Source organism: Neobacillus sp. Fa239, assembly GCF_055395235.1.
Genome location: NZ_AP041611.1, coordinates 2,781,818 through 2,897,160, shown reverse-complemented (window position 1 = coordinate 2,897,160; position 115,343 = coordinate 2,781,818). Strand labels below are relative to the sequence as shown.

The following is a 115,343-nucleotide window of genomic DNA, read 5'->3' as shown; positions in this document are numbered from 1 at the left end:
AGAAAATCCTGTAAGTGTTTGTAATAAATTGTTTTTCGTGTTAAAGCCAGGCCAACACCAAATCCCAGGGCGATAGCAAGAATCGAGATCACTGCATGTGTTTGAACCTCATAGCCAAAAAGGTTAAATAAATCCTTATACATTATATTTAGACATCCCTTCAACATCTGTAATTTCTTTTATGATAATTAGATAAATGTTCATCTAAAAATATCAGCAATTCAGAACCCTATTATTTTACTGCTTTTTTTTGACAAATTAGAATTAAGAAAAGAGAAAATGTAACTATTTTATGTTCTTATGGAAAACATAAATGAAGGCAGCCACTAAATGGACTGGCCTTGAAATCCTTAAACCCCAACTTCATTTGAATGGTACTTGTCGTTATGTCTTAGCTTCTTTTTATTATTTTTAAACGTAAAAAGAAGCGTGACGAATGACCAAACAGCTATAACAAAATACGATGTCCGAAAGGTTAAAAGTAAATGGCTGGGGCTTGATGGTTCATATGTTTTTAAAAAGAATTGATAAATGAATCCACCAAGCGTAATCCCTAAACCCATGCCCAATGTCCTTGACATATTTAAAATCCCTCCAGCAATTCCTAATACATGTTTAGGGACATTGCCCATGATGCTGCTATTATTCGGAGGGGTAAACATACCAACCCCTAAACCAACTAAGAAGAGTCCGATGCAAATGATGAGGTAGGTTCCAGTTAAATCGATAAAAGTTAACATGAAAGAGCCAATGGTAGTCATCGACAGACCCAAAAGCGAGGGAACCGCCGGTCCGAGACGGTCGGTCATGATCCCAGAAATCGGTGTTGAAATCGTCATTCCGATAGGAATAACGGTAATTAAAAAACTAGCCTGGAAAATGGGCAAATGCTTTACCTGATCTAAATAATAGGGTGTTAATAATAGAACAGCATACATAATCATAAAGGACAGAATACCCGTTATATTCCCAAAGGTAAAATGTGAGTTTTTAAAAAGGCTTAAATCGACCAATGGATTAGAACGTTTGCTTTCGGTATGGAAAAATAAAAAGGTATACACAAGTGCAATCCCGTAGCAACCAATCATTAAGTGCGATGTCCAGCCTTGTTTTAAACCCATATTTAGAATATAAATAATCGAAATTAATGAGGGAATTAAAAAAAACGCACCCATATAGTCAAATTTTGTTCCACTGATCTCTTTTGAATCTTTTGGTAAAAAGATGATTCCTAGAATCGTACCAAAAACACCTACAGGGAGGTTGATAAAGAACAGCCATTTCCAGCTTATAAATGAAAGTATCATGCCCCCTACAACTGGACCCAAACTTAAACCTATGCCTTGAGCACTTGCTTGAAAACCTATCGCTTTTCCAAGGTCCTTCTTTGGTGTCGTAGATGTTATAATTGACACGCTATTTGCCTGGAGCAATGAGGCACCTATTCCCTGTAGTACGCGGAAAACGATTAACATAAAGAGAGATGGTGCAAGCCCACAAAGCAAGGAGCTCAGCGAGAAAAGAGCAAACCCGATTATATAAAGCCAGCGACGACCAATCATATCAGCAATTTTTCCGAAAATTAATATTAAAGAAGCTAACGATAACAGATAGGACAAACTTACCCATTCGATATCATTCATACTAGTGTGAAACTGTTGCTGCAAATTTGGAAGTGCAACATTAATGATACTTGCGTCTAATGCTGCCATAAACGCACCAATACAAACAGTGGCTACAACATACCAATGGGCAATTGATTTTTCTTCGGTAGTTGGTGCAGAAGACTCCATAAAAAATCATCTCCATAAAAAAATAAAATGAAAAATAAAATTCCATGCAAAAAAAAACCTTCATCATTGCAGGTAATGCATATATTACGATAACAAATATGATAGCAAGAGTAAATTGCAACAAAATGATAGGGTATAACAATTTGTTATACATAAGAATTATTATCCGTAACTAAAAAGTCTATATGATAGAGATCATGTTACGAGATTGGGTATTTGTGATGGAGGTTATTTCTTTGAACATAGAAAATCTGAAAATGTTTTGTTTAGTAGTAGATGAAGGGAGTATAAGCCAAGCAGCCAGATTGAGCTTTGTATCTCAGCCAGCTGTAACAAGACAAATTAACCAATTGGAAAATTTATATGGTACATTGTTGTTTGATCGAAGTGAAGGGACAATGAAAATAACGGAAACCGGAAGAATGTTATATCCTTTTGCAAAATCAATTGTCCATGACTTTAACCGATCACAGGAAGTCATTCAGCAGGCGATAGGCAAGTTTAATGCGAGTCTCCGAGTAGGTGCTACCTTTACAATCGGTGAATATTTGCTGCCTCAATTGTTGGGGAGATTTAAAAAACAAATACCCGAACTAAAGGTGACATTAACGATTAAAAATACACCAGGTGTATTGGAGGATTTATCCAAAGATGTTATAGATTTAGCTTTAGTTGAGGGCCTTGTTGAGAATACGGATTTTATTATCAAAAAATTTGCAAAGGATGAACTCATTTTAGTTTGTTCACCCGATCATGACTGGGAGGAAAGAATTACGATTGACCGATTGGCAAATGAAAGAATGATCTGGAGAGAAGCTACTTCAGGGACAAGGCTTATTGTAGAAAATATGTTAAGAGAGTACGGAGTATTAGACAAAATTGAAAGTTATATGGAGATTGGCAGTACCCAAGCAATAAAAAGTGCTGTAGAGGCAGGTCTAGGAATTAGTATTCTTTCAAAGTTGACTGTAGGGAGAGAATTGGAACAAGGAGATTTACGACAAGTCATTATTGAGGGCGTCCATTTAACAAGGAATTTATGGGTTGTTAATAAAAATCAACGGTTTAATAAAAAGACAGTTTCTGATTTTTTAGAGTTTATTCATCAAAATATTATCTAGATTTTTCCACAACATGATATATAAGGATAACCTTAAAGGCACCTATCACTTTGATATAGATAAAATTGAATGTTACTCTATGCTGGGGACATAAAGGTAACTATTTTTGGATAGGACAGTGTGAGAGAGTCCAATAAGATGTTTAAATAAGTGTAAGGTTCATCCTAGTTATTAGGAATGGAACGTTACACTTTTCCATTTCTTACATAATAGATTTTATTGAGAAATGGAATATTAATCTTTTGTTACGAACAAAAACCCATTATAGTAGGTTTATAGAGTAAAATATTAATATGTCAATTTATCCATTAATCAGGTTTTTTCGAAATGACCCTTACAAAAGGACACAAAAGAAATTATTTAAATGCTGGAGGCAATTTGAACATGCTGATCATCCGCAATGCAAAAATGGAAGATTTATCTGAGATTGCGATCATTGAAAGCCTATGTTTTCCGGAGGGTGAGGCTGCCACGAAAGAAACGCTTAATAAGCGCATTCGTGTCATTCCAGATAGTTTCTTTGTCGCTGAAATGAAAGGGGGAATTGTGGGTTTTGTAAATGGACCCGTTATCGAAACACCCTTTATTACTGATGACCTATTCCGGGAAATCAAGGCTAATCCATTAACAGGCGGACATCAAAGCATCCTTGGAATAGCGGTTACCCCTCATTTTCAAACACGAGGTGTGGCAGCTGCGTTGCTTTCACATATGGAAGAAGCAGCGAAAACAAATAAACGTGAGACCATCACACTGACTTGTAAAGAAGACGTAATTGGCTTCTATGAAAAATATGGCTATGTGAACAAGGGGATATCAAAATCGGAGCATGGCGATACAACTTGGTACAGTATGGTTAAAAGGGTGTCTCAATGAAGTCATCAAACGGTTAAATCGAAAAACAGTAGATGAAATTAGAAACTTCTAACTAGGAATTCCTCTTATCAGTACGATAAGAGGGTTTTTATTTTTCACAACGTAAATTAGGAGAAATTTTTTGAAAAATGAATAAATGAGGGTTATAATAAAACTTAAGACCAAGTCCTAATATGTAGTAATAAATTTTAACAAAAATTGGAGATAAAGCATGCCAATCGAAACCAAACAAAGAAAACCAAGTATTTCTGCCTATTATAAGACACTGGGTATCAAAGAATGGAAATCAAAGTCGGACTTTTGGAAGCATGTTACTGCCGTTGATTTAGTTTTAGCAGAGGAACTTAAACCGCTTATATCCCGTCAAAAACAGGGGAATCTTTATGAGGTGAAGAATGGCACACTGCCCTTCAGTTTGGCAGTGGAATCTTGGACGATGTCATTTCACAAGTCTTTCCTCGGCTCGATCCATAAGCAAAAACAACTAAAACCAAAGCGAATTTTGGAAATCGGATGTGATAATGGCTTATTGGCATGCTGGTATGCTTTTTGTTTTCCGGAGGCGGAGATCGTTGGAATCGATCAGTCGGAGAACGGAATCCGTTGTGCCAAACAGTTGGCAAAGCAGCTGGGACTGACTAATGTTCACTTTTATCAAATTGATTTTTTGGATCTAAGAGAACATTTTTTGCTGAATTCTTTTGATCTCATTATATCTGTGCGAAGCTTTCATGAGATTATCGGACCTGTTTACATCCAGAAGTATTGGTCACTGCCAGATTACTTGAAGAATAGCCCAACGTTTGAAAAGAGTTTATGTTTACAAATAGTGGATGATTTGTTAACCAAGGATGGAACCTATCTCTCTTGTGAGCAAGCCGTAAACCCGGCAGATGTCGGAAAGTGGGCAAATTCGCTGAAACAAGCAAATCTCCATGTTCAATGGAATGATTGCGACATCATTGATTACTTTGAGTCAGGAGTAAATAGGAGTTCTCCTATTATTGTCGCGACAAAAAGCAAGACAGAGGTAACAACCTTAGAAGGGTTGGAACATTTATATACCAAAGATCATCCATTCGTTTTAGAGGCCGGGAAATCATACAGCGGGGCGAGAGCAGAGTTTGCCTACCATCGCTTGGGAGAGAAAATATTCCAATCAGGGTACTATCTTAATGCACCACATCACTGGCAGATGTTTCGATTTGAAATTTGGGAGGCGAGCGATTTTCTGCTTGTCTACAGCTATGGGAATATGGGGCATCGTCAGTTGGACATTCTTCCTGCCGGAGCAGATTTACATGCCAAACGGCTGTTAGAGGAGGCAACGGGGAAGTTCAGTCACCTCGGACCAATTAACCAGTACGACCGACTGGAAGATTGTCCAAAAAACTTCTTTATGCCTAATATTGATATTAATTAAAATTATAACAATCCTTTTTTATTAAGGCTCTTTTCGTATAGATTGTTTCTTTTTTTAAAAGGCTATGTTAAATAATATTGTTGATAATCAAAAGTCAAAAATGAAACAAGGACCTTATTTTGAGGTCCTTCAGACTGTCGACAAATCCGAGAAAAATCGGGTCTGCCGGCAGTCTTTTTTGTATAATTGATATATGAAGATTTTAATGAGGTGGATACTATGCTTTCAAAAAATACACAGATGAATCGTGACCAAATAGAAATGATAGCTTTAGAACAACTTGTACCTGCGAACCATTTGGTTCGCAAAATAGAAGCTGCCATAGATTTCTCATTTATCTATTCACTTGTACAAGATATGTATTCATCTGATCGAGGTCGTCCGAGTATTGACCCTGTAGTATTGATTAAGATGGCGTTTATCCAATATACCTTCGGTATTCGCTCTATGCGTAAAACTATAGAGGAAATCGACACAAATATTGCTTATCGTTGGTTTTTAGGCTTTGGATTTTATGATAAAGTACCACATTTCTCAACCTTCGGTAAAAATTACGAAAGACGTTTCAAGAACACTGATTTGTTTGAGCAGATTTTCTATCGTATTTTGAAGGAAGCTTCTGATAAAAAATTAATAAGCAGTGATCACGTTTTTATTGATTCCACACATGTTAAAGCAAGTGCAAATAAGCGTAAAATTGAGAAGAAAGTCGTTCGAAAAGAAACCAAAGCATATGAAGCGCGATTACAAGAGGAGATTAATAGTGACCGCGAAGATCACGGGAAAAAGCCATTTCCTCCAGATAAATTTGAAAAGGAAGAAAAGGAAGAAAAGAAAGAAATTAAAGAAAGCACCACGGACCCAGAAAGTGGTTATTACGTAAAGGACGAGCGTACTAAACAGTTTGCTTACTCATTCCATACAGCTGCTGATCGAAATGGTTTTGTTCTGGGTACGATTGTTACACCAGGGAATATACACGATAGCGTTATTTTTGAACCACTTCTAGAAAAGGTCATTGAAAAACACGGGAAACCTGAGGCTGTTGCTGCTGATGCTGGATATAAAACGCCTGCCATTGCCCAATACTTATTTGAAAATGATATAACGCCTGCATTACCTTACACTCGCCCTCGTACGAAGGATGGCTTCTTAAGAAAGCATGAATATGTTTATGATGAATACTATGATTGTTATATCTGTCCGAAAGGACAAATATTAAAATATGCAACAACGACAAAGGAAGGTTATCGACAATACTTCTCTAACCCCATTGAGTGTAAAAATTGCCCATTATTATCACAGTGTACACAGAGTAAAGAACATAAAAAACTAATTCAACGACATGTGTGGGAAAACTATTTAGAAGAAGCCGACCATCTTCGTCATACAGAAGAAAATAAAACTATATATGCAAGACGTAAAGAAACGATTGAGCGTGTCTTTGCGGATGCTAAGGAAAAGCATGGAATGCGATGGACAACCTTAAGAGGTCTAAAAAAATTGTCTATGCAAGCGATGCTTACTTTTGCTTCCATGAATTTGAAAAAGATGGCCAGCTGGACATGGAAAAGTCCGGTAATGGGGTAAATATATGAATAAGATAAGTCTAAGTTTTGCTCTTACGAGCAAAAGTCCAACAAAAAGGCATCCGAATGGACACATTCGGATGCCTTTTGTCTACAATCTGAAGGACCTTATTTTGAGGTCCTTGTTTCTATTCTTATTGAAGAAAAATTGTTTACGCTAAAGAAGTAGAATGCTATCGGTTTTTTAAAAAAAGGGGAGACAGTGCAGAAGAAGAATCCCCTGTTTCTATTTCACCTAAGCTCGAAAATTGAAATCGTTTCCATATAATTTAATTGTTTACCCTTAAGCAAGGCTCAGGTTATAATAAACTTTAATGTTATTTAGGATATCGAAATAAATGCAACAAGGAAATTCTTTACTTATAGAAAGGCGATGGATATTGAATAAACTTAGTGGAAAAAAACGAATACAGCTTGCATTACTCCTTGGATCACTTGGACTATTAGGACCTTTTACAATCGATACGTATTTACCTTCTTTTCCGACGATCGTAAATGATTTTCATACTACGGCTTCACTCGTTCAAATCAGCTTAACATCCTGTTTATTAGGCCTGGGATTAGGACAATTGGTCATAGGTCCTTTAAGTGATGTGAGAGGCCGCCGACAACCCTTACTCATCTTTGTTATTTTGTACTTACTTGCTTCTATAACATGTGCGTTGGCGCCAAATATCTATTTCCTTATCATCGCTCGATTAGTCCAGGGCTTTGCTGCTGCCGGTGGGCTTGTGATTTCTAAAGCGATTGTTCGAGATCTTTTTAGTGGAAGAGAACTGACCAAGTTCTTTACGATGATGGTGTTAGTTGGTAACCTTGGGCCGATTGTTGCACCGATAGCCGGAGGAGGGATTCTTGCTTTTACCAATTGGCATGGAGTTTTTATTGCGTTGGCTTGTTTAGGTGCAGTGTTGTTCTTCACGGTAGCTTTAAAATTAGAAGAAACTCTGCCAACAGAAAACCGTGTTCCAAGCAATTTACCACAAATTATGAACAACTTTGGTTCTTTATTTAGAGATCGAACGTTCATGGGATACGCACTGACTCAAGGATTTACTACTGCAGCAATCTTTGCCTATGTATCTGGTATTCCGTTTGTCTATCAGAATATTTACGAAGTCACGCCACAACAATTTAGTTTTTTATTTGGAACAAATGGATTAGCATTAATTATTGGCAGTCAGTTGGTTGGTCGCTTGGCTGACATCGTTTCAGAGCGGACCTTCTTAAAGATTGGGTTAGTTATCTCTACCATAGCGGGTGCAATTTTATTAATTGCTCTTGTTTTAAAAGCTCCACTTTTCGCCGTCGCAATTTCGATATTCTTTTTCATCGGTTCTATCAGTATGATTGGGACTACGTCTTTTGCTTTAGCGATTGAAACGCAAGGACATATTGCGGGTAGTGCCTCTGCCTTATTAGGTTTATTGCCATTTGTACTTGGCTCAGTAACAGCTCCACTTGTGGGAATAGCAGGGGCGTATACTGGCGTTCCTATGGGCGTTATCATCTTTTGCTCAAGTTTTTTGGCGTTCCTTTCCTATTTTGTATTAGTACGAAAAGGCACGCTTCGGATCCGCCTATCCAATGACCAGCATTCAGTAAAGAAACCCAGTATCTAAAAATATAAATAATAAAGGAGAACAGATATCGTTTTGTAGCGAATTTGTTCTCCTTTATTTTTCTACTAAGAGTTCTCCTAGCATTGTCGCGACAAAAAGAAAGACAGAGGGAACAACCATAGAAGGGTTGGAACATCAGCTGTTAGAGGAGGCAACGGGGAAGTTCAGTCATCTTGGACCCATTATCCAGTACGATTACCTGGAAGATTGCCAAAAAAACTGAATTCGTAGGCTATACGGAATGTTGAAGTTAATAATAATGAAAAAATCAGGAAATCATTAAAAATTTCCTGATTTTAATCTTTTATATACGACCATTTCTTAGTAAATGACAACCGGCTCGTATATACTGAGATTCGCATACACGGTTTTCATTACACTTGACGGAGTATTGACGCAGCCATGCGATCCATCTGCAAGGTAGGCATTGCTTGCCCAGTTTTTCCGCCAGCTTGCATCGTGAAACCCTTGCCCATCATTCGTAAAAGGAGCCCAAAAATTAACTTTGGAAGAATAACTCAGTTTACCTCCAAGTTCTCTGCCCGTTAGAATGGCTGGTGACCTTTTAAAGAGGATATACCACACACCTTTTGATGTATCTTGACCAGTGATATGTGTGCCGGTTACAACATTTGTTGTAACGACTAATTTCCCGTTTTTGTAAATCCAAATACGCTGCTCTGCAAGAGATACCTCGGCATAAGTATCGCCAATGCCATTGTTTGCTGTTGTATCATAGCCATAACCTTCATTTTTCCAGCCATGTCCGTAAGTATTAGAAGCAGAAATCGATTTTTGGCCTTTTTCAAAGGCAGCCTGAATCCGAGCTGTCTCTCTGTTCACATCCAATGCCCAACCATAGCCTTGCCCTTTTACCGATATGACCGAACCTGAATGGGTTTTGAATGTAAAACTTTTATCTAATGTGGATTGAGAACTATTTATTTCTGAAATTTTCTTGTTAATACCGCTTGGATCAATGGCTACTTTTAAGTCTCTTGAAATAGAGGCGTTTTTAATTAATTCACTGGCGTTTAAGGTGTGAACTTTATCCTGTACCTTGTAATCCACAGTCTGCTCAAGAAGTTCTTGCAGCTTTTTCTGTTCCTTTTTTACAATCTTACTGTCTTCTTTGATTGGCAGTATGTAAACAGGTTTAAGCCGGATTTCGCTGATATTTTCATGTTTTTCATAGTCCTTTACTAGACTGGCAACATCATACTGCTTCCCATTCAAACTTTTTGTGACGATAATTTTACCATCTTTCAAATTTACCGTTGCATCTTTAGGTGCTGTTAAACTTTTATTCATCGATACTAGTTTTTCTTCCAGCTGTTTTTTCATTTCTTCGCTTCGATATGGATCCTGTTTATTTGGCTTTAATGAATAATTTTTTGTTTTTGAAGAAGGAAAAAACGTCCGCTGGTCTCTTAGTATTTTAGTCACACCTGGCAGATCTTTATCGGTAAATCCCATCTTTGTATCTTTTCCATCTAAAATTTGCTGTTGACCGACAAAGACTTCGTTTGTTAATTCGGTTGTTTTTAATTTTTTAAGTGCTTCCTCAGATGTGAGTCCACTGACTTTTACTTCATTAATCATTATATTGGCATGAAAGTGGTTTGCCTGATAATGGCTGATAAAGCCACATATGAGTGCAATAATAACGATGATAATTGGTGTGAGAAACTTCCAGTTTTTATACCATTCCGTTGATGTTCCCCGATGACTGTTCATTTCTTCAACTGATACTTTTGCTGTACTTCCCATAAAGCTTTCCTCCCATAACCTGATGATTCGGCTATCAACATCCACTTACTTTAAACCATGGTTTTGGAACCGAAAATTTCATATGCTTCCAAATTATTGTTAATAATACTACTATTCTACTAGATTGTAAAATATGAAATTTGTCGTATTTTGTAAATGCGTGAAATTAAAGAAGATAGCGAGAGTGAAAAAGATTCATAAAAAATCCATCCATCCATACGGATGGATGGATTCTAGATTTCAGTTTGAGTTGACTCCGGGCAACGAGGTCATAAACGATAATTGCTGTTCAGCATGTTCAATATAGCACGGCACACCTTGAACCCGCCTCCGCAGCGGGTTATTTTGTCTTGGAGCTGAAGAGGAGGATGAATTCATGATGAAATCATCCCCTCAAATAATTTGAAAATGCTTATATTACTCCTCATTTATTAGCTAAACGTTTTTCAAAATCCGTCTTAAACAACAGAATAGCATCAATATTTACAGCAAAATCGTGGTCACTGATATTAAAATTAGTTATAAACTCGTCAGACCTCTCACGAACCATAATTGTCGGACGGCTATTGTCTCCAATAGTGTCCTGAGTTACACCTCTGCCATAAATATACCAGTTCGTTTCAGTAGGCTTATTTGCTGCATTTTTAGATAAGTCATTTTTTATTATTTCACATAAATGATGCATAAAATCTTCATTAAGATTAATGGTTTTTCCAAATTTACCATCAACCGTTAAATCAGCATCTCCATACCAAATATTCCTGCTTGTTCGCTTTCCTTCATTTGAAGTGTAAGTCTCATCAAACAAAATCTTCATTTTCATTACCACCCCGTTAAAATACAATTTTCCCACTATTATACACCAATTATTATTCAGGCTGTCTTTTTTACTCAAAAACTCAATATACTTCTTTAACTGAGCCTTATAAAATCGAAAGTGACAATTAAGTATTCCCAATAGCAGTCAATATCATTTTCGAACATTTTACATGTAGAAGGAGGGGGAAGTTACGATGTTAACCTTAACAGGATTTCTGCCCAGCTCGTCAGGTTTTAAATTTGGAAACAGCTTTCCACATGCTCCATTAAAAAAAATCGATGTTTTAGGCAAGCAGATGACAATCGGGGATGCAGCGTATGGCCTTTGCGGCGGTATGATTTATGCTGTCATGGATTATTTTGAAGCAAACATGCCGATTCCGTCTAATCCGACTGCGCCTTCCTCCGGCCCTTTGTTTGAATATATTGTTCATCGGCAGATTGAAAGCTTTCATTTGCCCTTAGGTCTTATTAAATATATGGTTTTGATGAACCCTGTCCTCCCCGATCGTGAAACAACAGCTAGTAAAATAGGAGCTGCACCACACGGAAGAACTTGGAGAATGATGAACAAGGAATGGCCGAAAATAAAAAATGATCTCGATAACGGAAAGCTTTCACCGCTTGGGTTAGTCCGAGTAAAATCTTTTAATCCTTTTCAGATTAGAAAAAATCATCAAGTGCTTGCATATGGATATGAATGGAATGAAAACAATCTGTCCATAAAAATTTATGACCCTAATGAGCCGAATGATGATCATGTAACCTTAACAATAAATATTGAAAAATCCGAATCGGCCGCGTTTGTTGTTCATTCTAATTCTACTGAACCGATTTATAGTTTCTTCAGAACCGATTACAAGTTTACAAGGCCGGCAGCTTTTAACTAGATTACATGAAAACAGAAATAGGGGATTAAACCTTTGTTTAAGATGAACTTTTTCTGCTTCCCTATAATGGCAAATTAGTTTATTAACAGTAAATAAAAAAAGCTTGGGAAAATCCCATATCCAGTATGTGAGAGTGTGTTTGAGACATATAAAAATGGAAACGGAAACAACTTTAGTTATATGTGCAAGTAGCCTTGATTCAAGCTATGGTTATTGTATTAACGGGACAGTTTAGAAGAAAATTAAAAAAGAACACAAATGAAATGTATCATTTGTGTTCTTTGAACCTATCCTATTCGGTCGCCTTTTTTTACCCTTTGTTGAGGCTCTATTAATACAACACCTTGTTCTGAATAAGTACCCATCACCAAAACTTCTGATCTAAAATCAGCAACTTTCATTGGAGGGAAATTAACTACTCCTACTACTTGCTTACCAACTAGTTCATCCAAACTATAACAATCCGTTATTTGAGCATTACTTTGTTTAATTCCTATTTCTTCTCCAAAATCAACCCATAATTTATATGCTGGTTTTCTTGCTTTAGGGAATTCTTCTGCTCTAATAATTTCTCCGACACGCATATCTATTTTTTGAAAATCGTCAAAAGTTGCCAACACAATTCCTCCATATTTTGAGTATTCTTTTACCTTTTACATATTGTTGAGATTTGATTGAGTCAGATTATGAATCTGTTCTTCTTGTCTATCTCTTATAACAATTAGTACTCCTAAAAGAATTAAGAAAGAACCAAGCCAAAAGGTAATACTAATAGTTTCCCCTAAAATCAACCAACCTAATAATGTTCCAACAACAGGCTGGAAAAAGAAGAAAACTCCACCACCAGAGGCATTTAGCATTTGTAATCCACGATTCCACAATAGAAATGCAACAGCTGTTGATACTATCCCTAAATATAGCAACCCTCCCCATATAGAAGGGTTTGTTAATTCACTCAGGTTTAATTTAGGTAATCTTTTGATAACAAAAGGAGTTAAAACAACAAAAGCAATTAAAGTAGCATAAGTATTTACCACAATCTGTGAATAATCACTAGGCAAGCATTTAATAAGAACGGACATTAATGCCCATGTTAATGCAGCAATAATAAGCGAGATGCCTCCTAGCATACTAGACATGTTAATATCATCAATTCCAACGATGATAATGACCCCAATAGTAGCTAAGCTGACAGAAATAGCCTTCTTAAAAGTTAATCGTTCTTTAAGAATTAAACTAGCAAACACAACCATAAATGCAGGTGTTGTAGCAGTGATAATAGCTCCCATTTGGGCACTAGAAAGCATGGTACCTGTTTCTTGAGTAACAATGGAAATGACATATCCTACAATCGAAATTACAGTTATTAACCCTATATGTTTCTTTTTAATCTTCCATTTTTGTTTAGTAACCAATCCAATGATTACTAACGCAACCAGTGCGATAAGATAACGCATCCATACAAGTTCTAATGGTGGTATGACTGCCACAACTACTTTTACGACAACATACGTACCTCCCCAAATACTTGATGCTATTATTAACAATAAAGAACCGATTATTGTATTTTTCATATTTGTACCCTCCGTATTTTTTCCTTGTTATGCCCTAACGGAGAGAAATACTATTCTTTAATTATTCTCTCCGTTAAGACTGGGAGAGTATTGTTGGTACATCGTTTTCAAATAATGGAGTCCAAAACATATTTTCACCTCATAACAAATCTTCGTATTTTCATATTTTAACAAATAATCATCTCGTTGAACAATGTAAAGTGAATGAGAATATAACTGCTGTTTTTTACACTGTGCATAGCTTGGCGTTTAGATACTATAAGGTTTGTGTATAATACCTTATATTCTAAATTCTTAAATGGTAGGTTTTTTTAATGGAAAGCAATCAAAATCAAGAAAACATTTTAAAGGATATAAAAACTGTAGTATTTGATATCGTTGGAACGCTTCTCGACAGTACTGGTACCATTAAACGGGATACTCAAGAGGTATTGAGTAATTATGGGATTGATGAAAAAACGTCTCAAAAAATAGCTGCTGAGTGGATGGAGGGACAGAATTCTTTCATACAAGCTATTAACAATGGAACACAACCTTGGGTGATTGAAGATGATATTCGCCGATATCAGCTTGCGTCCATTCTTGAGAAGCGAGAGATTGTTCTCAATCATGTTGATTTTGAATATCTAGCTACTGTAGGGAGGCGCTTTGTCCCATGGCCAGAAGCATCCCGACAACTCCATGATCTGAGCTCTTTCATTACAACGACGGGACTCACTAATTCAGGTTTTATTCAAATCATTGAAGCATGTACTCGCGGTGAATTACGTTGGCATGCATTATTTTCAAGTCAGTTCGCTCACACTTACAAGCCACATCCGGTTGCCTATAAGGTCGCTATTGAAGGACTCGAAATTGACCCATCAAAAGCACTTTATATTTCTACACATCCCTGGGATTTACGTGCTGCATTTTCTCATGGATTCCGTACTGCCTATCTACCACGTGAATACGCTCAAAAACCAAACCCAAAAGATAATTTTGATTTAAACCTTGAATCACTAGACGATTTAACGAATATGCTGCGGGTAGTAAAATAACATCAATTTCTACATTTTGTTCCACTTTCATATGGTTTAAATTCACCAACAGTAGATTTGTGCCTCACCCAATTACTTACTATGAAACTGTTATTTGGTCTGAATCTATTACTTATTTAAAGTCTTGTGAAAAGATGGAATCTAAATATTGTCGTGGGGTACCATAGTAAAGAACTTGATTAGTTTGTGGAAAGATTGATTCGAAATAAATAAAGATGGGGGAATCCAGCAGTCGTGGATAAAAGCCGAAAAATCTGCGATCACCGTAAAATATGGCAGTTAAGGCAAGCTTCATTTCTCTTTGAAAAATCATAAAGCGTTGAATAGAGGAGCGTTCATCGAATTCTCCTCCACTTACATAGACTTTGCCTTGAACTATACACTTCCCATTTTGAGAGGTCCATTTTGCTAAAACCTCATCTCGGATTTTTAGGTTTATAGCAGGAATGTCATAATGATTACCAATGCTTAAAAATAATTCCCCAGTAACATCAGAATGTGTCAAAGTATATTTTCGACCATCCGCAGGCATCCATTCAGTTGTAGATGGAAAAAACCTAGTACTTAATTTCGATGCATTAAATTTGCTCATTCTGGCCACTACTTTCATAAATAAATTATTAATTACTGTATTATGTGGGGTGTGAAAATGACGATTGTCCGTCTCGGTTATGTTGCAATGAGCATGGAATTAAAAAACGCTTCTCCCTCACAAACCATGACATTTACACAATTCCAGAAAATTGGTGATAGGGAAGCTGCTATTCGAAAATTGGAGCGGATTTCGCTATCGAACTTAGAACATACGCTACGAATTTTAAAGCATAATGCAGCATCCGATATCCATTTTTATCGTTTATCTTCTCGTCTCATCCCTCTTGCCAACCATGAAGAACTTTCTGATTGGAATTATCTGAAACCACTGAATAAACTGCTGCGCGAGATTGGTGATTTTGCCAATGATCACGAAATAAGAATTGATTTTCATGCGGATCATTTTGTTCTCATTAATTCCATGAAGAAAGAGATTTTAATAAATTCCATCCAAACGTTGAAGATGCATTATTTATTAATAAAAGGGATGGGAATTGACCCTACTCACCGTTGTGTCATGCATGTGGGAGGTAATTATAAGGAGACAGATGAATCGCTTGAACGTTTTATAGAAAATTGGATGGTCGTCCCGAGATCGATTCAAAAAATGATGATGCTTGAAAATGATGATACTTCCTTTACGCTAGAGGATACTCTTTACTTATGTGAAAAACTCGATATTCCTCTTGTATTCGATTATCATCATCACCTTGCTCACCATCGAAATGCTGATTGGGAAGTTCATTGGAACCGAGTCATCCAAACGTGGAAGCATTCTCCACTTCCTGTGAAAATGCATATTTCCAGTCCAAAAAGCCAACAGGCATTTCGCCATCATGCTGATTTTGTTGATGTGAAAATGTTTTTTCAGTTTCTAAATGTAATTAAAGGCAGCGTTAAGCAAATTGACTGCATGATTGAGGCAAAAAGAAAAGATGAAGCCCTTATTCATTTAATGGACGAGATTAAAACGAGGGATGATGTGGAAATGATTGATGGCTCTTCTTTTCATTTAAAATAAAATCCGTGGGGACTGTTCTGATGGCATACAAGTCCAGCAAAACCGTCCCCATGGTACTTAAATATAATTAGCGTTTTCGATAAGATGCTTAATATTTTGAAGCTGAAAAGCTCCATATATTCTATTTTTGGAAGTAAGCTCATTGATAAAAAACTGTTGTAACTGCTCTTTATTCGTCAGCCGTTTTACGATGCTGTTTTCCGACCAATCGTGAACCACTTTTTCATCATCATTAAAGAATAGCAGGGTGTTTATCCATGTTTGGATATCTTGACTTTGTAAATAATCTGATAGGATGACGGCAGTCTCTTGAACTTGCCTGATTGGGTTTTCATAAGTATTGACTATTAATGCTCCCGACTCATCTTTATCGAATATCAGCGTTTCGTCTTTTTCAATGTCTACTAAATCTGCTAAAAAAGAAAACTTGTGGCTGCCTATTCCTGTTAATCCGAGTACTATGTGACCTCTCCATGGTTTAGTTTCTATCACATATATTCCAGTTGATAAAAGGACAAGGTGATCAATCTGTCGAGTATTCCCGTTTATCTCGGGAATTAAAATGTTCGGAATAATAATCATTTCATCTGGTGGAATGATTCTTTTTCGAATTAAATCTGATTTGAAATTTTCTAGTATTTGATGGGTTATGATTTCCTCTTGGTTTCGATAATTCTTCCGAATATCTTCATTTTCAATCATCAGTTTTTCTATTTCACTTTGGTATGATTCGGTCAAAAACATAACCTTCTCATCGAATCTAGTTGCTGCTGTTTCCATAGAAGCTTTTTGGATTTCTTTCAGCGCTTCAAACTCTTGGTAATGGTCGATTCTCATTTCTTTTTGTTTCATCTTTTCCTTTTTTACAGCATAAGCTAACCAAGCGACAGACGCAGCAAGTAAAATGGAAATAATTAACCAGATCATTTGTTTTCTCCTTGTCTACAGATCATATTTCATTGCCTTTTATTAACATTTTAAAACAGATTATTGTTTATTTCATTATCAATAATCGACACTGCCATTCAAAATCTTCTATTCTTTATTTTTAAGAGAATGAAAGTGGAAAGTAAATCCTACTATTTTCCTTTATTCGAAATCTATGGGGAGGGATGGGTGGAGCTGGGATAGAGCTCGGTTCGGGGGATATAAGCGGAGACTTTCCGGTTAAATTCAGAATGGAGCTCGTATCGGGGTAAATAGCGGGAGGATTTCCGGTTATGCAAAGAAAAATCCCCCAATTTCGTGTTTTTCAAGTCAATAGACGGAATCTCTCCGTCTAATTTCGCTATATTCAGTGCTATTTTCAAAATAAGAGAATTTTCTCCGCTTAATTATCAAACCACTCGTTCAGATACTGTTTTAATATTTTTAATCCCAATTTTAACTCGTCTAATGACTTTGTAGAAGCTAGTGCAATACGCAAATACTTTTCAGGGGTAGTCGGCCCGCTTAAAAAACGATCAGAATGAAAAACTCGTATACCATGTTTGTTCAAATCCATTTCCAACCGTAACCCATCGTGTTGCCCCTGGATGGGGAGCCAACGATAAAAACTTAAAGGATGGCAGGTATTCTGTGGTAAAGGAAAATACTCTGAATAAATTTCATTTGCTGACAGGGCAAGCTGCTTCTTTTGAGAAACAATTTCATGTGCCTTACCTGATAAGATCAGCTCTGTAATGACTTCCGCATCCAGAGAAGAAGTTTTTACATTGATGTTAAAAATAGCCTGCAAAATTTTTTCACGAAATGCATCTCCAAAGACCATATAGGCAACTCTTAATCCTGAGCATATTGACTTTGAGGTGCCACAAATATAGACGCTCTGTTCTGGAAGCAAATGGAACATCGGCTGCTGGTAATCTTCGACAATACCGGCCGTTAGAAATGCATGAATATCATCCTCAATCAAAATTAAACGATGCTTAATGATGACCGAGGCTACTTCGCGCTTTCGAAAATCTGGCATCATAACGGTAGTCGGATTGCAGCAAGAGGGCATGAGGAAAATACCGTGAATATTGATTTGGCTGCACTGCTTATCCAGTTCTTCTTGAGACATCCCAAACTGGTCTCCGGGAATGGGGACTAATTGAATATGGTACATTTTTGCCAGCTCGATAAAGTTTGAATAGGTGTATAAATCGGTTGCCATTCGATTTCCAGGCTCAAACAAAGCTGACAGGGCAAGAGCTAACGCATTTTGGGCACCGGAAGCAATCGCTATGTGCTCTTGGTCAGTATGAATACCGAAAGATTCCATCCAGTTTAGGGCTGCCGCTTTTTGATGTGGGATACCAGTGGGATCGTGGTAATTCAGCAACTGCTCCAAATAGCTTTTGTTCACAACCTTTTGAAATACTTCTTTTACCATTCCATTGGTCTGCTCAAACGATGCCGCGAATCCAAGGTCAATGAGGTTTGCCGTTTTATCCGTGGAAATCGTTACGGAACGAGCGGCATTAGGGGCTACAAAGGTCCCGCTTCCGGTGACGGCATAAATCAATCCCTTTACCTCGCATATTTTGTATGCGCGGGTAATCGTGGTGAAATTTAAGTCAAGGAAATCGGCCAATTCTCGTTGTGGAGGCAGCTTTGTCCCAGGTGCTATAAAGCCTTTCATAATATCCTGTTCAAGTAAGGAGGCAAGAGATTTAAATTTAGGACGCTTTAATGCATTTTTATCAGGTTTCCAAGACATTGGAAAATTTTCAAATGAATTTACTGGCATACTGCACCTCATACATCATATTCCATACAATCATATCATTTATTGTATGGAATTAAAAAAAGTAGATTGATTTGCAAAGGTAGATTTATAAAATTACCTATTCGTAACCCCTGTTTTAAAAAAATGGGGGTATTTTTTTATTTATAGAAAATTGTAATCCATACAATTATCTTGTTTTTTGTATGGATTCTGTATGTTAAATTTAAATAAATTTAGTCAAATCAGGATGTGATTCATTTGAAAAAAGAAGATAAAAAATGGATTGCTTTTCGAGCGGCTTTTCCGTATACAGTCCCCATTTTTGCCGGATTTTTATTCTTGGGAATCGCATATGGAATCTTTATGAATTCATTGGGCTTCCGTGCGATTTACCCTATGATGATGAGCCTCACGATATTTGCAGGATCAATGGAGTTTGTTGCAGCCCATTTATTGCTTGCCTCGTTCAATCCGATCAACGCCCTTTTCCTAACATTAATGGTAAATGCACGGCATTTATTTTACGGCATTTCCATGCTGGAGAAGTATAGGGGAGTAGGGAAGAAGAAGCTCTACATGATTTATGGGCTGTGCGATGAATCCTTTTCAATCAATTGTACGGTTGCTGTTCCGAAGGATGTTGATAAGGGCTGGTTTATGTTCTTTGTTACCATGCTTAATCATACCTATTGGGTTTTAGGAGCAACGATTGGCGGAATTTTTGGTTCTCTTTTAAAATTCAATACAGAGGGGCTCGATTTTGTCATGACGGCACTCTTTGTAGTAATTTTCATTGAACAGTGGATGAAAGAGAAAAAGCACCATAGTGCTCTCACCGGTCTTGGGCTTTCTACTGTTAGTCTCATTATTTTTGGGGGAAACCATTTTATTCTCCCAGCCATGTTTGCAATCATTGGCTTACTCACCATCCTTAGAAAGCCATTGGAGAGGGTGGAGGTTAACGCGATATGACCATGAATGTAACGCAGCAGATTATTATGATTGCGATGGTTGTTTTAGGTACAATGTTTACAAGGTTTCTACCATTTATTGTTTTTCCATCAGGTAAACCTACACCGGATTATATTCAGTATCTCGGTAAAGTTCTGCCATCAGCAGTAATTGGGCTTTTGGTCATTTATTGTTTTAAGGATGTGAGTTTCCTTACTGGAAGTCATGGTGTCCCTGAAATGATAGGGGTTGGGGTCGTTGCCATGCTTCATTTTTGGAAGAGGAAGATGCTTCTCTCAATAGCAGGGGGAACAATTGTCTACATGATATTGGTTCAAATCGTTTTTTAATCACATCGTAAACATTCAATACATCAAAGGGGTAGGTATAATGAAGAAGAAAATTGATGAGTATCAGATCTATGAAAAACATCACGAACAAATTTATCAACAAGTAAAGAATGACCCGTATGCTCAGTCGTTAGGGATTCAATTAACAAAATTTGAAGCGGGTTTCGCAGAAGCCATGCTAGAAGTGCAAAACCATATGGTTAATACATTTGGTACGGTTCACGGAGCAATTATTTATGCATTAGCCGATCATGCTTTTTCGGTAGCTTGTAATGCATACGGGAAAACCTCGGTAGGACTCTCGACAACCATTCAGTTTATCGAAGCGGCTAAACCGGGAGACAGAATAGTGGCACGTGCAACCGAAGTAAGACGAAACTTTCGTACGGGATTCTATCGAATCGACATATACCATGGGGAAAATCTGATTGCAACCATGGATGCCGTGTCTTATCGTAAGGATCAGTATTTTATAGAGCTGGATGAAAAACACTAAGGAAAAACGAATCACTCATGTTGGTAAGCTCTAAAAGTAATCCATTAAGGCTACTTTTAGAGCTTTTTTTCTTGAAAGCCTTGAGATTAATGGTGAAATCCATTGTCTTTCTTTGTGTCATGTGGGATTGGCCCATCCAAGGAATCCAGATAGGAGACAGCCTGTTTGAAGTTCATCAAGAACAAGTGAGCCAGGTCCATGGAAAATCCATTTCGAACTACAATACGCATAATCGTTACTTCTTCCATGTCAGGGGGTAAAGGATAGGCAGGCACCTGCCATCCGAATGTGCGCAATTGTCGAGACAAGTCATAGAGATTCCAATTTGTTGTGTATCCATCTTTCATTCGCCATGCAAATACCGGAATATCCGAGCCGTCTGAAAAAAGTTCAAAAGGTCCCATCTCAGAAATTTCATTGCTGAGGAAATGCGCCACTTCTTGAGAAGCTTTTTGCACCTCATAATATCCTTCTTTCCCTAAACGCAGAAAGTTATAGTATTGCATAAGGACTTGTGCGCCGGGGCGTGAGAAATTAAGGGCAATCGTCGGCATGTTCCCGCCTAAATAGGATACCCGAAAGATGAGTTCCTCCGGAAGATCTTTCGCTTCACGCCAAATGATCCAGCCTAGTCCCGGGTAAACCAATCCATATTTATGTCCGGAAACATTGATGGATTTCACCCTTGGCAGCCGGAAATCCCAGACTAAGTCTGGTTGAAGGAAAGGGGCGATAAATCCTCCTGAAGCAGCATCTACATGAATCGGAATATCGAGACCCGTTCTGGTCTGTAGGTCGTCCAAGGCTTTCGAAATGGCCTCAATCGGTTCATAAAGACCTTTATAGGTCTCCCCAAGAATCGGCACCACACCGATTGTATTCTCGTCTACGGCTGCGAGTACACCCTCGGGATCTAGGTAAGGATGATCTGGGGTAATTTTCACATATCGGGGTTCAACTTCCCAATAGTTCGCGAATTTTTCCCAAACGACCTGAACGGCGGAACTAAATACGATATTTGGCCGGTCAATCGGCTTCCCTTGGCTCTTTCGCGCGGTTTGCCAGCGCCGCTTTAATGCAAGACCTCCGAGCATACATGCTTCCGAAGATCCCGTTGTTGATACACCTATGGTATTATAAGGATCAGGTGAATTCCAAAGATCAGCCATTATCCGAACACAGCGTTCCTCTATCGCCGCCGTTTGCGGATATTCGTCCTTATCAATCATGTTCTTGTCGACGGATTCGGCATATAAACGCTCTGCAGATGGCTCCATCCAGGTGGTAACGAAAGTGGCAAGGTTGAGACGGGCATTGCCATCCAGTGCGATTTCATCATGGACAATTTGATACGCGGTCTCAGGTAACATGCCTTGATCACGCATACGAAAACGCGGAACGGTTTGTTCTCCTTTTCGAGCGAAGAGGGGATTTACAGAAAATTCGTCAGGCAACATCTTTTGCTCGATTTGCGTACGGCGCGGATGCCAATGTGGCATATACTTTCCACTCCTTCACGGGTATTAGTCTACTTATATTGTTTTGTCAATAAATGCCGTAAAATATTCATTATGGATATGTCCATGGATGAAAGATTAATTGTGTGAAGAAACTTTGTTTCAATCAGCTAGCTTTGAAACAAAATAACAAAAAAGGAGGACTAATGATGAAACAAACCAAATTGGACTCTAAAGTTCTTACCGTGTTAGAAGATAAAATTCAATTGATTAAAACAGAAAAAGGGGCCATCTATTTAGTTGGACCGATTAGACTCCCTGTTAATTTGTATGGGGAAACCGTTGTATTTAAATGGTATTGCTGGTTAAATTGTAACGAAGTAACCGAAGACTTTGAACGGATCATTGATAAATTGTCGTCTGTTAATTTAGCTGAATTTCAACAATCAAGCGTGTTAACCTATGGGGATTTTGAATATGCCGACGATGCAATCATTAGAATGCATTCCATTTGTCATACCGGCGATATTTTTGGCAGCAAACGATGTGATTGTGGTTATCAATTAAAAAAATCTATGAAAATGATTGTTGAACATGGAAATGGAGCTTTATTTTATTTAGCCAACCACGAAGGACGTGGTATTGGGTTATTTAGTAAAGCGATGGCTTATATTCTTCAAGAAAATGAATACGATACTGTGGAAGCGAATCAAGCATTAGGTTTTGTCGATGACACAAGAAACTATAGTGATGCGATTCAAGTGCTTAAAGCATTAAGGTCAAAGCCCGTTACCTTAATCACCAATAATCCTAAAAAATTGGATGCACTTAAGAACTCTGGCTTGCCTGTTTCGGGCAGGGAGCCTTTATGGGGAGATATATCCGAATACAACGAAAAGTATTTAGAGACAAAAATCAATCGTTCTGGTCATATAAGAGATGAGGGGACTTGCCCTAATGACTAATCATGAATTCTATATGGATTTGGCTTTACATAATGCAAAAGCGATGAAAGGGCAGACAGATCCCAATCCATTGGTTGGGTCTGTCATTGTGAATGATAACCGAGTGGTTGGGATGGGGGCACACTTAAAAGCAGGGGAGCCCCATGCCGAGATTCACGCTCTTCGGATGGCAGGTGAAAAGGCAAGAGGCGGAACCATCTATGTGACCTTAGAACCTTGTTCCCATTATGGGAGGACGGGGCCTTGTGCTGTCGCCATTGTCGAAGCGGGTATTAAGAAAGTGGTTATTGCAACGCTTGATCCAAACCCTGTTGTTTCAGGTAATGGAGTGAAAATATTAAAGGATGCTGGAATTGAAGTTGTGATTGGTGTCCGTCAAGAAGAATCCCAAAAAATGAATGAAGTGTTTAACAAATTTATTGTAGAGAAAAAGCCTTTTGTAACACTAAAATCAGGAACTTCCCTGGACGGTAAAATTGCCACACACTCCTCTGACAGTAAATGGATCACATCAGAAGACGCCAGACTAGATGTCCACCATCTAAGAAATGAAAATATGGCCATTTTAGTGGGAGTTAATACGGTATTGAAAGATAATCCTGAATTAACCACGCGCATTCCTAATGGACGGAATCCGATCCGTGTTATTATGGATTCCACTTTAAAAATACCTTTAGATTCAAAGGTTGTTCAGGATAAAAAAGCTGATACATGGATCTTCACGACCATGAACTATGACAGGGAAAAGTGGAAGCAATTAATATCTTTGGGAATAAAGATTTTCCCTATCGAAGGATATGTGGATCCTAAAGAAGTTGTAAAAATATTGGGTGAAAATCTTGTCTCTTCTTTATTAATTGAAGGAGGAGGTTCGATTAACGCCTCATTTCTTGAAAATAAATTAATTGATAAGGTTATTCTTTATTTTGCTCCTAAATTAGTTGGAGGCAGACTTGCGCCCACTTTCCTTGAGGGGGAAGGCATAGACAAAATGCGAGATGCGGTCGAGCTAAAGGACACTTCCATTATTAAAATAGGGAAGGATTTTAAATTTGTTGGGTACCCAATTTATAAATGAGGGATAAATGGATGAAATTCGGTTTTGATATTGACGATACGTTAATAAATCTTAGGGAACATGCTTTTAATTTATACAATCAAAAGTTGAAACAAAATGTACCGCTTGATGTGTTCCACGGCTTAAACAGAGTTGAAATACACGAATCATTTGGTCTAACGGACGAACAAGGGAAAGAAATGTGGAATCGGTCGTTAGAAGAGGTCTATTATAGCAATTGTCCACCTTTTCCGAATGCGGTTGAAACCCTACAGGAACTAGAAAAACAAGGTCATGAAATTTACTATATCACGTCAAGACCGAAAGAACATGGAGAACGTACGAAGGAATGGTTAAAAGAAAGAGGTTTTCCTGTTCAAGATGAGCGATTTTTTTATGGGATGCAAGACAGCGAAAAAGTAAACATCATAAAAGAATTAAAACTTGATTATTACTTTGATGATAAACCTGAAGTTTTAAATACACTTTTGAATGAGTCGTTAAAGGTGTATATAAAGGATCAATCGTATAATCGGCATTTGGAATTACCCAGAATAGTAGACTGGACTGAACTTAATGAAATCATACATCCTAATAAAAAGGTGTTTTCGTGACACTTTTTTAAAAATTAAGAATACAGCCTTTGAATTAAAAAAATGAGAAAGTCCTCTTGACAGAATATCTCTTATTAAATACAATATTTCTAGAAATACTGAAATAAGTGAGAAATCCTTGCACAATACTATTCCGCTTTACCTTATATGTTAAAGCGGAATCATTTTCATTTTAATTTCAGTATTTACAGAAATATAGAATAAGTAAATGAACGGAGGAGAAAATATGGGTACAATTATCAAAGAAACAAATACTTGGGGAAATTTAACAAATGGTTTAGAAAGTAAATTGTTTGAACCGATAAAAATCGGAGCTTGGAATTTACGATCTCGTATCGCAATGGCACCGTTAACCAGATCCTTTGCAGATGATCAAACGGGCGTCGTAGGGGTGGATATTATTGAATATTACCGAAAACGTGCGGCCGATGGAGTTGGATTAATCATTTCAGAAGGAACAGTCATTAGTCCTCGTGGAAAAGGCAATCCAGGAGTTCCAGGCATTTATTCAGACGAACAAATTCAGGGATGGAAAAACGTAACTGATGCTGTGCATAAAGAGGGAGGAACAATGATCGCTCAAATTTGGCATGTTGGTCGTTTAACTCATCATGAGCTTGCTGGAAATCTGCCTCCTCAAGCACCATCAGCGATTCCAGCTGAAGGCCTTGTCTCTCGTTTCCGTAAGCCATATGATGTTCCGGAAGAAATGACCATTGAAGATATTAAGGAAGTAATCAATCAATATGCGCAAGCTGCGAAAAATGCAATAGCCGCAGGTTTTGACGGTGTGGAAATTCACGGTGCTCATGGATACCTGATTGACCAATTTAATTCAGATATAACCAATCATCGTACAGACGAATATGGTGGTGACCTTGCTCAAAGGTTAACATTCATGAAGGAAGTTATTAAAGCCGTTATCGACGCAATCGGTACAGAACGAACAATGATCCGATTCTCTGCTTTTAAAGGAGATATACCAAATTACATGTGGGATGATCCAGAAATGGCCATTCGCACTTTCGTTGAGGCATTTAAGGAAGCGGGTGCAACCATGATTCACCCATCGACTATGCAATTTGATCGAGTGCTTGCAGATGGAAAAACGATGCATCAATTAGTCAGAAAATACTGGGATGGTGTCATTATTGGGGTAGGTGATTTAAATCCAGAAATGGCAAATCATGCGATTGAAGAAGGAACAATTGATGTCGCGGCTTTCGGACGTCCATTCATTGCTAATCCTGATTTTATTCATCGTTTAAAAAGTGGTGAAGAACTGGAAGAATATGATGTTAAAAAGCATCTTTATACATTAATTTAAGAATAGAAAAAGCCTAAGGAAATCCTTTACATGGGATAAATTCAGTCTAGTCTTGACAGAATACTCCTAATTAAATATAATATTTCCAGAAATACTGAAATAACAATTGCTGAATGGAGGTTTTAGTGGTGAATGATGAAATTGCAGTAAAAGTCTATAAGGCACTAGGTGAATCGACTCGTTTACAAATTGTAAAATTACTTGCTCAACAATCAGAGTTAGCTTGCCTGGAAATGACAAATCAATTAAAAGTCCCTAATAATTCAACATTGACGCATCATTTAAAACCATTACTCGATTGCGGATTATTAGCAGTTCGCAGAGAGGGAACCTTCAGATATTACAGTTTACAACGAGAAGTTTTAGCAAAATACGCTCCCGCTTTACTTTAAAGTAAAAGCGGAATAATTTTAGTCTATATTTCAGTATTTATAGAAATATGGAAAAAGCAAAATACATTAATATAAAGCACTAGAATAGCATGAAGCTTATATAGCTTCTTCTATTTTGAACATTATTTCAGTGTTTATAGAAATATAGAAATTTAAAAATGATATGGAGGAGGAATTTTCACTTGTCAAATACAGCAAAGATTTATATTTTAGCACTGATAAGTTTTTTAGTCGGTACTTCACAACCCATTATCTCAGGTATTTTGGATAAAATGTCAGAGGCTCTAGGAGTGTCAATTGGAGCGGCTGGTCAATTAATTACGGTCTTTTCATTAGCCTATGCCATCGGTACACCTATATTACTGGTATTAACGGCTAAAATGGAAAGACGTAAATTACTGATCTATGCGTTATTTGTTTTTATAGTAGGAAATTTACTTTCAGTAATTGTTCCAGGGTATGGATTATTTATAATTGCCCGAATTATTATGGCATTAAGTACAGGTGTAGCAGTCGTGACAATTTTAAAGATCGCAGCAAAGATTTCACCTGCAAATAAAAAGGCCAGTTCAATTGCAACAGTTGTTATGGGATTTACCGCATCATTAATCATTGGCGTTCCTATTGGACGTTTTATTACATCTACGTATGGCTGGAAATTTGTATTTATCGGTACCGCTATATTAGCTTTACTTGTCATTTTTATTGTTTTAAATACAATACCAAAAATGAATGGTGATGCTTCAATCCCTTTAACGAGACAAATTGCTATGTTCAAGAAACCAAAAATAGCTTTAGCATTATCAATCACCTTCTTTTTAATGACAGGGTACGGAATTCTTTTTACTTATTTATCTCCATTCCTTGTAAAAAATGTAGGTATGAGTGATTCTCTTGTAAGCATTACTTTACTTGTTCTTGGAGTTGCAAGCTTATTTGGTTCTAAACTAGGTGGATTAAGTGCAGATAAGAGAGGCGTCATTTTTACATTAAAAATAGGGTTCCTTATAAACCTAACATCTTTAGTCGTGCTTTCATTCCTATCACATTCCATTATTGCTGTATTTGTTATCTTGACCGTCTGGTCATTTGCAGGCTGGTCATCAGGGGCAACTCAGCAATATAATTTAGCAACACTATCACCCGAATCCTCAGATGTGTTGCTAGGTCTAAACCAATCAATGATGCAATTTGGCTTTGCGGCTGGTGCAGGTTTTGGTGGAATCATTGTGGGGCAACTATCATTGTCTTCCATTACATGGTTCAGTGCGTTAAGTATTGTGTTTGCAAGTATTATTACATTTGGATTATCACGTTTCTTAAATAATAAAAAGGTAGTCAACCAAGATTTTGCGGCACAAAAGCAAGCTTGGACAAAATTGGAGTCTTAAAAGTGTTTATAAATTAATTATATTGGAGGGTTTCATAATGGCTATTTTACACGTTACAGATCAATCATTTACATCTGAAATTAAAGAAGGATTAGTGTTAGCAGATTTTTGGGCTCCTTGGTGCGGTCCTTGTAAAATGATTGCACCTATGTTGGAGGAAATCGATAGTGAAATGGGAGAGCAAGTTAAAATTATCAAGCTTAATGTAGATGAAAACCCGGAAACTACAAGAGAGTTTGGTGTTATGAGCATTCCAACATTGATTCTTTTCAAAGACGGAGAAGCTGTAGACCAAATGGTTGGATTTCAACCAAGATCCGTTTTAACTGAATTGATTTCAAAGCATGCGTAAACAGCTTTAAGGGTCCTGCTAATATTTTACATATAAATGTTGGCAGGACCCATTGAATTTCACTAAAATTCATAAAAGTGGCATGGCCGTCTATGTAACGGTCATTTTTTGTTGTTGAACGGGGCAGTGGCAAATAACAGCAAAACGATTTATCTATCCTTGTTCATACTATTTCCCCTTTCAAGTCAAATATCTTTAATCCGAGATATTTGACTTGACGACGATAAAATCAGGGAGTATTATGGGTTACGTAAAGTAACTCAAGTTATCTTTAGTAACCTAGTGATGAAAAGTTTTGTTATTTATTTTTTCTACATTAAAAAATTAAAAGGAGTGAAACATATGGTTGAAGTGACTGTGACTCTTAATTACAAAGGTAAAAATTATCGAACAAATGTAATTGTCAAAAAGAGTACACCTGAACAACAAATTTTGCGTATTGCCGAGGAACAAATTAAGAAACAATGGTGAAATTATAGGTTCTTTTTAAATGTCTTAATTTTGCTATTACATTAACTCAACCGTTTCTAAAAATTCTAAATAGAGTTATCTTCGTTTTCATTTAAAGGAGGGCTAGAAATTGGAATCAATGACATTTGTTTTGTTTGGAGCAACTGGGGATTTAGCTAAAAGAAAAATATTCCCTGCTTTATACAACTTATTTTTAGATCAAAAATTGCCCCAACCCATATCCATTATCGGACTCGGAAGAGGGGAACTATCTCAAATTGATTTTCAAGAAAAAGTAAAAGAATCGATATTAACCTTTTCACGCCGGTTAGAACATGATGCAACAGAAATGGGAGGGTTTTTAGACGCATTTCGCTATAGTCGGTTAGATGTTAACAATACAGAAGATTATCAAAAATTATTGAAATTGGTTGAACAAAGAGAAGAGGAACTGCGGATTAAGGAAAATCGAATGTTTTATCTTTCCGTTGCTCCAGAATTTTTTGACATTATTGCATTAAACATCAAAGATAGTGGTCTTGGGCAGACAAAGGGATGGAAACGATTGATGATCGAAAAACCATTTGGTCATGATCTGCAATCGGCGCGTGAACTAAATGAAAAACTAAGCTGTGCATTTGATGAAGAGGAAATTTATCGAATAGACCATTACTTGGGCAAGCCAATGGTACAAAACCTTGAAGCTCTAGAATTTGCGAACCCTGTACTGCAGTCAATCTGGAATAAAGAACATATCGCCAATGTTCAAATTACGGCGAGTGAAACAGTTGGGGTCGAGAAAAGAGCTGGATACTATGATCATGCAGGGGCTATCCGTGATATGGTACAAAACCATATGTTGCAAATGTTAATGATGACAGCTATGCATCTGCCTCGAAAGATTAACGCATGTGAAATTCGAAATGAGAAGCGGAAGGTTATGGAAGCTCTTCGTCCAGTAAAAAAAGAAGATGTAAAAACCGATATTGTTCGTGGTCAGTACATTTCGGGAGAGATTGATGGTCAATCACTTGCCAGTTATAAAGATGAGCCTGGGGTAAATCCTTCTTCACAAACAGATACATTTGTGGCTGCACGTTTATGGATTGATAATCCGTTTTGGACAGGTGTTCCATTCTATATTCGGACCGGAAAAAGAATGAAGGAAAAATCCACTCGTATTGTCATTGAATTTAAAAATACCTTAAAACTGCAATATAAAAACACTGAGCATAAGGTAGAGCCTAATTTATTAATCATTGAAATTAGCCCAGATGAAAATGTCTCCTTACAATTAAACAGCAAAAACCCGTTGAAAAACGGGGAAATCGAACCGGTAAGGATTAATTTTTCTTGTGAAAATTCAGGATTAAGAGTGCCTGAGGCATATGAAGGGCTAATTTATGATGCTTTAATTGGAGAATCTACATTCTTTGCACATTGGAAAGAGGTTGAATTGTCATGGGAATGGGTACAGCCTATTCTTAATGCATTTGAAGAAAATCTATTGCCTCTTCATGAATATCGTTCTGGTTCCAATGGTCCAGAAGCAGCAGACTTATTATTATCTGAAAATGGATTCAAATGGTGGCTTGATAAAGAAATTCATGAAAGTAAAGAGAAGACACTTCAGAAATAAGGGTTTTCCAGGAGGAATATGACTATGATACAAAACATTGATAATCTTGCAGTTAATACCATTCGGACTTTATCTATTGATGCTATCAACGCAGCGAATTCGGGACATCCAGGTCTCCCAATGGGGGCTGCCCCAATGGCATATGCATTATGGGCTAATCATTTGAATCACAATCCTGAAAATCCTAAGTGGTTCAACCGTGATCGATTCGTTTTATCGGCGGGACATGGGTCAAGTTTGTTATACAGTATTCTTCATTTAGCTGGTTACAATGTCACCATTGATGATTTAAAGAATTTCAGAAAATTAAATAGCAGAACACCGGGGCACCCCGAATTTGGTCATACGCCTGGCGTAGAAGCAACAACAGGTCCATTGGGGCAGGGAATTGCAAACGCAGTTGGTATGGCTATGGCTGAAGCTCATTTGGCCGCAAAGTTTAATAAAGAAGGACATGCTATTATTGATCACTATACCTATGCTTTAGTAGGCGATGGTGACTTAATGGAAGGTATTTCTTATGAAGCAATGTCAATGGCTGGCCATATGAAACTTGGTAAATTAATTGTGTTATATGACTCAAATGATATTTCTCTTGATGGCGAATTAAATGTATCTTTTTCCGAAAATATCGAGAAAAGAGCAGAATCGGCTCATTGGCACTATTTAAGGGTGGAAGATGGTAATGATCTTAACGCAATTTCAAAAGCAATTGAATTAGCAAAACAAAGTACTGACCAACCAAGCATCATTGAAATCAGAACGATTATCGGATATGGAAGTCCGAAGGTAGCAGGTACAAATAAAGCACATGGTGCACCTCTCGGGGCAGACGAAGGAAAAATAACGAAACAAGCTTATAACTGGCTTTACGAAGAAGATTTCTATGTTCCAGAAGAAGTAAAAGCTCACTTTGAACAATTAAAGCATAAGGGAATAGATACTGAACAAAACTGGATTAACCTATTCCAATCATATAAGCAAGCCTATCCAGAATTGGCAGAGCAATTAACCAAAGCTATTGAAGGAAAAGTTCTCATTGATGCAAAAGATATCCTAACGTTTGAAACTGGAAAAAATGTTTCCACCCGTGTGGCCAGTGGAGAAGCCATTAACCATTTTGTTAAAACAGTTCCAGATATTTTCGGTGGCAGTGCAGACCTTTCACATTCTACCATGACCGAAATTAAAGGGGAACAAATTTACGCAGTTGAATCCTACAGTGCACGAAATGTTTACTTCGGTGTACGTGAACATGCAATGGGCGCAGCAGCTAATGGTATGGCATATCATGGCGGAGTGAAGCCGTTTGTTAGTACATTCTTTGTCTTTAATGATTATCTTCGTCCGTCTATCCGATTGGCTGCTTTATCAAAGCTTCCTGTAACCTATGTATTTACACATGACTCCATAGCTGTGGGAGAAGATGGTCCTACCCATGAGCCAGTGGAACACTTAGCTGCTCTTCGCTCGATTCCTGGACTAACTGTCATTAGACCAACGGATGCAAATGAAACGGCAAGTGCCTGGGCTTATGCTCTTCAGCAAACAAAAGGCCCGGTTGCATTGATTTTAAGTCGCCAAAACCTGCCAGTGTATAACGAGACAGAAGCAAATTTGAATAATCTTTCCAAGGGTGCTTATGTTTTGTCCGAAACAACTTCTAATCCAAACCTAATATTAATTGCTACTGGCTCCGAGGTCTCTTTGGCTGTAAATGCAAAATCAGAGTTGGAAAAAGAAAATATATCTGTTCGGATCGTCGCCATGCCAAGTTGGGAATTGTTTAGACTGCAACCTAAAGAATATCAAGAATCTGTTTTGCCTTCTTCCAATTTAAAACGTTTGGCTATCGAAATGGGAATCTCACTAGGGTGGGAACAATTTGTTGGATTTGAAGGAAAGGTATTATCTATTGAAACATTTGGTGCTTCAGGAGATGGTGCTGCTGTAATGAAACAATTTGGATTTACAACTGAAAATGTTGCTCATATGGCAAGAAATCTTTTGAAGTAATCTTAAGATAGGACTTTGCAAAATAAAAAATAGTTATAATCATTGGAGGGAAATAGAATGAAGGTTGGCTTAATTGGATTAGGGAAAATGGGTTTAAATTTAGGACAAAATTTAATGGATCACCATCATGAAGTAGTAGCATTCGATGTAAATCCGAGTGCGGTGGAAGAAATAAAAAGATATGGAGCTATAGGTGTATCTAGTTATAAGGAACTTGTTCAATCATTGGATCGACCAAGAGTTCTTTGGATTATGGTTCCACACTCTGTAGTTGATTCGGTTATTAGTGATATTCGACCGTTTCTAGAAGAAGGGGATATTGTTATTGAAGCTGGTAATTCTCATTATAAAGAATCTATTCGTCGATATAATGAATTAAAAGAACTAGGTGTCAGCTTTATGGATGCAGGTACTTCAGGTGGAATGGAAGGGGCTCGTAATGGAGCCTGTTATATGATTGGCGGTGATCCGGAAGCGTGGGAAGTTGTGGAACCGATTTTTCGAGATACTGCAATAGAAAATGGGTTCTTATATGCAGGCAAACCAGGAAGCGGTCACTTCCTAAAGATGGTTCATAATGGAATAGAATATGGAATGATGGCTGCGATAGGTGAAGGATTTGAAGTACTAGAGAAAAGTGAATTTAATTACGATTTCGAAAAGGTAGCAAAGGTTTGGAATAACGGTTCCGTCATTCGCTCATGGTTAATGGAATTAACAGAAAATGCCTTCTCTAAGGATCCCAATTTAGAACAAATTAAAGGAATCATGAATTCTTCAGGTGAGGGAAAATGGACTCTCGAAGCAGCATTAGATCTTCAAACGGCTACTCCTGTTATTGCCATGTCGTTATTGATGCGTTACCGGTCTCTAGAAAACGATACTTTTACAGGTAAGGTTGTAGCCGCATTAAGAAATGAATTTGGCGGACATGCTGTTGAAAAAATAAATAACTAATAAATTTTCTTAACAATAATTGGAGGAAGACATCATGAAATTTTTTATTGATACAGCAAATTTAGATGAAATTAAAAAAGCGTATAAAATCGGAGTATTATCAGGAGTTACCACTAACCCTTCATTAGTAGCAAAAGAGGGTGTAAAATTCGAAGACCGGATTGCAGAAATTCTCAATGCGGTTCCTGATGTTGAGTCTGTATCAGCGGAAGTGACTCCTAACGCTCTAACAGCTGAGCAAATGATCGCTGAAGCAAATGAACTCATAAAAATAAACGGCGGCGATAAGAATATCACCATTAAACTTCCAATGAACCTGGATGGATTAGAGGCCTGCCGATACCTCACTAAAAAAGGAGTTAAAACAAACGTTACCCTTATTTTTTCAGTAAACCAGGCCCTACTGGCTGCACGAGCTGGAGCAACATATGTTTCTCCATTCTTGGGCCGGTTAGATGATATTAATGAAGATGGTGTTCAACTCGTTTCACGAATTGCTGAATTGTTTCGTATCCAAAATTTAAACTCACAAATTATTGCAGCATCTGTTCGTCATCCAGACCATGTGACCCGTGTAGCTATGGCTGGAGCTCATATAGCCACCATTCCATTTAAAGTAATTGAGCAATTGTCTAAACATCCACTAACGGATCAAGGAATAGAAAAATTTGCAGCTGACTGGAAGAATGCATTGTAAAAATTAGAAAAAGGTATCCAGGGTGTTAGATTTTATTCTGTGGTTATTAGCATGGATGTTCTAACGCCCTTATCTGACACATCATAAGTAAAACAAAAAAAGAGGAGAACAATTACATGTCGATTTCTTTTGATTACTCAAACGCACTATCATTTATGCAACAAAGTGAGGTGGATAACCTCAGCGAATTTGTGAAAACCGCTCACAATATGCTTCACGAGAAGAAAGGTCCTGGATCAGACTATCTTGGTTGGGTCAACTTGCCAAGTGAATATGATAAAGAAGAATTTGGAAGAATTAAAGCTGCTGCTGAGAGAATTCGCAGTAATTCCGATGCCCTAATCGTTATCGGGATTGGGGGATCATATCTTGGTGCAAGAGCAGCTATTGAAGCACTTTCTCATACCTTTCATAACCAAATGGGCAATACAACACAAGTTTATTTTGCCGGTCAAAATATCAGTGCAACATACATTTCCCATTTGCTTGATGTGATAAAAGACAAAGATATTTCTGTAAACGTGATCTCAAAATCAGGTACAACAACAGAGCCAGCAATTGCTTTTCGCATCTTCCGGGACTATTTGGAGAAAAAATATGGAAAAGAAGAAGCGAGAAAACGTATTTATGCTACAACTGATCGTAAAAAGGGTGCGTTAAAAACACTTGCTGATGAAGAAGGTTATGAAACTTTTGTCATTCCAGATGATGTTGGGGGAAGATACTCTGTATTAACGGCTGTTGGCCTATTACCAATTGCGGTAGCAGGTATCAATATAGATAAAATGATGGAAGGAGCTGCGGCTGCGGCAGACAAATATAATAATCCAGACATGGCCACAAACCAGAGTTATCAATATGCTGCCGTAAGGAATGCTCTTTACCGAAAAGGGAAATCCATTGAACTTCTCGTAAACTTTGAACCTTCACTTCATTATGTTTCAGAATGGTGGAAGCAGTTATTTGGGGAAAGTGAGGGGAAGGATCAAAAGGGGCTTTTTCCAGCTTCAGTTGATTTTACTACGGACCTTCATTCAATGGGCCAATATGTACAGGAAGGCCGTCGCGATTTAATTGAAACAATGGTATCAGTAAAAGAGCCTAAACTTGATATCACAATTGAAGAAGAGGCATCAAACTTAGACGGATTAAATTATTTAGCAGGGAAAACAATGGACTATGTCAATAAGAATGCCTCCCAAGGCACCGTTTTAGCCCATGTGGATGGAGGAGTTCCAAACCTTTCTGTGGAACTGGACCAATTAAACGAATTTACCTTTGGTGAAATGGTGTACTTCTTCGAGAAGGCGTGCGGAATTAGCGGATTATTAATGGGTGTAAATCCATTTGATCAACCAGGAGTGGAAGCATATAAAAAGAATATGTTCGCATTGCTTGGTAAACCCGGTTATGAAGCTGAAAAAGCTGAATTATTAAAACGCATTTCTAAATAATAGCATCATAAAAAACAATCTTTACTACATGTTTATTGAACTAAACATCAAGCTAAATGTACAATTACAGTTGCGGAATGGGTAAAAAAAGCGAATCAGTAATTTTCTGATCAATAAGAAAAGCTAATCGGAAATTTCCGATTAGCTTTTCGTTTGTAATGATTGGTCTAAACTCATATAGCGATATTCCAACAGACTTTTTAAAACAAATATTTCCTGTAATAATCGCTCTCCCTCATTCGTTTCTAGAACTTTTTTTCTTTCAAGTTCTTTTTCCACCAATCTCTTTACTGATAAAACATCCGACCCTTTTAGTAGAACATCTTTTTTTGAATTAAATTTTTCATGGGCGACAAGTTGCATACCGCAGGAATTATAGATTAAAGTGTATCCAGCAATACCAGTTTTTGATTGATAAGCCTTGGAAAATCCTCCATCTATGACAATCATCTTTCCGTTTGCTTTAATTGGATTCTCTCCTTTAATTTCTCTAACGGGTGTGTGGCCATTTATGATATGACCTTCATTAGGATTAAGATTAAATTCTGCTAAAATCTTACGGCAGATTTCCTCTTTTTCACGTAAATGGAAGTATGGGTTCTTAATCTCCTCATGGGTTTCTTTGTCCTTAATGAAATACCTTTCAAAGGTCGTCATGGCTCTTTTCCCAAATAATGATGAATATTCTCCTGTCCATAAATACCAGACCATATCTGTTGCAAGATCATCTGTCTCTTCAGGATGTGCAAAGGCATGTCGTAAATAATGTTCAAAAATATCAAGTAAATCACGACCTGCATAGGTATTATTTTCAATTACCATTTTTTCCATATTTCCGTTTTCATCAATTGGTATGCAGCCATGTATTAATAAGTTCCCATTATATTTCAAATAAAGACTACCTTTCTTCATAAGAAAATTCATATGTCTGGCCAACTTTTCCGAATGCTGGACAAAAAACAATAGTCTGTCCATAACTTGCTCTTCTTCCTCTAATAATTCACCAGGATGATCTGGATTAATGGTTGAAAAGCAAGTATTTTTCAGTTGGTACGTTTTCCCATTCATTGTTATTTCATTTTTGTCATAATCAATTATTTCAAGCAAAAGCCTTTCTGACATATTAAAATACGGGCGTCTCTTTATGATTGGCATTTCAAGCTTAAACTGGATCATTGCTATTGCTTGGTGCATTTTTGTAATTTGTAATAGTTCTTGATCAGACTTTTTTTTATCTGAAAGGCTCTTGGGTCTAAATGCTGGATTGTCGTCATAGTTCTTTTCCGCAAGATTAAGAAGTGGTATAAGATTGATTCCATACACATCTTCAATAATACTTAAATTGTCGTACCTGGCACAAATACGAATAATATTAGCTAGACAAACCTTTGATCCAGCAAAGGCACCAATCCATAGAACATCATGATTTCCCCATTGAATATCAACAGAATGATAATCAATGAGTGTATCCATAATTTTATCAGGTTCAGGTCCGCGATCATAAATATCTCCTACGACATGAAGATGGTCAACTACCAATCTCTGAGTCGTATAAGCCAGACCTGTAATGAGCTTATCTGCCTGACCAAGAGAAATAATTTGCTGGACTATTTTTGAATAATATGGTTTCTTATTTGTGGATTCATCCGTTTTGTATAGTAGCTCTTCTATTATATAAACAAACTGTTGAGGCAATGCTTTATGTAATTTTGAGCGTGTATATTTAGAAGAGGAATATGAAATTAGTTTTATCATACGGTCAATGATTTCTGTGTACCATTGATGTAATTCTTGTTTATTGCCACACTTTTCTCTAATTAACTTTAATTTTTCTTCAGGATAATAAACTAATGTCGCAAATTCATTAAGTTCTGTATCAGAAAGTTCATCTTGAAATAGGTCTCTCATTTTCTCTTTTACTCTACCCGAACCATTTCTTAACACATGTTGAAAAGCCTGATACTCCCCGTGTAAGTCACTGACAAAATGCTCTGTCCCCTTTGGCAGGTTGAGAGTGGCTTCAAGATTAATAATCTCAGTTACCACTTTTTCTTCACTATCATATTTATGAGCCAGTAAATCTAAGAATTCTGTGTTCAACTTTATGGTATCTCCTTTATAATTTCTTCACTTATTTTTATCTTGAAGCTTGCGTTTAATACTTAGATGGTATAAGAAAACTCAATTGAAAGGAAACTATTTAACACAGGCTGCATTTCTCTATTGAATAAAAATAAATATGTAAAATATCTTTGATTCGAGATATTTTACTTGACGGGAATTAATTCAGGAGAGGAAATGGTTACATAAAATAACCTAGTAATAATAAGTTATATTTTTTGATTTCTTTTTTCTCCATTAAATGTAAAGGAGTGACATATATGATCGAAGTGACTGTGAAGCTTAACTACAAAGGTAAATATTATCAAACAAATGTAATTGTTAAAAAGGATACACCCGAAGGACAAATATTTCGAATCGCACAGGAACAAATTAAGAAACAATGGTGAAATAAAAAAATGATATATCTCCAGGTCTTTAATTGAAAGGAGCAAAAAGCCTTGAATGAAAAAAAAGAAGTTGGAGAAAAAGCTGTAGAATATGTAAAAGAAGGAATGGTAGTTGGACTCGGAACGGGGTCTACTGTATTTTATACCATTACTAAGCTTGGGGAATTAGTTCAACAAGGACTTTCTGTTAAAGGAATCCCTACTTCCAAACAAACTGAAAAATTGGCAAGAGAAGTAGGGATCCCACTCGTTTCATTTAATGAAATCAATCAAATTGATGTGGCAATTGATGGTGCTGATGAAGTTAATCGAGATTTAGATCTCATTAAAGGTGGAGGCGGTGCCCTTTTAAGAGAGAAAATAATTGCGAAAGCAGCAAAAACTTTTATAGTTGTTGCAGACCCACACAAAAATGTGGATAAATTGGGATCTTTCCCACTCCCAGTGGAAGTGGTGCCTTTTGGATTTGAAATGACAAGGAAATATATCCTTGACCTTGGAGGCAGTCCACAATTACGGCAAAAAAATGGGATTCCTACTCGAACAGATAACGGTAACTATATTTTTGACTGTAGCTTCTCAAATATTACCTTTCCTAGAGATCTAGAGAGAGAGCTTAATCTGATCCCGGGTGTTGTTGATAATGGACTATTTATTGCTATGGCTGAGATAGTCATCACCTTAAATAAAGATAAGGAAATTGTCATTAAAAAGCGAAGCGTAGGATAAAAAGAACCTATTTGATCACTTTTTAAGATATATATTTTATAAAAATACCCCTTTATAAAAATGGGAAAGGGGTTTTTACTTTGTCTGCATTTTTATTGAAAGATTTTTGAGGAAGAAATAGAAGGTTAGATGAAAAGGGGAAAAGAGGTTGATTCATTTCCAGGCTTTTCCCTGAACTAATGTAAATGAATTCGATTTAATAAAAATATCATACATAAACCAAATTAAGCTGTAATTTTCTGTTGTATTTCAAAGATTACATCTTCAAACCTGACATTTAATAGACTTTCTAATAACGCCTGTTTTGCCTTTAATTCTTTTATATCCTTTTCACAAACTACATCTTCCTGTTTGAGATTATTGATCATTGTCATCACCAATTGCTTAAAATTAGGGGATTCAGTTAGTACATAATTAATTAATTCTATCACTGCTTGTTTTTCCTGCTCGTTCTTAAGTGCAAAAATATTTTGTATAATAGGTTCAGATATGATTATAGAATTCATTTCTTCTGTAATTCTTAAACCAAAGTATGTTTTTTTAGTACCATAAAGCTTATTATCCCTTATACGAATCAATTCTAAGCCAACCAAAAATTCATTATAGTGAGAGGCCGTTTCAGGATAATCAATACTTTTAAGCTCTAGGTTTGAACTTTGATCTATGAATATTTCTTTTTCTAATTTTGTTTGGATAACTTTAGACTCTATTAAGTTCATTTTAATTACCTCACTTTATTGTGTTTTATAAAATAATTTATATGAAAAAGTAATGTGTATACTAAAAGTAACTTAGTTACAATTTTATTATAGTTAATGGAGGTAAATAAATCAATCAATAAATTTTTTGGTGATTATTTCGATTATTTAATTTACCGTTTTATATTATCAAAACTAATGACTAATACTATCTATAGTAAATTTTAATGAAGTTAACAGGATTAAAGGTGAATGGAGGGATTCTTACATGGACAGTATAAATTGTGATTTTTCACCTATGAAAAAGCATATAGATGATGGTATTCATAACCTGATTCTTCTGCTCCAATCTAATTTAGAGTTACTTGGAAATGACAATTATTGTGTATTGGGTAGTCTAGAGGATGTTAAAGAACAATTAATTGAAATTGAATTGATGGCTGCTTCATTTTATTTAAATTGTTATTTATCATCTTTTACTGATACTTATGAAGATTTATCCACCACTGTTCAGCAGCTCTCGAAACATAGACATGGAGCCCTAATTGTAGTTGAACGTCGTGATTCGGTGGAGCCTATTATTCAAAAAGGAACAACAATAGGAGCAATAGTAACGGCTAAATTATTGGAATCTATTTTTTACCCGGGGAACCCGTTGCATGATGGGGCGGTTTTAATTCGGGGAAATGAAGTAGTTTCTGCATCCAATGTCCTTCCTTTAACAACATTGAATATCGAGGGAAAAAAACTTGGGACACGGCACAGAGCTGCCCTTGGAGTATCGGAACGCAGCGATGCACTTGCACTAGTGGTTTCCGAAGAAACGGGTAAAATTTCATTTGCCTTAAATGGAAAACTATATCCAATTAACACTTCACAGCCCATTGCTTTTTAATATCATGCAAAAATTGTGCTAACTAGTCCTTGCTCTAGATAGCTTTAATAAAGAATTCATTATGATATTAATAAATTGCCTAATAAACCTTATGATGGAGCTGTAACTTAAAATATTTCTTTGCATTTAAAAAAAGATTGTTGACAAATGGTTTAAATAAATCATAATAAAATTACCTCAAATCCAAGATTATCGAATTTGAGGTAATGTAAAATTGCTATTCACATAGAAAATTATTTTTTTCTAAGGCACTTACAATTTTAGGGTAAATACCGTAGTTTAAGTAATCCTTCATAGTAAAGTCGTAATGGAATAAATTTTTTTAATAATATATCTCGAAATTGAGATATTTGAATTAAGAGAAATTGAATTAATTTGAAGTTAATCACATCAATATTGCGGCCAGTTTATTATTCCACTTTCAAAATGCATTGAAGGGGGCCATTCTTCATCATCCAATGGTGCCGCGAAAAGGTATTGATCTTCCGGATTTATCAGGGAAGTCAGTATTTATTGCAGCTGGAACAAATGACCCAATCTGCTCTCCACTGGAATCAGCTGAACTACAATCGTTACTTGAGCATGCTAACGCAAAGGTTGAACTCCATTGGGAGAATAAAGGCCATCAGTTAACGGTCGAAGAGGTAGAAGCAGCAGCACAATGGTATCGAAAACTATAATTTAATAAAAATATTAATGTTAATCAACTGTTTTTTTAAAGAGAATCAAAAAGAGAAATAGATCGGCTTTATTATGAATAATTAAAGAAAATGATTGGGAAAATAGGAGTTGTATTAAATTGGGTATTTTATAGGTGAAAAAAGAGAATCAATAAAATACTGATCAAAAAGAAAAGCTAACCGGAAATTTCTGATTAGCTTTTCAAAATGAATAGGTTTGAGTAAAGGATAGTAAGCTCTCTCTTTGTGAACATTAGGGCAAGATATAATCCTCAAAAAAGGAGAAAATTAATGACTACACAACCATTATTCACATCATCTGCAACCGCTGCCGGAGGTAGACAAGGCAGAGTTGAATCTTCTGATGGAAAGTTAAAACTCGATTTAGCAATGCCAGGATCCCCAAGAGCGAAAGAGTTTCCAAATGCCACGAATCCGGAACAATTGTTCGCTTGCGGTTATTCCGCTTGTTTTGATGGAGCGTTACAACATATCGCAAGGCAGGAACATGTCAAATTCGAATCTCAAGTAACGGCAAATGTAGATTTCTTAAAAGATGAGTCTGATCAAGGATTCAAAATTGCCGTAACGCTGCAAGTAAAAGGGACTGGAGTGGAAAAGGAAAAGTTAGAAGAGCTTGTACATAAGGCCCATGAATTCTGTCCATACTCAAAAGCAACTAGAGGGAATATTGATGTTACTCTTCAGGTTGTTTAATAAAGCATCGAATTAGATGGTTGGAATTTATTTATAAGTATATAAGCCCTATCAAGGACAGAGGGGTCTGCAAAGCAAGTTTGTCTTAAACCAACAAAGTCTAAAAATTGATGGCTTTGTCATGTCTGAAGGAGCGGGTGTTTTATTCCTGGAAGAATATGTACATGCGAAGGAAAGAGGAGCGACGATTTATGTTCCAAACCATGCAGTTAACATGCCAATAAAATATCCTATATCTAATGGTTTTGGTTTTGGCGGACATAATGCAGTTTTGGCATTTAAGAAATTTTCGAAATAGATTGAACGGAAGAAAAGGAATAATCCTTATTTCGCCGTACCAAGGGGCAAATAGTATGAAATAACCTCTCCAAAAATGGAGAGGTTATCTAAATTACGTAGGGTTCGTCAGGAAGTTTTCACACGAATTGACGTTTCACTTTATAGCCATTTGTTGGCCCAATCCTCGACTGTCTTTAAAGCTCTACCTAATTCCGTACCTTTTTTTGTGAGTGAATACTCTGTCCGCACCGGGCGATCTGTAATAACATTTCTTAAGACGATTCCGCAATCCTCAAGTTCCTTTATTCGTTCGTTAAGCATTCTCTTACTTAAATCAGGAATATAAGCATGGATTTCACTAAACCGTTTTGGTTCTTCCGTTAGAGTATGGATAATCAAACCCATCCATTTTTTCCCGATAATATTGTACGATTCTTCGACTTTTGAACATACTTTATCCTTTGATTCATTTTCTATCAAAATTACCACCTCCCAGTTATGGAATTGTATACTAAAAGTAACAATATTTTAATTGTATATTAATTATTATATCTCAAATACACTGATGGATAAAGAGTTTAAAGAATTGTTTTGCTAGGAAATTTTGTATAATAAAGTAACCAATAGATAAATTATTAATAAAATTGTAAACCCCATTTATACTTCAAATTCTAAGGTTGACAAAACATCTATATAAATTATATTAGAATTATTTGGAAATAAAATTGGTATAATTAAGACTATTCATAATGCAAAGGTAATTATATGGCGATACTTTTTGGGGGTAAATGACATTCTCGTTATGATCATTATGCATTTCAGTTATCAATAAAGAGGGCTAATATCATTACTCTATATATAACGGATCCTTAGCTAATGATCATATAGTTGGTTAGTAATGAAATAATAGTATATTAAAAAAGATAGCCCAGCCTTTCCATAGGAAAAGCAAGATGTTTATTTCCTTTGGATTTGCTGGGCTTTTGCTTTGTTAATAAAATTTGGGAGTGATTTATATGCAAAAAATAAAACGCGAACAAATTTTTTGACATTCAGTAAATTATTTAATAAGATTATCTCGAATTAAAAATAACGGAAATTGAGAATTGTTATTTCCTTTATTTTTAATTCAAAATAAAATGTTCAAATAACAAAAGGAATGGTGAAAAGAAATGACAAAAGTATTGTACATTACAGCACACCCACTCAATGAAACACAATCGTATAGTATGGCGGTTGGGAAAGCATTTATTGATACTTATAAGGAAGTTAATCCAAACGATGAAATAGTTCATATAGACTTGTTTAAAGAAAACATCCCACATATAGATGCCGATGTATTTAGCGGATGGGGGAAGCTCCAATCAGGACAGGCATTTGATACACTTAATGATGTAGAAAAAGCAAAAGTTAGCCGTTTAGGCGAGTTAAGTGACCAATTTGTGGGCGCAGATAAATATGTTTTTGTTACACCATTTTGGAATTTTTCATTCCCTCCTGTTATGAAGGCTTATCTTGATTCGGTTTCAGTGGCGGGGAAAACATTCAAATATACTGAAAACGGACCTATTGGACTACTAACTGATAAAAAAGCATTGCACATTCAAGCACGCGGTGGAGTTTATTCTGAAGGTCCTGCAGCTCAAATGGAAATGGGACATCGTTATTTAAATGTAATGATGAGTTTCTTTGGAATTCCGACTTTTGAAGGGCTATTTGTAGAAGGACATAATGCAATGCCAGATAAAGCACAGGAAATAAAAGAAAATGCTATTGCCCGTGCTAAAGATCTTGCTCATACTTTCTAGTTTGATAAAGTCGAAGAGATAGACCCATGTCGGGTCTGTCTTTTTTTAATAGTGTGATAGGGTCTTAGTGAAATATATAAAGTATGAAACTAAAAAAACTGGAGCCATTTCGATAGAAACGACTCCAGTTTTTTTACTTTTCTACTTTTTGGGGGGAATGGCCACAAATTTCTGGCTTTTCATCTTGATAATTGCCGGCGAATTCATCCCATATTCAATTAATCTAAATGGACATTATTTAATTAGGTTTAACGACAAACAGGAATAATGATTTTAAATCCGTTATATTCCGCAAATATCACTACCGCCCCTTCTGCTTTCACTAGGTTGGAATGGAGGCCGAATAAAGTGGATGGTAAAATTAAAAGGAAAATGGATGGTTATTTTTGCATATCTTTAGTCTACAATTGTTTGATGGAAGGTACTTTTCGCGACATCTTGCATTGGGCTTTTAAATTTTATTAAAAATCTTAATGTTTATAAAGAGGTGTAGAAAAAATGAATGTTATGATTGCTTTGGTAATCATTATTTTAATCTTAGCACTTTTGGGAACACTATTAGCAACAAGGAAAGCTGACGAAAACTATAGAAGCTCTACAAAAAAGAACACAATAAATTTAACTTTAATTTATGCTATAGTAATCCCATTAGCTTTTATTGCTCTAGCAATATATATAAAGTTTTTTAGCTAGCTATTGTTATCATAACTAAACCTATGGTCATACCGACGATAGGTTATTTTTTTGAAACTTCATTTTATTGTCATTTTGAATTAAATCCACTATATAAGGGCTGTAGTGTATGGACTGGAAACCTGACCGCAAGTCAAAAAAAGCAATATATAAACAAATCGCTGAATTTATAGAAAATGGAATTGCAGATGGGACATTTCCTCCGGATAAACCACTTCCATCTGAAAGATCTCTAGCCAATGAGCTTAATATAAACAGAAGTACTGTGGTTACCGCATATGACGAATTGGAATCAAATGGGCTCATTCAAAGAACTAGAGGAAGCGGGACAACCATCAGCAAAGATATATGGGGGATTACTAAGAAACGTATTCCCAGCTGGAATAGATATATCGAGGCTGGATCGTTTTTGCCTAACTTACCTGTTACACAACGTATACGAAAAGAAGCGACAGAGCATAAACTAATCAATTTAGCCAGTGGAGAATTGTCGGAGGATCTTTTCCCGATGAAAATCTTAAGAGAAATTACAGCCACCAGGTCGTTTATCGGAAGTTTAGGCTATGACCATCCACAGGGTAACGAAATACTGAGAGAGACCATAACTAAGCATGTTAAACAGTATCGAAGAATTGAAACAAACCCTTCTTCGATATTAGTTACTTCTGGCGCGCAACAGGCATTGCACTTAGTGGTGCAATGCCTATTAAAACCAGGGGATGCAGTAGTCTTAGAAGACCCATCTTATCATTACAACCTTCCCATATTTAAAACAGCCGGATTAAAAACATTTTTTCTTTCAGTGGATAAAGACAGAATTAACCCATATGAATTATTGGCATTACATAAAAAGCATCGGATTAGAATGATATTTTTAAATCCTGCTTTTCAGAATCCAACAGGGGCATTGATGTCAGAAGAGCAACGGAAGGAAGTATTGAATATATCTTCCGAACATGGAATTCCTGTTGTAGAAGACGATCCCTATAGTTTGACCTCATTTACTGGTGAAGACGTTTCCACCCTAAAATCAATGGATGTCCATGGAAATGTCCTATATATTAGTTCTTTATCGAAAATTGCAGCTTCTGGGTTAAGGATTGGATGGATTATTGGTCCCAAGCCTGTTATCGAGCGATTATCAGATGCAAAACAACAAATTGATTTTGGACATGGAAGTTTTACCCAATGGATGGCAAATGATTTTTTGGAATCAAAAAATTTCCATTCACATATCACAGGACTTGTCAAAGAATTAGAAAAGCGAAGGGATCAAATTGTTAGGAGTCTAAGGTATTATTTGAAGAATCAAGTTGAGTTTCAAATTCCTCAAGGAGGAATTCATATTTGGTGCAAGATTAAAAGAGACTTTAATGAGGTTCAATTGCTGGAAGAGTCCATTAAAAGAGGGGTTATATATGTACCGGGTTCCACGATGGGGTCAAAACAGGGATTTGCTCGTTTTACTTTTGCAAGGGAAGATGAAGAAACAATACATGAAGGAATTAAAAGGTTTTCGGAAGCACTGGATTTCCTTAATACCTGATATATTTATTTATCTTAGGAATCATGATCTATATCATGATTCCTTTTATTTTGAATGATAAATGGATGGTAAAAAGAGTTGGAAAGTGGATGGTTATATTTTTTCGTAATCTTATATAATTAAAGGGTAATTAAAGCAAAAATACTTGGTTGGAATAACAATCTTTCCCTATAAAGGATGTCCCAAATTAGTTGGCCGGGGGTGTAAAAATGGACTATGGTCTGATGATAATATTAGGAATGTTTGCGGCGTCTATGATCGTTTCTTATATAATGTTCCATAAAATGATGAATGAATAGTTTGGTAATCCTTAAGGTATGTCAGTGAATCTTTTTGTATCAATCATGATTTTTTTTGGACTGATATGGAATAAGTGGATGATGTGCGACGAAATAAGTTCCATCCTATTAATATTAAAAGAGAAATACAATATTTATACAGCAAAGAAGGTATAATCCTCATAACGATGAGAAATTATACCTTTTTATATTTAGTCTAGGTACATAAACTCTGTTGATTAAACAGCCAATTTTAGACACACAACCTAAATTTAAGAAACTTTTTCAGGACCCTCGCCAACGGCACCACTTATGTTAATTTTCCTTGGTGCTTATTTTAATTTTCCCCTATAAATGTATTCTGAAGATAGTGGATGCAAAGACGATAAATGGCAACAGGAGCATCAACAGAATACCGAATGTTAAGAAGATGTCATATGCAGCCCAGTGACCGAATGTGCCGCCTAACGTGAACACATTAACCAGTGATTCAGTTTGGAAACCTAAAACTAAAAGCCAAACCAACAGAGAAAACGAAACTATGCTGAAAACAATTAAACCAAAGATTGTTTTCATTACTCTTCACCTCATCGATTTTTAAAGACATTCCATTGTAAAGACGAAAATAATAGGGGATAAACAAATCCCTTCGCCTTCCTTTAGTCTCTACTTAAACACATTGATTATGTCGTAGCATGAATTTATTTTATTTGGAAACATTGGCATCATAATAAGAAAAAAACAAAAAATTAAATCTACCTTAAACTAAAAAAGGTTATTGACAAAAAAATTTACACGTATTATGATTATCTCAGATTCAAGATAATTAAATTCGAGATTTTCAAGGGGGGTGTACGAAATGGAGAGGAAATGTTCAAAATTGCCCTTTCTGATATTAATGCAAACATCAAAAGCCATTCATGATCGAATAAAAGAAGAAATGGCAAAAAGTAAGCTTGGTATTACAGAATTTTCTGTTTTAGAGGTCCTTTATCAGAAAGGAAAGCAAACCATTCAACAAATTGGAAACAGCATATTGGTCTCAAGCGGTTCGATGACCTATGTGATAGATAAGTTAGAACAAAGAGGTTTATTAAGTCGAAATGCCTGCCCAGATGACCGCCGGATGATCCATGTGACATTAACGGCTGACGGAAATGGATTGATGAACGAAATCATGCCGAAATATCATGAATTTGTTCATCAAATGTTTGAATCATTAGATTCTGTTGAGGCAGAGACATTAGTGCAGCTTTTGAAAAAAGTTAGGAATAAAGTGTAAACTTTCATTTTTTTTACTATATTATCTCGAAATCGAGATAAATAAAAATTAGGAGGATTTTAAGATGATAAATATTGGGTTATTAATCATTCGTTTAGTCATTGGTTTATTATTTGTGAGTCACGGTGCTCAAAAATTATTTGGCTGGTTCGGTGGCCATGGATTGAAAGGAACCGGTGGATGGTTTGAATCCATTGGCATGAAACCAGGAGTAACGATGGCTCTTTTCGCAGGATTAGCAGAATTTATTGGCGGAATTTTGTTTACATTAGGACTCTTAACTCCACTTGCAGGAATTTTGATTGCAGGGACAATGTTAATGGCTATCGTAAAAGTACATGGTCCAAACGGATTGTGGGCAACATCAAATGGATATGAATATAACCTAACTATACTTGCTGTTGCTGTTGGTATCGCTTTGGTGGGTCCCGGTCAATATGCGTTAGATTCACTTTTATTCTAAAATAGTCATTCAATTGCGCTAAATGCTATGAAAGAATATGACAGGAGTGATTAGGAGATGGAACTCTTAGGACTACATCATGTATCAATATTTACAGGGAAAGCGGAAAAAAATTATGAATTTTATACAAAAATTTTAGGGATGAGATTGGTTAAGAAAACAGTCAACCAAGATAATACAGAATCCTATCATCTTTTCTATGCCGATGCGGAAGGAACCCCTGGAACTGAGGTTACGTTCTTTGACATTCCTCATCTTGCGCAAACATACAGGGGAACATCAGATATTTCAACTGTATCTCTTAGAGTTAGTAATTCGGATTCATTGTTATTTTGGAAAGAACGTTTTTCACAATTTGGGGTTGAACATGATGAGATTCAAAAACGAGCAAATCGTGATTCATTGGCTTTCAGAGATTTCGAGGGGACTCGCTTAATACTGGTAGCCGATAACGGTGAAAAAGGTGTGAGAGCTGGAATCCCTTGGAAAAATAATGACATCCCACTGGAACATGCCATTATTGGTTTAGGACCTGTAACCCTCACAGTCGCCATTGCAGAACCAACGATCGGTGTTTTAACAGAAGTTATGGGTTTTCGATTTGCCGGTTCTTATCCATCACTTGAAGGAGAATATCCAGATATTTTGATTTATGCAACCGGAGAAGGCGGCAGTGGTGCAGAAGTTCATATTGAAACCAGAACCGATTTACCAAGAGTCCGTTTAGGCCGCGGAGGTGTTCACCATGTTGCCTTCCGTGTTCCGAATGAGGAAGAATATGACCAATGGGCAGAGCGTTTGAAAGAATACAGGTTACCGAATTCTGGGAAAGTGGAACGGTTTTACTTTAAGGCATTATATTTCAGGGAACCTAATGGTATTTTATTTGAATTATCTACAGATACACCAGGATTTGCAACAGATGAACCAATGGAAACAATGGGGGAAAAACTGTCACTTCCACCATTTTTGGAACCAAAACGAAAAGAGATTGAAGAAAAATTACGACCATTGTTCTTAAATTAAATCTTGGAGGAATATATGATGAACCATTTAAAAGGAATCCACCATGTAACAGCTATAACAAGTAGTGCAGAAAAGAATTATGAATTTTTCACGTATGTTTTAGGTATGCGGTTAGTGAAAAAAACGGTCAATCAAGATGATATTCAAACCTATCATTTATTCTTTGCTGATGATAAAGGCAGCGCAGGAACAGACATGACTTTCTTTGATTTCCCTGGCATTCCGAAAGGAGTACATGGTACAAACGAAATTTCAAAGACATCGTTCCGTGTACCAAGTGATAAAGCACTAACGTATTGGGTCAAGCGTTTTGACCGATTAGAAGTGAAACATACTGGCATCCAAGAGCAGTTTGGTAAGAAAACTCTCTCTTTCGTAGATTTTGATGATCAGCAATATCAATTGATTTCTGATGAATTCAACAAAGGGGTGGAATCTGGTACGCCTTGGCAAAAGGGTCCAATCCCATTGGAATATGCGATTACTGGTTTAGGACCTGTATTTATTCGAATTGCGAACTTTGATTACTTTAAAGAAATGATGGAAAAAGTTCTATTATTTAAAGAGACTGCTCAGGAAGGCTCATTTCATTTATTTGAAGTGGGGGAAGGCGGGAATGGTGCCTCGGTCATTGTAGAACATAACGCCATTCTTCCAGAAGCGAGACAAGGTTTTGGGACGGTTCACCATGCGGCTTTCCGTGTAGAGGATCGCTCTGTTTTAGAAGAATGGATTGAACGAATGAGCAGTTATGGATTCCATACATCCGGTTATGTAAATCGTCACTTTTTTGAGTCCTTATACGCAAGAGTGGCACCGCAAATTTTATTTGAGTTTGCTACAGATGGTCCTGGTTTTATGGGAGATGAACCATATGAGACACTTGGGGAAAAATTATCTTTACCTCCATTCTTAGAGCCTAAACGTGCAGAAATAGAAAAATTAGTACGCCCTATTGATACTGTGAGAAGTACAAAGGAATTCATCAAAGAATAAAAGGACGGAAGTGCATCAAAATTTTTAATTAAAAAATGAAGAATAAGTAAATCATAAAGAAGGTGTAAATATGAGTTTTTTATCCAAGTTATTTGGAACTTCATCTGAAAAGGAGAATGAAACAATGTCAAATGTAAAATTAGCCGTGATCTATTACAGCATGGGTGGAACGAACTATCAATTATCGAAATGGGCAGAAGAAGGGGCAAAAGAAGCTGGTGCTGAAGTTAGAATTTTAAAAGTACCTGAACTTGCTCCACAATCCGTCATTGAAGGAAATCCAGTTTGGAAAGGCCATGTTGAAGCTACAAAAGATGTTCCAGAGGTAAAATTAGATGATCTGGAATGGGCAGATGCGATTATTTTCAGCGTTCCAACTCGATTTGGAAATATGCCAGCACAAATGAAGCAGTTCTTAGATACAACCGGGGGTCTTTGGTTTAACGGAAAACTTGTAAATAAGGTAGTAAGTGCGATGACTTCTGCGCAAAACCCTCATGGAGGTCAAGAACAAACCATTTTATCACTATATACCACAATGTATCACTGGGGGGCAATTGTAGCAGCTCCGGGATATACTGACCCGGTTACATTCGGAGCTGGGGGCAACCCATATGGAACAAGTGTTACCGTTGGTCAAGACGGAAAAATGATTGAAGATGTTCAAGCCGCTGTAAAACATCAAGCAAAGCGTACTGTTACAGTTGCGGAATGGGTAAAAAAAGCGAATCAATAATAAATAACTGAGCCAATAGGACATTTTCTATTGGCTCAGTTTATACCAATATACATGAAAAGTTGAAATTATACCCCCACTGGTATATAATCAAACCACGACGCACACATGAAGCTAAATAATCTATAGGGGTGAGAATCTTGGAATACGATAAAGATGTCAAGAATCGTTTAAAACGAATCGAGGGGCAAATAAAAGGTGTATTAAGCATGATGGAGCAAGGGAAAGATTGTAGTCAAATCGTTACTCAATTATCTGCCGCTCGAAATGCAATAGATCGCTCAATTGGCGTGATTGTAAGTAGAAATCTTGAACACTGCGTGAGAGAAAATATTGAAAAAGGAGAAACAACTGAACAACTTGTTCGAGAGGCCGTTGAGTTGTTGATCAAGAGTAGATAATAAATGTCTGTTATTCCCAAATAAGTTGGGTTGACGGACATATATTTTGTATAGTAATATACCCCATGGGGTAATTAAGACAATTGAACTTCCCCAAAGTATATTTTTTTAATCGATTATATACCCAATGGGGTATTTTGAAGGGAGAATGAAATATGGCAGAACAAAAGAAAAAGACCACCATTGTATTATTTAGTGGTGATTATGATAAAGCGATGGCAGCTTATATTATTGCAAACGGGGCAGCTGCGTATGATCACGAAGTAACTATTTTTCATACATTTTGGGGATTAAATGCCTTAAGAAAAAATGGAGAAGTATACGTGAAAAAAGGTTTTCTTGAAAAAATGTTCGGTAAGATGATGCCTAAAGGTGCAGATAAAATGGGCATTTCCAAAATGAACTTTGCAGGTATGGGCCCTAAAATGATTAAGCATGTGATTAAAAAGCACAATGCAATGACGCTTCCACAATTGATTGAAATGGCACAAGAACAGGATGTTAAATTAGTTGCTTGCACAATGACTATGGACCTGTTGGGGTTACAAGAAGAAGAATTAATGGATGGAATCGATTACGCTGGTGTCGCAGCTTATTTGGCAGATGCTGAAGAGGGAAATGTTAATCTGTTTATTTAATCCATTTTCTTACAAAATAATATACCCCTAGAGGTATAAAACGGAGGATAAAAAATGATTAGAACTGATATGACTTTAGACGCAAAAGGTTTAGCGTGTCCAATGCCAATTGTTAAAACGAAGAAGGCATTGAATAATATCGAAGCTGGTCAAGTATTAGAGGTTTTAGCGACTGATAAGGGTTCAAAAGCAGATATAAAGGCGTGGGCTCAAAGTTCAGGACATCATTACTTAGGAACAATCGAAGAAGGAGAAGTATTAAAACACTATTTAAGAAAATCGTCTGAGGAAGAAGCGATGGAAAGAAAACACCCTAATGTTATTTCCAATGAACAGCTTGAACAAAAAATGAATTCCAATGAACCGTTTGTAGTTCTCGATGTAAGGGAAGAAGCAGAATACGCTTTTCATCACATTCCAAATGCACTATCAATCCCTTTAGGTGAATTAGATCATCATCTTAATGATTTAAACAAAGATACAGAGACCTATGTGATATGCCGTACTGGTAACCGTAGTGATTTTGCCGCACAAAAGTTAGCTAAAAATGGTTTTAATAAAGTGATGAATGTTGTACCTGGAATGAGTGAATGGAATGGAAAAACAAACAGCCTTCATAACGAATAAATTTTAATATTTTTTTACTTAAAAATATACCATGGGGGGTAACTTCAATATGACAATGAATGCTATGACACCACAAGAAGTCACGAAGAAAGTTTTCGATAAAGAACCATTATTTATCCTTGATGTTCGAAATGAAAATGACTTTAAAGATTGGAAAATGGAAGGAGAAAACTTTGAGTATTTAAATGTACCATACTTTGAACTACTTGATGGAGTGGAAGAAATCATGGATAAACTTCCTTCTGATAAAGAGGTATTAGTGGTTTGTGCAAAAGAAGGGTCCTCGATTATGATTGCTGAAATGCTTTCAGAACAAGATTTAGCCGTTTCATACCTTAAAGGTGGAATGAAGGCATGGAGTGAACATTTAGAGCCTGTTAAAATTGGAGATTTAACAGATGGAGGTGAAATTTATCAGTTCGTTCGCATTGGAAAAGGATGTCTTTCTTATATGGTAGTGTCAAAAAAAGAGGCTGCTATTATCGATGCTACACGAATGACTGTTATGTATCTTGATTTTGCTGAAAGTATTGGGGCAAAAATCACTCATGTCTTCGATACTCACTTGCATGCTGATCACATTTCTGGTGGACGTATGATCGCTGAAAAAACCAGTGCTGCTTACTGGTTGCCTCCAAAGGATGCAGAAGAGGTTACATTTGAATATCAACCTTTAGTGGGCGGGAATGATGTATTGATTGGTGACACGAAAATCAACATACATGCTTTATATTCTCCAGGTCACACGATTGGTTCGACTTCATTTGTTGTCGATGAAAAATATTTGCTTTCTGGGGACATCCTCTTTATCGATTCAATCGGAAGACCAGACCTAGCCGGAATGGCAGAAGATTGGGTAGGGGATTTAAGGGAAAGCCTTTATAAACGATACAGAGAATTATCTGAGGAACTCATTGTGCTTCCTGCCCACTTCATGATGATCGAAGAATTAAATGCGGACGGTAGTGTATCAGAAAAATTAGGAAAGTTGTTTGCTAAAAATCATGGATTGAACATCGCAGATGAAAAAGAGTTTAGAAAACTCGTAACAGAAAATTTACCACCACAACCAAATTCATATCAAGAGATCCGTCAAACAAACATGGGTAAAATAGCCCCCGATCTAGAACAACAACGCGAAATGGAAATTGGGCCAAACCGCTGTGCAGTTCGATAAATTTCAAGCAACAGGAGGATTACAAAAATGGAAGCTACAAAAGTATTAGATGCAAAGGGATTGGCTTGTCCAATGCCGATTGTTAAGACAAAAAAGCAATGGGCGAAATGGAGAAGGGACAAATCTTAGAAGTTCAAGCTACTGATAAAGGAGCTAGAAATGATATGAGTGCTTGGGCAAAGTCGAGCGGACATGAATTGTTAGAGGTTGTTGAAGATAACGGTGTTTTGAAATTCTTTATAAAAAAAGGATAAAACCGAATAAACTGCGAAGGGAGCAGGGGAGATGGAGATTAGTTTCATTATCACCATCCTATTGATCGGCTTTATAGGTTCACTTATTTCAGGAATGCTAGGAATTGGTGGAGCGATTATAAACTTTCCTCTACTCCTATTTATCCCCCATCTATTGGGACTTGGAGGCTTCACGGCACATGAGGTTACTGGTATTGTGGCAGTCCAAGTCCTTTTTAGTACACTTGGGGGTGTATGGGCATACCGAAAAGGTGGATATTTAAATAAGCATTTGATTCTTTTCATGGGTGCCAGTATTTTAGTGGGGAGTTTGATTGGAGGATATAGTTCTCAATTCTTTTCGGAAAAAAGCATAACGGCTATATATGGCTCAATAGGGTTACTGGCTGGAATATTAATGTTGATTCCTAAAAAGGAAATAGAAAACCAATGGACTGGGAATTTTGATAAGGGAATAGCAACTAGCCTCACTTTTTTAATCGGACTTATCTCGGGAATAGTTGGAGCGGGGGGCTCGTTTATTTTGGTTCCTATTATGTTAGTCGTGTTGAAAATTCCAACACGAGTAACAATTGCTACATCTTTAGCCATTACGTTCATTTCATCCATCGGGGGAGTAATAGGGAAGGTCTCAACAGGTCAAGTGGACTATTTACCTGCGATCCTTATGGTAATTGTTAGTCTGATTGCTTCACCCATTGGAGTTGCATTAAGTAAAAACATAAATACTAAAGTTTTGCAATGGGCTCTCGCTTTGCTAATTACTATTACAACATTGAAAATCTGGATTGATTTCTTTATCTAAGTATTGAAGTTACTTAAATTGAGGAATTAGAAAAAAGTAAATAAAGATAAAGGACCTAGAGTTAAAATCTAGGTCTTATTTTTACCCTAGGAAGAAACAAAAACGTCTTATTCACATATTTTGGAGGAATTTTGTAACGTTATTCGTATTGTAATTTAACTAAGTAGATGCGATTATGTCGTACTGTAAGTAGTGATCTTTGTGTATAGTTAAGTATACTTGACTAATCATGTGGAAATAACAAAAAGTCCCATAGGCTGATAAATATGACAGGAAATGTGGTTGAACTTCATTCCTTGTTATGTTTAATTGTATTTACTCACTCTACCGCCAAAGGAAAAACGATAGAATTAGAGAAATGGATTTGTCAAACTGTTATAAGAAATCTGAAAATCCAAAAAGGCGCTTTTTATGGAATGGATACGGTAGTCAATCAGTAATATAATATGCTAAAAGGAGACTTTTAAGTGTAATTATTCACTATTCCATTCCCTCAGGCAAAATGACCCCATCATTCGGCAGCGGATAGATGTATTTAGCGTTTACCACTTACGAAAATTCAACCTTCAGGTGAGAATTCTTGCTAGACCGAATGCAACTGCTGCAGCAAGCCCTCCAGTAATCATAGTTTGAAAAGCGCTCTTCATCGGATAAGTACCTGTAAACCTTCCTTTTACATATCCAAAAATAAGTAAGGCAATAAGTGTGACAATTACAGAAACCATTAATGCTGTTGCAGGCTTATGAAAAATAAAATACGGAAACAAAGGGATTAACCCTCCTACAATATAAGAAATAGCAATGGTAATCGCACTGTTTCTCGCTCTTGTGGGCTCTGGCTTTTCTAGCCCCAATTCAAATTTCATCATAAAATCCACCCATTTTTCAGGGTTCTTTTTCATGGTTTCAGTAATAGATTTGATTTGCTCTTCTTCAAGCCCATATTCCCTGAAAATTTCCGCGACTTCCTCTTCTTCACGCTCTGGTAGTTCTATTACTTCTCGCTGTTCACGGGCAAGTTCAGATTCGTAATGTTCCGCATCTGTTTTTCCTGCCAAATATCCACCAAGTCCCATTGCAATTGACCCTGCTGCAATTTCAGCGCCTCCGGCAGTGAGAATTAATGTTGTTGTATCAACAGCACCGGACAAACCAGCAGCTAATGCAAAAGGTACGGTTAATCCGTCTGACATACCAATGACAACATCTCGAATGAAGTCAGATCCTGAAAAATGTTCTTCTATGTGATGCAGGTGTTGATCCATTTTTTCACTTCCAATTACGTTTAATTTAAATTGCCTTAAATGCTTCTTAGTTAATACTTTATCATAGTTGATGGAAATATGATAATCTTATTCTCAATTATAATAAAAAAATACCATTAATTGAGAATGATAATCAAGTTAAAAATCAATAAAAATAAGATTTAAATGCATAAATCCAGGCATTTTCTTAACAATAATTATTATCAATGATATTAACTCTCAACTGAAAGTCCATTTACAAAAAGGAAATAAGAGAAATTGCTGCAATAAAGGGTAGTTTATATCATGTTCATACATGTTCATAATTTGTAGAAGTGCCTGATGAATAAGTTTAATATTCCCTATGTGTAGTATACATTGGGACGCAACAACTATTGTTATACCCTTAATTCGGAGTTATATAACTGATAGGATTAAAGGTACTTTATTAAAAGACCCTCTTCGCATTGACTCATCAAATTCCCAATAAAATTCACTGGAAATTTTTGATTTATGTAAAGGTAACAAAATGTGAAGTTAACACTAATTCATTTTTACACAACAAAGCCGAATTCCTGCTCACTAACAGGTTCCGGCTTTGATTATTGTGCTATCCTTTTTTTCGCTTATTTTAGATATTGCCACTTACTGGTTGATCAAGGAAATCAACATCAAACGTATTCGTTATATTTGCACCAGTAAAAGTAAAAGTAAAAAAGGCAGTGTTTTCGGAACCTGCACCAAGAGCAGATTTTGAAGCACCTTTGGGAGAAATAATTACTGCACCGTCAAAATTAACGACTCCTCCTGTAATTTCCTCTATTTCAATTTTACCTCGGTCAAATCCCATTTTAGTCAACTTCCTTTACCAATTATTACTCTAATGTATGTCAATTAGGTTTATTATGTTCCGAGGTATCTCTTGTTTTTGGGCAGTACCTCTAAGGAAGAAGAACAAGGACAGGGATAAAAGCATAGATTGAAATAAACTGAAATGAAAGGATACCTATCAATGCCTGCAAATATTTTTGGACCGATACAAATTACCACCATCAGTGCAAGTGGTGTGGTCGAATTTGGTGATAGCCTTATTATCTCACCAAAAGTTGCATCTAAGACACCTGCTGGAGCTGGAGCATTTAACACAGCGGTTTGGGTTATGACAAATGTGGCTGTGAACAGTACAAATTTCATTGACACCAACTTAATTGATCAGCCAATTTCGGGACTATAATTATAAAGTGCCATGCACCCCTTCTCCATTCGGTTTCATATCTCTCGTTTTTTAGTCGTATCCAAAAGAAGAACAGAGACAGGGAACAAAGCATTGGTTATTGAAAAAATTTTATATGGGAAGGTTGTTTCTAATGCCTGTAACTATTTGTGGACCCCTACAAATTCATAACATTACTACAAATGCTATTGTCAAATTCGGTGATAGCGCTATTATATCACCTAAGGATCATTCGAAGGCGTTTGCTGGATCTGGTGCTTTTAACGCAGGGATTGGAGTTATGACAAACACCGCTTTGAACAGTACGAATTTTATTGACCCCGATGTAATTGATCAGCCGAATGCCGGAAATAATTAAAGCAATTTAGTACGTTTGGGCTGTTCACTCGACCTGTAAAAAATGAACCTGCCTTCGTTTGCTCCATTCTTCAAAGCCCCCGAAATCGGAGGGCTTTTTTCCTTTTGAACATCTACATATTAGGGAAGAACTAAACGCTGTTTTAGAAGATTGAGAGACAGAGAAACTTACGAAGCTTACGGGAAAATTTATTGTGGAACGTGTTATCAAGGTAAGTAATACTTGAATCCAATTAATAAAAGGGGAGGTATTTTATGGGGGATAAGAATGTACGATGTGACTTTTGTAATGACTATTTCGAAAAAAATAACATCGTAGATACAGGCTATGAGTGGAAAGCATGCGAAGATTGTGCTGATGAATTGATTAAGTGCGGATGCTGTAGCCAGTTGTTCCTATATGAGGAATTAAGGAAGGATAAAGTAGATGGAATTTACTACTGTGAAAATTGTTCGTAGTAATAGTTAAATTTAAAGGATCAGTTAAGAGTGGCTGAAAATGGTCGCTCTTTTTTTATATGGATATTTAATCTTCACAACTTAATGGGGATATGGCTATACATAAAAAAGGTGCACTCTAACTGAGTGCACTACTTATTTTATAAATTGTATATTTCTAAATGGTTTTTTAAATTGCAAAAAGGATTGTCAATATTCATTATTTTACATGATTTATAATAAAATTCTAATTAGGAATGAATTTTACTTTTTACCTTTTATAATAATCGAAAATATTTGATATGGTCTAAATTTCCTGATCATTACTAAATTTCAACCTCAAGGAATCTATATTTTTTCTACTTTTTAAATAAGGAAATTGTACCTATCCCATGGAGGAAAAAGAATAATGAAACTAAATCCTTCGATTGTTTTAATTGTTGTAATTTTAGGTGTTTATGTTGGTTTTAAAATGAATCATGAGCAATTTAATAATATTACAAATTCCATTGAAACAGTATCGAATACTACTTTTGCAAAACAAACAAAAAATGCTCCCACTCCTAAGCGAGTTAAAGAAATTGGTATAAAACAAGTATTAAGAGTTGGGAATGTTCTTTTTAGAGTGAATAAAGTTAGTTCACAAAAATCAATTTCGGATGGATTTTCAAGATACACTGCTGACGGTACATTCTTAATTGTTTATGTATCTTTAAAAAATGTTGGGAATGAAGCGATTACTACAGATTCTTCCTTTTTTGAGGTGCATCTAGGAGATAAAAAATATTCTCTATCTGAATTAATAACGATTGATGGTCAATTTTTGTTTGATGGCTTAAACCCTGGTATTCAAAAGTCTGGCAGAATATTTTTTGATGTGCCAGCAGAAGTTGCCAAAAGTAAAAATTTAATTTTAAATGTACAAACTGGATTTTGGGGTACAGAACAAGGTCAAATTCACTTATGATTTAAAATAAGTTTGGAATCAATTCCCGCTTGTAAACACTAAATGATCGTTGCGGCGGTCTTTTTTTACTTATTCAACTAAAGTAAGCAGTTTAGTTTAAGTGTATTTCTTCACAATATCAAGAAAAAAGTATTCTTTCTTTGTTAGTAAAATCGTTTTTTTATATTTGTCTGGTGTCATCAAACTAAATTAAAGGCATTTCTAAAACTGTGTAAATACTAAATCAATTAAGTACCCAATATATTGAATGATTTGAACAAAGTTTATTATTTAATGCTGCGAACAAAACAGCCAGGTTCATACCTGGTTGTTGAACTTCCGCGCTTTAATATTTTTTAGTAATTATAAAATTCTCTCTACTTATTCTCCGATTTGCTCTGCCATAACGCGTGGCGGATAAGGTTTTCCTTCTTTAAGCCACCATTCCACCAGTTCAACGTATGCAGCGGAAACAAATCGAATAATGATATCTTCGTTTAATCCTTTATTTTTGCCCTACGGTAACATTGACTTCGTCTCTTAAGATGGGGATGGGGAAGCCACCTTTTTACGAGGTACCGCAAACAAAAATGATTTTTAATGTACGGTATTTATGATACGTTTCACCGTAATTAATCAATATGAAGTATAGAAATTAGAGAATCTCTAATAATAAAAAAATTAAGAGGATAAACTTTAGGAATTCTTTTAGTACCGGAGTGAACCGTGTGCATAATAGTTATTGGTTTTTTGCATTACTCATTTCAAGCACGATACTGTTTTGTTTTATTTTATTAAAAAAAAGAAACACTCAATCCCTGTTTCTTTATTTAACAATGGTTGGATTTGGTTATATCATCGAGACCACTATATTTAATTTCTTAGGAAGCTATGATTATAACCCCAATATTATCAAGCGTAATTCATTTTATGACAGTGAATTGGGAGCGTTTTTCTCAAACGCATTATCTTTACCGGTCACAGCAACCTTGATAGCAACTTTCCACTTAAATTGGCTTTGGATCATCTTTTTTTCTGGATTCTTTGTAGGGATTGAATGGTTATTTTTAAAGCTTCATATCTATACACAGCACTGGTGGAAATTAGCATATACGGGATTGGGTCTCCCTTTATATTTTGCTTTAGCTAAGATTTTCTATAAATGGATTTTACACCCTTCAAGGGGATTCAAACACAATTTGATGCTCTATTTAATCACGGGTTCCATATCTGCCAGTGCCCATATTCTTCCGATGCTCTTTTTCTTGAATAGATTTTATCGCCCTAGATGGTTTAGGAATGTAGGGAAAGATTCCATTGCATTCTCAGCAATTTACTATTTATGCGCAAGTCTTTTTTATTGTCTTATGATTAAAATCAATTGGAAACCGAAATGGATCAAATATATTTTAACAGGTTTATTTATTTATACTGTGAATCAAGTTCTTGAAAAGATTGGAATTCTTCATAGTCTCGTGTGGTGGGACCAAATTTACTATATTTGTTTAGCATTATTTCTTATTTTCCTTGTTGGAGTTATAGATAAAAGATTATCTAAACAAATAGTAGCCGATAAAAATCCATCCTAATGAAAACAGGTGCAGTCTTCATTTAGACGAAAGCACCTGTTTTAATACTTATCATAAAACGAATGTCATTCGTGAACGTATCGGCTTAAAGAATAACTTGTGAAAATTTAGGGGATTTTCATTATTCACCTCATTTTTACTATGCCCATCGATAATTTAAATAGAACCCAACTATAAGGAAATAACTGATTCGAAAGGGGGCTTGAGTTTAAGAAAATGTGGCTGCTTCGGCAGCTTTTTTTGCGCCGCATCTACAGGCTCCGTCCAGAGCCCTTCGAAGCGCTGGATTCTTGGATACAGTCCTTCCGGCGCGTGATGCAAGAAAGATTCGACTATCTAGATGATTATTTGAAGGAATTGCAGAACAATGAAAAATCATAAAATCATTTCATGTTCAAGGAGGAATTTCGATGTCACACAACGCAATGGTATCGAGAGTAGAGAACGATCGGGTACTAGTACTGGAGCGCATTTTCGATGCTCCTCGCGATCTCTTATTCAAGATGTTTAAAGAGCCAGAGCACCTAAAACACTGGTGGGGACCGAGGGGCTGGGAGATTCCGGTCTGCACCGTCGATTTCCGCCCGGGGGGTGTTTGGCATTACTGTATGAAGTGCGTAGATCAGAATCAGGGTCAATTTTTTGGTATGGAATCCTGGGGCAAAGGGGTTTATAAGGAGATTATCGAGCCGGAGAAGATTGCCTACACTGATTACTTTTCGGATACCGAAGGCAATATAAATGACTCCATGCCGTCCACCGAGATCACATTGGAATTCATCGATTTGGGTGGAAAGACGAAGTTGATAAACCGTGCTGAATATGTGTCCGCAGTGTCCCTTAAGAATGTCATGGACATGGGCATGCTGCAGGGCATCACCGAAACTTGGGACCGTTTGAACGAGCTTATGGAGTCGCTAAAGTAGAGTTACCGTAACGCTGTTTTCAGCGACCAAAAAAAAAGTGATGTATTAATATCATCACTTTTTTGTCATGTAGTAAAAGTAAGTTATTTAAAGCTACTGTCCTTAAATGCCGGTACTTTTCCGCATTGGATGTCGATTCTTCTCCAGTTTATGGGTTACGTTCCTTACGAGCAGCACGTTACGAACCTCAAAGTTGTCGAATCCAATTAATTGAAATCTAACATCATTTTTTAATGCTTTCGAAATATAATTTAAAACTGCATCAACAGAATTGCCGGCATCTCTCTTTGTAATTTCCGAAACTTAAGCCACTTGACTCAAAGATCTGTTTTATTTATTTGATAACACTTCAATATTCTATTTTGAAAAATATTGTTCCATACCAGCCACGTCAGAAAGGTAAGTATCTATTTTAGTAATAAGTTCAGATTCAATGGTTAGCACCGTCGCTAATTCTTCTTCTAGGACACGACCATCGTCTGAGACAGCTGAATTGTGCAGTGATAAGGTCAGCCCAAATTGACCCACAAGTATTCCATGAAGTTCTGTACACACTTTTCCATCTACAATTGACTTGACTCGATTGATAACAGCATCTATTCCTTCAGCCGTCCCCGAAATTGCTCCGTTGCCTGGTAGGGTCCATTTAACAGATGGATGAAATAACTTTCGAATTCCTTCCCAATTGTGAGCATTGTACGCAGCCAGAAATTTTTCTCCAATTTCAATGTTTGAATGATTAAGCATATTTTACCTCCTAAAAAATTCCTTGATAACTTGGTAGGGCAGATGAGCCAAAATGTTTCCTTTTGGTGTTCCTACGAAAATTGTACACTCCGACAATCATCATGTAAAATGAAGATAAATGATATATAGATTCGTTTTTAATGATAATAATGTGAGGGGTCAGAAATGGACATCAATGAGTTACGAATTTTCCTGGCTGTTGCAAGTGAGGGTAGTATTACAAAAGCCGCTCAAAAACTCGGCTATGTACAGTCTAACGTTACTGCAAGGGTGCAGCAATTAGAAGCGGAGTTGAATACGCAACTTTTTTATCGCCAACGAGGGATGTTATTAACGCCTGCAGGTGAGAAATTATTGAGTTATGCGGAGCAAATTATCCATTTACTTGAAGAGGCACATAAAGCTCTAAATGATTCAACAGAACCCATTGGTCGTCTCATGCTTGGAGCCACTCATACCGCCTCTGCAATGTATCTTCCTTCCATACTAGCTAATTACTTTAAACTCTATCCAAAAGTAGAGTTATCGTTAATGACAGATTATTCAGCTGAATTGGTGGAAAAGATTCGTCATTTTCAACTTCATGGTGCATTAGTAAAATCGGAACTGAATGAGGAAAGCATCGTGCAGGAGCTTGTATTTGAAGAACAACTCGTATTAATCAGTGCTCCAGAGATGAAAAATATTGAAGAAGTATGTCATCAACCTTTTCTCATGAATACAAAAGGTTGTCCACATCGAGACCAACTTGAAACTTGGTTGAAAACAATAGGGATTGGTAAAATTCGATATTTAGAATTCAATCATCCCGATGCTATTATTCAAGGTGTGATTTCTGGACTTGGAGCCTCTTTAGTGCCAAAGTCTTCGATTCTATCACTTGAAATAAAAGGGTTAGTACGTTCTTTCGAAATTCCAGAACAATACTGCACTGCCAAAACCTTTTTCATTCGACACGAGGATAGTCTAATGACAAGCGCGCTTTCAAAATTTATTGAGATGTTAAAACAAAGTTCTCAACATTAACGGCTCCTTATAAAGGGAGAATACTTATTGAACTCCCATGAAAATAAATTCTGACTTTCTAGGAAAATGGCAATACTAAAGAAGACGCAGCTCATTCGTTTTTTAAAAAAAGGGAGAGCGCCTGATTTTTGGTAATGGTTATATGTTGGATTGGATCAGGAAACTTCAGGTTCTTTTATTGATACTGTATAACCTAGACTTTCAAGTCTTCGCATGGAGTGACGAACAATAGATTGCTGTTTTTGTTTATCAAAATAATCTTCTCCTAAGTCAACATACATTTCTTTCCGAGTTAAAAGATAGTAGGAGATTCTTAACATAGCATGGGCAACGACTATGGCTGCTTTTTTGCTTCCCTTTCGTGCAGCCGTTCGTCTATACATATGACCAAGATAATTTTTAGATCCTCTGACGGATTGGGCTGCTTCAGTTAAAGCTGATTTTAAATATTTGTTTCCTTTTTTGGATTTCGCTGATTTTCTTTTTCCAGCGCTCTCATTATGTCCAGGTACTAGTCCTGCCCACGAACATAAATGAGCTGCGCTTGGAAACTGATTTTTGACGTCGGGTCCAATTTCAGCTAAGATTTGCTCAGCCATACGAGTGGCAATCCCAGGAATTGAATCTAATCGTTCAATATCTTCCTGAAATGATTTGACTCTTTCGGAAACTTCCTGATCAAGCAAATCAATTTGTTCGGTTAGAAAATCTATGTGTGTAAGAATCGTTCGAATCATCATTCGTTGATGAGGACGGACATAGCCTTTAAGAGCGAGTTCAAGATCGTCTTTCTTTTTCTTTAAGGTTCGTCGAGCAAGACTAGCTAGTTTAACAGGATCATCTTCACCATTTCCAATGGCTCGAAGCATATCTTTAGAGGAAACACCCATAATTTCAGATACCACAGAAGCAAGTTTAATATTAGCACCCTCTAGAACCTTCTGAATTCTATTATGTTGTCTAGCACGTTCTTCGATAATACTCCGACGATACCGAACCAATTCTCGTAGCTCTCGCTGATTTCGATCTGGAATGAAGCTAGCTTTAAGTAATCCGTGACGAAGAAGCTTGGCAATCCATTCAGCGTCTTTTACATCTGTTTTACGTCCTGGAACTGCCTTCATATGTTGTGCATTCACAACTAAAAACACAATGTCTTCGGCTTCAAGAATATTAACAATCGGTTTCCAAAAAACACCTGTGCTTTCCATTGCCACATGAGTACATCCATGTTCTTTAATCCAATCAATCATTTTTAATAGAAAAACAGTTTTGGTTGAAAATGTTTGAATCTCCTTTCCTTTTGGTGTGATAATACATGCAGTAATACTATCTTTATGGACATCCATACCGCATGCACGTTCAATGATGACTTCCATTGAGAACATCCTTTCTACGGCAAATATAAATGGAGGCTGGTGCAATAACCAGAACAGGATTAATCTCCCATAAGTGCTTCCCGTAAGGGAGCGACAGTCTGTGATGCACCGTGGTCGTTGGAGTCAGACTAACGGATGGGCTCTAATGGCACCATAGCTTATCGACCTTCTTCTCCCAGCCGTAGTTGCAGTATTGACGGTTATAGTTCATTTTCATTCGCTGTGGTGCAGCGCGTTTTTTGCGCTGCATGGTTGGCTAACGGGGGCTTTAGTTGAAAAAGATTTAACTAAAGTGGTGTCAACGAAATTTACAAAATAAAAACCCCTCGGCTATAGAGGGGCAAAGTTCAATTTATTATGGTATAAAGTAAATCATCTCATTTTATACATTTCCTCCGCTACCAATGATTGGTTTGAAGTCTTGGTCAAAGATCTGCCCATCGATTGTTTCATTGTTATCATTGATAGTGCTTGGATTATTTGTAATTACATTATTAATACCATAACTCCCACCAATGTTTAGATTATACTTTCTGTTGGCGTCCATTCCATTAATAACAGTTTCACCAACATTGACTGCTGCATTGGGTTGGGGTGAGTTTACATAAAGAACTCCTATATTTATAATTGAAGGCAAGCATTTTATCCTCCCATCTTGCTCTATCTTAATAAATAGGAAGCAACTATTTATTCAAGCTATTACTAATATGTATATAAATTCAGACAAGTTCTGTCAGGGTCAAACATCATTAAAAGGATAAAATTAACTTTTTTCCTAAGAAATGCAATAACCCCTACTCACTGATAGTGGCATTACCATTCTCTTTACGATTTCCGTCATATCATCTTTTCCAACTTCCCCGAATGGCTGTTGTGGAAAAACCTAATGAAATTTACAAGATTGCAATTGAATTTTTTGAGGATAATATATTAACTAAAGTGGTGCTTATGTTAAAGATGGGAATGCTGCGCGGATCTCATCTTTTTGTTCTTCAACTAAAGTGGTTACTTGAAGATGACGTTCCAAAAGTATATAACCAAAAAAAGAGAGGGTTAATGCCTCTCTACATTCTTTGTTATAGGACTTGATGGGATTTGAACCCATAAAATGCACAAATGATAACGTAGCTATGTTCTAGCAGCCCTACCCTGAGCTACAAGTCCTAAAGATAGTCTGTGAAGTATTATAGTATTTATTCTAAAAAAATTAAATGAATGTAACACCCACATCCTTGTATAATTCCTATCCTCTCCATAAATAATATGAGAGATTAACCAAAGGAGATGATCAGAATGGAAACAAAAGATGATTTTTTAACCGGAGCAAAAGTAACAAAGGATAATCAAATTTATGGAACGCCTAATAGCAAGAGCAAGAATGGAACCGGTGACTCACCAAATGATAATGTCGGTAAGCATAACAAGGGACCTAATCGATAAATGTACAGCTAAGAAATACTTGGCTGCTATTTTTTGTTACTACTAGTTTTGGACTTGTAGGTGCGGTATGTTTTTTCATAAAGATATTTTCCAAGTAAATAATTTGTTAACAAAAGCTGTTGGTGGCGATGCATTAAGGATGCATCGCCTTTTTCCTGTTCGACTACCGATGCAGGTAAGTTAAAGAAGAGATAGTTATCCTAATGTTGGTAGACAGGTATATCCATTATTATCATAAATATAATTTAAAAGTAGGATTTATTATTTAAAACAAATTAAGAAAGGGTGGAAGAATGAAACTCAATCACCTTAATCTTACTGTTACTGATGTCTTAGCTGCTCGGAATTTTTTAGAGAAATATTTCGGTCTAAGTTGTGGAGCAAGCCGTGGGAACGGATTTGCTGTAATGTTTGATGACGATGGTTTCGTCTTAACTTTAATGAGGGGGAGCGAAGTTCATTATCCAAAAACGTTTCATATTGGATTTCAACAGGAAAGTAAAGAAAAAGTGGACAAAATAAATCAACGTTTGAAAGAGGATGGATTTGATATACAGCCTCCTCAACAGTTACATAGTTATACATTTTATGTTGAGGCACCTGGAGGGTTTACAATCGAAGTGCTTTGTCAATAGAAAAGGGAATTATCAGGAAATTGAAGGAGACCTAGCTACCATTCTCGGCAGCTTTTCTTATTGAAGTAACAGTCAGTTTAGTTCAATAAACATTTTTGAAATAAAACTAGGGAATCCCAATTTTATTTTTCATTAAAATATACTTTTGATTATCTTGAGTTTGGATTAAATACTTTTTTGCAGGGTATAACTAACTTTAAAAAAGGAAAATGTGATGATAGGGCTAATTATAGCAGCAATCATATTTAATTTCATTGTATTTAAATACAATAAACGACTAAATCTAAACCAAATAATTCACATTTGGGTGTGTACTATTGCATTTCGACAAACCTTTGATGTTTTTGCTGATTTTAAATATCATGGTTACTGGTATTTTACAAAAGATATAGATTGGATTGCGTTACCTTTCCATCTTGTGTTAATTCCACCAGTTAATATTATGTTTTTAAATTGGTTTCCGTTTAGAACTAAAATAATAAAACAAATTTTTTACATTATCTTTTGGGTAATATGGTGTTTAATTTATGAACGTATCGCATTACTTCCTAAACCATGGGGTTACTTCCATTTGGGATGGTGGAAACTATGGTATGACGCAATTAGTGACCCGATACTTTTGCTTTTCTTATTAGGTTATTATAAATTGGTTTGTTATTCAGAAAAAAAGCTCATTCTTAGATAATATCTCAAAAAAAGATTAGCAAAATTGTGAATTATGTACTTAAACTAACGGATGCAAGAGTACAAGATGGATCGCTGCGGCGGTCTTTTTGTGCGACGGGCAGTCGCATAGAGTGTTAACTCAGTTAACACTCTTCTTTTCATTATCTGAAAGAGACGTCATCTCGGTGAAACGACTTGGAGAGGATAATGAAAATGAATCCCAGATGGTGAAAATCCATACCCGAGGAGACTGACCTAGCTCGGGAAGCTTAATCTAGGGCAACACCGTGAGGTGTTGTCTGAAGGAGATGCGGTAAATCGAGAGAACCGTAAGCGAATAGGTAGACCCTAATGCAATAAGTGTGAAGCACGGCGGCGAGATAAGTTGGCGACTTTTCGAAAAGTAAGGAAGCCCTCTCAAAAAGGCATTTCCTTTAGAAGTCAGAACGAGGAAATGTGACTTATAGCGTGATGGTGCAGGGTATGCTTAGAAGGGAAATGCGATGACCCCGTGAGAACTCCACCCTACCGAACAGGCAGGGTTCTAGTCTATAAGGGTAACCCGAAGTGACGAAGAATGGGTGGAGTAGTCAGACATTCTCATAGTACGGAAGTAACTTGATGACCATAACATCAAGTGAACGGAAGGGGAATGACCTATGGCTCCAAGTCATGAACAAGATGTAATGTTAACAATCATGTTACTGCGGTAAAACCGTTTGAATGTACATCAAGGAAAGGCGTGGAATACGCAATGAATCAAGAGTGGAAATTTAAGCTACACAGTGTTTATGGACAAATATTATTCGACCGAAGACTAACCCAATGCTTTAAACAAGTGAAAGCTAATAAGGGTGCAGGCGGTATCGATGGAGAAACAATAGAAAGTTATGAAGCTAATTTAAATGAAAACATCATGGCACTTTTAGACAGATTAAAGGCAAAGACCTATCAAGCTCAGCCAGTAAGGAGAGTTTACATTCCCAAGAAGAATGGGAAGAAACGACCACTTGGAATACCAACAATTGAAGATCGCATTGTACAACAAAGTGTAGTGAACGTACTTCAGCCCAAATTTGAAGATAATCTATTTCATAGTTGGTCAGTAGGTTACAGACCGAATCGTGGAGTTCAAAGAGCTTTACAAATAATTCTGTGGAATATTGAGCAAGGCTACAATCATATCTACGATTGTGATATAAAAGGATTCTTTGACAATATCCCTCATAAGAAACTAATCGAAGTTCTTAAGAAATATGTTTCGGACCGTACGGTCCTAGGGTTGGTTGAACAATGGCTGAAGGCTGGACACATGGAAGAAGGCAAACTAATCCACTCGGATTATGGAACCCCTCAAGGTGGTGTAATTTCACCACTTTTAGCAAATGTGTATTTAAATGAACTTGACTGGGAATGGGACTTGAACAACATTCGTTTTGTCCGCTATGCGGATGATTTTCTCCTCTTTGCAAAATCGAAAGATAGCATCGAGAGTGCAGCTTCTATAACTAGGGATAAGTTGAAAGAACTTGGACTTGAGATATCTAAAGAAAAGACTAAAATCGTCAACTTTAAGAAGGATGATTTTGATTTTCTAGGTTTCACGTTCCATCACTGGAGAAAAGGTAAGAAAGATAACAAGCTAGAATTTCATGTAACTCCAAAGGAAGAATCCGTCAAAGATTTTCGGTCGAAAATAAAGGACAAGACCCGTAAAACGCTTACGCTGAGTAAGGAAGAGTGGATTGAGCGAGTGAACCCAATTATCAGAGGGAAGGTCAACTATTACCTAACTATAGTTAATGCTATAAAAGATAATATTAGTCGAGGGATTCCAAACCACTGTATTACAAGGTGGGTTCGAAGAACCCTGAAATCTTTAGATGGATACATAAGGAAAAGACTAAGAGTAGCTTTTATTCATAGACATCCTTCCCAAAGAAAAGGGATGAAGATGCAAAGTATTTGGAATAATGCCTTCTTTCTTAACATCAATCTGATTCCAACTTATTGGCTCTATTTAAATAAAGCATATGGATACACAAAGGAACAATACCTAAGTGATATGTCCAGAAAAGTTAAAAGAGACATTCAGAATCGAATCAAACGAGCAAAAGCAAAAGGTGAGGAGTATTTCACACCTCACCGTGTCCAAAAGATGCAAAATGCCTGGAATGCATCCTCTTGATTAAATTGTAACATTTGGTAAGCCGTATGCCTTAATAGGGCACGTACGGTTTGATAAGGGGGAAGCCTTGAGAAAGGTTTCCCTACTTTATTGCTGTTGTGCTAACGAGGGACGTTAGTTCAACAAGGAGTATGAAATAAAGGATTAAATTTCCGTTTGCAAAAAATGATGAGTATAGTAGAATACGCATGTTTATAACAATGAAAAGCTATCTTGAGATGAGGTATGAAAAAATGAAATTTCTTGCGTTTTCTATAATATTTGCTATTTTTTATGGCATCTTTGATTGGGTCATAAAAAAAACCAATTTTCATCACAAATTATTTGATAACAAATTACTTGGGAAGCCTCGAAAGTATAAATTTAAATTCACCAGAACTGTTTTAATTTTAATCATCGCTTTCTTTACATTCATCTTAGAGTTAGAGAAAGGTTCCTTAAATGAGAAATATGGTAAATTCAATTATATAAGTATTATTATAGGTGCCTTTTTGAGTTCTATTTATGTAAACTTTGCTCCATTGATATTTAATAGAAATCCCTCATTAAGAAAAGATAATTTAAAAGGTATAGCGAAATTAATGTATCAGGATGTATCAGATGATCCTTGGGATAAGGAGAACCTTACGAAAGAAAATTTAGATTTCACTATTGGCAGCATACGATTTATTGATATGTACTCAAAAAGATTAATGAATACTAAGCTTCTGAATGAGCACCAAGATAATTTCGTGCGTCGAATTGGTGCATACATTGGGGAAGTGATTAAACGTAAAATAAACCGGGACTTTAACTGGTACGATATGGATTCAGTAAAAGAATATTCTGTTAATGTTGCTGGATTAGAAAGCAGAGAAAATCAAAGTGTTCTTTATTCCCAGAAGAGGGATATTGTTATTTCACCCTTATCTGAAGTATTTCAATTCCTAGAAGGAAACTCCCCATATACTAATTTACAAACTTATGTAGAAGAAACGATTAAGAACAATTCTTGAATACAAACTGAGAAAAAATTATTCACCTATCGGATGCGTTAATTAATTTCACGGGGGCTATTTATGAAAATAGAAGTAAAAGATGATGACAAAGTAATAATTGATGGCTTTGAATTTTATGGGCATATTGACCAAAAACAATTTTGTTCTAAATGCCAGATAAATTTAGTTTACCATGAAGATTTTGATGCTTATTTTAGTCCTAAATGTAATGATTGGACTGAATCCAAATGTAGTGACCCTGATTGCGAATACTGTCCTAACCGTTCTGAAAAACCATTACCTCACAAATAGAGTTATTGAAACTAACGAGTGCAAGAGTTCAAAATGGGTCGCCGCGGCGGTCTTTTTTGCTGTGTGCACTAACGGGGAAGTTGGGGGGTAATAACCTTTATCATATGAATCAGGAGGCTGATAGTAATGCCTGAATCTTTATCAATGTTCTATGATGTGGTTACATCTTCAACAATGTATAAAAAATCTGCCGAACTTAATGAGTTAGCTTCAAAAATAATACAGGCTAAAGAAGAAAAGAAATACATGATACATTTTGGAGTATAATCCTTTTTGTTTTTTATCTTATTGAAGTAACGGTAGCAGGTTTATTGAAGAAGGAGTTGAGTTCGTAATATCACTACAGAATATATACGATATAAACATTGAACAAATATAGACCAATACACTACAACATAAACCTCATAAATCGTAAGGTGGAGATTATAATGACAAGTTCTGGAGAAGTAAATAAGGTAATTCGAAAAATCATAAACCCTACTCTAAAAGAAAATGGCTTCTCTGAAATTAAGGGCAGAACCGCCTGGGGATGGCACGATGAATGCATTTGGGTCTTTAACATTAGAGCAGTAGGTGCACATCACTCATTTGTATCTGGATGGTCTCCGTCATCACTAGTTGTCTATTTAGGAATTTGTTATACCTTCTTTCCTGAAATCGAAAATATCAAAAAAGATGAAAATGGAATTTGGTATCCTAAAGAATGGCAATGACAAAGACGGGCTCAGTTAACATGTAGTTATGACCAATTAGATTTTACAAGAGATATTGATAGCACACTTCCTGGTGAAAAAACAAGAAATGATATTTGGTGGATACAAAATGACGGAAGTAATAATGCCGAAGCTATTACAGATATTAATAATCGCTTTTTAAAGTATGCCGTAAAATGGTTTAAAGAAAAAAGTAACAAAGAAATAGCACTTCAAGAAATTAAAAATTTTAATAGTTTGCATTTTGATTGTATTGAGAAAGATATTATAACTCCTAGTAATTATTTGGGGAGTTGTACTTAAAGTAACGGGTAGCTTATGTTCAATAATGGGATGGCTGCAGCGATCCGTTTCTTATTACGCTAACGTGGCAGCGTTTAGTGAAAGATGGAATAATTGTTTCAAAGGATAGGTTCTTATTGTCAAATAAAGAACTAAAAGAGAAATACAATGAATTAATTAAATTAGTTAAAAAGATTGTGAATGATTGAGATCCGATTGGTTTACTACCATCAGCCCCCAATGATGAATATTAAATGGAGATAGGAAGGATTGTTGCTTTACTAAGTAAAGTTCACTCTTTAAATACTCTTGCAGAAGGGATTGGTGTAATCTTCACGAAAGCTTTTGACTGGAGTTTCACTAAAGAAGAGTGTTTACCTATTGCACAAAAAATATGGGAAGATGTTAAAAAGATATAAGGTATTCTTATTCAGCTACCGGGTAGCTTTTGTTAAACAAAGGGTTGCTGCGGCGACTCTTTTTCTTCTTGAACTAAATGGGCAGTTATGTTTAAAAAGAATATTGACGAAATATTAAGAATTTGGTATCTTAAGTAAAAAGTTTCCATATTCAAACACATTGATTAGGAGTATTAAGGAATGTTTATTGTCCAGAGAGCTGCCATCCTGCTGAAAGGCAGTCAATGAATTTCCCCAACTCGCCTAAGAGTGGTTAGACTGAAATGTAGGTCTAAACGGTTTAAAATCCGTTAAAAAGCAATGAGAAGGTTTGTTTGATTTACAAACCAAAGAAGAGTGGTACCACGTTAGGTTAAGCCTATCGTCTCTTTAGAGGCGATAGGCTTTTTATATTTTAAATAGGGAGGCTTAGTAAGTATGATTATCAGAGAAGCAAAGTTGTCAGATGCTGAAGGAATTTCAAAAGCATATGTTGATAGTTGGAAATCCACATATAAAAACATTATTCCTGACACATTTTTAGAAAGAATGACTTATGAAAAAAGAATACCCCAATGGACTACTAACATTTCAAATGCTGATAATTACGTTTATGTAGCAGAAACTGAAGATGGAGAAATCGTTGGAGTTGCTGTCGGAGGAAAAAGGGAAACAAATCAATTTGAGAATTCAGGAGACTTGACTGCTATCTATATCCGTAAAGAATACCAAGGTCAAGGAATAGGAAAAAAACTAGTCGAAAAAGTGTTCACAAAGCTAAAAGAGCTTGGTTATCATAGGATATTTGTTGAAGTATTAGATGACAATAAATCAAAATTCTTTTATGAAAAAATGGGTGCGGAATTTTACGAAATGACCACAACGGAAATCCAAGGGAAAGAATTAGGCTTGGCTGTTTATGACTGGAAAGATGTAAATTCAGTTCTTGAGCCGAGTTAATTAAATTCCTCTCCAGGGGAAATCACCAGGAAGAACTATTTACGGTTAATAATACGAACCTAACTGCCGAAGAAATATCTGCCTTTATTAGTTTTTTTTGATGTGTGACCGATAAAATCAAATCTTTTTTAACTTGGAGGAGTATTATTGAGCGATTTTGACTTGAAGGATTTAATTCAACGTATGACCGAGAAAACCGAAAACGTACAAATCATTAAAACCCAATTCGGTGATCGACAGGTAAAGACAAGCAGCGGGAAAGTTTCTTGGGATGCTCATCAAGAGGCAAAGCAATTGGTGGATCTGTCACTTGTGCCGAAACTTGAACAGCTACTTACCTCTGCGAAAGACAAGGAACAAAAAAAAGCTGTCTACTTCATTTTAAAGCATATTGGCACTAATACCAGGGATCGGCATATTGTTGAAATATTTCTTAAAAGATTACAGAAAGAAAGCGATCCATATGTATTGTACTTCCTTTTTCAGGGGATTGAAAACCAATTCGAATTCCAGAATATAGAGCCAATTATGCCTTATCTAAATGACAGGCGTTCCATGGTGCGTCATGGAGCCATCACTTCTTTGAGAAAATGTAAGAATCCTGAAGCCGAAGATTTGCTTCTTGACATATTGGAAAGAACCAAAGATGAATATGATCTAAAATATTCATTTGGGTCATTGTATGGGGTGGGTACCATGCGGTCGCTACCACTATTGACTAAAGTGTTTGAGCAACTAAAAGGGGAGTCCAAAGCACAAGTGTTAGGGTTGCTCAGCAAACTTGGAGGAGCACCATATCAATCTTATTTTCTTAAAGCCATTTCAGACAGGTCTCCAATTGTTAAATGGTCGGCAATGGAAGCAATTAAGAAGCACGGGAATGAGGAAGCAATTGTTCCAGTGATACAACGAGTCAAGGCTATACTAGCAAAGGAGCGCAAGGTGGGACAACTTCCAAAATCAGAACTTATTGAGGGTTTGGAGTTCCTTAACCAATATAGAGGAGATAAAGAAGCTATCAAGAAATTGTTTGAGTGGGTTCGAAGTAAAAAAATGGATTTTCTATTTGAAGAGGAAAAGGAACAGTTTTTGGCACTCGAAAGTGGGAAGCCGTTACCAGAGTAATGTAAGGCGTACCAACGGCTATTTTTTTGGTATATTACATTCAACGCAGTGTCTTTTATTCGGACAGAATTGTGAAACATTACACTTATAGTAACGGAGGCTATACTTCAAGAAGGATTTTCGCAAAATCTTATCCGGCTGATAAATAAAACATTGTTTCATAAAAAAAGAATAGTCAGTCTACTTTTGTGTCAATTTTCAATTATTTATATTATAATTCAGATGATTGTTCTGCAAAAATCGTTAAAATGGAGGGATTTAAATGTCTCAATTCGAACACTTATTAGAGAAATATGCTGAACTTGCTGTTAAAAGTGGAGTGAATATCGTTCCAGGACAAACATTACAAATAAATGCACCAATTATTGCTGCAGAGTATGTTCGTAAAGTTGTTAAATATGCATATGAAGCGGGGGCTAAGCATGTAAACATCGATTGGAATGACGATATAGTTACTCGTACAAAATATGAATTAGCTCCAGATGAAGTTTTTGGAGAATTTCCAGCTTGGAAAGTAACTGCAATGGAAGATTTAGCTGAAAAAGGTGGGGCAGTTCTTTCGGTGATTTCACCGAATCCTGAATTATTAAAAGGAATCGACCCTAAACGTATTGCGACTTTTAACAAAACAGCTAACAATGCATTACATAAGTATCGTGAATATATGATGGCTGATCGAATTCGTTGGTCTATCGTTGCAATTCCATGTATAGAATGGGCAGAAAAAGTTTATCCAAATGAAACGACTGATAAAGCGTTGGAATTACTTTGGGAATCTGTTTTCAAAATTTGTCGTGTTGATAATGAAAATCCAGTTGAAGCTTGGGTAAAACATAATGATTTCTTACAAGAAAAAGTTGTTCAATTAAACGACAAACGTTATAAAACAGTACACTACACAGCACCAGGTACTGATTTAAAACTAGATTTAGTTAAGAATCATGTCTGGAAAGGTGGTGGAGCAAATAGTGAGGACGGAAAATGGTTTAATCCAAATATTCCAACTGAAGAAGTATTCTCTATGCCTCATAGCCATGGTGTAAATGGTACTGTTACAGCTACACTTCCTTTAAATTACGGTGGAAACCTAATTGAAAATTTCTCTTTAACATTTAAAGATGGTAAAGTAATTGATTTCACAGCGGAAAAAGGCTACGATACATTACAACATTTACTAGATACTGATGAGGGTGCTCGTCGTTTAGGTGAAGTAGCGTTAGTGCCTCATGATTCACCTATTTCAAACACAGGTTTAATTTTCTTTAACACTTTATATGATGAAAATGCCTCTTGCCATTTAGCACTTGGTAAAGCATATCCAAACAATATGAAGGACGGAGAAAAGCTACCTTCTGAAGAGCAAGCAAAATTAGGTATTAACCAAAGTTTAACTCATGTTGATTTCATGATTGGATCAGCTGAACTTAATATTGATGGAATTAAAGAAGATGGCACAGTAGAACCAATTATGCGTAAAGGTAACTGGGCATTCTAATTATAATGTTTAACATAAAAAGCTACCTATTCACGGTAGCTTTTTTTATAAAGGCTCTTTTCGGATAGAGAATTAAATTTTGACATGATAAAATCGTAACTAGTATCCAAAAAAACCTCAAAGAATTATTTCTTCTTTGAGGAAAATAAAAAAAGGTACTGTATCAAGGCGAATCAAAGGCATCCTTTTTGACATTAAATTCAATTTATAATTCGGTCGTCAAGAATTTTGCCTCCTGTTTCACTTATTAAATTAGATAGGAAGCTGCAGCCAGGATCCAGTTTTCTTATGCAGAATTTGATTTCGGCAAATGGACAGATGAAATTTGCAGGAGCTGCCATGATAAGAGGAAAAACAAAAAAACTGCGCGGATTTTTAAATGAAGATGAATTGGAGGCTGTAATATGGCTGACAAGCAAGGGGAAAGATGGTGTGTTTGAAAAGCTATGATCTACAAACAAATAGCATCATCGTATATGTGGTAAAGTCTATGAAAAGTAAAATCAGATCTCATGTTAAAAGAAATAAAATCTCTTTTGATGTAAACATTGAATCAGAAGGGCGATTAGCTGAGAAATGGAGTGTTTCGGGTACTCCATTTCGAAAAACTTCACTTAAATCGAGTTTAGTGAAGTTTTTCTGAATGTATATTCATTATTGAGATTCTGAATGTACTCGTTGGGCTTCAAAATAGAGAACTTGGATGAATTTTTTCGTATTGATCCGTGGAAGAGAGGTTGTCAATATTGAGCCATTCTTTAATTCCGTCATTTTGATCCTTACGGTTGTAAAGTCAAAAAACTTTGAGGCGTAATTTTCAAACTTCCAATTCGAAAAATCTGCAAGACCGAGGGAAGCTAAATGATTCAATGATTGATAAATAGCTCGGCGCACCCGTTGTTCCGTCGCTTTTATCTCTTTTTTTAACTCGCCCTCTGATGCGGAAGTTCCGAGCCTTTTTTTAGCCAAAGATACAAAAATTTCTTTGAGGATTGGAATGCCATTATTTAACGTGTACGTTTGTTTATTTTGATATAAATACTCCAGAATATCCAGTAAATCCTTACTGCCATTCTCTCCCGCGATCCCTAGTTCAGATAATAGAAATTGGCCGGAATTTCTTATGCTTTTTTGATTAACAACATTTTGTTTATCAGCCGGTCGCTCGAATTTTAGCACGGCATTTAGCGAATTGTGTATATCCTTTATCGATTTTTCCAGACGGATTAGTTCAATGACTTTTTGAACAATAGCCAATACCTCGATTTTGTTAACCGGTTTGGTAATATAAAATTCACTGCCAACCGAATAGGCTTCGGCAATCAGCTCTTTTGACTCTACTTGGGAGATCATAATGATTTTTCCTTTGAAAACCGGCTTAATTTGACGGATAGTTTCAAGTCCGTCCCGAATTGGCATTAACAAATCGATTAATAAAATATCGATTTGGAGCAAGTTCAACATGTTTCCATCTACAAATGAGCCATCTTCTGCTTCCCCTGCTACTTCTCCTAAATCTTCGTCCTCGATGATTTGTGCCAATATCGAACGAACTGCTTCATCATCGTCTATTATATAAAAAAGCATCAAATCACCCTTTCTTGATTAAGCGATCAACTGGCAATTGAATCATGAAAACCAAACCAGTTCCTTCTAGCGGATCCTCTACTGTAATAGTCCCTTCAAGCTGTTCGACCATATCTTTTACAAAGGATAATCCCATACCAGTAGATGGATTTCCAGAATGATCAAATTTAGACGTAAAACCGGGCTTGAAAATGGCATTTTTACGCTTGGGTGCAATACCGGGACCGTTATCTTCAATCCTGAATTCAATGAAATCTAGATCTCTTTTGATATCAATTGTAACGGTCCCCTCATCAATGATTGCTTCTACTGCGTTTGCAACGATATTATTGATGATCGATAGAAGGGTAAAAACATGGTAAAACGGATGATCGTCTTGAATTGAATATACAATTTGAATCTTCTTTCCAAGTAAAACTGCATATTTTTCATTTGTTCGTTTGATTATGGAAACAAGTTCATGGATGTCCATATAATCTGCCAAGCTTTCATCGGAAATGAGTTTTGAAAGTCCTGCAAAAATGCGTTGGTTGTCTTTTTTTATCTCATGGACTTCACCAGCTATTTTTAATGCTTGTCTGGCAATTTCTTCGCCATAATCAGCAAGTGTCTTTTCATTTTTTAAATCGATGACTCTTGTGTATAGATCAAATGACTTTTTTGTAATGTTTTCAGCGTTCAGTAACGTTTTTTTCAGATGGACGGATTCTTCATATAGGTTGGAAATGAGAAGGAGCATGTGTTCATTTTGTTTTCTAATGTGCTTTTCTTTTGCTTTTGCTTCATACAATTGCATGATCGTGAAAAAGCTTAGAACAATAAAACTGTGTGAAATCGCCATAATTAGGATTTCGCTTAATGCTGGTAACGTAATAGTAGTTCCTAATACGTAATATTGCACGGTTAATTCTATCATATCAGAGACTAGTTCGATTAAAATGCCAATAAAACCGATTAAAATAAGCCGATTATAAAACCGGTTGACTTTTGTTAAAGAAAAGAAACAAGCATAAGCCAAGTAAAAGAAGAAGCTAGAAAAATTGGATTTGAAAGAGGCGGCCAATTGAAAATGTTCTTCCGTTATAAATTCTAGCAGGATACGTAATCCTACTATATTTAAAGCGGTTAAAAACCCTGGTAAGATAGTCGGGATTTTATGAAACAATAACAAGAAGAATAAGAATACCGGAACTCCGAAACTGATTCGAAAGCTTGCATTAATTGGATAAAAATTCAATTCACCTGCAAGTGGAACGGTGATCATCATCAAAATCATAATGAAAAAGTCTTTTTTTAAGATAGTCCTGAAATACAAGTTTGTCACTTCCTAATTTTTCTGAAAATCAGTATACCGTTAGATTCGTCTAAACACAATAAGATGGCATGTTTAATTCATTAAAAAAAATAAAAAACTTTTTGTAGTTTTCTGTTAACTTTTGTAGTCGAGTTTATAGAATCAATTATATTTATGAAGTGAAAAAGTAGAAAGCGCTTTCTAATGTAGTTCCGTCATGATAGAAACAGGTAGGGAGGAGAAGAACAGAGTGATTCAAGAAATGGAAATGATACAAGGGGTTAAAGAGCAAAGGAAGGATCATTTAGATGAATGGGTGAAACATTTTCGTACGTTTGCCTCGGAAGGACAATGTGCAAGCTATATTCCAGCTTTAGGAAAGGTAGATGTATCACTGCTTGGTATTTGTATAGTAGGATCCACTGGACAAACATTAAAGTCAGGTGATTGGCAATCTACCTTTACTTTACAAAGCATCTCTAAAGTAATCAGCTTCATTGCTGCTTGTATAACTCGTGGTATTTCTTATGTGTTAGATCGGGTCGATGTTGAACCAACAGGGGATCCTTTTAACTCTATTATTCGTTTAGAAATGCATAAGCCTGGAAAACCGTTTAACCCCATGATTAATGCTGGAGCAATTACAATCGCTTCACTACTTCCGGGGGATTCAACAAAAGATAAATTGGAAGTTGTGTACAAACTAATTGAAAGAATGATAGATAAATATCCAATTGGAAATGAAGCAGTTTTCCAGTCAGAATGGCAAACAGCCCATCGCAATAGAGCTTTAGCCTACTATTTAAAAGAGACAGGTTTTTTAGAAGCTGAGGTGGAAGACACGCTAGAGGTTTACCTTAAGCTTTGTTCACTGAAAGTTTCTGTAGAAGATATTGCTTTAATTGGATTGATTCTTGCACACGACGGCTTTCATCCGATTAAAAACATTCAGATTTTTCCTAAAGAGGTGGCAAGGCTTACCAAAGCCTTAATGCTTACTTGCGGAATGTACAACGCATCTGGTAAAATCGCAGCTTTTGTCGGGCTGCCAGCAAAAAGCGGCGTATCCGGTGGAATATTATCTTTAGTTCCGCCAAGTGTAAAAAGTGATTGGCCGTTTCAAGACGGTTGTGGAATCGGCATATATGGTCCGGCTATTGATGAATACGGCAATAGTCTGACAGGTGTGAAGTTATTAAAGCATATAGCCCAAGAATGGGAATTATGTATTTTTTAAAAAATCTTAGAAAGAGGTCGAATGAATGAAAAGTAATTTACACAGAAGAATGGGTACTTTTGCCTTAACGATGACGGGATTGGGTTCTATTATTGGATCAGGTTGGCTATTTGGGGCATGGAGAGCTGCTCAAATTGCCGGTCCGGCTGCTATATTCTCCTGGATAATCGGTATGATGGTCATTTTATTAATAGCATTCTCATATTGTGAACTTGGCTCCATGTTTCCCGAAGCTGGGGGAATGGTTAAATATACACAGTACTCCCATGGCTCTTTTATCGGATTTCTTGCTGCCTGGTCAAATTGGATTGCGATTGTTTCTGTCATTCCAGTTGAGGCTGTTGCTTCTGTTCAATATATGAGTTCATGGCCCTGGCAATGGGCAAAGTGGACACATCATCTGGTGTCAAACGGCAGCCTCACCCTAAATGGCTTAATGATTGCCTCCGTATTACTGCTTATTTATTTTTTCATCAATTACTGGACTGTTAGTTTATTTGCAAAAACGAACTCTCTTATCACGGTATTTAAAATCATTATCCCAGGGCTGACGATTGGCTCACTTCTATTTGCAGGTTTTCATGGCGGGAATTTTACGTACAACCCGGGCACAGAAACCCATGGTTTGGCTAGTGTATTTACTGCCGTAGCAACATCCGGAATTATCTTCGCATTTAACGGTTTCCAAAGTCCGATTAATATGGCAGGTGAGGCAAAGAATCCTGGCCGTTCGATCCCTATTGCGGTAATTGGATCTGTAATCCTTGCTGCAGTAATCTACGTTCTCTTACAGGTTGCTTTTATTGGATCTGTGGATCCTGCATTATTAGTACATGGATGGCATCAGCTAGATTTCAATTCCCCTTTTGCTGATTTAGCTATTGCTCTAAACCTAAACTGGCTTGTCATCATATTATATTCCGATGCTTTTGTTTCTCCTTCCGGAACTGCCATAACTTATACCGCTACAACTGCTCGAATGATATATGGTATGCAAAAGAATGAATATTTACCGGAAGTATTAGGGAAAGTTCATCCACTATATGGAATACCACGTCCAGCAATGTTCTTAAACCTGGCAGTATCATTTCTATTTTTGTTTTTATTTAGAGGATGGGGAAAATTAGCTGAGGTGATTTCAGTTGCTACTCTCATTTCCTATATTACGGGTCCAGTAACCGTCATGACATTAAGACGGACAGGAAAGCTTTTGTATCGGCCTATTAAGGTAAAAGGCCTCAGGATTATTGCGCCATGTGGGTTTGTCTTTGCATCGTTAACTTTATATTGGGCTCGATGGCCGTTAACCGGACAGGTTTTATTTTTTATTATGTTAGGGTTTCCTATTTACTTTTACTATCAAGTAAAAATGAAGTGGAAAGGCTTCCGAAAGAATTTTATGGCAGGTCTTTGGATGATTGTTTATCTACTATGTATGATGTGTGTTTCCTATTTAGGAAGTGATAAGTTCGGTGGGAAAAATATCATCCCATATGGCTGGGATATGTTTCTGATTACATGTCTATCACTTGGATTTTATGTGTGGGGATTTAAAAGCGGGTTCGAAACAGAATATTTGCAAGAAGCCTGTAAACTGAATGAGGAAATGCGGGTTAATAAAGAAGCCGCAGAGCTTAAAGAAAGTGCTGTATAAAAAGTAATTCTAATATTGATTGTTTTATAGAAGGAGAGGACTTTCGTCACTTACAATTTGCTTAATAATAACTTTATTGATTTAAACAAACTGGAGCATTGATCCAATAAGGATTAACGCCATTTTATTTATACTTCTTTTGGCAATATCGAGGCTGTAGCTTCAACAAATTGGTTTTAAATTCGCTCTAAAATTATAAAAGTCAAAACAATTCTAACAAACAAAAAAGAAGACATCGAGTTTTCTGGTGAATGAAAACCCGATGTCTTCTTTTTACGTTTTATTATTTTCCCCCAAGTTTATGGGAAATACGTTTACCATATTCGATCACTTTTTCAATTAAAAAGTTTTGCCTTTCTTCCGTTAAATTAAAGTTTACATAACCAATACTTATTGCTCCGATAGGTTCATTCATGCGATTAAATATAGGGGCGGCGACAGATGAAGTACCAGGTGTTTTCTCCCCGTGACTCTCGCCAAATCCTTTACTCCGAATCTTCATCAATTCATCTGAAAAGCCTGGAGTTTCCTCTTGAGGTACCAATGATTGGATAATCTTTGCGGCATCACTGTGGGACAGATGAGCTAGCATAACTTTATTGGCTGCACCGATATTCATCGGGATTCGCATTCCAAGCTGATCATAGATGCGGATTGGATTATTGGGGCAGTCAATTCTCTCCATGACTAGTGATTCTAACCCAATTGGTTTACTAAAATAAATGCTTTCCTCCACTTCATGCATTAATCTCTCCATTTCAGGCCGGATCATTCCCACAAAATCAAAGGTATCATACATTTGCAAACCATATTCCAGCCACGCATTCCCCATGGAATACAATTTCAACTCAGGATCCTGTTGAATTAGCCCGTGCTTCTTCATGGATTGTAATAGTCGATGCATGGTACTGGCAGGTAAATCGCATTCCTTGGATAAATCGGTAATAGATATCCCTTTCTTTTCAGCATTTTTAGCTAGAACTTGGATTACTTGCATTGCCCGGTCAATCGTTTGCAAAATCAACCACTCCATTCTATAAAATTTAATTTTATCAGTAAATTCAAAATATATTGACAGGTAAATTCTGCTGATTTAATATTTTTATTATAACGTTTCCTCCTATAGGAAATCAATTCCACTATGCGGAAAAGGAGATGATTCACTTGCTCTCATCCATGTATAAAAAGCTCGATACAGTGATTTTAAAACACCCGAACGATGCCTTTGTTAACCAGGAACACCTTAGTCAACACTGGAAGAGATATAACTACATCCATGAACCCAATTTTAGTCTCGCACAACAAGAGTACGAAAAATTCCTTTCCCTCATCAAACAACACGTCAATAAGATTGAATTTTTACCTGCTGCCGAAAGCGTTGGTTTAGATTCTCTCTATGCACATGATCCCGTTAAATTCACGCCGAAAGGGGCCATTATTTTAAAGTCGGGAAAAAAATTACGCGAGCCCGAAGCAGAAGTATATAGGGGATTTTTACTAGAAAAAGAGATTCCGATATTGGGTGAATTGACAGGGGAGGCGAGAGCTGATGGGGGGGATCTAGTATGGCTTGATGACCGTATTTTACTTGTTGGACGTGGTTACCGCACAAATGATGAGGCGATTCGGCAAATAAAAGGACTGACGAAGGATTTTGTGGATGAATTGATTGTTGTACCGCTTCCACATTACCGAGATGAAGAGGAATGTCTCCACCTTATGTCGATTATTAGTTTAGTTGATGCTGATCTTGCCGTTGTTTATTCAAAACTGATGCCTGTTTTCTTAAGGCAATTATTAATAAAGCGCGGAATTGAGATGATTGAGGTTCCCGATGACGAATACGAAAAACTCGGGTGTAATATCCTTGCATTAGAACCGCGTGTTTGCGTAATGGTTACTAAAAACCCTTACACAAAAGAAAAATTGCTCCAAGCAGGAGCCACTGTTTACGAATATGAGGGAAATGAGATTTCATATTTAGGTACAGGTGGACCAACTTGCCTTACATGCCCTGTTGTCCGAATCTAAAAATTGGAGGAGATATAACTATGTTCAAAAACACGATTGTTAAGTTGCCTGGCGAAACGTATATAAATGGTTTAACCACGTCTAACTTGGGTACGCCCATTTTAGATAAAGCTCTTAAACAGCACAAAACTTATATTGAAGCCTTGAAAACCTGCGGGGTTGAGGTAACTGTCCTGCCAAGCAGTAAGGAGTTTCCAGATTCGACATTTGTTGAGGACACAGCGGTCCTAACACCAGAATTTGCCGTAATCTCCAATCCTGGAGCATCTACCCGGAATGGGGAAATCCATGAAATGGCACCTGTCATTAAATCGTTTTACGAAAACATTTACTATATCCAATCACCAGGAACACTTGATGGCGGCGATATTTTACAAATTGAAGATCATTTTTATATAGGTCTTTCTGCACGAACAAACCTGGAAGGAGCGCAACAATTAAAAGCCATTTTAGAATCAGAAAACTATCATGCGACTATTTTGAAGTTAGATAAATTCTTTCACTTAAAAACAGGCATTGCTTATCTAGGAAATCAAACCATTGTGGTAGCTGGTGAATTTATTGATCATCCAGACTTTTATTCCTATAAAAAAATTATTGTTCCGCCTGAAGAGGAATACTCGGCAAATTGTATTCGCGTAAATGACTTTGTTATCATCCCGGCAGGATTTCCAAAAACAATTCAGGCTGTAAAAGAAGCAGGTTTCCAAATTATTGAGCTTGAAATGTCAGAGTTCCAAAAATTAGACGGCGGCTTAAGCTGTTTATCCTTACGTTTTTAATGGAAAAATCATATATAAAATCAACCAACTTGTGTAAGCCTCTATGAAAAACACGACCAATATTTAGGGAAAAACTATTTAGGTTATTTTTTAACTTTGAATCGCTAAATTAAAAAGGGGTGTAAAACACATGGCAGAACAAGGGGCTCAGGAAAACCAGTTAAAGCGGTCAATGAAACGTCGGCATCTATTTATGCTTTCATTAGGAGGAGTCATTGGAACGGGTTTGTTTTTAAATGCCGGTTATACGATTCACCAGACGGGAGCTGGAGGCTCGTTAATCGGGTATTTATTTGGCGGGATCATTTTATACCTTGTCATGGTTTGCTTAGGGGAACTTGCTGTTTATATGCCGGTTACCGGTTCCTTTCAAACCTATGCAAGCAAATATATCAGTCCTTCTGCCGGGTTTTCATTGGGATGGATGTATTTCATTGGTTCGGCAACAACGGCAGGAGTCGAATTTACTGCGGCGGGAATCTTGATGAAGCGGTGGTTCCCGCATGTTTCTGTCTGGATTTGGTGTGCGGTCTTTATTCTATTATTATTCCTTCTCAACGCCCTCACGACTAGAGGATTTGCGGAGGCCGAATATTGGTTTTCTGGAATAAAAGTCGTAGCGGTTATTTTTTTCATCATCATTGGTCTGGGAGCTATTTTTGGCATCATTCCATTGCATGGCAGACCAGTGCCGTTTTTAAAAAATTTAGAGCCTGGGAAATTGTTTCCCGGAGGAATATCGATCCTCTTTGTAACCATGATGAATGTAATCTTTTCCTATCAAGGTTCTGAATTAATTGGTATTGCCGCAGGAGAAAGTGAAGAACCGCAAAAGAATATACCAAGGGCAATTCGAAATGTATTATTTAGAATTATCCTATTTTATATCTGCTCTATTCTTATTTTATCTGCTGTTTTTCCATCAAAAGAACTAGGGCTATTGGAAAGTCCTTTCGTCACTCTTATGGATTTGGCGGGTATTCCATATGCGCCGGATATTATGAATTTTGTCATTTTAACCGCTATTTTATCTGTAGGAAACTCTTGTATTTATGCTTCCACACGCTTATTATGGTCGATGGCGAATGAAGGAATGGCACCAAGGCTGTTCGGAAAGTTAACGAATCTCAAAGTTCCATTTGCTGCTCTAGTGTTTACCATGATTTTCTCATTATTATCCCTATTAACAAGCGTTATTTCCGCAGATACCGTATTTGTATTATTAATGGCGATCGCTGGTATTTCTGTAACCATTTCCTGGATTGGAATCGCTTTATCCCAGTTCATGTTCCGTCGTAAATACTTGCAATCTGGCGGGAAAATTAAGGACTTAAAGTATAAAGTTCCTTTCTACCCAATCATTCCAATTGTTTGCATGGTTTCTTGCGTATCATTATTAATATTCCAAGCCTTTGACCCAACCCAATTAGTAGGGCTGCTCATTGGAATCGGATTTTTAATAGTTTGCTATTCATTTTATTATTTTAAAAATAGGAAAACAATAAATATTCGAACAGAAACGGACATATAGGGTATCAGGTACCAGTCGAAATGGCTTCCGTTATTTTGTGAATTGAAGGAGTTATATGTTTATGGAAAAGCTCAAATGGGGAACTCCTGAGGCATTGCGCGCGTTATTGTGTGAGGTAGTCAGTTGGAAAAGTATGACGTTAACGGACGGAGAACGGGAATTCCCTGTAAAAATTCGAGAAAAGCTGCTGGATTTGTCATATTTTCAGATGAATTCAGAGTACGTTCAATTATATGATGCGGATCAAGGCCGAAGATTTTTAACCGCCTTATATAAACATCCTGATGCCGTAGACACCATAGTCTTAATCAGCCATTTTGATACGGTAAATACAGAAGAATATGGCGACCTGGAGGAATATGCTTATCAGCCGGAGGAATTGACGAAAATATTTTATGAAAGACTCGAAGAATTGCCTAAGGATGCCCGTCAGGATTTAATTTCCGGTGAATACCTATTTGGCCGGGGAACAATGGATATGAAGATGGGGCTTGTTATGCATATGAGTTTAATTGAAAAAGCCATAGTAGAACAATGGCCGATTAACCTGCTTTTGCTGACTGTTCCTGATGAAGAAGTCAATTCATCAGGAATGAGGGCTGCAGTCCCAAAGTTATTAGAAATTAAGAACGAGTACAATCTAACCTTTAAGCTTTTCTTAAATGGAGAACCGGTTTTTTCGCAAGAGCCCGGAGACACCAATTATTATGTCTATTCCGGTTCGATAGGCAAGATTATGCCCTCTGCTCTTTTTTACGGAAAGGAAACCCATGTCGGCGAACCGCTTATCGGCATCACCGCGCCATATATTGCCTCCTTTTTAACACAGAGAATGGAATGGAGTTTTTACCTGCAAGAGGAGGTAATGGGAGAAAAAACCCCGTTGCCTGTCACACTTCAGCAAAAGGACTTAAGACAGGAGTATTCTGTTCAGACTCCCTATCGCGCGGCTGCTTTATATAACGTATTTTTAATGAAACAAAATGCTGGTGAAATAATGGATATCTTTGAAAAGATTGCCTTTGAGGCTGCTTCTGCCTGTAATCAAGCATATAAAAAAGTCTGCCTGAAACAAGGAGTGGAACCGGTTAGAGAAGTGCGTGTCCTTCAGTATCAGGATTTGCACACACACGCGATTAAAAAATTTGGAGCAGAATATGTTCATGAGATGGTAGCATCTGTCCACTCGAATCCTAAATGGGATGACCGAGAAAAATCTTTTCGGATTGCAGATACTTTGATGATTCAATGCCAGGAGCTGACACCAGCCATTATTTTACTGTTTGCGCCACCATATTACCCACCGGTTAATTCTTCAGATGACGCTTTAGTTAAACAATGTGTGGAATTTGTGAAAAAACAGGGCTTTGAAAAATTTGGCATGCCGGTCAAACAAGTCCACTATTTTAATGGTATTAGCGATTTAAGTTATGTTAATTACCAAGATACCGGAGAAGGATGGACCATATTTAAAGAAAACACACCTGTCTGGGGCAGCTATTGGATACCATTTGATACTATGGCACAGCTCCAAGCACCAGTTTTAAATGTGGGGCCATTTGGAAGAGATGCCCACAAACGGACCGAACGACTGCATATAAAAAATGCCTTTACGGTAGTCCCAACCCTTGTGGAAGAGATGATAAAAAACATAATAGAGAATAATAAGGGAAATAACTGATTACGTACTACATACTTAATTACCCCTTATTCTTTATGAACAGCATAGGGGATGAACTGATCATATGGAGACGGTGATTGAGGATGGAAAGAGAGTTCATCTGAAGTACCTTTAAACTTTGTTTGAGAGGGAGCATGAAATGCTCTCTTTTTTTGTTGCACAAAAAAGCACCGAACATATTGTCAAACTGTTATAAGAAATTTGGAAATCTAATAATGCGCTTTTTATTGAATGGATTCGGTAGTCAAGCAGTAATATAATATGCTAAAAGGAGACTTTGATAAACATACACAATATGGATCTTTTTCTCGATAGATAATTAAAGTTTAGGGGAGGGTAATTCGATGAAAGATGTTGATATCAAACATTTAGGATTAGAAGAAGTTTTTAGCATTAAAATTGTCGTAAATAAACCTATTGTTGTAGGTGAAGATGGTCTCGTGGGTAGACGCCAATTAATCCCTATTTTATCCGGTGAAGTAATTGGGAAGGGCTTCAAAGGAAAGGTTTTGCCAGGAGGTGTAGATAGCCAAATTATTCGTCCAGATGGTAAGTGTGAACTCTCAGCTAGATACGCAATTCAATTAGAAGATGGCGACACAATTTATATTGAAAACAACGGGATACGTGCAGTTCCAGAAGAGTATGTAGATGACGTAAAGGCTGGTAAGTTTGTTGACTCTAGCGGCTATTATTTCCGTACTATTCCGACTTTTGAAACATATAGTGAAAAATATAAATGGATGATGAACTGAATTTTTGTGTGCTATGCTACAAGATTGCCAGAGAGTGTTATTTTAAAGTTCTTTAAGGTAATTTGATAAACTTAAACAAGTGGGATATCCTTCCTTAATTTTTGTTGAAGTTTGCCTCTTTTACCATTGACAAATATACCATGATGTAATTACGCTGATTACAGCTAATAAATTTAAAAGTAATTAGAGTATACAGAGGGAGTGATAAAAAATATGGAATACATAACACTTAATAATGGGTTAAAAATGCCAATTGTAGGTACAGGTACAAATACTTATGGAAAAGAAAATAACGAGTATAACGGGGCGTTAACAAATGAAATTCCTGAACTCGTATCAGCACTTGAATTGGGTTACCGTTCAATAGACGCTACCATCATTTATCGAAACGAAGAACTTGTCGGAAGAGTTTTAGCAGAAAGCACAGTGCCTCGAGAAGAGTTATTCATTACGACAAAAGTTCCAGGCAACGAAGAATATACTTCTTCAAAGGTAGCTACTCGAGCAGCTATCGATAACAGTCTAAAAAACTTCCAAACAGACTTTCTCGACCTGCTTCTTATTCACTTCCCTATCGAAGACAAAGTACAACTTAAAAACACTTGGGAAGTCTTTGAAGAATATTATGAAGCGGGCAAACTAAAAGCAATCGGCGTTTCAAACTTTGGAAAAAATCATCTAGATGAATTGAAAGAATTCGCTAAAGTGAAGCCAGCTGTTAACCAAATACAAGTTAACTTAAAAGAACCTAACAAAGATCTCCTTGCCGTATTAAAAGACGAGGGCATTACACCTGTTGCATGGGGACCTATGAAAGCTGAAGCCCATCAAAAAGAAGTTTTGGATGAGATCGGTAAAGCCTATAAAAAATCTGGTGCACAAGTCTTATTAAAATACCAAATCCAACGCGGTGTGATCGTTATTCCTAAATCTCACAACCGTGAAAATCAAGCATCTAATATAGATCTTTTCGATTTCGTATTATCTGAAAAAGATATAGAAAAAATTGAAAACTTATAATTAGTTAGTCATTCATTCTAGCGATATGCAGAATATCGCTAGGAATTTGATATTTTCAAAACAATGAGATTGGAGTAGTACCGTTTTTTTCTCCTTCTACATCAGCTAGAATGTATGCCGGTTTTTGGGTAGCGTTAGTAAAAAAAGGATTGCTGAGATGCAATCCTTTTTTCTAGTTCGACTATTTGTTAAGGTCGGTTAACAGGATTATTTGAGTCCTAATAATCTTACTGGCTTAACTTCAAATTCCTGCTTCATCGGTACTTTGCTCAAAAATGTACATAAAGCCGAATAATCATTTGTTTCTATTAGAAAGTCTAAAAATCACTTTATTTTACTATAAGCTATTAGAGTTCGAAGGAGTGATGATAATGGATGAAAAGAAAGTTACATGGTTAGAACTCTTTTATGATTTGTTATTTGCGGCAGCTGCTTCGACAGCGACTCGTGTATTACTTCATGTTGAAAAGGGAGAAATTCATCCAGTATATTTTTTGAAGTTTGTTTTAATATTTATCCCAATATGGTGGTCTTGGGTAGGACAAACGTTGTTTATTAATCGGTTTGGGCAAGATTTTTTACATCAACGGATCTTTACGATTTTTCAGATGTCGTTTGTCCTTATTATGACATCCAGCTTATCGGTTGACTTTGATCAGTATTATCTTCCTTTTCTTATTGGCTATTTGGGATTAAGAGCACTTACAGCGATCCAATATCTGGTTGTTCGAAGTTTAGAAGAAGGGGATAGGAAAAAGGTAGCTCAATTTTTAGGAACGCGTTTTTGGATTGGAATCATCATATCATGTTTCTCTATCTTATTTGATTCATGGATTCGATATAGCGTATTGTATGCAGGAATTTTTGTTGATATTATTGTGCCGTTTTTCGGACGTAAGTATTTGGTGAAAGCTTCGTCCAATACTGTTCATTTATTAGAACGTTTTGCTTCATTGACATTAATCCTTTTTGGAGAATCCGTCATCAGCACCCTTTCCGTGCTACAGCCACAAAAAGGGGATTGGGATTCAATCTCATTTTCGATAATATCATTTATCCTAATTATTTCGATGTGGTGGCAGTATTTCGAAAATGTGGAAAAGAAAGTTGATAAATCGATCCAAACACCCGGTCAAACCATAATTTATGGTCATCTTTTCATATTAATGTCTTTGAGCATGATTGCTGCTTCCATCAAGCTTTTGTTTCTAAATGAGGTTCATTATTCATTTAACTTATATTTTATATTCGGTTCCGTACTACTCTATTTCATTACAACTACTATTGTTTTTCATCAATACAGGTTTAAACAAGACCGTTTGAAATATTATCATTTAGGGTTATTTATAGGGATTTTAGCAACCCTTTTTATTATTAATTTGATAGTAGAAGTTTCAAACCTTGTAATCATGGGAGAAATGACCCTTTTTTTTATCATCTATGCTAAATTAACAACTACTTAAATGAGATGTTAAAGATTTTTAATACCTGTGTGTAAGAGAATTTAGTTTATTTCGATTGGCTACAAAAGTGAATCCTAATTTTCGTAAAAAAAGGTGGGGAATATTTATGAATAAATATAATTCTGTTAAAAAAACGATTGATGAATGGGACCCAATAGGTTTACTTGGTATGGGATGTCCAGATGATGAATATGACCCAGAAATTAGAGATATTGTACGACTTTTGAGTGAAATTAATTCAGTAGATGAATTAGCAGTGGGAATACAAAAGGTATTTATTAAATGGTTTGAGGAAGAAATACCAATCGTAAAATGCTACCCAGCTGCGTTAAAGATATGGAATAAAACAACATCCTAACACTTATTCAACAAACGGGGGCTTATGTTGAACAAGACCTGCACAATAGTAGATGGTGAGGTTTTATATACCCAAAACAATTTAAAAATGTTGTTAAAGTCAGATGCATTTTATGATCTTATATTGAGGTAAGGAATTATACCTTTGGGGGACTCTTTTATGGACTTAGAAAAAATAGAGAAAATAAATAAGATCGTCAAGGAATTACGAGAGAGAGATGCAAGGTTACTTCTTAGCCATATTTTAAAAAGAATACATTTTTTTAACGAGCAGGTGTATTCTGAGGAGCAGTTTATTAAAGATATGAAAAGAGCATACAAAGCGGTTTTCGGGATGGAGGAACAGCAGCAAAATACAATAGAAGGACCCATCAAGGTTGTTCATATTCTGTTCGGAGATTCTGCTGCGGGATGTTTTAGACAAGCACTCAAGGAAATGGGTGCTGATTATAATGATGAAAAGGTCATTTGTGTTCGAGAAATGTTCTCTATCGGTCCTATCTGGAAGTTTAATGAAGAAGTTGGAAAACAGTCCAGGTATAATTGGATGCAAAATAACTTGGCTGATGAGGATGGAGAGTTTGATGAATTCAAGGAAAATTTCAAAAGAACGGTTAATCGAATTATGTCTATTAAAGAAGATATTCCTATTTATTTGTGGGCTGCTGAAAATGCTGAGGAGCAGACGGGACTCCGTTTTGTCATAGAACTTTTAAAGGAAAAAAATAATGATATTTTAATTATGAACACAACAAAGGGATTTAATGAACTTTTTAATATAGGCAAACGGAAATACTCAATTTCACACACAGGTGAAATAGCCCCGGAAAAGCTCCAAAAGATTTACGAAAAACTACGACAGGACCAATCCCCTCTAACCCAACATGAACGGGAACAATATGAGAAGGAATGGCTTTCTCTCACTGAAAATAAAGAAACTTTAAGAATTTGGAATGACGGAACAGTACAAAGTGTTCCTGAAGATTATTTTGACGAGCTTATTATAAATAGAGCGAAAAAGCTCCATGGTAAACGTAAAACACAAGAATTTTTTAAATCATTAAGATTAATTGGAGATGTCCTTGGCCATATACATTTAGACCAATATATAAGTGATACTTTCATAAACTTTCGGTTGAAGAATATGATTGAAAATGGAATCTTTGAAATGGAAGGCAGTCTTGAGGCAATGAGATTATATAGTGTCCGTTTGAAACAATAATTGTATTTGGAATGGGATGGTAAAGGTAAGAGTGTGGAAAATTGTTTTTAAACAAAAGGATAGCTTTACTTCAATAAGAACCGTCGAAAGGCGGTTTTTTTAACTAGCTATAATGGTTTTAAATCAAAGGGTTGTAAATTCATGAACATAATCATCGACATCCATTACATCGCCAGCGGCAATCGAGGAGCCAGGAGTGTTTCATTTCAACTGGTAGGTAGGAAGCCTGAAATGGTTGCGTATCTATTCTGGAAGCAAATTAAAAAGGAGATGGCTTATCACGCAGATCTAGAAAAAGTGGTGGCAAATAGTAACCAAGATATCACGCAGTTAGTAAAGGATTTGGAGGAACAGGAGTGGAGAAATAAGATGGAGGATAATTTGTCTTTTTAAGATTTTTAAGAGCCGACCTCCTAACAGCTGCGGCTCTTTTCTTGTTCCACTAACGAGTGCAGTTTAGTTGAAGTACGTTGTTTAACTTATATTCAACATTCGGGACAGTTAACGGGAGTCACTAAATCATCTTCTCATTAAGATGTGGTATATTATTTTGTAATAAACATTCAGGGGGGCAACCAATGAACAAAACAGACCGTATGTTAGCCATAGTGCTTGAGCTACAACGTAAAGAAGTTGTACGAGCCGATGATTTGGCGACCCTATTTGAAACTAGCGTGCGGACTATCTACCGCGACATCCAGGCGTTGAGTGAAGCGGGCGTGCCGATCATAGGTGCCCCTGGGACAGGATATTCCCTGATGGAAGGATATTTCCTGCCTCCGATCAGTTTCACGGTACCAGAAGCCGTGAGCTTGTTGATTGGAACGGAATTTATCGAACAACAATTTGATGATGATTATCGTGTCAGGTCTCAAGCTGCTCGCGGCAAAATTGAGGCCATTCTACCGGAGAGCGTTATTAATGAAACATATCGTGTACGCAAGGCTATGCGGTTGCTCATTTCTGATAAACAGGTCAATCAGTCAAGAGAAAAAGAATATCTAGAAAAGATTCGTCGAGCGATATTAGACGAACGAAAGATCCGCTTTCATTATGCTAAAAGAATTGCAGATTCCGAGGGGAATCGCATTAGTGTTCGCACCGTTGCTCCATATGGATTGGTGCTCGTTCAAGGATCATGGATGCTCGTGGCTCGGTGTGATCTGCGCCAAAACAATCGCCATTTCCGTTTGTCCCGAATGACGGAACTTATTGATCTGGGAGAACGATTCGAACTACCGAAGCATTTTAACTTAAGGGAGTATACCCCTCCGGATGATCGACACATGCAAGTTCGTCTTCGATTTAACTATGACATCGCGGATAAGGTGAAGGAATCGAACTATCATTACGTAGAGGATATGGAAGAGCATCAAGATGGATTGCATGTTGTCTTACGCGTTCGTCAACTAGACGAGTTGTTGCAATGGGTGCTTGGCTGGGGAGCTGGTGTGATTGTATTAGAGCCAGAATCATTTATAAATCGGATTCGTGAGGAAGTCCAAAAAATGTTAAAACGCTACTGACATACTGTTGTCAGTAGCGTTATTTTATAATCGTAGTAAGTAAGCATTAAGGGGTGAGAGATAAATGCGAACTATGTCTTGCATCGGTTGGAGGAACCGCCAATCAACTTCAACAGGAATTAATTTATTTCACTATGGACCAATTGACAGCAGTCATGCATGGAAAGACGGTCGTAGAACCAATTAGTTAAGATTCTGATTAAATCGGGCCTTTACGGAAACTTCACTGGTTCTGGCCCAAAATGATATGATACGATATTGTATCATTTATTAAAGGAAGGATGTATCTCGTGAATTTTGCTTCTGTACGTATCATTACTGACGACTTGGATCGTCTTGTCAAGTTCTATGAAAAAATCATGGGTGTTTCGGCGGAACGCCCCGCGCCTGTCTTTGCCGAACTCGTTCTGCCATCGTGCACCCTGGCAATCGGCCATTCGCAGACGGTGCCACTGTTCGGCACTGGTTGTGCAATGGCGGCCAACAATCACACTGTCATCATCGAGTTCCGCGTCCACAATGTCGATGCCGAATACGAGCGCTTGAAGCCGTTTATAGACGAGTGGGTAAAGGAACCGACTACGATGCCATGGGGGAACCGTGCTGTGTTGTTCCGTGATCCCGACGGCAACCTCGTTAACCTCTTTGAGCCGGTGACCGAGGAAGCGATCAAACGGTTCAGCGGTAGGGGTTGAAGGACAGTTGAAGTGAGTGAGGCCTCAATTTTGTGAAGAATTACACTTAAAGTAACGGGGGCTTTACTTTAATAAGAACAACATAAAAATATAAAACCAGGTGTGAAATTTGAGAGTGGCAAAAATGGTTGTGTTAATGTTTTCTTGCAAATACTTTTATAAAATGTTATTCTTTAGAAGAATTATTTTTGTTCGGTGTAAAGGATAGTATAAGATTTACTTTTCGTCTTGATGATCACTGAGTGCAAGGATAGTAACACATTGTGTGGAAAGCACACAGCAGGAGGAAACAAAATGGAACAAGGTAAAGTAAAATGGTTTAACGCAGAAAAAGGTTTTGGATTCATCGAGCGTGAAGGCGGAGAAGACGTATTCGTTCATTTCTCAGCGATCCAAGGTGAAGGTTTCAAATCTTTAGAAGAAGGTCAAACAGTTACTTTTGACGTTGAGCAAGGTCAACGCGGAGCTCAAGCGGCTAACGTGCGTAAAGCTTAATAATAAGTACAAAATAAGCAGGCTCTTCATAGAGTCTGTTTTTTATTTTTTCATTTATAACAAGGAACCCCACTCACGAATGAGTAGGGTACATGTAAACAAGTAAATCAAATGGTAAACAAAGTGTATCACATAATCAAAAATTCTCCTAATTATCTTTGAATAGTAAGTTTTATTAATTGAAAGAGCCTTAGTTTAATCGCATAAATCATTTGTCAACTTTTTCGATTATTCGGTTGCATACTTAACTATTCCATGTAAATAAACTGAGTATTCTCTCTGTACATATTCTCTTAATTTAATTCTTTTTTCTGTTTACAGGTACTATGACAGGAATGGGGAAGCTTTTTATTAGCTTTTTTTATAACTGCCTTCTACCAATCTAATCATATCACGCCCTGATATCTTTTCTGTTTCATGATAACCTTCTTCATCACGCAAACTCAAGTACCAGCTGCTATCATTATCTTCATTTAACTTATACAACTTATTGGTAAAAACATTTGTATAAAAATCTCCATTTCTTAGCCTCATACTATCCCCCTCTCTAATATATAAACTGTATTATGCCCAAAGATACTGACCCGGAGCCATTAGACATATACAGCCCAAAAAGCCTGGATGTACATAAAGGGGAAAAAAGTGATAATCAGGCGGTAGGGACAGAGTATGGATAGTTGTGTAAAGTAAGAAGTGCGGGCAACGGAATTTTTCCTTATTCAGCAAACGGGTAGCAAGAGTGTAAAAAAGCAACGCAATCGCGTTGCTCATTTTTTTGTTAAAAATACTTCCTATATATTCCTGCCTGATGCTCCCGCTTAACTGGGCATATATCCGGGTCGTTTCGCTTTTTTCATGCCCTAATAAGCTTTGAATAACATCAAGCGGAGCTCAATTGTTCAAAAGGTGCGTTGCATAGCTGTGACGGAGTTGGTGCGGATGAATGTCCTTGTTGATGTCGGCACGGCTAGAAATCTGCTTAATAATGTACCGCATCTGGGCAATGCTCATTCGATGAGGAACGCGTACCGTTACAAAAATTGCAGGATCCCTGTCAACACAATTATCCAAGTATCACTTTTACCAGATTTCGCAACGGATATTAAAATAGACCTCCCGTTCCTTATCACCTTTACCTCTTATAACTACGGAACGGTTGGACCAATTAATTCTGTTTCGATCTAAGGTGACAATCTCTCCTATTCGGCATCCGGTGGAGAACATGAATTCAAAGAGAGCCTTTTCCATTGGGCTGCAGCAGGCTTCACGTAGGTGTTCAATTTGCATTTCGTTCAAAAATTTAGGGATTCGTTTCCAAGCTTTAGGCTCTTTTATTTTAGCTGCAGGGTTTTTAGGGATATGTCCTTCTTCATGTGACCACCGAAACAGTGGTGACAACCGCACGGGTTCCAGGAAAATTTATTCGGATGAGAAATGGACCCTATATTATTCGGACATAAGCACTTAGGTGATCTATCAAGAAATTATCAGTGTTCCGCCGATCAAGCAAAAGCTGATACGATCCTCGACCCGCCCGGAAAGGATCCCGACGATTTGAACTTGAATAATTCTGTGAGGTAACTTTTATGTTTTTAGACATTTTGTATTATAGTCGCTCATAAAAATATACGGTATATATATCCGGGAGAGTGACAACATGGGCGACTGCAAAACGGGTAATTCTTCATCTTTTTATGATGATAATAATCGAGATTCATTTAAATGTAATGAATGTGAACAAAAATTTGAGAGACAGTGAAACTTACGAAGCTTACGGGAAAATTTATTGTGGAACGTGTCATCAAGGTAAATAATACTTGAATCCAATTAATAAAAGGGGAGGTATATTATGGGGGATAAGAATGTACGATGTGACTTTTGTAATGACTATTTCGAAAAAAATAACATCGTAGATACAGGCTATGAGTGGAAAGCATGCGAAGATTGTGCTGATGAGTTGATTAAGTGCGGATGCTGTAGCCAGTTGTTCCTATATGAGGAATTAAGGAAGGATAAAGTAGATGGAATTTACTACTGTGAAAATTGTTCGTAGTAATAGTTAAATTTAAAGGATCAGTTAAGAGTGGCTGAAAATGGTCACTCTTTTTTAGTTAATTCTATTTATATTTGAAATTACACCTAACAACTTGTTAGGTGTTTTTTATATGAAAACAACACTCATAATTAAATGACATTAGGAAAAAATAAGAAAAATTGAGGAGGGAATATATGTACAAACTTGCTTTTGCACTCCCCTTTTTGTTTGCTTTATGGCTTGCAAATCCGGCATATGCAGTTGAGGTAAATGGCATTATTCAGATTATGGATCAAAACAGTAAAGTTATAGTAAAGAAAAATATAACATTTGAAGAGGGAGACACTATTTACGACATAACCAAAAACAACTTTGATGTGTCGGAAACAAACGGTATGATTACAGGAATCAATGGATTGGTTGAAAAACCTACAGAAAACATCCATTGGGCTGCATTTATTGATGGTAAATTTGTTGAAATTTCACCAGACGATGTAGGACTTTATGCAAATGATATTTTAACTTGGGCGTTAAGGGATTACGATAATCAAGAAATATTGAAATAAAAAGAATGTTCATCACGAAGCTTAATTATTCGCCTCTTAGAAATAAGAGTTGAAGAGCCAGCTGCCAATCTCGGCAGCCTTTTTTATTTAAGTAACGAACTAAATTTCAATACAACAATTGGTTACTTAGAAGAAAAAAGTAATTACTCTTGTTAAACTCGAAGTGACTTTATTTTATACTGGATTGCTGCGGCAATCCCTTTTTCTTATTCAACAAAGAAGCAGTTTAGCACAATATGTAATGTGAAATTTTGGAGGTCTTAAACGATTCTAAACAGTAAATAACAATTTTAAAAATAATGCCCTTCCACGTATATCGTGAAAGGGCGTTCCTTAGGTTCCGTTATTATTGTTGATAAACATCCACACCGACTTTAATAAACGTATTTTTTAGAATTTCAGTACCGGTTCCCAAACCTATATAAACTCCAACATCCTGTTTATTGAAAGTGTTTTTCGAAATCAGTGTATCTTTCACAGGATTCTCTTCTCCGCCAATAGAAATACCGACAGATTTTCCTCCAGTTACTTCACCATCAGGTTTATTGGCGAATATGTAGTTTCCAATAATTTGGTTGCCATGGACATCGGAAGCCGGTGAATGTGAATGTAAGACAACCCCGCCCATTTCATTTTTTGCGATATAGTTATTGACCACAATGTTGTCAGCTACCTTACCAAATGGTGTAGCAAGAACCACTCCAGCAGCTCCGTTTCCAATAGATTTGTTACCTTTGACCAAATTATCATAAACCCCTTGGCCGCTTAAGCCATTAGGAACAAACCCATGAGAAGCAAGGGTGATGCCACAGTCAACAAGATTATTTTCAACATCATTATTGATAATTTTATTGTTGTGGTTCGGACCGGTTTCATCCGTTAAGTAGATACCACCATCTCCATTGTCCTTAACCACACTGTTCTTTACTACAGAGTCGGTTACACCGACAAGATGAAGAGCTTCCCAATCAGTGTTAAAGTGGTCGCCGTATGCATTATGAATAACACGAACATTATCAAAAGTTAAATGTGAAAGGGGACCCATAGCCAAAATACCTGCGTGGCTGGCATTTTCTACGGTTAAACCAATAAATTTAGAGCCGGAAGATCCTTGTACAAATTGAACACCGTTACCAACCGTAAAATCATTTACTTCCATAGTAGAAGGGTCAACAGCATCAATAATCGTCTTTTTAACTCCATTATGGATAGAAGGATCGGATTTTACCGTAATGCTTTTTGAAATGGTAAGACGTTCTCTGTACGTCCCAGGCTCAACAATAACAGTAGACCCATCTTTAGCCTTATCAATTGCTTGTTGAATCGTTTTGTAAGGATGGGCATGCGAACCATTACCTTTGGCATTATCTCCGTGTACGGAAACGTAGATGTTTGTGCAATGGTTTGGTGAGGCAGCGAATGCAGGTGCAGCAGCCATACAGAATGGGACAGCTAATGCCGTTAAACCTGTTAAAATTTTTGATTTTTTCATTTAGCAATCCTCCTTTATTAAGTACGAATATGTTCATTATAAGTCGCTTTCGATGAAGTTTATATAGGTTTTTCCTTAATATTTCATTAATATTTTCTGAATTTTATTATAATTAAATATATCCATACGAGACTCTTTTTAAATAGAGAAACTCCTCAAACTATTGAAAAAATGTGAAGTGTTTTACTTAAACAAAAGGGTGCTTTCCTTAAGGATCGAGCTTTTAAATTAGGAACTTTTCTTATTGAAGTAAATGGCAGTTTAGTTGAACAATCGTCATTAGCTTTTTTTTCAACAATCGGGCCAGATTGTTGAAAAAGGCTTATGATAATTATTAACAAATTTTATCGTTATTTGTTTTTAAATTAAGGAGAAATAATTGGTAACGGTCACTGGTGAGGCGCAAAATGTAAAAAATGCAGATTTGAAAGTCATAAGCTACACCTACACTGCTTCATTAGTCTTTAAACTTCATTTTTTATTGACATCGATTATTATTTGTTTTAAAGTTACGAATGTAATATTGAATAATAAAACTATTTGTTTGTGGACTTTTCTAGAATTATTTCTATTTTCGCCACACAGCTTTTATTTAGCTGTGTGGCTTTTTTTATGTTGAAATGGGTCAGTTCACTCAAAAACGAATTAGTTTATCTATCAAGAATTTTTATAGAATGAAAGGAGTAGTAGGAATGAAAACTTGGCAATACGCACTTCTTGTTTTTATAGGGGGATGCTGTTATGGAGCCCTATCTACTTTTGTAAAGCTCGCATATTCCGCTGGTTTTACCGTAGCAGAAGTAACAGGAAGTCAATTCATACTAGGGACTTTAATGATCTGGGTGGTAGCTCTATTTTCGAAAAAGAAAAAACTTTCTTTTTCAAAAATAGGAAAATTACTTATATCAGGAATTCCACTCGGATTAACAGGAGTTTTTTATTATCATTCACTGCAAACACTTCACGCATCACTAGCGATCATCTTTTTATTTCAATTTGTCTGGATCGGTACTTTTTTCGAGTGGTTATTTTATAAAAAAACACCGAGAATGGGGAAGGTCGTTTCGATTGGAATTCTGGTCATTGGTTCAATTCTTGCAGCGGGCATTAATTCAGAAGGTGGCAGTGAATTTACATGGCAAGGGACAGTTTGGGGAATACTTTCAGCTTTGACCTATTCCACTTTCATCTTTCTTAGCAGTACGGTGGAAAAAGATACACCACCTGTGCAAAAAAGTGCTCTTTTTACCACTGGCGGTTTGCTTACTGTTTTGATCCTGTTTCCGCCAACTGAGTTATTGAATTTACCTGTTTTTATGGGAATAGCACCGTTCGGTCTGTATCTTGGATTATTAGGTGTCGCCCTGCCCCCGCTTTTATTTTCAATTGGAATGCCGCATATCGGGCCTGGGCTTGGAACCATTTTAACAGCCTCTGAACTTCCCGTTGCATTAATTTTATCATCGCTAGTCATAGGAGAACACGTTAGCTTGTCCCAGTGGCTCGGGGGTGCATTAATATTAGGTGGAATTGTAGCTGGAAACGTCAAGTTCGTTTCTTTGAAAAGGGAATCAGTATCCTAAAATAATCTGGGGCGGAGGACCCGTCCTGTAGCTGGCTGTTTGTTTCTTCAACAAAAGATACTTTTTATTACCTATAGGCAGGCGAAGAAATTGAACCTTAATCAAAAAGCAATTGAACTCTTGGAAGAGAACAGATATGAAGAAGCCCTAGATATATTCCGGGAAGCAGTTCGCACAGGACGGGACATCCAGTCTCTCAACAATCTGGGGTGGATCCTTACACATGAGGAAGACGATTATCAGGCTGCCCTCGACATTCTGGAAGAAACCGTAGGCATGAATCCCGACTCCCACTTTCCCTACAGCCTTTTGGGTGAAGTATGCCTCCGCCTCAAAAAGTGGGAAGAGGCAAGGGATGCGCTTGAGAAGGCGATGGCCCTTCAGCCGACCAAAATAACCTCTCACAATCTCGGGGTTGCCCATTATCACCTTGGAAACATCGAAGAGGCGGCAAACTTTTTCCTCCTCGGGTCGGAACTATCTGACTTTAGTTTGTATTCCCACATCAAATGCCTCATCGAACTCGGCAGTGTGGAAAAAGCGAAACATCTGCTCGACAGCTTTTCAGGGGAGGACGAGGAGTTTACCGGGGAAGCTGATGTCGCGGACCTTTACCTCGAGAAGGGCTGTTATCATGAGGCGGTCCAATGGTTTGAGAAAGCTTGGCATATCTATGCGAAGTCTCAAGATTGGCTTTACCGTTTCGCCTATGGCTTAGTAAAAGTAGGCAATCCCGACCGTGGACGTGAAATCCTGGAAGAAGTGATTCAAGAATTGACGGAGCGACTGGAAGAAGAAGCTGTCCGTGAAGAGGATGAAGAATGGGACGAAGAAGACCGCCAGTGGTTTATTGACAATTTGAATTCCGAAAAGCTTGCTTTCGAAGAGGTACTCGCGAACTTTCCTCCCGAACAGCTACCGGCAATGGCATTTGAGACCTCAATTAAAACGGCATGTTACCTCTTCGGCTGCGGTCGTCATGGTCATCCAGAATACCATTCCAAAGAATAATCGTCCTATCGATACTTTATTCCTCCTTCTTGAACTAACGTGGAAGGATAGTTCAAGAAGGAATAATTATAAAATTAGAGGATTTGTTAGAAACTTATTTTGTTAATATTCATACGGATTTATTTGAAGTGGTTGAAGATTAAATTTATTACTCATCTAACAGGTAGCAATAGTTGCAAAATTGGTGGCATTTTGGTTATTGTCTTGACGGTTAGGATCTTTATGGGCGTAAATTATTCATCGTGTAATTCTGTCTTTCGAGGACAAAATATATTAAGGGATTGTACTGGAAAAGCACTGCCCATTTTTTAATAAGGAGTGAAATGAATGGCTGATAAAAACGAACGCAATCGAGTCGATAACGATGCTGGTGAGGCTGTAGGTACTGTTGTCGGTGCTGTCTCTGGCGCTACCGTGGGTCTTGCTTACGGTCCAATTGGTACTGTAGTAGGAGCAATTACAGGTGCAGTGATGGGTAACAATCTCGGCGAAGGAGACGATGAAGCTAATGACGGTGATGCGAACAAAGAAGATTAGATTAATACAAAGAGGTACATGCATTTAGACTTTCAAAAAGGGAGTCCTTTTATTTTTCTATTCATTAATTCAGCTTTTTTAGGTAAATTTCCAAAAAAGATTGTGGAATGTTTCACTTAAAAGTAACGGATAGCGTTAGTGAAATAAGGACTACTGAAGATCAGATAAACAAAAATTAAAAAACTCGCTCATGCGAGTTTTTGTGTATGATAAGCTAATATCATGCAATTAAGGATGTCATTTACATTATAAATTTGAGAAAATCTAACTGACTCATTAATAAAATAAGCCACAACAGATTTACTTTCTGGAAGAGAGATACGGCATCAAGACTTCTGCAAGTCCATGCAAACTCAATGTATGCAACCAAACTGTTCCTGCTCCTGTTAGCTTTACCAAAAATATACCGTCCCCGCCAAGGAACATGTTTTTAAAACCTTTTAGTCGTTGCACCTCAAAGGATACTCGTGAATCATAAGCAGCGAGATGTCCCGGATGTACTAGGATTGTTTCACCTGCATCTAGATACATTTCATTGACTTCCCCGTCAACGGAAATGAACGCCAATCCATTTCCCTCCAACTTGTTGTATATCAGTCCGTTGCCGCCAAAAAATCCTGTTAAACCCATATTTCCCACGACATTAAGAGATACAGATTCTTCGGCACATAAAAAGCTGTGTCGCTGGACATGCACGGAATTATAACGGTCCATTTGTAACGGTACAATGTGGCCTGGCATCCGTGTGCTGAATGAAACATGACCATCCCCAAAAGCTGCTTTAAAATGGTTTAACACGGCTGTGTTTCCTGTGATGACACGTTTAAATACCCCGCCAATACCGCCTGTAAAATTGGTTTCTAGTTCAACCGTTGGTGACATCGAGAGAAGAGAGCCTGCTTCGCTGTAAATTGATTCGTCTCGTTTAAGTTGGATTTTTAAAGATTGCATGGTACTTCCGTTGATATGATATTCCATGAATATCCTCCCAGTTATGGTTATATAATTATTGTTCATAACCTTAGAACAAATTGGCACTTACATTATTATTTTACATTGAAATCCCATCTGACGGGTAAAAAAGAATTTGGAAGAGTTGTTTATTTTAAAGCGGCTTCACTTAAGTTGGGCTTAATGCAGAAATTTCATTTTCAAATTACACTAACGAAGCAGGTTAGCACAAGAAGAAAGCCTTTAATCCAACTTATAAAAATTGTATAGTAATGTTTATATATACATATTTATGTATTTTAGAGGGGAGAAGGGTTTATTTTGTTTTGTGAGTCGGAAAAACTAGATGACTATTTACTCGAATCAACCGAAGTTAATTATTCTAATCCAATTATAAAAAAGAAAGCTGATGAACTTTTTAATCCATCTCAAACGGAAATTGAAAAAGCAAGAATAGCTTTTGAATTTGTTCGTGATGAAATTTCTCATTCTTGGGATATTCAATCACAGCGAGTTACTTGCAATGCTTCGGATGTATTAGACTTTAAAGAGGGAATTTGCTATGCAAAATCACACCTATTAGCTTCTTTATTGCGTTCACAGGGAATACCAACAGGTTTTTGTTATCAAAGATTGATGTTATTTGATACTCCAGAAAAAGGGTATTGTATTCACGCTTTAAATGCTATCTTCCTTAAATCACTTAATAAATGGATTAGGGTTGATGCTCGTGGAAATAAAGAGGGAATTGATGCCCAATTTTCAATTGAAGAAGAAAAATTAGCTTTTCCCATTAATGAAGAACTTGATGAAAAGGATTATCCAGTTATCTATGCTAAGCCCCATCCCAAAATTGTGGCTGTTCTAGAAGAAAATACAAATGCATTAGAAATGTATAAACTTCACTTGCCAGAGAGTTTGTAGTTATTTCATTAACTGGGTGCTATTGTTAAACAAAGGGTTGCTGTGGCGACTCTTTTTCTTATTGAACTCTAACGTGGCAGAAAAGTTAAACAGTGTTTATAATATAAACTGAATAGTCCGTTTTATTGGAGTGGTGTTTAAAAATAACTGAGGGCTCCTATTCTTAAGGAGCTGACTCCCACAAACTGTAACCTTTTGTTATTAAAGGATCAGGTATATCCCTCTTGGTGATGATATATTAAAGTTTGCTATCAAATTAGATCAAAAGAGGTGTAGATATTGGATTGGTTGACTGTATTATTTTACTTAGCAATGATTATCCTTGAAGATAATAACACGGATGCAATCGTAACATTCTCTGACTGTTCACAATGGATTGAAAGCTTTTTTACATAAACATACAAACCTTGACCGAGAAGAATAAACAGACAGGGGAATGGATGAATGGAGGATATTTTTGGTCAAGTCTGGATATGGTACTAACGCCCCCGAATGTGCAATAGCAATCAGGCGAGATCTACTAAAATTTCTCATAAACTTTGGACGTCCTATTGAGTGGCATTCGATGAAGATCGTCCGACAGGGATGCGCATTCTGCCGCCCTTTGTTTACGATTTCTTGAAAAAGATGAAATAGACGATGGCAAACACCACGACTATACCGATGTTGACGATAAGCCGAGCCGTGAAGTGATGTCTTAAGAACAGTACATCGACACTCACGATAACGGCAATCATCACCACGATGAACATCACACGAAACAGGTTCCCTGTCATTATACTCCCCCTCACAGATGTATACCGTCGCTCTACCTATCAGGCAAATGCTGGATGTGTCGCATATCTGCCTGTTAATTGAACATCCATATTATACCACATGTTTCGCCTCTACCTTCTACAAGGGAGAAATTCAGTACCTTCGAAGTGCAAAATCGCAATGAATTGGGACATCAAATTAAGGACGATTTTTCTTTTTCACGATCGCAACCGAAATCCAGACGACCATTGCACCAAGGAATGCAGTTATCACGGGGACAAAAATATTGTTAATCAAAAAAAACACTTCCCTTTGATGATATTTACCATTTTATCACAACTGAAAGAAATTGAATATTAAAACAATTCAATGTGCATAATTCGAGAAAAATGTGCAGCGAACTAGATGGAGCTTGTTAAACAAAACGATATAAAAAATGTTCAACCAGAAATATCTGGCTGAACTTATGATACGAAAGGGGGCTTTAACTAAATAAGGAGAAATAAAATTATGAAAAAACAATGTTGTGAGGATATAGCTTATCATGCAAATATCAAGTGTGATATTCATGAAAACCACATTAATGAAAACACTAGATTTTTAGAACAATATAAAGCGAATAGGATTTTAGAATAAAATATGAAATAAAAGAGTTAAGGTTCCATCATTTTCGGGCACTGGATGCTTGGGTAGCTTAATGATAAATATATAGAGTTATCCCTTTTGTTGTGGGCGAATGTACATGGAGATATGAGGCAGGTGAAAGCATGCAAAATATCCTAAACAATGAAATCATGATAATAATAATTCGGTTATCCTTAATTGTTTTTTTAAGTGGGATAATTGGGTTTGAAAGGGAAATAAAGAACCATCCTGCTGGTTTAAGAACTCATATACTCGTGGGGGTTGGTTCTTGTTTATTAATGCTCTTATCTTTATATGGATTTGAATCATATTTGACTATTCATCCACAAGTAACCCGTTATGATCCATCCAGAATACCAAGTTATGTAATTTCAGGTATAGGCTGTTTAGGTGCAGGTTCGATCATAATTTACGGTGGAGTAACAGTCAGTAAAGGGTTTAACTACTGCAGCAAGTATTTGGACAGTGGCTTGCTTGGGTTTAGTGGTTGGAGTAGGAATGTATTTTGAATCATTTTTGGCTACTGTAATAATAATTACAACATTGTTATTCCTAGATAAACTTGAGGAAAAAATTGAGATCAAATTCAAGAAGAAAGCAAAACATCAAAAGCGATTTCTTATTTCTATAGAAGTCGACAAAGATATGGAGAACTTATTTAATATTAATAAGCTCTTATTAGAAAAGAATATTGAAGTGGAAACAGTGAATATGGAGATTAATCATTTTGAAAATAAAGTAAAATATATATTTAAAGTTAATGCATCGAATGCATTTGATTATATGGGTATTATTGAGACACTACAGGGTTTAAACACGATTTATCGAGTGGAGGTCGATAGGCAAAGTTAGCATGTAGGAGAGAATTATTATTGTTATATTATTACAATTTCCAAGCTTACTTTTATTTGTGTCAATGGACATTTAGCTAAAGGAAATGGTAATGCTTTATCAAATTAATTATTACGTAAAATATAAATTTGACGAAGTAATGTACTTGAGGTAAAATATAGAAGTGAGGTGAATTTATGGTAAACCCAAATAAACAGCAAAATTTTAATAAGCTTCAAGCTTTACTCAATGAATTGCCTTGGTATGTTGAAGAATACATAAATCATAAACTAAGAAAACTTTCCACCGCTTCCTTGTTTAACTATTGTCATGATTATAAGATCTTTTTTAATTGGATGATCAATGAACTTTTATGGTCCGGTAACGTTAAAGATATTCCGCTCGAACGTTTGCAGCAAATGACTGTTCTCGAGGTTGAAGGATTTTTAAACTATCTGCATTATCAATTAAATAACAAAGAATTAACGGTCAATCGGAAATTATCTGCTTTAAAGTCCCTGTTTAATTACCTGCAAAATATTGCGGAAACGCCTGATTTAAAGCCATATATTAATCGAAATGTCATGGCGAAAATCGAATTCAATGAGGTAAAAGAAACAATGGAAACAAAAGCAAATAAAATGGAAGGAAAAATTTTACTCGGAGATGAATATGAGCAATTTCGGTTATTTATCGCTCATGATTTCGGGGAGCTAAATAAGGAAAATAAAAAAATCTATAACTTTTATAAACTGAACCAGCAGCGGGATACGGCAATTATATCACTGATATTAGGATCTGGTCTCCGCCTTTCTGAACTGGTCGGTTTAGATCTTGATGATATTGACTTCAGCAAGTACTGTGCCAGGGTGATTCGCAAAGGAAACAAAGAACAGTTCGTTTATTTCAGCCAAGTGGCGATGGCTGATTTACAAGAATACCTATCTGTTAGAGTGACTAAATACCAGGTTGATAAAAATAATAAGGCGTTGTTTGTTTCTGCTCCAATGGGACCTAAAGGAAAAACAAGAAGACTTACTGCAAGGTCGGTAGAAAAATTAGTTGAAAAATATGCTGCAGCCTTTGGAAAGCCGGCACTTTCCGTACATAAATTAAGGCACTCCTTTGCAACGAGATACCATTCGGAAATTAATGATGTACCGAAATTGCGCAGACAATTAGGTCATTCATCGATTCAAACGACGATGATCTATACACATATAAAGAATGATGATTTAAAAATTGCTGTGGATCGGATGGATATGCCGAAGGATTAATGTAAGTATGATGAAAATAGGATCAGGAATGGTTCTATTTTTTTATTTTTTAGTTTACATAATATATTTTATGTAGACATAAATAAATCCGTCTCAAAGCCAAAGTATACTTAAGATAATGAGACGCCAAAAATTTTTAAAAGCTGTTGTTTGGTAAAAGAATTTTGGAACTGAAATGTCATGATTAGTACCATATCATCTATTTGTTAAATCAATTGTTTTAGCTGTATTCTTTCTCCTTTAATGAAATAAATTCCTTTATTTTTTTCTGACACTTTCATTTTATTTAAATCAGCTTAATCCCCTCCCTACTACAATTCTGTAAAGGTTTAGGTAAACACCTTCATTATGGAACCCTTTCATGGGAAAATTGAAAACTTTAAGCAAAGCTTCAATCAATATCCACAAACCTCCCTAACCCATGTACCATATTCATCACAGCTTATTCTACTACCATTTTAAATCTCTTATTACATGCTTCTTTTGTCGGTACCATGCAAATATCCCTGCACGAAGAGCATTATCGACTACTATTGAAGTCCATACTGCTGGCAATCCAAAACCAAGCTTCCATGCAAATATATAAACTCCTAAAGTTCTAACTACCCATATTCCAATCGTTGTGACCATCATGGGAAATCTACTGTTTCCGCCAGCTTGGACAACTGAAGTATCAATGGTAACGGATGCTAGGAATGGTTGAGAAATCGTATCAATAAATAAGATGATCATTAATAAATGAAGGACAGTCTGATTATGAGTAAAGAATAGGCCAACAAATGGGCTTAAAACGGCCAATAATGCTGTTATAAAAGTCATCGAAATGGCCGATTGAATATAACTCCATTTTCGATATTCCTTCACATCCTCTCCCTTTCCCTCTCCAATTGCTTGACCAATAAGAGTGCTCGCTGCCACTGCAAACCCACCCCCTATGGTTGAAGCAAATGTAGTTAAATTACCTGAAATGTTATGCGTTGCATAGACTTCTGTCCCCATTCGGACAATTAATCCAAAGTAAATAACTTGACCTAATCTCATGGATTAAACCAGATTTATTACAATTTTCATATTGAAAAGTCACCAATATATTTCTGGTATAATCACTAGTATTTATGTCTTATCCACGAGTTTTAGTATATAAAAATTATTAGCAACAATAAAGTTGATTTAAAGCACCCTAAAGAAATTTTAACTCAGTGGAATTTGTTACTCTCTTGCATCACGTTACAAGAATAGTAAAAGGAAAAAATTTCCTGATCTCGAAGAAATCATCTAATTCCAACCTTTATAGGTGAAGGTGATTCTGTAAAACGTGGATAGGGAGATTTTTAGGATGCTTTTAAAAAAGTGATTTCACAATAACGCAAAAAAACATGGTCATAAACAACCATGTTTTCTTTCGCTACGCTACTTCTTTATTGATTTCTTCCGCCTCATCCATAAATTCTGTTTTAATCCCGCTTTTCACTCCCCAAAAATAGAAGCAAAGTGCAAGACAAGCGATGACCAGCATATCCCAGCCGAATGGAAGAATATTTTTCCCGCCGAATTTCTCACTTCCAATATACGAGATCAGAATCATACAGCCTAAGTAAAGAAGCATCCAAACACCTGAAATAAATTGTTTTTTGAATCCAATCCATTTATTTTTCGCCTGGTAATATAAGTAAATTGGAAGTCCAATGGCCATGATGAACACCACTTCTCCGGTTAGCGGCCAGCGGGCCCAGTATAAAGTAAGCGATGCAAAAACAAATCCCAAAGGTGCAATAACGGAAGCGCCTTTTAAGCGAAATGGCCGGTTAAAATGAGCAGCTGTACGTCTTAAAGTGGTCAATGCAACGGGACCCATAATGTACGAAATAAGAGTAGCCACTGAAATGATTTCAGCCAGTACACCCCACCCGCGGAATAAAAATAAAAAGATATAACAAACACCTAAGTTCAATAACATTGCTGGCCGCGGAACACCATATAGTGGATGCAAAGTCCCAAAGATTTTCGGCAGGTATCCATTTTTTTGCATACCATAAATCATCCGCGAAGTTGTAGCAGTATATGTTGACCCTGTCCCTGACGGTGATATAAATGCATCAGCATATAATACAATTGATAACCAGTTAAGACCAAGAACTAGTGCCAGATCAGCAAAAGGTGAATTAAAATTCAGCTGGCTCCATCCGTTCACAATCATAGATGGATCAACTGCACCGATAAATACAACTTGTAAAATAATATACACAAAACCAGCGATTAAAATAGACCCAATCACAGCAATGGGAATCGACTTATTCGGTGATTTCGCTTCCCCTGCCATGTTAACGGGACTTTGAAATCCGTTAAAAGCAAACACGATTCCAGAAGTCGCAACGGCTGTTAACATGCCGGCCCCGCCATATGGTGCCATTCCTTGAGAACTTGTAAAGTTTTCCCCATGGAATCCAGCAAAAAATAACGCTCCCACCACTACACCTGGAACAATTAATTTCAAAACAGTTATAAATGAATTTGCCTTAGCAAATAGATTGACAGTCCAATAGTTAACGAAGAAATAGACCAATAACAGCAAAGCAGCGACGAATACGCCTTTGGTCGTTAAGATATTTTGATGAACGAAAGAATGCGTCCAATCAGCCCACTTCCAAGGCCACGTACTCATATATTGGACCGAGGCAATGGCTTCTACCGTAATCGTCGAAGCGATTGAAATCCAGTTCGCCCATGCAGCTAGAAATCCAATAAAAGAACCATGTGAATATTGAGGATACTTAACCATCCCACCAGCTTCCGGAAACATGGCACCAAGTTCTGCATAAGAAAGTGCAATAAATAAAATAACAATCATTCCAATAATCCAAGAAAAAATTGCCGCTGGCCCAGCAATCTGGGCAGCTTTCCATGCTCCGAACAACCAACCTGACCCGATAATCGAACCAATACCAGTCATTGTTAAAGCAAATGTTCCCATTTTTCTTTGCAAATTACTCATCCCTACCTGCACCTCTCCTTAGGAAAATAAAAAAACACTCGATTCACTGATCAAGTGTTTGCCCAGGCGTACGACGTTTAACTCTATATGCTCCCTCATGGTACTCCATGTGCGCCAGTTACATATAGAAAAGTAATTTTTTTATTAGTATAAAGGATAGTTTTACTTTTCACAACATAAAAAAACATATATTTATTATTAAAATATAATAATATTTCGGATTTTAGTGTAAATTCTCTTTGAACTTTTAATAAATTAGGTGTTTGTATCCCCAAAAACAAACATTTCCTTTTACAAACGGTAAGTAATAAAAATAAGATAAAGTCTTTTTAAAATTATATAAAATAACTTTTTTCAGTTCTATCCTCCCAAGGGAAACGAGTTAACAAAAAGTTTCTTGAAAAGAGTTAAAAGGCTGGCTATTTACATTCATCGAACTTACTTTATTGAAAGAACTAACTTCCCTCTTACTTTTACTTTCTTATCTTTTAAAAAAGGGACTGCTCTCAAGGACAAACTCTTTGGCCTTTTCCAGACGAGCTCATTAGGGGCTTCACAACACAAGGAAAACCAATTTCTTTCGCAGAGGATATAAATTCTTCGTATGTATTTGCAAATTGATAGTTAGCTGTTGGAACATTTAGAGTTTCTGCAGCTAATCTACGAATCCCTTCGCGATCCATTGTCAGCTTTGCTGCCCGTGCAGTCGGAATGACTCAAACCCTTCGTCTTCAAGCTTGATCAGTTCAGCTGTGGCAATCGTTTCAAATTAATCATATAGGTTTCAAAAGAGCTTTTGATCCTATATCTGTACGATAATGTGCGCCTTCAAAAGATATCTTCTTTACAGCCTGATACGCCAATCCTCTAGCTTGTTGTGCATTATCTGCGATTGCTGTTATTCCAAGAACTCGTCCCCCATTTGTATGGATTTTGCCATCCTTTTGAGTGGTTCCGGCATGATATACCATTGTACCAGGGGTTACTTGATCCAACCCGTTTATAACTCTGCCTTTTTCGTATGGGCCTGGATAACCGGCAGACGCCAATATGACGCATACAGCTGATTGGTCTTTCCATTTCAACTCTACATTTTCTAATTCTCCTGAAATGCTTGCTATTACTATTTCAAGCAAGTCCGTCTCTAAAAGGGGAAGAACAACCTGCGTTTCCGGATCCCCAAAGCGGGCATTATATTCAATCACTTTCGGCCCATTATTTGTCAACATAAGACCTGTATACAGCACCCCTTCAAAAGGATGTCCTTCTGCAGCCATGGCTTTTGCAGTAGGTTTGATTATTTCTTGGATAATCCGATTCTCCACAGAATAATCAATCTGAGGCAAAGGAGCATAGGTACCCATCCCCCCTGTGTTTGGTCCCTTGTCTCCATCAAAGACAGGCTTATGATCCTGTGCAGGGACCATGGGTTTTACTGTTGTACCATGGACAAATGCGAGCAACGTCATTTCTTCGCCTTCTAAATACTCCTCCACGACCACCCTAGCTCCTGCAGAGCCAAATGAGGTTTCTACCATCATATTTTGGAGTGCTTCTTCCGCTTCTTCCAGGTTTACTGCCACAACCACCCCTTTACCAGCAGCCAATCCGTCCGCCTTTATGACGATGGGTGCTCCTTCCTTACGTACATAGGCGAGTGCAGACTCATAGCTAGTAAAAGAAGCATATTTAGCTGTAGGAATACCGTATTTCTCCATCAATTCCTTAGCAAAGGCTTTACTTCCTTCAATCATAGCGGCTTCCTTTAATGGTCCATATACCGCTAAACCTTCCTGTTTAAAATAATCGACAATCCCATTCAAAAGCGGTTCCTCGGGGCCCACAAAGGTCAGGTCAATTTTCTCCTGCTTGACAAAATCGGCCAACTCCTTACTATTGGAGACAGAAATAGGCACACACTCCGCCAATTTTGCAATCCCTGGATTCCCTGGAGCACAATAAATTCGGTTTATTTTGGGACTTTGAGAAAATTTCCAAACAATCGCATGTTCACGGCCGCCTCCACCTACAACCAAAACTTTCATTTCACTTTGACCTCCTAGTGTTTAAAATGCCTTACCCCTGTAAAGACCATGGCAATTCCATGCTTATCCGCGGCCTCAATCGATTCTTCATCTCGAATCGAACCACCTGGCTGAATGATTGCGGTAATTCCTGCACGAGCTGCTTCCTCAACTGTGTCAGACATTGGGAAGAATGCATCTGAAGCAAGAAAGGACCCGTTTGCTTTGTCTCCAGCTTGTTCTATGGCAATTCTTGCAGAACCAATTCGATTCATCTGCCCCGCTCCGACACCGATCGTTTGAAAATCCTTTGTCAACACAATCGCATTAGACTTTACATGTTTGACTACTTTCCAGGCAAAGAGAAGCTGTTCCACCTCTTCTTTTGTCGGCTTTCTTTTCGTTACAACCTGAAGGTCATCAGCACTGATTTGTTTTACATCTTCGTCCTGAATTAGCACTCCACCGGAAACAGAGGAAAGAAACTTTTCTGGTTCTGCTTTTTGTTGAAGGTTTCCCAGTTTGAGTAAACGAAGGTTTTTCTTTTGTTTTAACAAATCCAGTGCTTCCGTGTCAAAATCAGGTGCCATGATGATTTCAAGGAATATTTCCTTCATTTTTTCTGCCGTTGTCCTATCGATAGGCCTATTTGCTGCGATGATTCCTCCAAAAATTGATACCGGATCGGATTCATATGCCTTTTGGTAGGCATCGAAGATGGAATTTCCAATCCCGACCCCGCATGGGTTGGTATGCTTTACTGCGACAACTGCGGGTTGATCAAATTCCCTTACCATACGTAACGCTGCATCGGCATCATTAATGTTATTGTAGGACAATTCCTTTCCATGCAATTGTTCTGCAGTTGACACGGTCCCAGCCTGTCCCAACGGTTTTCGGTAAAAGGCCGCTTTTTGGTGAGGGTTTTCCCCATATCGTAAATCTTGCGCCTTTTCGTATGTAACCGTATATTGCTCAGGCCATTCATCCCCGGCTTGTTTCGATAAATATTCAGAAATCAAAGCATCATAGGCGGCTGTATGGCGAAACACCTTCGCTGCGAGCCGCCTTTTTGTTTCAATCGTTACATCCCCATTTTTCATTTCCTCGAGAACAAGAGGGTAATCTGATGCATCCACAACGACTGTTACAAATTCATGATTTTTGGCGGCAGAACGCAGCATCGTCGGGCCTCCGATATCAATGTTTTCAATCGCTTCCTCGTAGGATACATCGGGTTTCGAGATTGTTTCTTTAAATGGATACAGATTTACAACCACCAAATCAATCGGCTGAATTCCCAATTCTTCGATTTGTTTCATGTGTTCATCCTTGTCCCGAATCGCCAAGAGGCCACTATGAATATTCGGATGAAGGGTTTTTACCCGCCCATCCAATATTTCCGGAAAACCCGTAACCTCAGATATTCCTGTTACCAACACATCATTTTCTTTTAGTAATTTTGCCGTCCCGCCTGTAGAGATAATTTCAACCCCAAGATTTTCAAGTTCCTTCGCAAATTCCAAAATTCCGGATTTATCCGAAACACTAATAAGCGCCCTTCTCATTTGAATTCCTCCTTATTGGCAAGACTTTGGATTACTTCTGGCAATAATTTGTGCTCAATCTCTTGAATCTTTTTCATTAGTGATTGTCTCGTATCTTCTGCATCAATCCTGATAGCCTGCTGGGCAATGATTGGACCGGTATCCATGCCCTCATCCACATAATGAACGGTTACCCCGGTGACCTTTACCCCATAGTCGAAGGCTTGGCCAATCGCATCTTTTCCTTTAAATGCGGGCAGCAAGGATGGGTGAACGTTAATGATTTTTCCTTCGTAAGCATGCAACAGTACATGACCCAGGAGTCTCATATACCCAGCCAATACGATGAAATCTACATCCCTTTGTCTTAATTTTTCTAAAACCTCTTCTTCATAGGCTTGTTTATTGGGATAATCCTTCACTTTAAAGGTAAAGGTCGGAATTTGTACATCCTTTGCTCTCCGGACTGCCAGAGCTTCGGGATTATCACTGACTAATAGAACGATTTCAACGTTAATCAATTTTTTTGATTCCATTGATTTTAGGATTGCAGCAAAATTTGTACCGGTTCCTGATGCAAAAACGGCAATTTTCATCGTAATTCCTTCTTGAAAACTACATTTTCCACACCTTTTTTTACTGTTCCAATATGAAAAGCATTTTCACCCAATGATTGCAGGTGCGATAAAATGGCCCCGACATCTGAAGAATCCACGAATAAAATCATGCCAATTCCCATGTTAAATGTCCGAAACATATCAAAATCCGAAATTTTACCCGCTTGTTGGATCATCGAAAAAATCTTCGGCACTTCCCATGACCCATCCTTTATTTCAACCTGGTGGCCTTCAGGAAGGATTCGCGGAATGTTATCGTAAAACCCTCCACCAGTTATATGTACTATCCCATAAACAGGAAATTCCTTCAAAATGGAGAGGACGGATTTCACATAAATCTTGGTTGGCTGCAGTAATACTTCTCCTAAAGTAAACCCCAATTCTTCCACATAATCCTCTAATGAAAACCTGGCATCCTCCAATAAAACCTTTCGAACAAGTGAAAACCCATTACTATGTACACCGCTTGAAGCAATGCCAATCAGCTCATGCCCTTCGCT

Annotated in this window: 114 protein-coding genes, 1 tRNA gene, 8 pseudogenes, 1 riboswitch and 1 other annotated feature (2 of these 125 running past the window's edge); of the genes and pseudogenes, 87 read left to right on the top strand and 36 right to left on the bottom strand. The window is 36.8% G+C overall.

Annotated features, from left to right (window positions below; genetic code table 11):
• Together lgt and ACZ5XR_RS14000 are read right to left on the bottom strand one after the other, a co-directional pair.
• On the bottom strand, positions 1–143 hold the 5' end (the start) of the coding sequence (gene lgt / locus ACZ5XR_RS14005) for a prolipoprotein diacylglyceryl transferase (RefSeq protein ID WP_464496885.1). It extends 655 nt beyond the left edge of the window; 143 of the gene's 798 nt are visible here — the first part of the coding sequence; its start codon is at positions 141–143; the stop codon falls past the left edge of the window.
• Positions 144–350: 207 nt separating this feature from the next.
• Positions 351–1,793, bottom strand: coding sequence for an MFS transporter (locus ACZ5XR_RS14000; RefSeq protein ID WP_464496884.1), 1,443 nt, complete (start codon positions 1,791–1,793; stop codon positions 351–353).
• Between the two features lie 236 nt (positions 1,794–2,029).
• Here ACZ5XR_RS14000 and ACZ5XR_RS13995 point away from each other — a divergent pair, with 236 nt between their 5' ends.
• From ACZ5XR_RS13995 to ACZ5XR_RS13975, 5 genes are all read left to right on the top strand, one after another.
• Positions 2,030–2,914: a LysR family transcriptional regulator gene (locus ACZ5XR_RS13995; RefSeq protein WP_464496882.1), complete on the top strand. Its 885-nt coding sequence runs from the start codon at positions 2,030–2,032 to the stop codon at positions 2,912–2,914.
• 384 nt (positions 2,915–3,298) lie between these two features.
• Entirely contained in the window at positions 3,299–3,790 is a 492-nt protein-coding gene (locus tag ACZ5XR_RS13990; RefSeq protein ID WP_464496881.1) for a GNAT family N-acetyltransferase, read from the top strand.
• A gap of 211 nt (positions 3,791–4,001) precedes the next feature.
• Positions 4,002–5,213, top strand: a complete 1,212-nt coding sequence (locus ACZ5XR_RS13985) for a class I SAM-dependent methyltransferase (RefSeq protein WP_464496880.1) — start codon at positions 4,002–4,004, stop codon at positions 5,211–5,213.
• Between the two features lie 219 nt (positions 5,214–5,432).
• Positions 5,433–6,803 carry an IS1182 family transposase gene (locus ACZ5XR_RS13980; protein WP_464496878.1) on the top strand — a complete coding sequence of 457 codons (1,371 nt, stop codon included), beginning with the start codon at positions 5,433–5,435 and terminating at the stop codon, positions 6,801–6,803.
• Between the two features lie 379 nt (positions 6,804–7,182).
• Entirely contained in the window at positions 7,183–8,424 is a 1,242-nt protein-coding gene (locus ACZ5XR_RS13975; RefSeq protein ID WP_464496877.1) for a Bcr/CflA family multidrug efflux MFS transporter, read from the top strand.
• A 321-nt stretch (positions 8,425–8,745) separates the two neighbouring features.
• Here ACZ5XR_RS13975 and ACZ5XR_RS13970 read toward each other — a convergent pair whose 3' ends face one another.
• Positions 8,746–10,194: a L,D-transpeptidase family protein gene (locus ACZ5XR_RS13970; protein WP_464496875.1), complete on the bottom strand. Its 1,449-nt coding sequence runs from the start codon at positions 10,192–10,194 to the stop codon at positions 8,746–8,748.
• 424 nt (positions 10,195–10,618) lie between these two features.
• Positions 10,619–11,011: a hypothetical protein gene (locus ACZ5XR_RS13965; RefSeq protein ID WP_464496874.1), complete on the bottom strand. Its 393-nt coding sequence runs from the start codon at positions 11,009–11,011 to the stop codon at positions 10,619–10,621.
• A 196-nt stretch (positions 11,012–11,207) separates the two neighbouring features.
• On the opposite strand from ACZ5XR_RS13965, the gene ACZ5XR_RS13960 reads away from it, so the two are divergent.
• Positions 11,208–11,903: a hypothetical protein gene (locus tag ACZ5XR_RS13960; RefSeq protein ID WP_464496873.1), complete on the top strand. Its 696-nt coding sequence runs from the start codon at positions 11,208–11,210 to the stop codon at positions 11,901–11,903.
• 287 nt (positions 11,904–12,190) lie between these two features.
• Here ACZ5XR_RS13960 and ACZ5XR_RS13955 read toward each other — a convergent pair whose 3' ends face one another.
• The gene (locus ACZ5XR_RS13955; RefSeq protein ID WP_464496871.1) at positions 12,191–12,520 is read right to left on the bottom strand and encodes a tRNA-binding protein; all 330 of its coding nucleotides are present in this window, start codon (positions 12,518–12,520) and stop codon (positions 12,191–12,193) included.
• 36 nt (positions 12,521–12,556) lie between these two features.
• Positions 12,557–13,477: a DMT family transporter gene (locus ACZ5XR_RS13950; RefSeq protein ID WP_464496870.1), complete on the bottom strand. Its 921-nt coding sequence runs from the start codon at positions 13,475–13,477 to the stop codon at positions 12,557–12,559.
• A 314-nt stretch (positions 13,478–13,791) separates the two neighbouring features.
• Here ACZ5XR_RS13950 and ACZ5XR_RS13945 point away from each other — a divergent pair, with 314 nt between their 5' ends.
• Positions 13,792–14,517 (top strand): HAD family hydrolase, encoded by a 726-nt coding sequence (locus ACZ5XR_RS13945; protein ID WP_464496869.1) that lies wholly within the window; start codon positions 13,792–13,794, stop codon positions 14,515–14,517.
• Positions 14,518–14,629: 112 nt separating this feature from the next.
• Here the strand turns inward: ACZ5XR_RS13945 and ACZ5XR_RS13940 are convergent, their stop codons facing one another.
• Entirely contained in the window at positions 14,630–15,109 is a 480-nt protein-coding gene (locus ACZ5XR_RS13940) for a staygreen family protein (protein WP_464496867.1), read from the bottom strand.
• A 57-nt stretch (positions 15,110–15,166) separates the two neighbouring features.
• Here ACZ5XR_RS13940 and uvsE point away from each other — a divergent pair, with 57 nt between their 5' ends.
• On the top strand, positions 15,167–16,132 hold the full coding sequence (gene uvsE / locus ACZ5XR_RS13935; protein WP_464496866.1) for a UV DNA damage repair endonuclease UvsE: 966 nt from the start codon (positions 15,167–15,169) through the stop codon (positions 16,130–16,132).
• 57 nt (positions 16,133–16,189) lie between these two features.
• Here the strand turns inward: uvsE and ACZ5XR_RS13930 are convergent, their stop codons facing one another.
• Both ACZ5XR_RS13930 and ACZ5XR_RS13925 read right to left on the bottom strand, forming a co-directional pair.
• On the bottom strand, positions 16,190–17,059 hold the full coding sequence (locus ACZ5XR_RS13930; protein ID WP_464496865.1) for a nuclease-related domain-containing protein: 870 nt from the start codon (positions 17,057–17,059) through the stop codon (positions 16,190–16,192).
• Positions 17,060–17,462: 403 nt separating this feature from the next.
• Positions 17,463–18,866 carry an aminotransferase-like domain-containing protein gene (locus ACZ5XR_RS13925; protein ID WP_464496863.1) on the bottom strand — a complete coding sequence of 468 codons (1,404 nt, stop codon included), beginning with the start codon at positions 18,864–18,866 and terminating at the stop codon, positions 17,463–17,465.
• A gap of 228 nt (positions 18,867–19,094) precedes the next feature.
• Here ACZ5XR_RS13925 and azlC point away from each other — a divergent pair, with 228 nt between their 5' ends.
• The 3 genes from azlC to ACZ5XR_RS13910 are packed head-to-tail and all read left to right on the top strand — an operon-like array spanning position 19,095 to position 20,642.
• Positions 19,095–19,817, top strand: coding sequence for an azaleucine resistance protein AzlC (gene azlC / locus ACZ5XR_RS13920; protein WP_464496862.1), 723 nt, complete (start codon positions 19,095–19,097; stop codon positions 19,815–19,817).
• A complete protein-coding gene (locus tag ACZ5XR_RS13915) occupies positions 19,814–20,146 on the top strand; it encodes a branched-chain amino acid transporter permease (protein ID WP_464496861.1) in 333 nt (110 codons plus the stop codon). The genes azlC and ACZ5XR_RS13915 overlap by 4 nt, the downstream gene beginning before the upstream one ends.
• Before the next feature lie 40 nt (positions 20,147–20,186).
• Positions 20,187–20,642, top strand: coding sequence for a PaaI family thioesterase (locus tag ACZ5XR_RS13910; protein WP_464496859.1), 456 nt, complete (start codon positions 20,187–20,189; stop codon positions 20,640–20,642).
• Positions 20,643–20,728: 86 nt separating this feature from the next.
• On the opposite strand, the gene ACZ5XR_RS13905 is transcribed toward ACZ5XR_RS13910, so the two are convergent.
• Positions 20,729–22,141: a glutamate decarboxylase gene (locus ACZ5XR_RS13905; RefSeq protein ID WP_464496858.1), complete on the bottom strand. Its 1,413-nt coding sequence runs from the start codon at positions 22,139–22,141 to the stop codon at positions 20,729–20,731.
• A 167-nt stretch (positions 22,142–22,308) separates the two neighbouring features.
• On the opposite strand from ACZ5XR_RS13905, the gene ACZ5XR_RS13900 reads away from it, so the two are divergent.
• The 13 genes from ACZ5XR_RS13900 (at position 22,309) to ACZ5XR_RS13840 (ending at position 35,410) form a co-directional block, all read left to right on the top strand.
• Entirely contained in the window at positions 22,309–23,064 is a 756-nt protein-coding gene (locus ACZ5XR_RS13900) for a GTP cyclohydrolase II (protein WP_464502312.1), read from the top strand.
• Positions 23,057–24,142, top strand: coding sequence for a bifunctional diaminohydroxyphosphoribosylaminopyrimidine deaminase/5-amino-6-(5-phosphoribosylamino)uracil reductase RibD (ribD, locus tag ACZ5XR_RS13895; RefSeq protein WP_464496857.1), 1,086 nt, complete (start codon positions 23,057–23,059; stop codon positions 24,140–24,142). Before ACZ5XR_RS13900 ends, ribD begins: the two co-directional genes overlap by 8 nt.
• Before the next feature lie 11 nt (positions 24,143–24,153).
• Positions 24,154–24,735: a 5' nucleotidase, NT5C type gene (locus ACZ5XR_RS13890; protein WP_464496855.1), complete on the top strand. Its 582-nt coding sequence runs from the start codon at positions 24,154–24,156 to the stop codon at positions 24,733–24,735.
• A gap of 226 nt (positions 24,736–24,961) precedes the next feature.
• Entirely contained in the window at positions 24,962–26,062 is a 1,101-nt protein-coding gene (locus ACZ5XR_RS13885) for an alkene reductase (protein WP_464496854.1), read from the top strand.
• Between the two features lie 128 nt (positions 26,063–26,190).
• Entirely contained in the window at positions 26,191–26,454 is a 264-nt protein-coding gene (locus tag ACZ5XR_RS13880) for an ArsR/SmtB family transcription factor (protein ID WP_464496853.1), read from the top strand.
• A gap of 182 nt (positions 26,455–26,636) precedes the next feature.
• Positions 26,637–27,845: an MFS transporter gene (locus tag ACZ5XR_RS13875; RefSeq protein WP_464496851.1), complete on the top strand. Its 1,209-nt coding sequence runs from the start codon at positions 26,637–26,639 to the stop codon at positions 27,843–27,845.
• A 37-nt stretch (positions 27,846–27,882) separates the two neighbouring features.
• Positions 27,883–28,197: a thioredoxin gene (gene trxA / locus ACZ5XR_RS13870; RefSeq protein ID WP_464496850.1), complete on the top strand. Its 315-nt coding sequence runs from the start codon at positions 27,883–27,885 to the stop codon at positions 28,195–28,197.
• A gap of 342 nt (positions 28,198–28,539) precedes the next feature.
• Positions 28,540–28,668, top strand: coding sequence for a BA3454 family stress response protein (locus ACZ5XR_RS13865; RefSeq protein WP_464496849.1), 129 nt, complete (start codon positions 28,540–28,542; stop codon positions 28,666–28,668).
• 109 nt (positions 28,669–28,777) lie between these two features.
• Positions 28,778–30,286, top strand: a complete 1,509-nt coding sequence (zwf, locus tag ACZ5XR_RS13860; protein WP_464496848.1) for a glucose-6-phosphate dehydrogenase — start codon at positions 28,778–28,780, stop codon at positions 30,284–30,286.
• Between the two features lie 24 nt (positions 30,287–30,310).
• A complete protein-coding gene (gene tkt / locus ACZ5XR_RS13855; RefSeq protein WP_464496847.1) occupies positions 30,311–32,302 on the top strand; it encodes a transketolase in 1,992 nt (663 codons plus the stop codon).
• Between the two features lie 57 nt (positions 32,303–32,359).
• Positions 32,360–33,259 (top strand): phosphogluconate dehydrogenase (NAD(+)-dependent, decarboxylating), encoded by a 900-nt coding sequence (gene gnd, locus ACZ5XR_RS13850; RefSeq protein WP_464496846.1) that lies wholly within the window; start codon positions 32,360–32,362, stop codon positions 33,257–33,259.
• A 34-nt stretch (positions 33,260–33,293) separates the two neighbouring features.
• Positions 33,294–33,956: a fructose-6-phosphate aldolase gene (gene fsa, locus ACZ5XR_RS13845; protein ID WP_464496844.1), complete on the top strand. Its 663-nt coding sequence runs from the start codon at positions 33,294–33,296 to the stop codon at positions 33,954–33,956.
• Positions 33,957–34,072: 116 nt separating this feature from the next.
• On the top strand, positions 34,073–35,410 hold the full coding sequence (locus ACZ5XR_RS13840; protein WP_464496842.1) for a glucose-6-phosphate isomerase: 1,338 nt from the start codon (positions 34,073–34,075) through the stop codon (positions 35,408–35,410).
• A 141-nt stretch (positions 35,411–35,551) separates the two neighbouring features.
• Here the strand turns inward: ACZ5XR_RS13840 and ACZ5XR_RS13835 are convergent, their stop codons facing one another.
• Entirely contained in the window at positions 35,552–37,510 is a 1,959-nt protein-coding gene (locus ACZ5XR_RS13835; protein WP_464496841.1) for a fructose-1,6-bisphosphatase, read from the bottom strand.
• A 281-nt stretch (positions 37,511–37,791) separates the two neighbouring features.
• On the opposite strand from ACZ5XR_RS13835, the gene ACZ5XR_RS13830 reads away from it, so the two are divergent.
• Both ACZ5XR_RS13830 and rpiA read left to right on the top strand, forming a co-directional pair.
• Positions 37,792–37,920, top strand: a complete 129-nt coding sequence (locus ACZ5XR_RS13830) for a BA3454 family stress response protein (RefSeq protein ID WP_464496840.1) — start codon at positions 37,792–37,794, stop codon at positions 37,918–37,920.
• Between the two features lie 51 nt (positions 37,921–37,971).
• The gene (gene rpiA / locus ACZ5XR_RS13825) at positions 37,972–38,649 is read left to right on the top strand and encodes a ribose-5-phosphate isomerase RpiA (protein WP_464496838.1); all 678 of its coding nucleotides are present in this window, start codon (positions 37,972–37,974) and stop codon (positions 38,647–38,649) included.
• 224 nt (positions 38,650–38,873) lie between these two features.
• On the opposite strand, the gene ACZ5XR_RS13820 is transcribed toward rpiA, so the two are convergent.
• The gene (locus ACZ5XR_RS13820) at positions 38,874–39,368 is read right to left on the bottom strand and encodes a hypothetical protein (protein ID WP_464496837.1); all 495 of its coding nucleotides are present in this window, start codon (positions 39,366–39,368) and stop codon (positions 38,874–38,876) included.
• Between the two features lie 247 nt (positions 39,369–39,615).
• Here ACZ5XR_RS13820 and cdaS point away from each other — a divergent pair, with 247 nt between their 5' ends.
• The 4 genes and pseudogenes from cdaS to ACZ5XR_RS13800 form a co-directional block, all read left to right on the top strand.
• Positions 39,616–40,242 (top strand): sporulation-specific diadenylate cyclase CdaS, encoded by a 627-nt coding sequence (gene cdaS, locus ACZ5XR_RS13815; RefSeq protein ID WP_464496836.1) that lies wholly within the window; start codon positions 39,616–39,618, stop codon positions 40,240–40,242.
• Positions 40,243–40,625: 383 nt separating this feature from the next.
• Positions 40,626–40,922 (top strand): annotated as a pseudogene (locus ACZ5XR_RS13810) (alpha/beta hydrolase); the annotation flags it as partial.
• Between the two features lie 291 nt (positions 40,923–41,213).
• Positions 41,214–41,639 carry an organic hydroperoxide resistance protein gene (locus ACZ5XR_RS13805; protein ID WP_464496835.1) on the top strand — a complete coding sequence of 142 codons (426 nt, stop codon included), beginning with the start codon at positions 41,214–41,216 and terminating at the stop codon, positions 41,637–41,639.
• Positions 41,640–41,748: 109 nt separating this feature from the next.
• A pseudogene (locus ACZ5XR_RS13800) lies at positions 41,749–41,937 on the top strand (hypothetical protein); the annotation flags it as partial.
• A gap of 140 nt (positions 41,938–42,077) precedes the next feature.
• Here the strand turns inward: ACZ5XR_RS13800 and ACZ5XR_RS13795 are convergent.
• On the bottom strand, positions 42,078–42,398 hold the full coding sequence (locus ACZ5XR_RS13795; protein ID WP_464496833.1) for a winged helix-turn-helix transcriptional regulator: 321 nt from the start codon (positions 42,396–42,398) through the stop codon (positions 42,078–42,080).
• A gap of 692 nt (positions 42,399–43,090) precedes the next feature.
• Here ACZ5XR_RS13795 and ACZ5XR_RS13790 point away from each other — a divergent pair.
• The 15 genes and pseudogenes from ACZ5XR_RS13790 (at position 43,091) to ACZ5XR_RS13720 (ending at position 55,088) form a co-directional block, all read left to right on the top strand.
• Positions 43,091–43,726, top strand: coding sequence for an FMN-dependent NADH-azoreductase (locus tag ACZ5XR_RS13790; RefSeq protein ID WP_464496832.1), 636 nt, complete (start codon positions 43,091–43,093; stop codon positions 43,724–43,726).
• Between the two features lie 498 nt (positions 43,727–44,224).
• On the top strand, positions 44,225–44,419 hold the full coding sequence (locus ACZ5XR_RS13785) for a hypothetical protein (RefSeq protein ID WP_464502180.1): 195 nt from the start codon (positions 44,225–44,227) through the stop codon (positions 44,417–44,419).
• 109 nt (positions 44,420–44,528) lie between these two features.
• Positions 44,529–45,965 carry a MocR-like pyridoxine biosynthesis transcription factor PdxR gene (gene pdxR / locus ACZ5XR_RS13780; RefSeq protein ID WP_464502179.1) on the top strand — a complete coding sequence of 479 codons (1,437 nt, stop codon included), beginning with the start codon at positions 44,529–44,531 and terminating at the stop codon, positions 45,963–45,965.
• A 1,137-nt stretch (positions 45,966–47,102) separates the two neighbouring features.
• On the top strand, positions 47,103–47,525 hold the full coding sequence (locus ACZ5XR_RS13775; protein WP_464502178.1) for a MarR family winged helix-turn-helix transcriptional regulator: 423 nt from the start codon (positions 47,103–47,105) through the stop codon (positions 47,523–47,525).
• A gap of 64 nt (positions 47,526–47,589) precedes the next feature.
• Positions 47,590–47,988, top strand: coding sequence for a DoxX family protein (locus ACZ5XR_RS13770; protein ID WP_464502177.1), 399 nt, complete (start codon positions 47,590–47,592; stop codon positions 47,986–47,988).
• Positions 47,989–48,045: 57 nt separating this feature from the next.
• Complete coding sequence (locus ACZ5XR_RS13765) at positions 48,046–49,014, top strand: ring-cleaving dioxygenase (RefSeq protein ID WP_464502176.1); 969 nt, start codon at positions 48,046–48,048, stop codon at positions 49,012–49,014.
• Between the two features lie 18 nt (positions 49,015–49,032).
• Positions 49,033–50,010 carry a ring-cleaving dioxygenase gene (locus tag ACZ5XR_RS13760; RefSeq protein ID WP_464502311.1) on the top strand — a complete coding sequence of 326 codons (978 nt, stop codon included), beginning with the start codon at positions 49,033–49,035 and terminating at the stop codon, positions 50,008–50,010.
• Between the two features lie 70 nt (positions 50,011–50,080).
• Complete coding sequence (gene wrbA, locus ACZ5XR_RS13755) at positions 50,081–50,746, top strand: NAD(P)H:quinone oxidoreductase (protein WP_464502175.1); 666 nt, start codon at positions 50,081–50,083, stop codon at positions 50,744–50,746.
• A gap of 140 nt (positions 50,747–50,886) precedes the next feature.
• Positions 50,887–51,147, top strand: coding sequence for a metal-sensitive transcriptional regulator (locus ACZ5XR_RS13750; protein WP_464502174.1), 261 nt, complete (start codon positions 50,887–50,889; stop codon positions 51,145–51,147).
• A 155-nt stretch (positions 51,148–51,302) separates the two neighbouring features.
• Entirely contained in the window at positions 51,303–51,785 is a 483-nt protein-coding gene (locus ACZ5XR_RS13745; protein ID WP_464502173.1) for a DsrE/DsrF/DrsH-like family protein, read from the top strand.
• Between the two features lie 54 nt (positions 51,786–51,839).
• Complete coding sequence (locus tag ACZ5XR_RS13740) at positions 51,840–52,412, top strand: sulfurtransferase TusA family protein (RefSeq protein WP_464502172.1); 573 nt, start codon at positions 51,840–51,842, stop codon at positions 52,410–52,412.
• Positions 52,413–52,461: 49 nt separating this feature from the next.
• Positions 52,462–53,589, top strand: a complete 1,128-nt coding sequence (locus ACZ5XR_RS13735; protein WP_464502171.1) for an MBL fold metallo-hydrolase — start codon at positions 52,462–52,464, stop codon at positions 53,587–53,589.
• Positions 53,590–53,616: 27 nt separating this feature from the next.
• Positions 53,617–53,843 (top strand): annotated as a pseudogene (locus ACZ5XR_RS13730) (sulfurtransferase TusA family protein).
• Between the two features lie 31 nt (positions 53,844–53,874).
• On the top strand, positions 53,875–54,648 hold the full coding sequence (locus ACZ5XR_RS13725) for a sulfite exporter TauE/SafE family protein (RefSeq protein WP_464502170.1): 774 nt from the start codon (positions 53,875–53,877) through the stop codon (positions 54,646–54,648).
• Between the two features lie 266 nt (positions 54,649–54,914).
• Positions 54,915–55,088, top strand: coding sequence for a hypothetical protein (locus ACZ5XR_RS13720; protein WP_464502169.1), 174 nt, complete (start codon positions 54,915–54,917; stop codon positions 55,086–55,088).
• Positions 55,089–55,214: 126 nt separating this feature from the next.
• Here the strand turns inward: ACZ5XR_RS13720 and ACZ5XR_RS13715 are convergent, their stop codons facing one another.
• Both ACZ5XR_RS13715 and ACZ5XR_RS13710 read right to left on the bottom strand, forming a co-directional pair.
• Positions 55,215–55,913: a VIT1/CCC1 transporter family protein gene (locus ACZ5XR_RS13715; protein ID WP_464502168.1), complete on the bottom strand. Its 699-nt coding sequence runs from the start codon at positions 55,911–55,913 to the stop codon at positions 55,215–55,217.
• A gap of 610 nt (positions 55,914–56,523) precedes the next feature.
• Complete coding sequence (locus tag ACZ5XR_RS13710) at positions 56,524–56,742, bottom strand: spore germination protein (RefSeq protein WP_464502167.1); 219 nt, start codon at positions 56,740–56,742, stop codon at positions 56,524–56,526.
• A 162-nt stretch (positions 56,743–56,904) separates the two neighbouring features.
• On the opposite strand from ACZ5XR_RS13710, the gene ACZ5XR_RS13705 reads away from it, so the two are divergent.
• The 3 genes from ACZ5XR_RS13705 (at position 56,905) to ACZ5XR_RS13695 (ending at position 58,888) form a co-directional block, all read left to right on the top strand.
• Entirely contained in the window at positions 56,905–57,126 is a 222-nt protein-coding gene (locus ACZ5XR_RS13705) for a spore germination protein (RefSeq protein WP_464502166.1), read from the top strand.
• Positions 57,127–57,259: 133 nt separating this feature from the next.
• The gene (locus ACZ5XR_RS13700) at positions 57,260–57,484 is read left to right on the top strand and encodes a spore germination protein (RefSeq protein ID WP_464502165.1); all 225 of its coding nucleotides are present in this window, start codon (positions 57,260–57,262) and stop codon (positions 57,482–57,484) included.
• An 846-nt stretch (positions 57,485–58,330) separates the two neighbouring features.
• Positions 58,331–58,888: a DUF4352 domain-containing protein gene (locus ACZ5XR_RS13695; RefSeq protein ID WP_464502164.1), complete on the top strand. Its 558-nt coding sequence runs from the start codon at positions 58,331–58,333 to the stop codon at positions 58,886–58,888.
• 360 nt (positions 58,889–59,248) lie between these two features.
• Here the strand turns inward: ACZ5XR_RS13695 and ACZ5XR_RS13690 are convergent, their stop codons facing one another.
• Positions 59,249–59,356 (bottom strand): TetR-like C-terminal domain-containing protein, encoded by a 108-nt coding sequence (locus ACZ5XR_RS13690; protein ID WP_464502310.1) that lies wholly within the window; start codon positions 59,354–59,356, stop codon positions 59,249–59,251.
• A 239-nt stretch (positions 59,357–59,595) separates the two neighbouring features.
• Here ACZ5XR_RS13690 and ACZ5XR_RS13685 point away from each other — a divergent pair, with 239 nt between their 5' ends.
• The 3 genes and pseudogenes from ACZ5XR_RS13685 (at position 59,596) to ACZ5XR_RS13675 (ending at position 61,382) form a co-directional block, all read left to right on the top strand.
• Positions 59,596–60,456, top strand: coding sequence for a hypothetical protein (locus ACZ5XR_RS13685; protein WP_464502163.1), 861 nt, complete (start codon positions 59,596–59,598; stop codon positions 60,454–60,456).
• Between the two features lie 243 nt (positions 60,457–60,699).
• Positions 60,700–60,837 (top strand): annotated as a pseudogene (locus tag ACZ5XR_RS13680) (ArsR/SmtB family transcription factor); the annotation flags it as partial.
• A gap of 29 nt (positions 60,838–60,866) precedes the next feature.
• Positions 60,867–61,382 carry an SRPBCC domain-containing protein gene (locus ACZ5XR_RS13675; RefSeq protein ID WP_464502162.1) on the top strand — a complete coding sequence of 172 codons (516 nt, stop codon included), beginning with the start codon at positions 60,867–60,869 and terminating at the stop codon, positions 61,380–61,382.
• Positions 61,383–61,465: 83 nt separating this feature from the next.
• Here ACZ5XR_RS13675 and ACZ5XR_RS13670 read toward each other — a convergent pair.
• Both ACZ5XR_RS13670 and ACZ5XR_RS13665 read right to left on the bottom strand, forming a co-directional pair.
• A pseudogene (locus ACZ5XR_RS13670) lies at positions 61,466–61,676 on the bottom strand (HU family DNA-binding protein).
• A 63-nt stretch (positions 61,677–61,739) separates the two neighbouring features.
• The gene (locus tag ACZ5XR_RS13665) at positions 61,740–62,129 is read right to left on the bottom strand and encodes a nuclear transport factor 2 family protein (protein ID WP_464502161.1); all 390 of its coding nucleotides are present in this window, start codon (positions 62,127–62,129) and stop codon (positions 61,740–61,742) included.
• Positions 62,130–62,294: 165 nt separating this feature from the next.
• Between ACZ5XR_RS13665 and ACZ5XR_RS13660 the strand changes: the two genes are divergently transcribed.
• Positions 62,295–63,155: a LysR family transcriptional regulator gene (locus ACZ5XR_RS13660; RefSeq protein ID WP_464502160.1), complete on the top strand. Its 861-nt coding sequence runs from the start codon at positions 62,295–62,297 to the stop codon at positions 63,153–63,155.
• Positions 63,156–63,310: 155 nt separating this feature from the next.
• Here the strand turns inward: ACZ5XR_RS13660 and ACZ5XR_RS13655 are convergent, their stop codons facing one another.
• The 3 genes from ACZ5XR_RS13655 to ACZ5XR_RS13645 form a co-directional block, all read right to left on the bottom strand.
• Entirely contained in the window at positions 63,311–64,534 is a 1,224-nt protein-coding gene (locus ACZ5XR_RS13655) for an IS110 family RNA-guided transposase (RefSeq protein ID WP_464501875.1), read from the bottom strand.
• A 382-nt stretch (positions 64,535–64,916) separates the two neighbouring features.
• Positions 64,917–65,171, bottom strand: a complete 255-nt coding sequence (locus tag ACZ5XR_RS13650; protein WP_464502159.1) for a hypothetical protein — start codon at positions 65,169–65,171, stop codon at positions 64,917–64,919.
• A gap of 443 nt (positions 65,172–65,614) precedes the next feature.
• A tRNA-Val gene (locus ACZ5XR_RS13645) sits at positions 65,615–65,698 on the bottom strand.
• Positions 65,699–65,827: 129 nt separating this feature from the next.
• Between ACZ5XR_RS13645 and ACZ5XR_RS13640 the strand changes: the two genes are divergently transcribed.
• The 12 genes and pseudogenes from ACZ5XR_RS13640 to ACZ5XR_RS13585 form a co-directional block, all read left to right on the top strand.
• On the top strand, positions 65,828–65,974 hold the full coding sequence (locus ACZ5XR_RS13640) for a hypothetical protein (RefSeq protein WP_464502158.1): 147 nt from the start codon (positions 65,828–65,830) through the stop codon (positions 65,972–65,974).
• A gap of 293 nt (positions 65,975–66,267) precedes the next feature.
• A complete protein-coding gene (locus ACZ5XR_RS13635; protein ID WP_464502157.1) occupies positions 66,268–66,609 on the top strand; it encodes a VOC family protein in 342 nt (113 codons plus the stop codon).
• A 1,420-nt stretch (positions 66,610–68,029) separates the two neighbouring features.
• A complete protein-coding gene (gene ltrA, locus ACZ5XR_RS13630) occupies positions 68,030–69,463 on the top strand; it encodes a group II intron reverse transcriptase/maturase (protein WP_464502156.1) in 1,434 nt (477 codons plus the stop codon).
• Between the two features lie 233 nt (positions 69,464–69,696).
• Positions 69,697–70,458 (top strand): hypothetical protein, encoded by a 762-nt coding sequence (locus ACZ5XR_RS13625; protein WP_464502155.1) that lies wholly within the window; start codon positions 69,697–69,699, stop codon positions 70,456–70,458.
• Positions 70,459–70,521: 63 nt separating this feature from the next.
• A complete protein-coding gene (locus ACZ5XR_RS13620; RefSeq protein ID WP_464502154.1) occupies positions 70,522–70,752 on the top strand; it encodes a hypothetical protein in 231 nt (76 codons plus the stop codon).
• Between the two features lie 126 nt (positions 70,753–70,878).
• Positions 70,879–71,019 (top strand): hypothetical protein, encoded by a 141-nt coding sequence (locus ACZ5XR_RS13615; RefSeq protein WP_464502153.1) that lies wholly within the window; start codon positions 70,879–70,881, stop codon positions 71,017–71,019.
• Positions 71,020–71,180: 161 nt separating this feature from the next.
• The gene (locus ACZ5XR_RS13610) at positions 71,181–71,465 is read left to right on the top strand and encodes a hypothetical protein (RefSeq protein WP_464502152.1); all 285 of its coding nucleotides are present in this window, start codon (positions 71,181–71,183) and stop codon (positions 71,463–71,465) included.
• Positions 71,466–72,001: 536 nt separating this feature from the next.
• Positions 72,002–72,166, top strand: a complete 165-nt coding sequence (locus tag ACZ5XR_RS13605) for a hypothetical protein (protein ID WP_464502151.1) — start codon at positions 72,002–72,004, stop codon at positions 72,164–72,166.
• 151 nt (positions 72,167–72,317) lie between these two features.
• Positions 72,318–72,538 (top strand) — a binding site (T-box leader).
• Between the two features lie 45 nt (positions 72,539–72,583).
• The gene (locus tag ACZ5XR_RS13600; RefSeq protein ID WP_464502150.1) at positions 72,584–73,105 is read left to right on the top strand and encodes an N-acetyltransferase family protein; all 522 of its coding nucleotides are present in this window, start codon (positions 72,584–72,586) and stop codon (positions 73,103–73,105) included.
• Between the two features lie 162 nt (positions 73,106–73,267).
• Positions 73,268–74,230, top strand: coding sequence for a HEAT repeat domain-containing protein (locus ACZ5XR_RS13595; RefSeq protein ID WP_464502149.1), 963 nt, complete (start codon positions 73,268–73,270; stop codon positions 74,228–74,230).
• 262 nt (positions 74,231–74,492) lie between these two features.
• Positions 74,493–75,725 carry an aminopeptidase gene (locus tag ACZ5XR_RS13590; protein WP_464502148.1) on the top strand — a complete coding sequence of 411 codons (1,233 nt, stop codon included), beginning with the start codon at positions 74,493–74,495 and terminating at the stop codon, positions 75,723–75,725.
• Positions 75,726–75,938: 213 nt separating this feature from the next.
• Positions 75,939–76,344 (top strand): annotated as a pseudogene (locus ACZ5XR_RS13585) (Ger(x)C family spore germination C-terminal domain-containing protein); the annotation flags it as partial.
• A 35-nt stretch (positions 76,345–76,379) separates the two neighbouring features.
• Here ACZ5XR_RS13585 and ACZ5XR_RS13580 read toward each other — a convergent pair.
• A complete protein-coding gene (locus ACZ5XR_RS13580; protein ID WP_464502147.1) occupies positions 76,380–77,312 on the bottom strand; it encodes a response regulator in 933 nt (310 codons plus the stop codon).
• A 4-nt stretch (positions 77,313–77,316) separates the two neighbouring features.
• Complete coding sequence (locus ACZ5XR_RS13575; RefSeq protein ID WP_464502146.1) at positions 77,317–78,636, bottom strand: ATP-binding protein; 1,320 nt, start codon at positions 78,634–78,636, stop codon at positions 77,317–77,319.
• Between the two features lie 232 nt (positions 78,637–78,868).
• On the opposite strand from ACZ5XR_RS13575, the gene ACZ5XR_RS13570 reads away from it, so the two are divergent.
• Together ACZ5XR_RS13570 and ACZ5XR_RS13565 are read left to right on the top strand one after the other, a co-directional pair.
• Complete coding sequence (locus ACZ5XR_RS13570) at positions 78,869–79,843, top strand: glutaminase (RefSeq protein WP_464502309.1); 975 nt, start codon at positions 78,869–78,871, stop codon at positions 79,841–79,843.
• Positions 79,844–79,868: 25 nt separating this feature from the next.
• On the top strand, positions 79,869–81,497 hold the full coding sequence (locus tag ACZ5XR_RS13565; RefSeq protein ID WP_464502145.1) for an APC family permease: 1,629 nt from the start codon (positions 79,869–79,871) through the stop codon (positions 81,495–81,497).
• A gap of 283 nt (positions 81,498–81,780) precedes the next feature.
• Here the strand turns inward: ACZ5XR_RS13565 and ACZ5XR_RS13560 are convergent, their stop codons facing one another.
• On the bottom strand, positions 81,781–82,515 hold the full coding sequence (locus tag ACZ5XR_RS13560; protein WP_464502144.1) for an IclR family transcriptional regulator: 735 nt from the start codon (positions 82,513–82,515) through the stop codon (positions 81,781–81,783).
• A gap of 137 nt (positions 82,516–82,652) precedes the next feature.
• Here ACZ5XR_RS13560 and ACZ5XR_RS13555 point away from each other — a divergent pair, with 137 nt between their 5' ends.
• From ACZ5XR_RS13555 to ACZ5XR_RS13495, 13 genes are all read left to right on the top strand, one after another.
• Positions 82,653–83,528 (top strand): dimethylarginine dimethylaminohydrolase family protein, encoded by an 876-nt coding sequence (locus ACZ5XR_RS13555; RefSeq protein WP_464502143.1) that lies wholly within the window; start codon positions 82,653–82,655, stop codon positions 83,526–83,528.
• A 20-nt stretch (positions 83,529–83,548) separates the two neighbouring features.
• The gene (locus ACZ5XR_RS13550; protein WP_464502142.1) at positions 83,549–84,310 is read left to right on the top strand and encodes a dimethylarginine dimethylaminohydrolase family protein; all 762 of its coding nucleotides are present in this window, start codon (positions 83,549–83,551) and stop codon (positions 84,308–84,310) included.
• Positions 84,311–84,440: 130 nt separating this feature from the next.
• Positions 84,441–85,841 carry an amino acid permease gene (locus ACZ5XR_RS13545; protein WP_464502141.1) on the top strand — a complete coding sequence of 467 codons (1,401 nt, stop codon included), beginning with the start codon at positions 84,441–84,443 and terminating at the stop codon, positions 85,839–85,841.
• A gap of 61 nt (positions 85,842–85,902) precedes the next feature.
• Positions 85,903–87,522: a M20/M25/M40 family metallo-hydrolase gene (locus ACZ5XR_RS13540; protein WP_464502140.1), complete on the top strand. Its 1,620-nt coding sequence runs from the start codon at positions 85,903–85,905 to the stop codon at positions 87,520–87,522.
• A gap of 344 nt (positions 87,523–87,866) precedes the next feature.
• The gene (locus tag ACZ5XR_RS13535) at positions 87,867–88,277 is read left to right on the top strand and encodes a DUF3237 domain-containing protein (RefSeq protein WP_464502139.1); all 411 of its coding nucleotides are present in this window, start codon (positions 87,867–87,869) and stop codon (positions 88,275–88,277) included.
• Between the two features lie 213 nt (positions 88,278–88,490).
• Positions 88,491–89,297 (top strand): aldo/keto reductase, encoded by an 807-nt coding sequence (locus ACZ5XR_RS13530; protein WP_464502138.1) that lies wholly within the window; start codon positions 88,491–88,493, stop codon positions 89,295–89,297.
• A 371-nt stretch (positions 89,298–89,668) separates the two neighbouring features.
• Positions 89,669–90,760, top strand: coding sequence for a low temperature requirement protein A (locus ACZ5XR_RS13525; RefSeq protein WP_464502137.1), 1,092 nt, complete (start codon positions 89,669–89,671; stop codon positions 90,758–90,760).
• A 106-nt stretch (positions 90,761–90,866) separates the two neighbouring features.
• Entirely contained in the window at positions 90,867–91,118 is a 252-nt protein-coding gene (locus ACZ5XR_RS13520) for a DUF1871 family protein (RefSeq protein ID WP_464502136.1), read from the top strand.
• Between the two features lie 159 nt (positions 91,119–91,277).
• The gene (locus ACZ5XR_RS13515; protein ID WP_464502135.1) at positions 91,278–92,339 is read left to right on the top strand and encodes a DUF1835 domain-containing protein; all 1,062 of its coding nucleotides are present in this window, start codon (positions 91,278–91,280) and stop codon (positions 92,337–92,339) included.
• Positions 92,340–92,480: 141 nt separating this feature from the next.
• Entirely contained in the window at positions 92,481–92,732 is a 252-nt protein-coding gene (locus ACZ5XR_RS13510) for a hypothetical protein (RefSeq protein ID WP_464502134.1), read from the top strand.
• A gap of 185 nt (positions 92,733–92,917) precedes the next feature.
• Positions 92,918–93,865, top strand: coding sequence for a helix-turn-helix transcriptional regulator (locus ACZ5XR_RS13505; RefSeq protein WP_464502133.1), 948 nt, complete (start codon positions 92,918–92,920; stop codon positions 93,863–93,865).
• Positions 93,866–94,155: 290 nt separating this feature from the next.
• Positions 94,156–94,560 (top strand): VOC family protein, encoded by a 405-nt coding sequence (locus ACZ5XR_RS13500; RefSeq protein WP_464502132.1) that lies wholly within the window; start codon positions 94,156–94,158, stop codon positions 94,558–94,560.
• Between the two features lie 294 nt (positions 94,561–94,854).
• On the top strand, positions 94,855–95,055 hold the full coding sequence (locus ACZ5XR_RS13495; protein ID WP_464502131.1) for a cold-shock protein: 201 nt from the start codon (positions 94,855–94,857) through the stop codon (positions 95,053–95,055).
• 351 nt (positions 95,056–95,406) lie between these two features.
• Here the strand turns inward: ACZ5XR_RS13495 and ACZ5XR_RS13490 are convergent, their stop codons facing one another.
• Together ACZ5XR_RS13490 and ACZ5XR_RS13485 are read right to left on the bottom strand one after the other, a co-directional pair.
• Complete coding sequence (locus tag ACZ5XR_RS13490; RefSeq protein ID WP_464502130.1) at positions 95,407–95,589, bottom strand: hypothetical protein; 183 nt, start codon at positions 95,587–95,589, stop codon at positions 95,407–95,409.
• A gap of 246 nt (positions 95,590–95,835) precedes the next feature.
• A pseudogene (locus ACZ5XR_RS13485) lies at positions 95,836–96,453 on the bottom strand (tyrosine-type recombinase/integrase); the annotation flags it as partial.
• A gap of 831 nt (positions 96,454–97,284) precedes the next feature.
• Here ACZ5XR_RS13485 and ACZ5XR_RS13480 point away from each other — a divergent pair.
• Positions 97,285–97,656, top strand: a complete 372-nt coding sequence (locus ACZ5XR_RS13480; RefSeq protein ID WP_464502129.1) for a DUF4430 domain-containing protein — start codon at positions 97,285–97,287, stop codon at positions 97,654–97,656.
• A 346-nt stretch (positions 97,657–98,002) separates the two neighbouring features.
• Here the strand turns inward: ACZ5XR_RS13480 and ACZ5XR_RS13475 are convergent, their stop codons facing one another.
• Entirely contained in the window at positions 98,003–99,148 is a 1,146-nt protein-coding gene (locus tag ACZ5XR_RS13475; RefSeq protein ID WP_464502128.1) for a right-handed parallel beta-helix repeat-containing protein, read from the bottom strand.
• A 692-nt stretch (positions 99,149–99,840) separates the two neighbouring features.
• On the opposite strand from ACZ5XR_RS13475, the gene ACZ5XR_RS13470 reads away from it, so the two are divergent.
• The 3 genes from ACZ5XR_RS13470 (at position 99,841) to ACZ5XR_RS13460 (ending at position 102,279) form a co-directional block, all read left to right on the top strand.
• Positions 99,841–100,731: an EamA family transporter gene (locus tag ACZ5XR_RS13470; RefSeq protein WP_464502127.1), complete on the top strand. Its 891-nt coding sequence runs from the start codon at positions 99,841–99,843 to the stop codon at positions 100,729–100,731.
• A gap of 90 nt (positions 100,732–100,821) precedes the next feature.
• Positions 100,822–101,742 carry a tetratricopeptide repeat protein gene (locus ACZ5XR_RS13465; protein ID WP_464502126.1) on the top strand — a complete coding sequence of 307 codons (921 nt, stop codon included), beginning with the start codon at positions 100,822–100,824 and terminating at the stop codon, positions 101,740–101,742.
• 327 nt (positions 101,743–102,069) lie between these two features.
• Positions 102,070–102,279, top strand: a complete 210-nt coding sequence (locus ACZ5XR_RS13460) for a hypothetical protein (RefSeq protein WP_464502125.1) — start codon at positions 102,070–102,072, stop codon at positions 102,277–102,279.
• A 300-nt stretch (positions 102,280–102,579) separates the two neighbouring features.
• Here the strand turns inward: ACZ5XR_RS13460 and ACZ5XR_RS13455 are convergent, their stop codons facing one another.
• On the bottom strand, positions 102,580–103,257 hold the full coding sequence (locus ACZ5XR_RS13455; RefSeq protein WP_464502124.1) for a TIGR00266 family protein: 678 nt from the start codon (positions 103,255–103,257) through the stop codon (positions 102,580–102,582).
• 294 nt (positions 103,258–103,551) lie between these two features.
• Here ACZ5XR_RS13455 and ACZ5XR_RS13450 point away from each other — a divergent pair, with 294 nt between their 5' ends.
• Positions 103,552–104,154, top strand: coding sequence for a transglutaminase-like domain-containing protein (locus ACZ5XR_RS13450; protein WP_464502123.1), 603 nt, complete (start codon positions 103,552–103,554; stop codon positions 104,152–104,154).
• 608 nt (positions 104,155–104,762) lie between these two features.
• Here ACZ5XR_RS13450 and ACZ5XR_RS13445 read toward each other — a convergent pair.
• Entirely contained in the window at positions 104,763–104,930 is a 168-nt protein-coding gene (locus tag ACZ5XR_RS13445) for a hypothetical protein (RefSeq protein ID WP_464502122.1), read from the bottom strand.
• Positions 104,931–105,677: 747 nt separating this feature from the next.
• Here ACZ5XR_RS13445 and ACZ5XR_RS13440 point away from each other — a divergent pair.
• The 3 genes from ACZ5XR_RS13440 (at position 105,678) to xerS (ending at position 107,663) form a co-directional block, all read left to right on the top strand.
• Positions 105,678–106,064 (top strand): MgtC/SapB family protein, encoded by a 387-nt coding sequence (locus ACZ5XR_RS13440; protein ID WP_464502121.1) that lies wholly within the window; start codon positions 105,678–105,680, stop codon positions 106,062–106,064.
• The gene (locus ACZ5XR_RS13435; RefSeq protein ID WP_464502120.1) at positions 106,054–106,407 is read left to right on the top strand and encodes a hypothetical protein; all 354 of its coding nucleotides are present in this window, start codon (positions 106,054–106,056) and stop codon (positions 106,405–106,407) included. Before ACZ5XR_RS13440 ends, ACZ5XR_RS13435 begins: the two co-directional genes overlap by 11 nt.
• A gap of 176 nt (positions 106,408–106,583) precedes the next feature.
• The gene (gene xerS / locus ACZ5XR_RS13430) at positions 106,584–107,663 is read left to right on the top strand and encodes a tyrosine recombinase XerS (protein ID WP_464502119.1); all 1,080 of its coding nucleotides are present in this window, start codon (positions 106,584–106,586) and stop codon (positions 107,661–107,663) included.
• Positions 107,664–108,113: 450 nt separating this feature from the next.
• Here xerS and ACZ5XR_RS13425 read toward each other — a convergent pair whose 3' ends face one another.
• From ACZ5XR_RS13425 to purM, 7 genes and pseudogenes are all read right to left on the bottom strand, one after another.
• Positions 108,114–108,704: an MATE family efflux transporter gene (locus tag ACZ5XR_RS13425; RefSeq protein ID WP_464502118.1), complete on the bottom strand. Its 591-nt coding sequence runs from the start codon at positions 108,702–108,704 to the stop codon at positions 108,114–108,116.
• Positions 108,705–109,068: 364 nt separating this feature from the next.
• Positions 109,069–110,655: an APC family permease gene (locus tag ACZ5XR_RS13420; RefSeq protein ID WP_464502116.1), complete on the bottom strand. Its 1,587-nt coding sequence runs from the start codon at positions 110,653–110,655 to the stop codon at positions 109,069–109,071.
• A gap of 53 nt (positions 110,656–110,708) precedes the next feature.
• Positions 110,709–110,787, bottom strand: a riboswitch (ZMP/ZTP riboswitch).
• 380 nt (positions 110,788–111,167) lie between these two features.
• Positions 111,168–111,421 (bottom strand): annotated as a pseudogene (locus ACZ5XR_RS13415) (ATP-grasp domain-containing protein); the annotation flags it as partial.
• Positions 111,422–111,428: 7 nt separating this feature from the next.
• Positions 111,429–112,700, bottom strand: coding sequence for a phosphoribosylamine--glycine ligase (gene purD / locus ACZ5XR_RS13410; protein WP_464502115.1), 1,272 nt, complete (start codon positions 112,698–112,700; stop codon positions 111,429–111,431).
• Between the two features lie 14 nt (positions 112,701–112,714).
• Positions 112,715–114,253 carry a bifunctional phosphoribosylaminoimidazolecarboxamide formyltransferase/IMP cyclohydrolase gene (purH, locus tag ACZ5XR_RS13405; protein WP_464502308.1) on the bottom strand — a complete coding sequence of 513 codons (1,539 nt, stop codon included), beginning with the start codon at positions 114,251–114,253 and terminating at the stop codon, positions 112,715–112,717.
• Positions 114,244–114,822, bottom strand: coding sequence for a phosphoribosylglycinamide formyltransferase (gene purN, locus ACZ5XR_RS13400; protein ID WP_464502114.1), 579 nt, complete (start codon positions 114,820–114,822; stop codon positions 114,244–114,246). Before purN ends, purH begins: the two co-directional genes overlap by 10 nt.
• Positions 114,819–115,343: the 3' portion of a phosphoribosylformylglycinamidine cyclo-ligase gene (gene purM, locus ACZ5XR_RS13395; protein ID WP_464502113.1), read on the bottom strand. 516 nt of this gene lie beyond the right edge of the window; 525 of the gene's 1,041 nt are visible here — the last part of the coding sequence; its start codon lies beyond the right edge, outside the window — the gene reads right to left on this strand; its stop codon occupies positions 114,819–114,821. Before purM ends, purN begins: the two co-directional genes overlap by 4 nt.

Coding starts and splice junctions, on each gene's coding strand:
- ACZ5XR_RS14000 (WP_464496884.1), bottom strand. CDS start 1,793: ATGGAGTCTTCTGCACCAACTACCGAAGAAAAATCAATTGCCCATTGG.
- ACZ5XR_RS13990 (WP_464496881.1), top strand. CDS start 3,299: ATGCTGATCATCCGCAATGCAAAAATGGAAGATTTATCTGAGATTGCG.
- ACZ5XR_RS13985 (WP_464496880.1), top strand. CDS start 4,002: ATGCCAATCGAAACCAAACAAAGAAAACCAAGTATTTCTGCCTATTAT.
- ACZ5XR_RS13980 (WP_464496878.1), top strand. CDS start 5,433: ATGCTTTCAAAAAATACACAGATGAATCGTGACCAAATAGAAATGATA.
- ACZ5XR_RS13970 (WP_464496875.1), bottom strand. CDS start 10,194: ATGGGAAGTACAGCAAAAGTATCAGTTGAAGAAATGAACAGTCATCGG.
- ACZ5XR_RS13965 (WP_464496874.1), bottom strand. CDS start 11,011: ATGAAGATTTTGTTTGATGAGACTTACACTTCAAATGAAGGAAAGCGA.
- ACZ5XR_RS13960 (WP_464496873.1), top strand. CDS start 11,208: ATGTTAACCTTAACAGGATTTCTGCCCAGCTCGTCAGGTTTTAAATTT.
- ACZ5XR_RS13950 (WP_464496870.1), bottom strand. CDS start 13,477: ATGAAAAATACAATAATCGGTTCTTTATTGTTAATAATAGCATCAAGT.
- ACZ5XR_RS13945 (WP_464496869.1), top strand. CDS start 13,792: ATGGAAAGCAATCAAAATCAAGAAAACATTTTAAAGGATATAAAAACT.
- ACZ5XR_RS13940 (WP_464496867.1), bottom strand. CDS start 15,109: ATGAGCAAATTTAATGCATCGAAATTAAGTACTAGGTTTTTTCCATCT.
- uvsE (WP_464496866.1), top strand. CDS start 15,167: ATGACGATTGTCCGTCTCGGTTATGTTGCAATGAGCATGGAATTAAAA.
- ACZ5XR_RS13930 (WP_464496865.1), bottom strand. CDS start 17,059: ATGATCTGGTTAATTATTTCCATTTTACTTGCTGCGTCTGTCGCTTGG.
- ACZ5XR_RS13925 (WP_464496863.1), bottom strand. CDS start 18,866: ATGCCAGTAAATTCATTTGAAAATTTTCCAATGTCTTGGAAACCTGAT.
- ACZ5XR_RS13915 (WP_464496861.1), top strand. CDS start 19,814: ATGACCATGAATGTAACGCAGCAGATTATTATGATTGCGATGGTTGTT.
- ACZ5XR_RS13910 (WP_464496859.1), top strand. CDS start 20,187: ATGAAGAAGAAAATTGATGAGTATCAGATCTATGAAAAACATCACGAA.
- ACZ5XR_RS13905 (WP_464496858.1), bottom strand. CDS start 22,141: ATGCCACATTGGCATCCGCGCCGTACGCAAATCGAGCAAAAGATGTTG.
- ACZ5XR_RS13900 (WP_464502312.1), top strand. CDS start 22,309: ATGAAACAAACCAAATTGGACTCTAAAGTTCTTACCGTGTTAGAAGAT.
- ribD (WP_464496857.1), top strand. CDS start 23,057: ATGACTAATCATGAATTCTATATGGATTTGGCTTTACATAATGCAAAA.
- ACZ5XR_RS13890 (WP_464496855.1), top strand. CDS start 24,154: ATGAAATTCGGTTTTGATATTGACGATACGTTAATAAATCTTAGGGAA.
- ACZ5XR_RS13885 (WP_464496854.1), top strand. CDS start 24,962: ATGGGTACAATTATCAAAGAAACAAATACTTGGGGAAATTTAACAAAT.
- trxA (WP_464496850.1), top strand. CDS start 27,883: ATGGCTATTTTACACGTTACAGATCAATCATTTACATCTGAAATTAAA.
- ACZ5XR_RS13865 (WP_464496849.1), top strand. CDS start 28,540: ATGGTTGAAGTGACTGTGACTCTTAATTACAAAGGTAAAAATTATCGA.
- tkt (WP_464496847.1), top strand. CDS start 30,311: ATGATACAAAACATTGATAATCTTGCAGTTAATACCATTCGGACTTTA.
- gnd (WP_464496846.1), top strand. CDS start 32,360: ATGAAGGTTGGCTTAATTGGATTAGGGAAAATGGGTTTAAATTTAGGA.
- fsa (WP_464496844.1), top strand. CDS start 33,294: ATGAAATTTTTTATTGATACAGCAAATTTAGATGAAATTAAAAAAGCG.
- ACZ5XR_RS13840 (WP_464496842.1), top strand. CDS start 34,073: ATGTCGATTTCTTTTGATTACTCAAACGCACTATCATTTATGCAACAA.
- ACZ5XR_RS13830 (WP_464496840.1), top strand. CDS start 37,792: ATGATCGAAGTGACTGTGAAGCTTAACTACAAAGGTAAATATTATCAA.
- ACZ5XR_RS13820 (WP_464496837.1), bottom strand. CDS start 39,368: ATGAACTTAATAGAGTCTAAAGTTATCCAAACAAAATTAGAAAAAGAA.
- cdaS (WP_464496836.1), top strand. CDS start 39,616: ATGGACAGTATAAATTGTGATTTTTCACCTATGAAAAAGCATATAGAT.
- ACZ5XR_RS13805 (WP_464496835.1), top strand. CDS start 41,214: ATGACTACACAACCATTATTCACATCATCTGCAACCGCTGCCGGAGGT.
- ACZ5XR_RS13790 (WP_464496832.1), top strand. CDS start 43,091: ATGACAAAAGTATTGTACATTACAGCACACCCACTCAATGAAACACAA.
- ACZ5XR_RS13785 (WP_464502180.1), top strand. CDS start 44,225: ATGAATGTTATGATTGCTTTGGTAATCATTATTTTAATCTTAGCACTT.
- pdxR (WP_464502179.1), top strand. CDS start 44,529: ATGGACTGGAAACCTGACCGCAAGTCAAAAAAAGCAATATATAAACAA.
- ACZ5XR_RS13775 (WP_464502178.1), top strand. CDS start 47,103: ATGGAGAGGAAATGTTCAAAATTGCCCTTTCTGATATTAATGCAAACA.
- ACZ5XR_RS13770 (WP_464502177.1), top strand. CDS start 47,590: ATGATAAATATTGGGTTATTAATCATTCGTTTAGTCATTGGTTTATTA.
- ACZ5XR_RS13765 (WP_464502176.1), top strand. CDS start 48,046: ATGGAACTCTTAGGACTACATCATGTATCAATATTTACAGGGAAAGCG.
- ACZ5XR_RS13760 (WP_464502311.1), top strand. CDS start 49,033: ATGAACCATTTAAAAGGAATCCACCATGTAACAGCTATAACAAGTAGT.
- wrbA (WP_464502175.1), top strand. CDS start 50,081: ATGAGTTTTTTATCCAAGTTATTTGGAACTTCATCTGAAAAGGAGAAT.
- ACZ5XR_RS13745 (WP_464502173.1), top strand. CDS start 51,303: ATGGCAGAACAAAAGAAAAAGACCACCATTGTATTATTTAGTGGTGAT.
- ACZ5XR_RS13740 (WP_464502172.1), top strand. CDS start 51,840: ATGATTAGAACTGATATGACTTTAGACGCAAAAGGTTTAGCGTGTCCA.
- ACZ5XR_RS13735 (WP_464502171.1), top strand. CDS start 52,462: ATGACAATGAATGCTATGACACCACAAGAAGTCACGAAGAAAGTTTTC.
- ACZ5XR_RS13725 (WP_464502170.1), top strand. CDS start 53,875: ATGGAGATTAGTTTCATTATCACCATCCTATTGATCGGCTTTATAGGT.
- ACZ5XR_RS13720 (WP_464502169.1), top strand. CDS start 54,915: ATGACAGGAAATGTGGTTGAACTTCATTCCTTGTTATGTTTAATTGTA.
- ACZ5XR_RS13715 (WP_464502168.1), bottom strand. CDS start 55,913: ATGGATCAACACCTGCATCACATAGAAGAACATTTTTCAGGATCTGAC.
- ACZ5XR_RS13710 (WP_464502167.1), bottom strand. CDS start 56,742: ATGGGATTTGACCGAGGTAAAATTGAAATAGAGGAAATTACAGGAGGA.
- ACZ5XR_RS13705 (WP_464502166.1), top strand. CDS start 56,905: ATGCCTGCAAATATTTTTGGACCGATACAAATTACCACCATCAGTGCA.
- ACZ5XR_RS13700 (WP_464502165.1), top strand. CDS start 57,260: ATGCCTGTAACTATTTGTGGACCCCTACAAATTCATAACATTACTACA.
- ACZ5XR_RS13695 (WP_464502164.1), top strand. CDS start 58,331: ATGAAACTAAATCCTTCGATTGTTTTAATTGTTGTAATTTTAGGTGTT.
- ACZ5XR_RS13675 (WP_464502162.1), top strand. CDS start 60,867: ATGTCACACAACGCAATGGTATCGAGAGTAGAGAACGATCGGGTACTA.
- ACZ5XR_RS13665 (WP_464502161.1), bottom strand. CDS start 62,129: ATGCTTAATCATTCAAACATTGAAATTGGAGAAAAATTTCTGGCTGCG.
- ACZ5XR_RS13660 (WP_464502160.1), top strand. CDS start 62,295: ATGGACATCAATGAGTTACGAATTTTCCTGGCTGTTGCAAGTGAGGGT.
- ACZ5XR_RS13655 (WP_464501875.1), bottom strand. CDS start 64,534: ATGGAAGTCATCATTGAACGTGCATGCGGTATGGATGTCCATAAAGAT.
- ACZ5XR_RS13640 (WP_464502158.1), top strand. CDS start 65,828: ATGGAAACAAAAGATGATTTTTTAACCGGAGCAAAAGTAACAAAGGAT.
- ACZ5XR_RS13635 (WP_464502157.1), top strand. CDS start 66,268: ATGAAACTCAATCACCTTAATCTTACTGTTACTGATGTCTTAGCTGCT.
- ltrA (WP_464502156.1), top strand. CDS start 68,030: ATGAATCAAGAGTGGAAATTTAAGCTACACAGTGTTTATGGACAAATA.
- ACZ5XR_RS13625 (WP_464502155.1), top strand. CDS start 69,697: ATGAAATTTCTTGCGTTTTCTATAATATTTGCTATTTTTTATGGCATC.
- ACZ5XR_RS13620 (WP_464502154.1), top strand. CDS start 70,522: ATGAAAATAGAAGTAAAAGATGATGACAAAGTAATAATTGATGGCTTT.
- ACZ5XR_RS13615 (WP_464502153.1), top strand. CDS start 70,879: ATGCCTGAATCTTTATCAATGTTCTATGATGTGGTTACATCTTCAACA.
- ACZ5XR_RS13610 (WP_464502152.1), top strand. CDS start 71,181: ATGACAAGTTCTGGAGAAGTAAATAAGGTAATTCGAAAAATCATAAAC.
- ACZ5XR_RS13605 (WP_464502151.1), top strand. CDS start 72,002: ATGGAGATAGGAAGGATTGTTGCTTTACTAAGTAAAGTTCACTCTTTA.
- ACZ5XR_RS13600 (WP_464502150.1), top strand. CDS start 72,584: ATGATTATCAGAGAAGCAAAGTTGTCAGATGCTGAAGGAATTTCAAAA.
- ACZ5XR_RS13590 (WP_464502148.1), top strand. CDS start 74,493: ATGTCTCAATTCGAACACTTATTAGAGAAATATGCTGAACTTGCTGTT.
- ACZ5XR_RS13580 (WP_464502147.1), bottom strand. CDS start 77,312: ATGCTTTTTTATATAATAGACGATGATGAAGCAGTTCGTTCGATATTG.
- ACZ5XR_RS13570 (WP_464502309.1), top strand. CDS start 78,869: ATGGAAATGATACAAGGGGTTAAAGAGCAAAGGAAGGATCATTTAGAT.
- ACZ5XR_RS13565 (WP_464502145.1), top strand. CDS start 79,869: ATGAAAAGTAATTTACACAGAAGAATGGGTACTTTTGCCTTAACGATG.
- ACZ5XR_RS13555 (WP_464502143.1), top strand. CDS start 82,653: ATGATTCACTTGCTCTCATCCATGTATAAAAAGCTCGATACAGTGATT.
- ACZ5XR_RS13550 (WP_464502142.1), top strand. CDS start 83,549: ATGTTCAAAAACACGATTGTTAAGTTGCCTGGCGAAACGTATATAAAT.
- ACZ5XR_RS13545 (WP_464502141.1), top strand. CDS start 84,441: ATGGCAGAACAAGGGGCTCAGGAAAACCAGTTAAAGCGGTCAATGAAA.
- ACZ5XR_RS13540 (WP_464502140.1), top strand. CDS start 85,903: ATGGAAAAGCTCAAATGGGGAACTCCTGAGGCATTGCGCGCGTTATTG.
- ACZ5XR_RS13535 (WP_464502139.1), top strand. CDS start 87,867: ATGAAAGATGTTGATATCAAACATTTAGGATTAGAAGAAGTTTTTAGC.
- ACZ5XR_RS13530 (WP_464502138.1), top strand. CDS start 88,491: ATGGAATACATAACACTTAATAATGGGTTAAAAATGCCAATTGTAGGT.
- ACZ5XR_RS13525 (WP_464502137.1), top strand. CDS start 89,669: ATGGATGAAAAGAAAGTTACATGGTTAGAACTCTTTTATGATTTGTTA.
- ACZ5XR_RS13520 (WP_464502136.1), top strand. CDS start 90,867: ATGAATAAATATAATTCTGTTAAAAAAACGATTGATGAATGGGACCCA.
- ACZ5XR_RS13515 (WP_464502135.1), top strand. CDS start 91,278: ATGGACTTAGAAAAAATAGAGAAAATAAATAAGATCGTCAAGGAATTA.
- ACZ5XR_RS13510 (WP_464502134.1), top strand. CDS start 92,481: ATGAACATAATCATCGACATCCATTACATCGCCAGCGGCAATCGAGGA.
- ACZ5XR_RS13505 (WP_464502133.1), top strand. CDS start 92,918: ATGAACAAAACAGACCGTATGTTAGCCATAGTGCTTGAGCTACAACGT.
- ACZ5XR_RS13495 (WP_464502131.1), top strand. CDS start 94,855: ATGGAACAAGGTAAAGTAAAATGGTTTAACGCAGAAAAAGGTTTTGGA.
- ACZ5XR_RS13490 (WP_464502130.1), bottom strand. CDS start 95,589: ATGAGGCTAAGAAATGGAGATTTTTATACAAATGTTTTTACCAATAAG.
- ACZ5XR_RS13480 (WP_464502129.1), top strand. CDS start 97,285: ATGTACAAACTTGCTTTTGCACTCCCCTTTTTGTTTGCTTTATGGCTT.
- ACZ5XR_RS13475 (WP_464502128.1), bottom strand. CDS start 99,148: ATGAAAAAATCAAAAATTTTAACAGGTTTAACGGCATTAGCTGTCCCA.
- ACZ5XR_RS13470 (WP_464502127.1), top strand. CDS start 99,841: ATGAAAACTTGGCAATACGCACTTCTTGTTTTTATAGGGGGATGCTGT.
- ACZ5XR_RS13460 (WP_464502125.1), top strand. CDS start 102,070: ATGGCTGATAAAAACGAACGCAATCGAGTCGATAACGATGCTGGTGAG.
- ACZ5XR_RS13455 (WP_464502124.1), bottom strand. CDS start 103,257: ATGGAATATCATATCAACGGAAGTACCATGCAATCTTTAAAAATCCAA.
- ACZ5XR_RS13445 (WP_464502122.1), bottom strand. CDS start 104,930: ATGACAGGGAACCTGTTTCGTGTGATGTTCATCGTGGTGATGATTGCC.
- ACZ5XR_RS13440 (WP_464502121.1), top strand. CDS start 105,678: ATGCAAAATATCCTAAACAATGAAATCATGATAATAATAATTCGGTTA.
- ACZ5XR_RS13435 (WP_464502120.1), top strand. CDS start 106,054: ATGTATTTTGAATCATTTTTGGCTACTGTAATAATAATTACAACATTG.
- xerS (WP_464502119.1), top strand. CDS start 106,584: ATGGTAAACCCAAATAAACAGCAAAATTTTAATAAGCTTCAAGCTTTA.
- ACZ5XR_RS13425 (WP_464502118.1), bottom strand. CDS start 108,704: ATGAGATTAGGTCAAGTTATTTACTTTGGATTAATTGTCCGAATGGGG.
- ACZ5XR_RS13420 (WP_464502116.1), bottom strand. CDS start 110,655: ATGAGTAATTTGCAAAGAAAAATGGGAACATTTGCTTTAACAATGACT.
- purD (WP_464502115.1), bottom strand. CDS start 112,700: ATGAAAGTTTTGGTTGTAGGTGGAGGCGGCCGTGAACATGCGATTGTT.
- purN (WP_464502114.1), bottom strand. CDS start 114,822: ATGAAAATTGCCGTTTTTGCATCAGGAACCGGTACAAATTTTGCTGCA.